Genomic DNA, 115,343 nt, shown 5'->3' with positions numbered 1-115,343 from the left:
ATGAAAAACACCTCAAAAGTTAGATTTGAACTCTAACTTTTGAGGTGTTTTATTATTGCTAAATGCGCTATGGGTTTTATTTGTTATTTTGTTCGTAGAAAACTGGTGGTACAGATCCGAAGACTCTGCGGTGATACATCATAGGCTCTTTTTCTTTATCAATTTTCAGATCAATTACTTTCCCAATAATAATTGTGTGATCGCCTGCCTCAATCGTTTGGAATGTCTCACATTCGAATACACCGAATGCATCCTCGATAATTGGTAAACCGTTATTAGACATTTTCCATTCGCATGTTGCGAAGCGATCTTCTACGCGGCTCGCGAATGTACCGCATACTTCTTGCTGCTCTCCTGCAAGTACGTGTACAGCGAATTTACCGCCTCCTGTAAATTCTTTTATAGAAGATACTTTATGATCAATTGACCATAGAAGAAGCTGTGGATGCAATGACACAGAAGCAAACGAGTTCACTGTAAGGCCTACTGGCGTACCATCTTCTGTTGTTGCAGAAACGATTGTTACACCTGTTGGATAATTCCCCATGATGTCTCTAAATAGCTTTTCTTTTTCAACTTCATTCATTGCAATATCTCCTTAAGGAATATTATGGTTGATGCAACCATTAATTTTATATTGGAAAGCATTATCAAAGTAAAATCCTCTTACTCGACAATGCCTATTTCTCATACCATACTTATAGCGCTACAGTATCTTTCATCATTTCCAATGAATCTTTCAAAGCTTTGTCTACCATTTCATACGATGGGTTATTACGCTTATGCGTATTGTAGAACATTCCCAATTTACGAACTGGATCACCGGAATAGTATCGCTCGTATTGTACAAGACGCTGACCGAATGCTTCTCCGCATAGATCCCAAGCTAGCTTGAATAGACGTACGCGATGCTCAGCTGTTACGCCTGAACGCCCACCATAGTGTTTTTCCATATCTTCTGCAGTTTCAGGGTTTGCGAAGTCTGCCCCTGTTGGAGACATGAGCAACCCACCTGCTCCGATCGTTTGTAAAATCTCCATTGCACGTGGATAGAGTGTCGGTAAGATTCCACGTATCGTCTCTAAAGGAACAATAGCCGGAATTGCTTCACCGTGTGGAGTTAAGGTAAACTCATGCTCCGCTACACGTACCAATGCACGAATTGTTTCAACTCCTTGGATCAGCTCAGATAATTGGTTTTGCACGTTTAAGAATCCATCAACTCCTACTGCATCCGCAATTGCACAAGTAACTTCTGACGCAAATGAAATCTTCGTCAATCCACGAACTGCTGACTGATGTGATGGTTGTAAGTTGATACCTGTTTTAGGATATAATAAGTTTCCAGCTTCTACATTTTGATTGATAAACACACGATCCCAAGGTACAAGTACATCATGGAACACAAGCACTGCATCCATCTCTTCAAAACGGCTAGCTAGTGGATGATCCCAAGTAGAACGTTGACCATTTTGGGTTTCTTCACGGCAATACATACGAAGTCCAGGAGTGTCGATCGGAACAGCAAATGAAATTGCATATTTTTCATCGCCAGGTTTGAAACTAGGGTATGAATAAATAATGACTTCGTCTGTTACAGGTGCAAGGGTAGCTAACATCTTGGATCCACGAACAATCAAACCTTCTTCTGTTTCACGTACAACCCCTAGATGTGTAAATTCATCTTCTTGTTCATTAGAAGCTTTACTACGATCATTCTGTGGATTAATAATTGCATGCGTCAGGAATAAATCATTATCTCGAATATAATTATAGTAATTTACAATATTATCGCCCCAACGTTCTCCGTACTGTCTAAAGAACCAATCATTGGATGCCATCGCTGTAACTACAGTCGCTAAGAAATCTGGTGTTCGTCCCATTAAACCAAAAGTTGCCTCCGCCCAAACTTCGAATACACGTCTACGAGCTTGTAGATCCTCTCCGTTACGTGGAATCAGAAATGCATTATTTACTCTTTCGCCGGTTTCTTCACATACATGGGTAATTTCCTCTTGGTATTTTGGATCATGTTGCATATCATAAAGCTTTGCCATTTCTTTTATGGGTTGTTTGAAGATTGGTTCGTCAGCTAAATTGGAGATACGACGCCCCCCTAAATATACTTCTGGTTGACGTGACCTAACCGCTTCGATATAATCTGCACCTGTTCTAATTCCCATTGTGTATTCCTCCTATATTTTAGTAGTATTCTAATATTTTCACATTGTTAAATAAAAGCTGTAAGAGTAATATTTGTAAGCCCTTTCATTTGGTTTTTTAATAATCTTCCTACCATTGAAAGACGACTTTTCTTCTCTTTATGCCTTCACCACAATTAACTTACTTGTAATATACCTATTCCGTTGAATTGACACAATATTCATATTTCATACTGTGAAACATAAATATTATTTTGTACTTATTTTAAATTCATTCGTCATCAATTCTATCAAAAAAAGCTGTAGATAAACTCCACTAATCCTGGAGTTTATCTACAGCTTTTAATTCATCAATCCTTATACAAACTAGGAATCCATAATGCTGCATCTTCCCAGTACGTTAGGATGAGCAATACAACGATCGCCATAGCCAAGAATGGCATAATGGCTTTAATAAGATCTTCAAACTTCACTTTAGCGATAGACGATACAATGAATAGTCCCGTACCTACTGGCGGTGTAAGGAGACCAATAGTTAAGTTAATACATACAATAACTCCAAAATGTACAGGGTCAATCTGATATGTAGCAAGCAATGGGAGCATAACAGGAATTAGAATAATCAATGCCGCTATCCCATCCAACACAGTTCCAATCAATAGTAAGAAGATGTTAACTAATAGTAAGAACATCAATGGATTATCGGATAGTGAAAGCATGGAGTCGGCTACCAATTGAGGTATTTGCTCGTATGCAATAATAAAACCAAATAAATTTGCCATAACAATCAAGAATGAAATAGTTGCCGTATTTACAACCGTATTCACTAGGATTTCGGGCATATCTCTCAGTTTCAACTCCCGATACGCCAGGCCAATTACAAATGCAATCACACATGCAATTGCTGCAGATTCAGTAGGTGTAAATACTCCTCCGAGTATACCAAAGATGATAGTAAATGGTATCAACATCGCAGGCAAGACACGTGAGAATGATTTCACGATCATCTGGAAGGTTGCTTTTTCACTCTTAGGAAACTGTTGTTTTTGGTTCATGATTCCAATAACTATAATAAATCCAATTCCCAACATGATACCTGGAATTACCCCAGCCATAAATAGATCAGCAATCGATGCGCCTGTTAATGTTCCGTATATGATGAATAACATACTAGGTGGAATGACAGGTGCTACAATAGAAGAAGCTAATGTAATAGCTGCAGAGAAGTCACGTTGGTAGCCTTCCTTTTCCATTTCGGGAACCATGACTTTACTCATCATTGCAGCCTGCGCGTTTGCAGAACCTAGTATTGAAGCCAAAAACATGTTTGCGATAACAGTCACATACGCTAATCCGCCACGATAATGACCGATTAATACTCTGGCAAACGATACTAGTCGAGTCGTAATCCCCCCACCGTTCATTAACTCTCCCGCCAACATAAACAACGGAATAGCCAAGAGTCCAAAATTATCAATCCCAGAAAACATTTTCTGAGGTGCCGAACTCAATAATGTCGTTAAGTCACCAAGGAGCAAATAGCAAATGGATGTAATGGCCAGTACCAAAGAAATTGGAATACCAATTGCTAAGAATAACAAAAATAATCCTATGACAATGAAAATCATAGCGTTTGTCCCCCTTGCTCTTTTGTCTTAAGTAAGTTTACAAGATGGGTTAGTAAATGAATGAATGCAAAACTTAAACCTACAGGGACAGATGCATATGGTATCCACATTGGAAGCCGCATAGTAGACGAGGTTAAATTGATAACAGATAAAAGCCACGGATAACTCAAGTATAGTAATATTCCAATAAACATTAAAATTATTATATGGGAAACTATCTCAAAATACCTTTTCCCCTTCACTGAAAAGCGATCCACTAAAAATGTAACAGAAGCTTGGGACTTATACTTAAGCCCCAAACTTCCACCGAGAAATGTAATCCATGCCATTATGAAAATACTCGCTTCACTCGCCCAAAATATCGGTGCGTCCAAGAAATATCGGAACACTACAGCGACTGCGATAATAATTGTCATTGTGGCAATCAAAATCATCGCTATAAACTTTTCTAGAGTTTCTATCCAGCTGCTAAGCTTATTCATATTGCATATTCCCCCTATTTACGGAACGTTTCAATGAACTCTTTAATCAATGGATCTTTCGCTTTGTATTGCTCATCATATTTTTCTTTGTACGGCTCAAACAAAGACTCGTCCATTTCATATAACTCCATCCCTCTGTCCTTCAACGTATTCATATACTCTTCTTCTAGAGATGCACGTTTCATTGTTCCATATTCAGAAGCCGCAGCCATTGCTTCCTCTACAATCTTTTGATCTTCTTCTGGCATTGCATCAAACTTTTTACCGCTAGCAATCATAACTGAAGGCCATACCATATGATTCGTCAATGCCGCGAAACCTGTTACTTCATTAAAATTAGATGTTACCGCAGCATCCAAATCCATTTCCATTCCATCAATGACACCAGTTTGTGCTGCTTGATAAACATCTGGTAGGGAAATCGATTCAGGATTAGCACCTAGTAAACGATACCAATCTTGTAATGCGGGACTTGGCGTAACACGTAAAGTCAATCCTTTAATGTCTGTTGGAGTTTCAACTTTTTCCCTGAACATCATCGTACGATTTCCAGAGAAGAAATAGTTCTTCGCACGTAATCCTTGATCATCTAATGTAGCCAAAACTTTCTTCGCAACATCTGAATCTTTTGCTTCGAATGCAGCTTCATATGAATCAAATAGATACGGTGCAAACCACGAGCTGAACGCATCTGATCTTGAAGTTAGAAATGCAGTTGTAATAAATCCAAAATCCAATGACCCTGTCTCAAGCTGTTGAACCATATCCGGTTCTCCACCAAGCTGTCCGCCCGGATATAACTGCATTTTCATTCGACCATCTGAACGTTCTTCAAGTTCTTCAGCAAACTTCTTTGCCGTTTCGTTCCAAATATGATCAGGTGGTGCTATATGAGCTAGTTTGAAGTTATATGTTTGTCCTGCGTCTCCAGAACTCCCTGCTTTGCCAAGATCTTCAGCTTTCACATCATCGCCGTCTTCCCCACATGCACTCAGGAGTAATGCAGCTAAAATTGTCATAATGAAAAAATATAATCCTCGTTTTTTTGTCATGTATTGACTCCCCTTTTCTCTCTCTTAAATAGGTATTCAGAGTATTTCGTAAACTCTCCATAAAACTTTACTGTTACTCTATGGTAGATAGCAATACAGTACAATTTGTTACCATCCCCCCTTTAAAAGTATATATTATATGTCATACTTCAATGTATCCAAGTTCTTTTGATATGGAATCAGCAGCTTTAATTACACTTTGAATAATCATTTTCTGATTATTTCCTTGCATATAAGAGGCCGGCCCTACCAAATTCACTGCAGCAATAGTCTTACCTGAATACGATAAAATTGGCGCAGCAATTGCGTAAGTACTCGTAGAGTTTTCATTATTACTAATGGAATACCCGATGTCACGTACTCTCTTTAAGTCTTCTTTTAACTTATCAATATCTGTAATAGTATTGGATGCTTGTGTTGAAAGCCCTCGTTCTATTGTTTCTTTAAGATAGATATTGTTATAAGCTAACAATACTTTTCCTGTACTCGTAGCATAAGCAGGTTTTCGTGATCCGATGTGTGTGTGAATAGGAGATGCTTGTTGAGAGGATACTTTCAGAACAAAGACCACTTCCCCTTTGTCAAACATTGCAATATGGGCTGTCCCTGTAAATCTACTAATCAAGTCTTTTACAAGTGGTATGGCTCTGTCATAAATATCTTGCTGAAACATGACATTATTATTCCATTCGAGTAATTTCCAGCCTAAACGATAACGCCTGTTTGAATCTCTCATTAACACACCTTCATTACACAGTGTACTAATCAGATGATGCGTTGTACTTGGACTCATCCCAAGCTTATTGGCAATTTCCGCATTTCCTAAAACTGGTTCCTCATTGGAAAAACAATTGATGATATAACATGCTTTTTTAACAGATTCTATCACTTGGTTTTCTCCCCTCTAGCTGGATATAAGTACGTTTAATTAACCATACTTGTAAACGCTTTCAGTTGAATACAAAAAAAACATTTTTTGGATTCTTTCAACAGAATATTTACTGCACTATTAAATTTTAACGGTGTAGATCTGCCTTAAGATGACTCCTAACTCGCTGAGTAATGATTTAAATTATACGAATGCTACAATAAGAAAACAAGCTTTAAATTTCACATTGTGAAACCCAATTTGACAATTCAATAAACTTTCAGTTTTCCACTAAATCTATTAGATAGTCATTGAAATACTACTTGCATAATCTAATTCCATAAAAATATAACTCGATATAAAGAAGAATCGGGTTATAACATTAGTAGTGGGTATTCGTTTATTCTACATTTTCATCATACTCCGACTGATTGATCATTCGCTTACCTATTGTACGTTTCCATATAAAATAACAAATCGTGATGAATAATAACCAAGGGAATCCTAAAACAAGTGTGGCTTTAAAATCTGGAGAGAACCACGTTGACAATACGACACTTGCTAGTAATAATGCTCCAAATATAGTGAGGTATGGATAACCAATCATTCGAACAGGCAACTTCCAGCCATTCATTTCATTCCATTTCTTCCTGAAAAATAAATGGGTAATGAATATCATAAACCACGCAAACATCGCGCCAAAGCTTGATAAGGAAATCATCAACGTGAATGCAGTATCAGGTTTTATAATTGTAAAGACTGTTGCAAATACAATTCCAATAACAGATACAAGTAATGCGTTAGAAGGTACAGATCTTTTATTTAGTTTACCTAAAGTTTTAGGAGCAAATCCACCTCTTGATAATGAAAACATCATTCTTGTAGAAATATATAATTGACTATTCATAGCTGATAGTGCAGCAATCAATACGACAAAGTTCATAATTGCAGCTGCTCCTGGTATGTCGACAATCTGCATCACTTTAACAAATGGGCTTATATCAGCGCCTGCCATAGTCCAAGGAACAATCATCAACATCAAAGATAATGTTATCAAGTAAAATAAGATTAAACGAACAACTGCAGAGCGCAATGCGATAGGAACAGCTTTCTCTGGATCTTTCGCTTCCCCTGCACTGACTGCAATCATTTCAATACTTAAGTAACTGAATAATGATATAAAAACGGCAATCCACATTCCATAAAAGCCATTTGGGAAAAATCCTCCATTACCTGTATAATTTTGGATTCCAATAGAAGATGTAGCGTCAGCCCCCACAATGACATATGTTGCAAGTATAATAAATCCAGTAATTGCTACTACTTTTATTAGGGAGAACCAATATTCTACCACTCCAAACACCTTAACAGTCGTCAAGTTTACATACATTAAGATTGCCGCAAATAATATGATCCAAACGATAGCAGGTACTGTTGGAAACCAATACTTCATATAGATTGCTACGGCTGTGACTTCCGTTCCAATCGCACAAACTAGGCTGAACCAATATGAATAACGTACAGAAAAGCCAGCCCATGGATTAATATACTTTTCAGCATAAGCCCCGAATGAACCAGTCACGGGATGAGCCACCGTCATTTCTGAAAGACATCCCATCAGCAGTAATGCTATCAAAGCTCCAATCGCATAGCTTACGATTACACTTGGCCCCGCAAGACCGATTGCCAAGCCACTCCCAAGAAATAATCCTGTTCCAATTGCTCCTCCAATCGCGATCATCGTAAGTTGTCCTGTCGTCAGACTTCGGCTTAACCCTTTCTCTCTTTCAATTATGTCTTGAAAACCCATTTCTTTCTTCCCCATCACTCCACCCCCTCATTTTTCATGACACCACATTGCGTTCTTTCCCATACTGCTCATAGTGCTTTTCAAGAACAATACGTTTTAAAATTTGCACTGTATTGAAGACTTCTTCATATGATGTGTAAAAAGCAATCGGTGCCAGTCGTATAATATTTGGCGGACGATTATCTGGGATTACTTTTTCTGCAACCAATGCCTTGCATATTCGGATGGCTTCATCATGCTCTAGACAAATGTGGCCGCCACGGCGTTCATCCTCCATTGGATTGCCAATCGAATAACCTAATCCATCTAACTCTTGTTCGATCAACTGAAGCATAAAGCGAGTGATATGAAGGGATTTCCGACGTACCTTTTCAATGTCTGCTTCAACAAATAGCTCCAATGAAGCAATAATAGGCGCCAAGCTCAGTACATGAGACGTTCCAACTTGGAAAGCCCCTGCTGACCCTTCAACATCCAATGTGTGACTCATATCAAACTGCTTATTCTTTTTAGAACTATACCAGCCTGCAAGACCTGGTGTAATTCCGAAATGCTTCTTATTAACATAAAGTCCTGCAACAGACCCGGGTCCACCATTCAAATACTTATAATTGCACCAAACAGCAAAATCCACTTCCCATTCACTAAATTGATGAGGCACTGCACCAATAGAATGACATGCGTCAAAACCAATATGAATATCACGTTTATGAGCTTCTTTCGTCAATCGCTCAATATCCAATAGTTGTCCGCTGCGATATAATACCGTAGGCAAGAAGATTAAAGCTATTTCATCGGTCATTGCAGCAATAATATCATCCTCTTCAATCATTCTTCCGTCACGACTCTTCACTTGAATCAACTGGTCATCAGGATCGTATCCATGTAGTTTAATCTGGCTTTGAAGTGCATAAATATCTGAAGGGAATGTTAGTTCATCAGCTAATATTTTTGTCTTTTTTCCTCTTGGTTTATAAAAAGTGGATACTACTTGGTGGATATTACTCGTTGTTGATCCGCAAATTGATACTTCTTCGCTTTCCGCTCCAATAAGCGGTGCACACATAGCGCTTAATTTCTCTGGCAAGTAGAACCACGGATGTTTTCCGTTTGTCCAACCTTGAATCGCCAACTGCTTCCAAGAATCCATAAGTTCATCGACTTTGACTTCAGCCCGCCTCGACATAAGTCCTAGTGAATTACCATCCATATAAATTTGACCTGATTGAAGGAAAAACTCATCACGGTATTGCCGAAACTCATCTTGCGCATCGTATTCTCTAGCTTCTTCAACTGTAATCATTTTTTTTATATACATAGTGTAAATGCCTCCAATAATCTGAATTTACTTAATACTATTAGTTAATTGACACAGTGTCAATATCTTTCTGTGCAAGTTTCAGAGAGTTAAATATCAAATACTTCATTGTATGAATAAAATATGTGCGCTACAATAGGTACAATTCAATTAGAAAGGAGGCAGTCCGATGAATAGAAAAGAGATTACGGACGGAAGAAGTTTGAGATCTATTGCTACAAAGAAGCGTTTGCTTGAGGCATCTAAAGAGCTGTTCTATGAGAATGGTTTTGAAAAAACCACCATTACACAAATTATTAAGAAAGCGAAGACGGGTTATGGTACAGCATATGTCTACTTCAAAGGGAAAGATGATATATTAATCATGCTCATCGAGGATGTGATGCAAGAGTTTTTGGATATGGCGAATACTCCATTTGCACCCTCTTCAAAGCAAGAGGCAGAAGCCTTGATTCATAAGCAAGTGATGCTATTTTTGAATATGGCAAAAAAAAACCATCAAATCATGAAGGTATTCTCTGAAGCCATCGGTCTGTCTTTAGCAGTGAACATGAAATGGAATGAAATACGCGAATCATATATTTATTATATTACGAATGATATTACATACTCACAGTCTTGTGGGCTAGCTCGCTCTGATCTGCAAGCCAACCTCGTTGCACGTTTTTGGTTCTTCGCAAATGAAGGCTTTCAGTGGGAAGTAGTTCATAAAACCAATACAGCTTCGATTGAAGAAATTGCAAATACGTTAACAGCTATGTATGTGGACGGTTTATATAACACGTAAAAAGCAAACTCCCATCTGGGTAAGTTCGCTTTTTATCGAATTTGTACAATCTATTATTTATGATTGATGTTTTTGCTTAATTTCTTTCATTGTCAAACCGCCTACTCCCCAATTTGCATCCTGTATTTCTGTCACAATAACTCGTACTTGTTCAGGACGAACCTCCAGATTCTTGACCGTTGCTTCCGTGATGTCTTTGATTAACCCCTTAATCTGTTCTTTGTTTCTTCCTTCTAGCACTTGAACTTGAATGATTGGCATATTACACCTCTGTTTTATAGTTTTGTATTTCATGCTATATCACTACTACATCTATTACAACGCTCTTTAACTAATTCACTTCCATTGATAGTAGTACCTTCAATAAGCTTTATATACTTGATGGACATTCATCTGGTGTTTGATTATATTGTTAAGTTGAATTCAACAACACATCAATAAGGTCATATTATTCCTATACTAATGGGACGCAGAGCACGAAAAAGCCTCTCTATAATATGTAGGAGAGTTCATTCATTCCAGACAATAAAATCAGATTCACAGTGGAATACTGCGAAGCCGGATTTTTATCGTACAGTAGATGCGGCAATTCCTAATCGTTCACGTTCAATCCCACTAAGCTTATGCATATATTAACGGAAACAAAACATGACAAATGCATGCATTTGGGCTTGGGTTATGTAATAAACAAACCATGGAATGGAAGGTAATTAGTCATGAATCGCAATAATTACTTCATTCAATCCCAAAATCTTTCGAAACACCATTCTGCCACGTTCATTGGAATACGGATCCACTAATAGACTACCTGTAAGCTACTTCAGTAGTCTCCTCCATCATTGACTTATATGTCATGTCCTCAGGGCCACTTATATCGATAGATTGTAGCGCCGGTTCATAGTCCAGTATTAATGAACTTAATGATTTCATCACATTATCCAATGCTGTAGGTTGTGTATTAGAGCATGTCCATTTAGGTAAAATCATTACGGGGAGACGTCTAACTAGCTTCGATAAAATTGGAAAGAAGAACCTTTTGGACCGACTATCACCCCTGCACGTAATATGGCAACAGCTACAACCAATTTCTTTTCTGCCATACAGCCACACACTCTCCTGTACGCATACAATAAAATCATTCTATTTAAGATTCTTATAAGCCTATTTATTTAAATAACACTATTTAAAGCAATAGGCTTTGCTTTTTATATAAAAAGTATTTATACTAGTAGAAGAACGATGAAAACTATATGTGTTTTTTTAGTTTTCATTCTGTATACAGGGATAGGAGTACGATAAATGAAAGCACGTATTATGAAGGCTTTCCTTGAAGAAGTTCATGAGAAAAGTATGAAGTTCACAATGGATGATTTAGCCAAAAGACTGGGTATTAGCAAACGGACTTTGTATGAACACTTTTCTTCCAAAACAGAAATTTTAGATGCGATTATAGACTCAACATTACAGGAGTTCGACGAAAAAACCGATAGGATTATGAACGACCAAGAACTACCTCTTGTAGATAAGATTAAGAAAGTCATTACAGTCATTCCGAAATACAATGATTTTTATAACTGGCAAATTCTTGATCAGATGAAAAAAACGCATCCCGAACAATGGGAACGCGTCCACGCAGCACTTAATGAATGGGATGAACTCCGCGAATTGATTGAACAAGGAATTTATGAAGGAATCATTGCAGATCAAAACGTAGAGTTACTGATGAAGTTGATCATAGATGCAACGAACTCCACGCTTGATCGAAAGTTTTTCTATGAAAATCGTATGACTGTAACCGAAGCACTGGATTCCATAGTGGATATTCTGTTGTTTGGGTTTATTATAAAGCGATGAATAAATAAACTGATAAAACAAAAATAGTTTTACCGTTTTACACAAAATTGAAAGCGAGATGGAATTATGAGCCTCCACGCGAGTGAGGTAACGAATGAAAATTGGCAAGATGTCGCCTATTTATCCGTACACGAAAACCAAAAGAACTTTATTGAAAGCAATTCATTTTCACTAGCACAATCACAATTCGAACCAGAATGGAAGTCCATTGGATTATATGATGGAGAAGATTTAGTCGGTTATGCAATGCATGGACGTGAGGCAGATACAGGCAATGTATGGCTTGATCGCTTTATGATCGATCAGCATCACCAAGGAAAAGGCTATGCCAGCAGATTCCTAACACTTCTACTTACCAGAATGGAAGAAAAATATCAATGTGACAAGATTTATTTAAGTATTTATCCAGATAATAAAGCAGCGAAACACTTATATGAAAAGTTCGGATTTAAGTTAAATGGACAAATTGATGATTTGGGTGAATTCCCTTGTCTTATCATGGAACTTGACCTTCAAAGGAGTCCTTTGCAATGAGCTTTTCACCCAAGTTAAATCAATTGGATACGGAGCCAGTAGGACGTATCTTTTTGCGTTACTTAATACCGTCAACTATCGGTATGTTGTTGATGGCAATCAATATTGTAGCGGACGGCATCATGGTCGGTAATCGATTAGGTGCAGAAGCATTAGCGGGAGTCGGAATTTCGGCTCCCGTTTATACGATTTTTTTTGCTATTTCCCTATGGATTGGTATAGGTGCCGCCACGAAATACTCGATGGCAATGGGCTCCAAAGATGTGCTGAAAGCTCGTTCGATTTTCACACATGCTATTTTTTCCATTTTCTTATCCACCATTATAGTAGGTTTAACTGCTTTTATTTTTAGGGATCCGTTAGCTTACGCACTGGGAGCCAATACGACTACTTTCCCTTATGTTTCACAATATTTATTTGTCATTCTACTGTTTGGCTTTATCTTTACTGTAGAAAACACGTTTAGCATTTTCGTACGCAACGATGGAGCACCGAATCTGTCAATGACTGGGCTAATTGTGACATCTGTCGTCAACATCGTCCTGAATTATGTATTCTTATTTATTTTTGATTACGGTGTTGCCGGTGCTGCTTCCGCCACCATTATTGCATCATTCATAGGTATGCTAGTACTCGCAACCCACTTCTTAAAAAAGAACAATAACTTGAAACTGATTCGCTTGAAGTTTAATAAAAAGCTGTTTCTAGCCATTCTATTTGTTGGATTTCCAAGCTTCCTTTCCGAGCTAGGGATCTCTTTCTTTACCATTACACATAATATCGCGTTCGAACGGATGGCCGGCACGGAAGGTGTTGCGGCCTTCTCTATTTTGAACTATGTACACAGTGTCATGCTCATGCTGTTCCTTGGAATGGGTGGTGCGATTCAGCCACTTATCAGTTATTATCAAGGCTCCGGCAACCAGGCAAGGATGAGGGAAACTATAAAAAAGGCCACTCTCACCGTTGTCATTGCAGGTGCTGTGTTCTTCCTTGTCGGTCAATTCGCGGCAGGCCCTATCGTATCGATCTTCGGGGACTTCCCACAAGCCGTAAGAGATTTGGCTACTACAGGAATTAATCTATTTTTCTTCGCTTATTTATTCACAGGTACGAACTTTGTGATGATGACATATTATCAGTCTATCGGCAATGTACGGATGGCAATTTGGATCACTGCTTCTCGCGAAATTATCATTATGTTGATTTTCTTGATGATTTTACCCCACTTCTTTGGATTGAACGGTATTTGGTTGTCCATTCCAGCCTCTGAGTTTGTCGTATTTGTTGGTGTCTACTTATATCAAAGAAAAGCTCCTCGACATTCGTTAATTGGCTAGATTTTAAACCATAGAACGAGACGGAAACATAAATCGTTGTTCCAAGTAGCGTGTTCCTTAGGATTAGGGTCTGTTCGTGATGTAGTAGAGGATGCTGTCCTATTTTTGTTCCTTTCATAAATAAGAGTGATATACTAAAAGGGCAACTGAATATCGTGTTAGAGATAGGTGCGTTTATTTTTCTTAAACGCTTAAAAGGGAAATCGGTGAAAAACCGATGCTGTCCCGCAACTGTGAGTTGGAATATAATTCGTTACCACTGTTTCGCTGCAAGGGAAATGGGAAGGTGAATTATATGTCGAAGACGAGCCAGGAGACCTGCCTAGATCAGTACACACCAATACCCTACGCGGATAGGAGGTGTCAAGTGCGGCTTATGAAAAATCATACACAAGCCGACGTACGAAAAAACGGAATCAGGACATTCTTTAGGTGGCTTCGATATAGTTTCTGTCGATCCAACATAAATGTATTTCCTGCCGAACCGTTTAATTCGTCATGGCTTCCCACTTAACATCCTTCCTGGTATATACGGGACGGATGTTTTTTTATGTCAACGAACAATTACACACACGATGAGGAGAATGAATCATGCACAATCAAACAATCGAGGACTTTACAAACTTATTGAAGGACTCACTAATGTCAGGCCGTGTGGGTACTCACTCTACCCCCCTTCCCATATTGGTGAAAGATGTAAAGAAACAAATTTCCGAGGATAGCAGAAATAACTCAACAGAAAAAGTTAAACAATTGGTCAATTTAGATAAAGCATATCAAATCGTAGTAGCCGAATTAGTAGGCAGTAATTAATTCATAATAAAATACCCCTGACCTTGCCGTCAGGGGTATTAATCTGTTATAAACAATCTTTAATCACACGCTTATAATTCAACACGGAAAGCAAACCAAATATAGAATATAGTGCTGTGTAGATTAACATTACGATAATCGTTGGTGTCAGCATTTCAGTACCGAATAAAAACCAGCCGGATTTTACAGCAAAATAGCTGTGTAAGAGACCGACGACTAACGGAATACCAAAGTTAAATAACTGCTTTCGTTGAATCCCTTTTAGTAAATCCGTTTGTGTATAGCCTAATTTACGAAGAATAGTATAGTTCGACTTTTCATCTTCACTTTCGTCCATCTGCTTAAAGTATAGGATACAGCCTGACGTAACAAGGAACGCGAGGCCAAGGAATCCCACGATGAACATGATCATGCCAGCACTTTGCATCTGTTTCGTTCTTTCCTCAAGCTTTGATTCATGTCCTGCCCATTCGTTTATTCCCAACACATTAAATAGTTCATTCGCTTTTTCGAGATCATTTTCATTCTCGATATCCACGCCATGATACTCAGTAAATTCGGGTGTAATGGAAGGATCTTTATCTACATTCATTTTCCGGAATACTTGATCATCCACTACCGCAACAACAAAACCATAAGTTACACGTGTTGGAAGAACTGCTACTCTTTCCGTCCCTTTCAGTGTCAGATTATATACATGCTCTTTGCCTTGGAATACTACTTGCTGATTCCTTTGAAACTTTAAGAATTTTTCCGTCAGACTATCGGAGTTGACGAAGAGCACTCCCTTTTCTGCTACGTCTATCTCCGACAATACTGCATCACTAATGACAATCATCTGTGTATCGGTATAACTCATATCTTGACTTTCTTCACCTGTAAAAGACATAACTCTCGACAAATCAACAGGTATAGTCAATAGATCAATAGCTGACTCTGAAAAGGCTATGTCTTCACTGTCAAGTGTCTGCGTAAATTCCATTGCACGCGTAGTATCAGGAATGGTAAAGTCGGCAGGAATAGTTCGCTGCACTGACTTCTCTACTGAGTAATACGATATATAACTTAATGAAAGTAATGCTATGGATAGTGCAGATAAAGATGTAATAATCATTAATAAAAGAGAATTGGATCTCATCCGAAACATAATCGAAGAGAGTGATAGCACGTCGTTAACGTTCAGATATCCCCCTTTGCGTTTACGAATCAAGTTAAAGATAAAGCTGACAGATCCTTTATAAAATAAATAGGTGCCTACGATCACAGAAGCTAATATGACGATCATCACTAGAAATAGCTGATTTCCAAGAAATACACTACTAAATAATCGGGATGATAAATAATAGCCGGATACAATGAGGAGAATACCGAACACACCGATGATCGCCTGGAATACTGTCATCTTTTTCACCCGCTGTTGTGTCACGGTAGTCACACGGAACAACGACAATATACTTTGACGTTTAATGAATAGTGCATTCATGATCAAAATCAATACAAAGATTGCTGCAAATACGATCAGCGTCTGAAGTAATGCCTCCGAAGAGAAACGCAAAGTCGCAACATCCGTTACACCAGTGACCTTAAATAGAATCAGCATGAGTAATCGTGACATCGAAAACCCTAAGAATATCCCTACAATGAGAGAACCGACGTATAAAACGAAATTCTCCACACTTAAAATACGGAAAACAGTTCCTTTCGTCATCCCAATCAATTGGAATAATCCAATCTCCTTACTGCGTCGTTTAATGAATAGATTGTTAGCATATAGCAAGAATACAGACACAATAACAATCAGAAAAACTGAACCTGATTTAATGGCTGCAGCACCTTTTCTTCCTTCTGTTGCATCGTCCAATGCTGGATCGAATTGCAAAGTCACGAATGAAAAGTACAAGCCTATACTAAAAATCAGCGCAAAGATATACACATAATAATGCTTGAGGTTTTTCTTGATATTACGGAAGATTAGTTGATTAAGCGTCATGTTGCACACCACCCAGCACACCTTGCGTTTTGATTATGTCATTAAAAAATTCATTACGCGTTTGGTCTCCTTTATTCAGTTGCGTATAAATTTGTCCGTCTTTGATGAACACGACACGCTCACTAAAACTTGCGGCGAGAGGATCATGGGTGACCATGACGATAGAGGCATTTCGTTTCGTATTGAGATCACTTAGTTTATTCAATAAATCGGATGCCGCCTTTGAGTCAAGAGCGCCTGTCGGTTCATCCGCAAAAATGATGCTCGGATCATGGATGAATGCTCGTGCGGCAGATGTCCTTTGCTTTTGCCCCCCTGATATTTCATTTGGATATTTAGTAGCGATTTCCGAAATACCCAATTCCTCCGCCACTGCATGAAACTTTTCATTGGCTAATTTTCTAGACACTTTTTGCACGGATAGTGGAAGTAGTATGTTTTCTTTTACTGTTAACGTATCGAGTAGGTTATAGTCCTGAAAGATGAAGCCCAGATGACGTTTTCGAAATTCCGCCATTTGCTTTTCTTTCATGTCGTTGAGATTCTGCCCTTCTATACTGATCGTTCCCTGGCTAACACGATCAATAGATGAAAGCACGTTCAATAGAGTCGTTTTCCCCGAGCCTGATGCCCCCATGATGCTGACGAATTCACCTTTTTGTACTTTGAGGTCCAGCGCACTCAATACTTCTTGTTTATTGAATTTATTGCCGTATGTTTTATAGATTTTTGTTGCTTGTAAAATCACCATGTCTATCACTCCTTGTTCATTCTATCTTAATCAATGTATAGATTTTTCTCCTGCCTTTAATATGACAATTAGAAAAAGCATGTGACGATTATGTCACATGCCTCTACATACGCGCTATACGGATCAATTCATTTTCTTTCGCAAAGATCAAAGAGAACCGCGTACCTTCTCCTACTGTTGAATCTACTTTAAATGTAATCAAAAGGGATTCTGCTACTTGTTTTACTAAGTACAGCCCCATTCCTGTGGCAGCATGATGTTGATGGTTTGCTGTTCCAGTAAAACCTTTATCGAATATGCGAGACAAGTCCCTTGGAGCAATTCCCTGCCCAACATCTTCGATCGATAGCGTGATGATTCCATCCTTACTAGTACTCCGGATACTTATGTCCGAATCCTCGCTGTATTTCACCGCATTCGTCAGCAATTGCCTGATAATGAAGCCGAGCCATTTTGCATCAGTCAAAACTTCTTCAGTTTCCAATGATATATCAAAACCAATGCGCTTTTGCATACACCATTGTCTTAACAATTTTATCTCTTGAAATAGCAATTTCTGCACGTCTGTCTTTTCGATATATAAATCATTCCGAATGAAGGGGATGCGCTTTTGATGTAGTTGTTGATCAAGTAATAGATGAATCCGAAGCCACTCGTACATCAACTGTGATCGGAGCGCTAGATCTTCCGTTCGTTCAATCATTAATTGCAACGTTGTCAGAGGTGTTTTTACTTCATGTATCCAATTCAACATGTCATCTTTCTCAAGTTCCAAACTAATTTGCAATCCATTCAACTGGTGTTTAAACACTTGAATTTGTTCGGACATCCTTTCAGAAGTAATGGCTTCGAAAGGACTGTTAGCTTCAGGTATTGCAGTTAGATCGAGTGACGATTCCAACGCATGTAAGTGTTTAAAGAACCTTGTTTCTCTTTCATAACGTATGGTCATAAATATAACGAAAGATAAACAGGAAATGAATGTTATATAGACAGTAGACAAAAATGGAATGCTCGTGTCCAAATAGCCCATTGCCATAACGAGCAGTTGAGAGAAGATGAAGAACAGTATCCAACTAGCACGTTCTTTAAGAAATATTTGGATCATAATTGTTCTTCCTTCGCCATATACCCTTGCCCCACTTTTGTTTCGATCATATCTACTAAGCCGATTTCCGCGATCCGTTTACGCAAACGGTTAACGTTGACTGTCAGCGTATTATCGCTAACAAATCGTTCATCATCCCAAAGGCTCGTAATGATTTCCTCCCTTGATACAATTTCATTCTTTCTTTCTATTAATATTTTCAAGATGTATATTTCATTTTTCGTCAACTCAATAGTTCCTTTTTCATTGGTGAGCGTACCTTTCACAAAATCCACAGCGGCATCACACCACGTTTTCACTTCCAATGTCTGATCGGCACTATAGCTATACACACGGCGTAGGATTGCTTGGATTTTTGCAATCAATACATCAAAATGAAATGGTTTTTGAACGAAATCGTCGGCCCCGAGTTGCATCGACATCACCATATCAGTTGGATGATCCCGTGAAGACAAGAAAATAATTGGGACATTCGAATGCGTTCGGATCATCCGACACCAATGAAATCCATCGAACTTTGGTAATTGGATATCGATGATGACAAGGTCCGGTTTGATTTCTGTGAATTCTTGCAGTACATTTCCAAAATCCTCGATTCCCGCCACAGAGTAAGACCACTGCGTTAAACGTTCTTTTATTTCCTCAAATAATGTCTGATCATCTTCTATTAGCATAATTGTAAACAATGAACTCACCACACTTTTATTTGAAAGAATAAGTTGAAAAAAGCAAAAAAAAGCACTACCTATGTTATAATAGACATGCGAATTTTTTTTAATTTGGGAGAAAGTCCTTTGATTGTTGCCGCAATCCTAGGGCTTTTTCTTTGTTGTAATGCACTCGTTCCGATAATACTTTATAAATAACCCTCAATAATTTATAACCGCAGGCGACCACGGCTTTCATCTTCGATCCCCGAGCGGAAATACGATAATAGAGTGAACTAAAGGCTGGATCCTTCGATCGACCGGCCATCCCACCACTTGCATACAGTGCTGTTTTCAAATATTTATTCCCTTGGGTGGTGCGTGAACTTTTTTTCTTCCCTGCGCTTTCATTAGACCCTGGAGAAACCCCTGCCCAAGAAGCTAAATGTCCAACTGTTGGAAAGGCCTCTACATTTGGGTCAATTTCTCCTAAAATAACAGCGGCACTCTGTTGTTTCACACCAGGGATTTCCATCAGCAGCGCGTACTCTTCCGGAAAGTACTCCAAAATATAGCGTTCAATGTCTTCCTCTATCTGCTTGATCTTTCGTGAATAAAAATGATATTCCTCGAAAGAATCTTCCAATAATCGACGATTGATCCTACTTAGTTTCCCATCCATCGCGGTCAATAAATAGTCGGAGTAAGGCTTGTCCTGTCTTTGAAAAAATATCCGACAAGTAGCCAGTGAGTTTAATATTGGATCGTTGAAGCACATTGTGTAGTTCGTTTTTGGCCTGCGTTCGTTTTTGCATGTAGGACTGTCTGCGCCTCGTCAGTAATCGCAATTCCATCACTTCGAAGTCGGGAATATACGAAGCCTGAATAAGACCATAACGACCCAACTGGGCAATCCATTCAGCGTTTTTCATATCTGTTTTTCGTCCAGGAACATTCTTAAGATGTTGAGGATTGGCAAGTGTAATATGAAACGGAGCTATAGAAATTTTATTTCCACGTTCTCAGACATAATCGGCTGATCGCTCGTGGTAAGAAGCTCATCCAGTTTTTATACAGGTTCGGCAAAACCCATTAAACGTACGAAGTTGTATTACCTATCTTCATTATACTGGACGTGCTACCTTTCCGTCATGGCAGAGATTGCGAAGCAGTCATATAGTTTCTTATGCGCTATTAGTTTATCTTATATTCACACATAATGAAAATAACCCAGTTGAACAGATACTACATCTGTTCAACTGGGCTACTAGTAAACTCTGATTAATTCTTTTCAACGACATCAAGTTCCGTCCAATCAAATTCACCGTTTCGAATCTTTTGACGACGTTCCTTTGTAATATAATCACGCTCGGGATCTTTATGGTAATCTCCAACCTTTTTAGGATCACCTTCGGGGCGATCATGTGATAACACAAACGCAGCTAAATCGGCAGCCTCTTGATCAGTCAGCGTACCTGCCTGACCTTTAGGCATATTGTTTTGAATGTAACCTGTTGCTTTATTGATACGGTTAATACCTGCTGCTTCATTAAATGAACCATCACCCCAAAGTGCCGGACCTGTATGGTCACTTGTACCTGAACCATCTCCTGCATGACAAGAAATACAGTTTTTAGCTGTAAACAGTTGCTGACCGTTTTCGACATCTGGTTCAGGAATTGAATCTTTATTGTTATTCATTCTCCATGTAATATCCTCATCCGTCTTTACATCTTTTGAGATGAACGTCAAATATTCAACCATCGCCTTCATTTCCTCACTGCCTTGCTCAAGTTCCGCTCCATTCATACTGCGGATAAAACACCCATTGACACGATCTTCAATCGTCGTCCATTTTCCATGATGCTCTTGCGGATATTTCAAAGTCACTCCGACCATCGGTGAATTTGCTGACAGTCCGCCATCTCCATGACAGCTGATACAAGACAGACTATTACCCACGTTTTCAGGAAGTAAAGCATTCGTATTATCAAAAAGTTCTTTCCCTCGTTCGATTTTTGTAGTTTTTGGATCATCAGGGTCTAGGTTTTGTAAGTTTTCGCGGATATCTGCTTCGCTATATCCTTTGTCTTGGCCACATGCACTTAAGATTATCAGTAACAATAATAGCATTGTGCCGACTGATTTGCGTATATACACCAATATATCCCCCCTTACATTACATGCTCTAGTAATCACGTACCCGTTTCTACATTTGATATAACAACTTTATTCAAAAAATAAATATTTTTCTTTAGTTATGTATCACTAAGCCTTCTATTAAGCCTTATTTTCCATGAAATATCCTTCTCTCTTTATAAATTTAGTAATTCTATGTTTTATTCCAAGTAGACAGGGAAGGGCATTTAAGTAAATAGTATTACATATAGGAAGGAAGTTATGTGAGTGAAAAAAATCCGTTTATTGTTTCCGCTTCTACTACTTTCCGGCTGTTCAAATATCACTGTACTAAATCCTAAAAGTACTACAGGTAAAGATCAGGCTTTTCTAATTTGGCTCGGTTTCGGTATTATGTTTCTAGTGCTTGCAGTTGTGTTTTTTTTACTCGTCAAGATCATCATTACATATCGTTATAAGAAAGAACGGGAACATGATCCCACTAACTATTTGAATGATAAGCAAAAAAGACATCTTCAACTAGCTTGGACAATCATTCCCATTATACTACTCGTCATATTATCTATTCCTGCTCTCTGGATTTCATATCATCAATCCCCAGTGGCTGAAGCTGAATCCCGCCATGAAGGTGTACATATTCATGTTTCCGCCAAACAATTTCAATGGACATTCACTTATGATACGGATAAAACAGAAGAAAACTTACTCATATTACCTGAAGGTGAATCAATCATTCTCCATCTGTCCACAGAAGATGTGATTCACTCATTCTGGGTACCGGAACTTGCGGGAAAAGTTGATTTAATCCCTAACAAGCCTATTGTCAATGAGATTAAAGAGCCTGAAATAGGTGTCTACAAAGGTAAATGCGCCGAGTATTGTGGTATTCAGCACACAAATATGACATTTACTGTTAAGGTTGTTTCCAAAGAAGAATATGAAAACTATATTAATAATTAAGTAAATGGTAGCATCCCGATGTTGCCATTTACGCATACTGTTAGGAGTGAAAACTATTATGCACATCCCACTTTTCGGAAAAACGATCTTTCTGACGATCGATCTGGTCATCGCTTGGAGTCTGCTCATTATCTTGCTTTCTACTGCTATCATTTATGTAGTCAGAAAACATAAGTATCCCGTCATTTGGGAGTACATACGAACAACCAATCATCGGAAAATCGGTACATTGTATATGATATTCGGTTTTCTATTTTTCCTGAGGGCAGGTCTTGACGCCTTACTCATCAGAATGCAACTAGCCTTACCGAATAATAACTTTATGGTCTATCAGTTAGAGAAATATAATGAAACCTTCACGTCACACGGTACTATGATGATCTTTTTCGCAGCAATGCCTTTATTGCTCGGATTAATGAACATAGCCGTACCATTACAAATCGGGGCACGTGATCTAGCATTTCCATTCTTGAATGCATTGTCCCTATGGCTGTTTGTCGCAGGTGGCGTTATGTTCGGTTCAGCCTTTTTCCTCGACAGCTCACCTGCTGTTGGCTGGACAGGCTATGCACCTTATTCAACAGTTCAGTATACACCAGGAGCCGCCACCAACTTCTATGTTTTTGGTATCCAGATTGCAGGCTTCGGTACTTTATTAACCGCGCTGAATATGATTGTCACTATCATCAGGAACCGTGCGCCCGGCATGAAATTAATGCGCATGCCTTTATTTCCTTGGGCTGCTTTAATCACTTCTTTCTTGATCTTGATCGCATTTACAGTACTTGCAATTGCACTGTATTTACTAATGTTCGACCGACTCTTCGGGACGACATTCTTCTCAGGCGAAGATGGTGATCCTGTCTACTGGCAACATTTATTCTGGTTTTTCGGACACCCCGAAGTTTATATTCTGGCATTGCCGGCATTCGGACTGTTCTCGGATATTATCTCGACCTTCTCAAGAAAGAAAGTATTTGGTTATCCAGCAATGGTTGTCTCTTTACTGATGATTGGTGTGTTAGGATTCATGGTCTGGGTACACCATATGTTTACTGTCGGTCTCGGGCCAATCATCAATACGTTTTTCGCTGTGACTACAATGGCCATTGCGATTCCTACAGGTCTGAAAGTATTCAACTGGCTATTTACTATGCGTGGTGGAAAAATTGTGTTTACTGTTCCCATGCTATTTGCCATTGGTTTTATTCCATCGTTCGTTATGGGTGGGGTGACAGGCGTAATGCTCTCACTGACCGCAGCGGATTTTCAATTCCATGACACGCATTTCGTTGTAGCACATTTTCATTACGTCATTTTGGCTTCTACAATCTTAGGGATTTTTGCAGGACTATATTATTGGTATCCCAAAATCACCGGCTTCAAGCTGAACGAAACATTAGGGAAATGGCATTTTTGGTTATTCCTCGCAGGTTATCACATGACATTCTTGCCAATGCACATCACGGGTTTACAAGGAATGCCTCGTCGGGTCTACACGTATGGTTCAGATGAAGGTATCACCGCTTTAAACTTTACAAGTACGATTGGTGCATTCCTGATGGGGATCAGCATCATCGTTTTCATAATCAATATCGTAAGAACCACTCGCCACGCCCAGCCGGCAGGAAACGATCCATGGAATGGTAGGACCCTAGAGTGGAGTGTCGCCTCTCCATCGCCTGAAGACTCCTTCACACCTATGCCGTTGGTTGAAAGAACAGATGCTTATTGGTATGCAAAGAAACATAACGAAAACATGAAAGTAGCAGAAAATCCTCGTTACGCTCCGATTGCGAAAGATACGGTATTACCATTCCTTATGGCTTTGGCGATATTCGTAACAGGATTCGGTTTGATCTATCAATCTTATTGGATTTCCGCCATTAGTGGCGCTACCATATTCGTTCTATTCATCGTCCGCTCATTCAATGATGAACGGGAATCGGTTTACGGAAGGGGGGATGTAAAATGAATAATGCAGAGACAGCTTTATTTAAAGATAAACAGTTAGGCTTCCTTATCTATCTAGGAGTGGAAGCAATCATGTTCACGGTATTGTTTATCACCTATTTCATTTATACCCCTGCTTCAAGTGGCCCACAACCTTTCGATATTTTCAATTGGAAAACTGTTGTATTGGCTTCAGTCTTCTTACTTTCGAGTAGTGGAACGATTTTCATGGCGGATCGTTATTTAAAGAAGGACAATGGGAAAGCTACAATCATTTGGTTGCTCATCACACTTTTGTTAGGCCTCGCTTTCCTTGGGGTTGAAATCAATGAGTTTGCGTCTTATATTCAGGCAGGCTATACCACAAGAACTAATGTTTTTATGGGTGCTTTTTATGTATTAGTTGGTCTCCACGCAGCCCATGTGGCATTCGGTTGCGGTTGGCTCACGATCATACTTATTCATTTCAAAAGAAAGATTCCATATACCTTGTTTTTAGAGAAGCAAAAGATTTTCTCTTACTACTGGCACTTTGTGGATCTTGTTTGGATCGTGATTTTGGTGATTGTTTACATCCCTTATTTATGAATAAACAGAATAACGCGCTGTTGAAAGTTATTTACACTTTCAACAGCGCATTTTTTATTTCAAATAAAATAACCCACCATTCACCACATCCACCGTAATGCGCGGTTTAAAACGCTCTTCCATCGCTTGCTTCTCCATCTCATAGCACTCAGGTTTCGGTTCCTGTCCCTCATAGAAATAATCTAATACTGCTTGGTCTTTCCTCCATCTCTTTTCCGCTTCCTCCACCCACGTTAGATCTTGACCTTCAATTACTTGAGTGATCACAGTATCCAATCGATCAAGTGCGCGAATAGGCGTGATGATATAAGGTAAGTGAAATACTTGTTCAGACGATTGCTCGGACAAATCCCGCATACCAATAGTCTCTTGAAACTCTTTTACGACAGTACCCGTCATCAAATTGATGCCTAGTGAATACAATATTTCCTTCGTTTGATGGCTGGTGAATGACACTTTATAATTTACACCCACCCACGGAGTTAAAATCCGCTGTTCGTTAGTGTCTACTATGCGCTCGTACATTTTCACATACTGCCCCATCTCTTTGGTCAATCGAAATAATTGATGTAGCCGCGGAGATCCTAGATGAATTACTTCTCCTTTCATCCCGTTTTGCAACTGCTGCATATTTGTAATTAGCGTGAGCTGTGCCGGATTCGGTATTTCATTGACGCTTTCAATATATCTCCAATAAAAAGGGCGGTTCATAATTCGTTTATCCATATCGATGGTTAGTTGCACAGTTAGATAATGTTCATTTCCATGAAGTATTTCACAGTTATTTTCCGTGAAGAATCTGTGAAGATACGTATGGATTTCTGTCGAATGCATACATTCTCCTCCTTCACACAGACTGTTCTTTCATTTCCAAAATATCATCTAGTTCGCCTACAACTTGTTCGAACGTCTCAATCTTTCCTTGTAGCACTTTCACCACATGGTCATCAATCGTTTCTTTTACAGCCAAATTATAAATCTGTACATCGTGTTCTTGTCCTAGTCGATGTACCCGACCAATCCGCTGTTCCAATTTCATTGGATTCCAAGGAAGATCATAATTGATGACGTGATGGCAAAATTGCAGGTTAATCCCCTCTGCTCCAGACTCTGTCGCGATTAATACTTGCGCTTGCTGCTTAAATAAATGCTTAATCCACTCCCGGCTGCTTTTGCTTAACTTACCGTTGAAAATAACATTCGAAATCCCATTCGCATACAGATAGTCACTCAAATATAATTGCGTCATACGATATTCAGTGAAAATAATCACTTTTTCGTTCGCTTGTGCAATCAATTCGGCCGCCTTTTTAGCTTTAGAATGAATCGGCAATTTTTCCAATTGATTGATGACATCTTCCACATAGGAGATTTCTTCCACCTGCTTACATTCCTGCAGTTTCTTCTTCAATGTAACCATTGTGGCGTCGGGGCTACTACACATTTCCCTTTGTAAAGTCATCGTGGAAAATGCATCGGAAAACAGCGGAGATATTTGTTTCAGATTGGATATAGCAGTGTAGGCCTGTCTTTCATTGTCCGTGAATGTGATAGGAACTGTATGAATCTTTCGTGTGGACCATTCCACACCCGTATCCTGCCGCCTATTACGTACCATGACTTGGCTGACTAGCTCTTTTAAATAACTATCTCGCTCTTCATCACGATTTTTAGCAGAAAACACTGAGGAAAACTCCTCATAGTTTCCTAAATGGCCTTGTTTAAGTAACGTCACTAGATAAAACAATTCAAACGTATCATTTTGGATCGGTGTTGCTGTAAGCAATAAACAAAATTTCTTCTTCAAACTTTGTACAAATTCATAACTGATCGTCTGATGATTTTTTAATTTATGCGCTTCATCTACAATAATCAAATCATAATCTTGCGCAAAAATTTTCTCCTTATGCGGACTGCGTTTGGCTGTGTCCATACTCATGACGACTACATCTACATAATCGAGCTCATAATTCTTTTTGTACAACAGCGCAGGGATGTGGAATTTCGTATATAGCTCTTCCACCCATTGATTAACTAGAGAAGCTGGTACTAATATCAGCACTTTTTTCACGAGACCTCGCAGCAAATATTCCTTGATAATCAGACCTGCTTCAATGGTTTTACCAAGCCCGACTTCATCCGCCAAAATCGCTTTACCGTTCATCTGTTCAATCACTCGTTCAGCCGCTTTTATTTGATGAGGTAACGGTTTTACATTTGGTAAGTAAGCAAGTGACTGCAATCCAGTAAAATCAGTAATTAAGTTGTTTTTCGTGATCTCATAGCTCATGTTATACAGCAACGCATTATTCCATGGTTCATGGTTTTCAAGTCGTTGAATAAATCCTTCTTTCCAAGAAGACGATCTTTCAATTAGCATTCCAATCACCTCAACTAGCTTGTATGTTTTGATTAGAATACCCCAAAAATTTAATATTATGATAAACAAAAAAGACCCTTCGCGTACTGAGAGTTTTGGGATTTACATCAATTAAATTTCAAAAGCAATAAAGCTTCCTTCGTCATCAAAATCGGTGATATGAAAGACACGGTCTGAGAATGATTCTGCGACGGCTGTATCTTTCCCTATCGCTAATGTAAGTACTTTGAACTCCTTTTGTTTTTTCTTATCATTGAATTCCGTTAGAAAACATTCGCTAATCTCGTCTTCTCCATCGCTAACAAAAATGACATCTGCATGTTTAAATGTACTGTCATCTATTACTTCAAGGACACCTTGCAGTGACAGTGTAAAGTCTGTTCCGCCACCTAAAAATGTTCTAGCAAGTCGTGCAAATTCATTTGACGTAATCTTACCTTTAGTAAATACTTCTTTTTGAATGGTTGTAGAAAATAATAGAACGCATAAATCCCGGCGTTGTTTCTTGGCGATGGATAGAAGTGCCAAGATGAACCCTTTTGACTGAGTATCAAACAACTTCATACTTCCCGATTGGTCAAGACAAAAAACAATTGGACCTTTGCCAAGATTTTCTCGCTTCTTCTGTTCAAACTGCATGGTGTTTCCTTCCGCAAAGCGCCGCAGAAAATCTTTTTTCGTCGAGTCATTTGAATATAGTCCTAATTCCATCGGGTGGAGACGTTCTATTTCATTTCCAATAGTTACGCCACGTCTCTCTATCGCCTCCACATAGTTCGTCTTCTGCTTTTTCCGCGCCACTTCTTGAAAACGACCAGCCCACTCTGCAATTTCCTGCATTTTTGGATCCATCGCTAGTTGATCTGCTACTGCCAGTTGTTCACGCAATGGTACTTTTTTTAACTCTGCGTCCCCTTTACCGACACTACTCCCGCCCATCAAAGAAATCAGGCTATCTTTTACTTTGATCGATTCTTCAACCGCTTCATCGATCGCTTGCATAAATCGTTCGCCATTCGTTTCAAGTGTTAATTCAAGCTGATCGTTTAACTTATCAGTAGCATCGGCCAGTTCTTGGATAGGTCCATCTTCTATCTCGTCCTGTTGTCGATCCAAATGTACAATCGGCACGTCATTTTGTAGCGCTTTTACAGTTTCCAATTTCTTTAGTAAGTCTTCATCCATAGCCAGTGCTTCCGCTAGCCATTGATTAATTTTCTCAACCAACTTTACGGTACAAACAGTTGCAGCGAGATCATCCAGTCGAGTAAAATTTCTATATCCCTCAAACTTTTCATCTTTCATTAGCTTTTCTATAATGGTTTTATTCGTTTTCAGTGCTGGATCCATTTGCTCAGGTAAAATTCGTGGTTTCATTTTATATAACGATGCCCAAACATCGCCAAGCAACGCTTCTGTAGTAGGTAATTGTCCTTCTTCCCTGACCTTTTGCAAACCGTCTGACATCCCGAACAGTTCTTTAAAGCGTCTTTTATCAAATGCGTCTGTATTCAGTACGGAGCGATGATCTCTAATTATTTTACTTCTTTTCATAGAATATCACTCCTTTTACTTTCTGAAGAAGACACCACGCCGCTCACCATTTACAACTTTCCTTTCGTTCATTTCACCGTAGTAAGCAGTATCCATTCGGCTGCTTTCTACTTCATTTTTCAAGATAGTAATTTGTTTTTGTAAATGATCCACTTCAGTAATACGGCTTCCATATTGCTCTTTTAAATTATTTAATTCGGTTGATAAAGCAGAAATCTTCTGGACCGCTTCCATACCTGCTTCTGTTGACTGGTCACGTACCGCGCAATCATAGATCTCATTCGCTTCATTTTCAATTGCTAAAAGTCTTTGTGCTAAACTGTCCTGTGAATGTCTACGGACAATATGGCAAACCGTCTCTTTTTGATCCAAAGTCTCCCAGAGTGCATTTTGAAGAATCACCATATCATCCGCCTGTACGGATTCTCTTTGATTGATCAAAGCTCTCGCTTGCAAGATACTTAAAGATTGTTTGAATCGACGATCCGACGGCTGTATTCCTTCGTCCTGGAGTTCTCTTCGAATTGTAGACAATGTATCAAATACTTCATCTGAAATATGCACTTTATTGGTCATACTTTGAAGTTGCACTAACTCATCTAAATGCATAGTCGGAATTTCGACATGTTCGCCTTCATCTTTCATCATGGATACAAAGTTCGATTCATCTGCAATGAAATTAATTTCAAATCGTAATAGGAAGCGGTCAAATAAAGCTTCTAGACCTTCGCCTTCCTCGGGATATTCGTTGGAAGCGCCAATGATTGACATTAAGGGTGCTTTAATAGGTTGTCCGTCATTATAAAATAGTCTTTCGTTGATTAAGGTCAATAAACTGTTTAATATAGCAGAGTTTGCTTTAAAGATTTCATCTAAAAATACCAAATGTGCTTCTGGCATTTTTGTTGCCGTATTGCGCTTATATACGCCTTCTTCTAAATCTTTTAACGACAGCGGTCCAAATACTTCCTCCGGGGTACTGAATCTTGTCAGTAACCATTGAAAATAGGAGGTGCCGTTCACGATTTTTGCTAGTTCTACTGATAGTGCAGATTTTGCTGTACCAGCTGGCCCAATCATTAACATATGTTGTTTGGATAGGAGAGCTATTAAGATTCCTTCTACCTCGTTTTCACGTTCAAAGAACTTTGCATTCAATGCCTTTTTTATTTCATGTAACTTCTTTATAGTAGTATCCATATAGACATCCCCTCAATTCATAATAACCAGTCATTGTTTTCTTTATGTAACAGTGTGACTGTAATAGGAGGATTTTAACCGCTCAATCCATAATTCCTTAATGGATTATTACTGATGGCAAGCTTATTCTTTAGGAGCGATAAACACAGCAAACATCTAAAATCATAACAACGCTCCACACGCTGTATAAAAAACACCCCTTAAGCTAGACTCTTTGTAAAAGTCTAGCTTAAGGGGTGTTAATTTTTAGTAAGATTTATCACATTGAATTCTTTGATAAAATGCTTCAAAGCCTTCTTTAGATTGATGTACAGCAAAGGCATTGTGGAAAATATGTCCTCTTCCGTCGACAACTCATTAGTTACAGATGCTCTAAGCGATCCATGACTAATATGTTTTCAATGACCTAACCAAGTTTCTCATTCCATTTAGGGTTCATAGATAGAGTCCTCCTGCTTGATGCTGGATCATCTATCCAACCAAGTATAATTTATAAGAAAATACAGTATTATTCTTTAAATGATAAACCCTCTTCTTCTAAAAAATTTCTCATAATTGGTAAGGAAGCGGGTCCAATGCCATGGATTTTCAGAATTTCTTTTTCGGTGTATTTTGATAGTTTTTGTAAAGTATCAATACCATTATGAACTAAGACGTTTCTGGCAGGTGAGCTTAATTTCGATAGGAATCCACTTTTTGGTTTATTCTCTTTATCACAAGTAGGGCAACTTGTGCAGTCACTACTTTTGTAATAAGTATGCCCTTTTTCACAAACCCTTAAATTCATTTTTGCTTTCAATAGTAACACTCCCACTAATTTCCAAATCCAATATAACATACTTCCAACAACTGCCTTTTACATTTTCGATATGACAATACAAACCAAAATAAAGATTGCTATCAAAATAAAGAATGCTTTCAAAACGTAGTAGGGACTATTTGTTAAGGTAGCAGCAAGTAGCTCTCCTATTATAGTTCCATCCCCTGAACTAGATTTTCCACAATTCTTTTCATAGGATTCCTTTGAGTAAAGAATTCCAAATATTAAAATAGATATTGCTATTGATCCTGCAAGAAATTCTCCCCATCCCCACATCAAAACGTTTTCCTTCTTTCTTAATTTTAATTATCCTTATTCAACTAAACTGCCACTTTAATTGAACAAAAAAGGCCGTCTAAATAGCTCAATGATCTTCAAATAAAGCACTCGTTAGTTCAAAAAAATAGAGATAATTATTAAACAATCGCGCCTGAATGCGGAAGAAAGTGAACCAATATCATACTGAAAAACTCTTCCAGTTTTCATCTCGTATACCTATTCTACTTCCTTATTTCGATTACCTAAAACATATTCTACTAAGCGACAGGATGTCATCTATTAATTTTACATAGAGTTCCTTCTCTTTGTCTCCATACTTATGAAATATCTTCACTTTAATCAGCTTCCTATAGTAATCGCATTTCCTCTATTTTGTAAAGTAGATACTATACTTAACGCTGCAAGATAGCTTGTTTTAGGGTTGTTTGGCATTGGCTCATTTTCGATTAGTAAATTCATTTTGCCGAAATCACCTTTCGCTTCAATAAGATGTGTATTCCGTTGAATATTCGGATCTGCTATGACGCGTACTGCCGTTTTATCCGCACCGAGTCCTGCAATGGATAATAGTAATGCAACATTGACGTTTTTAGGGAATTTTCCAATTGCTTCTAAAGCTACACCATCAAAAATGCATTCTTCCACAGACTTCACATCTAGTCCTAGTGATGGGTAGGACTTTCTAGTCGTAATGCGTACTTCCTTTAATCCACCTAGTGAATTTGCTGATTGTAGAAGATCCAGTCCACCAATCGCTCCTGAAGGTAGATAAATATGTTGCTGATTCTTCCGCGCCACTTCTTTCATTTCATTCAAATACGCAACATTTTTAAATGCCCCGATACTACTCAGTATCATGTCTTTCTTATTTTCCAGCACTTCTTCCATATGCTTCATCGCTACTTCAATCGTTGCAGCTTCCACGACTACGTCCATAGGAGATTGAATAAACTCCTGAAAGTCCGTATAGAACGTTGCACTGTACTGTGTTTCTAATCTCGGTCCCACCTCTTGGTTTCGACCGAATATAGAAATAATTTCACCGTCCACTTTGCTGTTCCCATTAATACTTTCTAAAAGATACTGCGCAATATTGCCAGTCCCGATTATGCCGATTTTCATTTTACAACACCTCTTCCTTCAGTATATACATTTCTTCCAGAAATAGATGACTTTCAATCTCAATACCCTATCTATACATAAACAACACAAGGTACGAATAGGATGGTATGGATAACAGATAGATAAATTAGGGGGTATGTATGAGTGACTGGTTATACAGATAATTATGAACGGGATACGTACGGTATTATCGACTTTTGGGTGCGCAATAATTTTGAACACGGTGAGTTTTTCGATCGAGAAATCAGTCACCATGAGTTAGAGTTAGCACGTGCCAATCAGCAAATGATCGATCGCATGGGGAAAATTTTTAAAAAGACTGAATCTAAAACCGGTGATATCGGATTAATTATCGACGAGGCAAAGAGTTCTACAAAAGAGTTCGCTGATTTACTCCTGCATACGATGGATCGTGCGTTACATTGCGATGTAATTATTTCTACCCCTACTTCCCTTCTTGATCACATGATTCGGGAAGCTGAGGAAGCAGAGCGTGTGTTCAAATTAATTGAAACGAATTCTTACATCACACCAGCGGATGCAACATTACATGAGAGCAACTTCTGGCTTCGTCAAATGCTTGACCACTTACTATTCATCAGCCATTACGTGGATGCTTCCAACTATGAATTACACGATCAAGTGCGCGCGATGACTAGGAAGTTTGAAAACCTTCTACTACAAGCGCAAGCTTTGAAGACCATCATCCGTAGACCACGCAATGAAGTATCACCCGTGTTGAATACATTCAATCAAATGGTGATAAAAGAAGCAAAAGCTCTTGAAGCTTTTAAGCTGGAATTAAGTGAACTGATCAAAGCCTGTGCTGCGGTCACGACCGCTCCGCCTGATTTGCTAGAACATATTGCGAGAGAAGCCCACCATCTGTGGAAAAATCTTGAAGATCAGGTTGTAAACTAATTTTCATTAAAACATGACGGGAATTTCCTTGTCATGTTTTTTTATTTATTATGTAAAACTTCAGCAGATTAAAACTATTTCTATTTGTGCTTCGTTATAGTAGTAGAGGGGCGGTGGTGGAAATGAATTCGGTGGAACTGGAGCACATAGTGGATAAGTATGGAGAACATTTATTGAAGATGGCATACTTTTATTTACGTGACCCTGAAACGGCGAAGGATATCGCACAGGAAGTTTTTATCACTTTTATGAGAAGTCGAACTATCAAGAACAAGGAAAATTACGTGCTTATTTAACCAAACTTACAGTCAACCGCTGTAAAGATTATTTGCGAAGCTGGTCTTTCCGACATTTGAAATTCAATAAAGAGTGGGTAGAAACCATACATACTGAACACATCGATTGATTTTACAGGAAGAAAAGTCTGCGATTGCTGCTGCTATATTGGTATTACCTATAAAACATCGAGAAATTACACTCTTTTATTATTACGAGGAACTAAATATGAGAGAGATTGCTGCGTTTCTTGATCTGTCGGAAAATACCGTAAAAACCAGAATGACCAAGGCACGTACTTTGTTAAAAGACAATCTGTCAGCTGATTATTGGGAGGTGCTTTCCATTGAATAAAGTAAAAGGGAGTTTAGATGCTACTGCGGGTGACGTTTTCAATGATAAAGAAGAACTAAAACAACGGGTTCTTTACGGTGAACGCAAACCGAAACGGAGAAATCCATTTCCACTAATGGCTTCAGCTATTGTTTTAGCTGCTATTATATTCATCACGTTCAATGTCTTACAAAATAGTTCGACCAGCACTAATGATCAGAGTTATAAAGTAAACGAGACATTATATGATCTCATGCTTCAAAGCGAGCGGCTTGATCAAGGTGGCTCTGATGAATTACGGTACAGAGTCTTTCAAAGTATTCTAGAGATTGATTCCGTTATGGATTACGCCGCTTCCCAAGGCTACAAAGAAGATTTAGAGGAAATCAATACTGTAGTTCATGAGCAGCAGCAAACATTTTTTGACGACTTTACAGAAGAACAAGCAAAAAGCATTGAAGAAACTCAAATAGAAAAGTTCGGTTACAACTATGACCAATATTTCAAGATCATTTTGACTTATACCCAGCGACATACAAATGCAACGAACTGGCTACAGCGAAATAAACCAGAAGACGAAACAACGCAACGACAAGTCCTAGATATATTTAAAGAGAAAAACTGGAAGACCGTCAAAAAATTCATGGAAAATAAAACTATTCCCGACCTATCTGAAAAACTCCAATTTCAAGAGTGTGATGGCGTTGTGACATTCAAAGACAACGAGAAAGTATTGGTTGTACAAGGACTTGAACCACACGACTATGAAGGCATGACACCAGAAGAAATAGAGACCGCCGCTTTTGATTATGTTTGGTTTCATTTCGATAGACCCATTGACGTTATCAAGCCTCATTCGCAAATTATAGTCACCTTTGATCCTCTGTCCTATCCTGTTGTTCAAAAAGAAGGTAGAAAAACAATTCACGACGTCATTAAGTGGATAGACAGTCAAGAATAAGATGTTCAATTTTTGTAGAACAATAATTAAAAGCCACTGATGAGTTGCACACTGCTGAATGCGGCTTGTCAATGGCTTACATCGTACTTATAGATACAAATATTTATTGAGTATTTAGTAAAAATTGCTTGATTTTCTGCATTAAGTTATTAGCATTTTCATAATTCTTCAGATTCGACATCATGCCGATAATGACAGGCTTTCTGCAATCTTCCGATGTTAATTCTTGCTTTATGACATCTAAACTGATTATCGCATCCTCATTAGTAATTTGAGACTCCAACAGTTCAATTTCTTCAATTAGCATGTTCTTCGTTATGGATGTTCCACATACTTCAAGTTCAAATCCTACCAACTGTTCCTTTCTTAAAAAAGGCACTGTTAATCCATTTACTAACGAATCAGTCCGATCAACTATGAAGCTGGCTAGATCATTATAATTCAAAGCATCTTTATTGAAGATAATAATTTCAATATACCCCTTTACAAATCCGCTTAATAATACGAACAGATCAGTGATGTATTCTTTTATCTCGTCACCGTATACATCTAATAAAATTTTCTCCTGTAATTCGTATGTTTTTTGCCGCATATCATTTACCATACTTACCATTTCATCATTAATGGGATTCGTCTGTTCCCTCATATGCATGAGAATGAAGTCTGAGTACTTTGCGATCTCCTCAAACTGGATACTAAAAAAAAGCTCTAGCCTTTTTCTTGGTGTAATCTCAGAATCATTCAAGCCGCTCATACGATCCATTAACTTATCCCTGAAGTATTCAAAAATTGAAATCAGTAAACTATCCTTAGATTTAAACGAAAGATAAAAAGATCCTTTCGATATTCCACACGCATCTGTAATGTCTTGAATAGAAGTAGCATTGAAGCCTTTAATAGCAAAGAGTTCTGATGCTTTTTCGATAATTAGTATTTTTCTTTCCGACAAAACCAGCACCCCCTATGTACTATTACTTCTATAATCATGGTAACTTGGACGACTACTATTATGACTAGCTTGCTAATCATTTTAAATTACTTTGAACAACTAATCAAAGGTCGAATACATATCGCTACATGATAGCTCCCATTCATTCACTACTAATATAGTTTTATTTATTACTATTATTAATTGACTTATGACTGACTGGTCAGTTATTATTAAAAAGAATTATATATCCAAAAATAAATAGTGAAAGGAACGCTTTGGTATCATACATTCTCGACAGTAACTATTGATTTAGAACGTCCTTTTACAATTTACAAAAATAGTGAATTGTAAAATGCGAATAAAATGACCGACTGGTTAGTTTTGATTATACGCTATGAAAACCAATCGGTCAAAAATACTTGGAGGTATTTATGAATTCAATTGTAAATTTCGTAATGAAGAATAAGCTGGCTGTTTGGCTATTTACATTTATTCTGACTGCTGCTGGACTCTACTCTTCTACACAAATGAAACTAGAAACTATACCGGATATTTCAATTCCCATTGTCAGCGTAACGACTGTCTATCCAGGTGCGACTCCCACTCAGGTCGCAAATGAAATATCTGAGCCGCTTGAAAAAGCAGTCACCAGTTTAAATGGTGTACTGACCGTAAGTTCGACATCGTTCCAAAATGCATCTTCACTTCAAATTGAATTTGAATACGGAACAGATATGAACAAAGCGCAAGATGAGGTAGAAGAAGCAATTACTAATCTCGCGCTTCCCGAAAACGCGATGACGCCAGATGTAGGTACCATTAATATTAATGCCTTTCCGATTTTGGCAATTAGCGTTTCTGATACTGAAGGAAATCTCGCTGATTTAACTGAGAAAGTACAAAACTCTCTAGTACCGGGTCTTACATCTATTAAAGGTGTGTCGAGCGCAGAAATTTCAGGTCAACAAATTCAAGAGGTCAGCTTAACTTTTGATAAAGAAAAAATGGATACCCTTCATCTCGACGATAACACTGTTAAGTCCATTGTAAAAGCCTCCGATCTTTCAATGCCATTAGGATTGATTGAGTTCGGAGATGAAGAACAATCGGTAGTTATTAATGGAAATATCACAACTTTAGAAGATTTAAAGAAATTGCAAATTCCGATGATGCCAACACAAGATCCGAGCCAAATGGCTGGAATTATGCCAGAAGCAACTACCACTACTCAAACAATAGAAACTCCCACAATTACTTTGGGTGATATCGCATCTATTGAACTTGTAGAAAAGGCAGAATCCATCTCAAGAACGAATGGAAAAGAAGCGATTGCCGTACAAGTAGTAAAAACACAGCAAGCCAATACTGTCGATGTAGCAAATGATGTAAAGGACCATATGAAGCAGTTTGAAAAAGAGAATACGGGCATATCTATTAGTACTACGCTTGACCAAGGTGAGCCAATCGAAGAATCTGTCAACACGATGTTAAATAAAGCACTTTTCGGCGCACTTTTTGCCGTCTTGATCATCATGTTGTTCTTGCGTAACTTTAAATCGACGATTATTGCCATCGTTTCCATTCCTATGTCATTATTGATCGCAATAATCATTTTAAATCTCATGGATATCACACTTAATATGATGACACTTGGTGCGATGACCGTTGCGATAGGTCGGGTAATTGACGACTCCATTGTGGTCGTAGAAAATATCTTCCGAAGAATGAATTTAGAAGACGAGAAACTAAAAGGTAAAGACCTCGTCCGGGAAGCAACATTACAAATGTTTAAGCCGATTACATCATCCACTCTCGTCACAGTTGCAGTATTTCTTCCTATTGGATTAGTGGGCGGAATGGTTGGAGAGCTATTTATGCCATTCGCATTAACGATTAGCTTCGCACTTCTCGCCTCACTACTCGTAGCTGTAACTATCGTGCCGATGCTCGCACATACTTTATTCAAGAAAGAGCTATACGGTAAAAGTGTTAATAAAAAAGAAGAAAACGGAAAGATTACTGTTGCCTATGAAAGAATATTAAACTGGACATTGAATCACAAGCTCATCACTACGGGTATCGCTATCGTAATACTTGTCGGTAGCTTATTTTTAATCCCAGTTGTAGGTGTCAGCTTCCTTCCAGAAGAAGAACAAAAAACCATGTATATCACATATACTCCAGAGCCTGGCGAAACGCTTGATACCGTGAATGAAAACATTGAAAAAGCGGAAAGTTATTTAATAGATCAGAAGGATATTGAAACGGTCCAACTATCCATTGGCGGTAGTAATCCATTATCACCTGGTTCCTCCAACGGTGCTCTAATGTTCGTTACATTCGATTCTGATACAAAAAATTTCGATGATGTAAAAGAAAAAACAATAAAGAAACTCCAAGATTCTTCTTCCCAAGGTGAATGGATCTCTCAAGACTTCGGCAGCATGGGCGGAGCAAGCAACGGAATAAGCTATGACATCTACGGTAATGACTTAAATGATATCGAACCAGTCATCAGTGACATCGAAGCGATATTGCAAGACCATAGCGAATTGAAGGATGTAAAAACAAGTCTTGCAAAAACATATAAAGAATATACATTAGTTGCAGATCAAGAACGACTTAATCACTTCGGCTTAACAACTGCCCAAGTTGGAATGGAAATTAATCCAATGAAGCAGCGTGAAGTATTAACCAAAATCACAAAAGATGACAATACTATGGATGTATACATCGATGAGAATGAGGATGAATATAGCACTATCGATGATTTACTGAAGAAAACTGTTACTTCTGCATTAGGTATAGAGATTCCGATTTCTGCAGTAGTAAGAGTTGACGAAGGTACAACCTCTGATACAGTATCTCGTAAAGATGGAAAAATATTCTCAAGTGTTTCTGCAACTATCACGGAGAAGAATGTTGCAAAAGTGACGGCGGATGTACAATCAGAAATTGACAAACTGTCTATTCCTTCCACTGTAGAAGTGAAAACATCCGGTGTAACAGAAGATATTACGGAAGCATTTACTCAGCTTGGCCTAGCGATGGCTGCAGCGATTGCGATTATCTATCTTATCTTAGTTATCACATTCGGTGGTGCACTGGCCCCATTTGCTGTATTGTTCTCCTTGCCATTTACAGTAATTGGTGCTTTACTCGGTTTATTGATTGCCGGCGAAACCATCAGCGTATCTTCCATGATTGGTTTATTAATGTTAATCGGTATTGTCGTGACGAACGCAATTGTCTTGATTGATAGGGTTATCAACAAAGAAAAAGAAGGATTCACTACAAGAGAAGCTTTACTGGAAGCAGGTACAACAAGACTGCGGCCCATTCTAATGACTGCGCTAGCTACAATTGGTGCATTGATCCCCCTTGCAATTGGAGCAGAAGGCAGCGGACTCATTTCTAAAGGTCTTGGTGTAACGGTTATTGGAGGTTTGACGAGTTCCACGCTCCTCACTTTAATCTTCGTACCACTCGTGTATGAATCCATGAAAAAATTCAGTAAAAAGAAGAAGACTGCTTAAATAGTAAAACCGCCTTCCTTTGAATTAATTCATCGGAAGACGGTTTTTTATTTATTAAGTAACGTATATCTTTATTTCACAACGGTCACAGGACACGCAACATGCTTCATGACCTTATGGCTAACACTACCTAAAACCATTTCTTGAAATGAATTTAACCCACGGCTGCCAATGACTAGATTATCAATGTTCTTTTCGTTTACATAGTTGATGATTTCTTCGCTAGGATTCCCTCTAAGTATAATCACTTTCGCATCCACTGCCGCTTCCTTCGCCATAGCTAAAATCGGATGCATTTTTTGTTCGCGTTTCAGTGCGAGGCTTTCAGGGCTTTGTTCTAACAGTCTTTCATCCTTCGCTTTGCTAAGATCCTGCACATAGATAATCTCTAACGTAACTTTAGGTAAATATTCCGCTAGCATAATCGCATGTTTTGCGGCACGCATCGCATTTTCAGACCCATCAATCGCGACAGCAATTTTCATATCGTTCACTCCCTCACAATAATTTTTCATATAATTGTTCACTTGAAGAATTTAGTCCACGAATCGTAACCGTCGCCCCTTTACTTTCAAGCTTTGTTACCACTTTTAAAATGGCACCCACTGCAGATTCATCCCACAGCTGACTATTTTCAAAATCAATAACAATTTGTTTTTCATTTACATTATCAAATGCTTGGATAAACTTCGTCGTAGAAGCAAAAAATAATGGACCATGTATTTTATAGATACCCGCTTTATTCGTTACCGAGACACGCGATATCTTCGCAACAAAGAATAATGCACTTAGAACAACTCCGATCACTACACCAATTGCCAAGTTATGCGTGTATAAAATAATCACCACCGTTATCAGCATAACAATAGATTCTGATCGTGGTGCAGTTCGAAGAAATTTAAACGATCCCCAGTTGAAAGTCGTAGCCGCCACCATAACCATGACTCCTGCAAGAACAGGCATCGGAATTTTGACGACCAAATCCCCTAATACCATAATCAAAAACAGTAAAAATGCTCCAGCAGTCAATGTAGATAATCGACCTCTACCACCCGATTTGACGTTTATGACGGATTGCCCTATCAACGCGCAGCCTGCCATTCCACCAAAGAATCCAGTAATGAAGTTGGCAATACCCTGTCCGCGTGCTTCACGGTTTTTATTGCTCGGTGTATCTGTCATGTCATCAAGAACCTGCGAAGTCAGTAACGACTCTAGTAACCCGACAATCGACAGTGCCAATGAATACGGTAAAATAATTTTCAGGGTCTCAAAGTTCAATGGAATATTAGGGAAAAAGAATGTTGGCAATGAACTCGGCATCGCCCCCAAATCTCCGATCGATTGTAATCTAACTCCACTGAACAGCGCAATGGCTGTCATCACCACAATCGCAATCAGCGGAGCCGGTATCAATGTAAAGAAACGCGGCACTGCATATACTAAAATCAATGTAGCGATCGCAAATACATACGTCATCATACCCGAACCAATCAAATATGGTAGCTGTGTAATAAAAATCATAATTCCTAGCGCATTTACAAATCCTAACATCACGGAGTTCGGTATGAAGCGCATTAAATTCGCGACGCCTAGTGAGCCTAAAATCAATTGAATAATACCCGTTAAAATAGTGGCTGCCAGTACGTATTCGAGACCATGATCGGCCATTAAACTGACAAGTACTAATGCCATGGCACCCGTAGCAGCCGATATCAATCCAGGTCTGCCTCCGACAAACGCAGTAATAATGGCAATAGTAAATGATGCATATAGCGCGACACGCGGATCAACCCCGACGATAAACGCAAAAGCCAATGCTTCCGGAATGAGCGCTAGTCCTACGACTATACCTGCCAATATATCGGCGCGCACATTACCAAACCATTGCTGTTGGAAAGTTTGCATATTGTTCCCCTCTCGTCATAAAAAAGTTCATACTATCTTAAAAGACAAACAGCATATCATTTCTAGTCCCATAATAGAATCATTTTAGCAAACAATCAGGAAACATAGGATATGGATATATTCGTCCGATTGTGGGTGAACGGCCAACCAATTGAACAGCACACCTCTTAACACTATATACGATACCAAAGAAGAAACTGGTATCAGTAAGTCAACATTTTATCACTATTTAGATAATCGATCCTCATCAACCTCAAATAGTGACTAACTATTTACATCTGACTATTTTTGTCTATCGCAATGGATCCAAAATAGCCATCCTTATCTATTCCAACAAATTATAGACCGTGTTATTAGAATAATTTAATGCTCATTTCATCTAATGTACCGCCTTCTACGTTAAAGATGAATAATTGATTTTAACCTCTCGATATTATAAGAGACTAGACCTATATGTAATTTAGTGTAAGTAATAGACTTTTAACCTATTTTCATAGATTTAAACTTCACCAGGATGTATAATGAAATAAAAACAGACAGGAGTTAGGATTTCTGATGATTAGATTCAATAGTATTAAGTCAAAACTACTAACAGGCTTCTCTATTGTGCTTTTATTAATAGTTTTACTAGGTATGTTTATATTCTCTACCCTTCAAGCAAATAATGAAGCAACGAAAAACATTTTAGAAAAAGAGTTGCCTCTATTAATTGCAGACGAGCAGTTGGCACTTGGAATGGCAAATCGGATCGCCGCCTCCAGGGGATATATTATGACAGGAGAAACAAGCTACAAAGATATATTTGATACATATACAGAAGATAGTGTAAAGCATCAAGCAACTATTAGTGAGTTAGAAAATTCGAAGGAAATACAAGATTTAATTCAAAGAACCGTCGAATGGCGGGAGCACATCACAGAAAATGTATTCGCAGAATTTGAACGTGGTAACAAAGAGTTGGCTGAACGTAATTTGTTGGCCTCGAATGATGATGCACGCAGCTTAATGCACTCATACGAAAAAACAGCTGAGAATCGTGAAGTCATCATTATTGATATTGAAAAGAATTTGCTTGCAAGTGGCAAAAATACATTGATTTTGGTTACAAGTATAATAACCTTAGTTATTCTTTTGAGCATGGTAGTTGCTGTCATTACCGCCAATTCTATTTCCAAGCCTCTTCACGTGGTAATGGAACGAATGAAACGTATCGCTACCGGGAATTTAAGCAGTCCGCCTTTAGAAACAAATTTGCGAGATGAAATTGGACAACTGTTCGCATCTACGAATGAGATGAGTAATAATACGCACAAACTATTGGATGAGATACATACTGTGGCTCAAACGGTTTCATCACAAAGTGAAGAACTGACTCAATCTGCTGGAGAAATAAAAATAGGTACTGCTCAGATCGCTACTACAATGGAAGATTTGGCTTACGGCACTGAATCCCAAGCCACTAACGCAAGTAGTTTGTCAACTTCAATGGAAGTCTTCGTCTCTAAAGTAATGGATGCCAATGAAAACGGAGTCCATATTCAGCAGTCATCAAATGAAGTGCTGAACTTGACAAGTACTGGGAGCAAAGTGATGCATTCTTCATTGGAACAGATGCAGATTATCGATCAAATTGTTCATAATGCAGTGACAAACGTAGAAGGATTGGACAAGCATACACAACAAATTTCCCAACTTGTTTTGGTTATACAAGGAATTGCAGCACAAACTAATTTATTAGCGTTAAATGCAGCGATTGAAGCAGCTCGGGCTGGCGAACATGGTAAAGGATTTGCTGTGGTGGCCGATGAAGTACGGACCCTGGCAGAACAATCTTCCGCGTCCGTTACCAATATCACTGAAATCGTCAATCGGATTCAAACTGAGTCCACTATGGTTACCAATTCGTTACAAGAAGGATATAAGCAAGTGGAGGAAGGTACAAATCAAATTAAACGTACTAATGAAACATTTGATAATATAAGTAACGCCGTAACGGATATGGTCAATCGGATCCAAAGTATTTCGAAAGACCTGCAAGATATTTCGGAAAGCAGTCAGGAAATGAGTGGGTCAATCGAAGAGATTGCGGCAATTACTGAGGAGTCTGCTGCAGGTGTGGAGCAAACTTCAGCATCTTCACAACAAGCAAGTAGCGCAATAGAAGAAATAGCAAGTAACTCCGACGATTTAGCCCGATTGGCTGAAGAACTCAATGCGCTTGTACGAAAATTTACTTTATAATTGAAAAAAGCGTCTGCTACTATGCAGACGCTTTTACGTGATTCGTTTTATTTTGTAAAGGGTGACAAATAAATATCCCTTCCGCAACCCCTAGCGACAATTTCAATTCACACTCTCTATACAGAGAGCGACTCAGGTAGTCTAGATAAATTCTCATCTTTTGCTCATTTCAATCCACACTCTCTAGATAGAGAGTGACCGCAATATAAACAAAAAGCTAAATCCAAATCTATATATCGTCTACTTCATTATAACTTATTACTCTAAAAAGCTAAACCATATTTAATTCAGCACCTTTTCATAAATTCAATGCGCGAACATATATGGACTTTTTATGTTCTCTTAATAGAAGAATAAACATCAAGATCACTGCGTTATTGAAGGACTAATAATAATACTTCCACACGCGGGATTAGTCTCCAAGATACTTTTCCCTTTAAAACAGATGAGTGAGTGATTGTTTGTTATTTTCTTTTTGCGGAGTTGTAATATTCTAATCCCTACACTCTTTTATCAAAGCTAGACTTGCTTACTATACAATTATATTCTGCAGACAAATATATTTTCAATTACATCCACTTAACGTAGTTGGCTCCCGCCAAAATTCCCCCGCTTAATTTCTGCAACTTCATATACCGCCACAAATGCATTTTTGTCTACGTCACGAATGATTTCTTTCATCTTACTATCTTCCAAATGATAAATATTACAAGTGATTTCTATGAATTCCTCTTTTGTAAAACTCTCCTGCACTACTTGATATGTTGCTCTCCGACCTAAACGTCCGTGAATCTCTTCAATCATCAATTCAGGTTGATCCGTTACAATCTTATATGTTTTGGAACCACTAAATCCAATTTCCATGATAGATATGACTTTCGATGCGATGAAATAAGCAATTGCTGACATAATCGCACCAGTCAGCCCAAAGACAGTTGAAACGACAATAAAGACAAAAACATTTAGGAATAAGATTAGATCACTTGTACCAAATGGGAGTTTTCTTGAAAGCAATACTGCGAGCATATCAATACCGTCGAGTGCTCCACCATTACGCAAAGCTATTCCGATTCCGACTCCAATAATGATCCCGCCAACGACAGTTATCAATAATGTATCATCTTGAACAATGATGGGAATATGATGCATTAAACTTGTACTGGCGCTTAAGGATACGATGCCCACGACAGAAAGTGCTGCAAAGCGCGTACCTACCTGTTTGTAACCAAGGAAGATAAACGGGATATTTAAAATCGCAATCAAAACGCCTAACGGAAGTCCAAAAACTTTAGAACCTACAATACTTAGGCCTGTAACCCCACCATCCGATACATTGTTTGGAATAAGGACGGACTCAAGTCCATAAGCTGTGATCACTGCACCCATCATGACGAAAAAGGCTTGAAATAGAAGACGTAACTTCTTATGTGACTTCTTTGTAATTACTTTCATCTTCTCATTCCTTTCAGTTATTCAGTAAGTCACATACTTCTATTTACCATACCCTTTTATCTATATAAACTATTCCATGGACAGTAGATTTTTGTAGTTTTTTGTATAAGTGGCATGACGCGCAACTAAATATAGTTGTAGCATAGAAACCACATGGCCGCAGTAACCCAAGAGTCGTATCGAAAAGGAAAAGACCAGTCATCCCATGATGACTGGTCTTTCTAGTAGTTAAAATCTTGATTTTGCTGGTTTCTTCATTGGGGCTTTATTCATCAAATACGAGATGAATGTATCATCCGCCAAGTTGGGATTGGATGAGTTCAGCAACACAGCTAGATTCTTCGCATCATCGAGCGCTCTATGGGCGTTATGCACTTGAATTCGGTGCGCTCTCAGCAATTGTTGTAGTTTGCCGTTTTCAAATCCATAATTTTTCCATTTGATTTGTCTAACGGAGCAATACCAGTCCATGTCGAGCGTTTCAGGTAATAGTCGACTAACGAAGCCCCTATCAAATGATGCGTTATGTGCTACTATACCGTCTGCTTGATCTAGTATTTTTAGTATTCTATCCATATCAAGCGACTTCCCTCTAACCATCTGATCGGTAATGCCAGTGAGCTGGGTAATTATCGGGGAGATAGAATAGAACGGTTCTTGAAACTCGCAATACTCATCTGCCACTCGAACAATACGATTATCTTCATACTCTCCAAGCATAACCCCTAACTCGATTACTTCACTCGTCTCGGCACGCATGCCTGTTGTCTCCACGTCAATAAAAGCTATATGTTTTGTCATGTAAAAACTCCTTTTACACTCTATTTGCATGATATCGAGAATATAATTATGAACAGTTTGATCCTTTTAGTATATCAGGATTTCAATACAATATGTTCCATTTGAACTGTCAGCATTTAATTGAACGTCTAGTAATTTCATAAGTTGCCACACAATTCAACGTGCTGTATACTAGGATTGCTTACATGATTGTCCGTCCGGGTGCTTGAGTGAATCAGGCTGAGATAGCAGATGAATCCTCTGCTGACCGTTAATCTGATCTGGGTAATGCCAGCGTAGAGAGCGTGATCGATGGAATTATACAGGAATCTCTTTCCTTCCTCGGCCGTCTGCTCTTCAGACGGCTTTTTTGTATAAAAAATAACGAGGAGTGGAAGAGTTTGAAAAAGTTAAAGTTTACCGATTTATTGATCACCATCATGATCGGCGTTGTATTTGGCGTGCTCATGAAGTTTTGGGATGATTTATACACTGTCGTCAAACCGATCATGCCTGTTGCACGTCAACTGCTTTACGGTATGTGGTTCATGGTGGGGCCGTTTGCCTTCCTATTATTACGAAAGCCCGGTACTGCATTCATCGCAAGTATTGCGGGGGCTTCCTTGTCTGCATTTGCCGGCCATGGTATTGAAGTATTGATGTATGGATTTGTACAAGGACTTGCTGCTGAATTATTGTTCGCTGCATTCCGTTATCGACGCTATTCTATTTTAATTGCAGGGTTAGCAGGAGTCGCGTCATGTCTTGCAAGTTTCGGACTTGATTTGATTTATGGTTACGCAGCACTCGAAACATGGGCACTCATTGTGAAATACGGATTACGTGCAATCAGCGCATTCATCTTCACAGGTATTTTCGCTGTGTTTATTGTAAAAGCGCTAGAAGCAACAGGTGTGACATCGCTAATTCGCCCCGTCGATAATAAAGAATATACGATGCTTGATCAGTAAAAGCGGAGGTATGATCCAACTATGAATAACATCAGCGTTACCGAGTTACGACTGAAGTTTCCTGGAGAAGATGCTTTGGTCTTTAAGGACCTCTCCTTCTCTGTTCAGCCCGGTGAAAAAGTTCTCATGCTCGGTCCTAGCGGTTGTGGGAAATCCACTTTACTTCAAGTACTGAGTGGCATTATCCCGAACTCTATCGAACTGCCAATGAAAGCAACAAGCATTCAGTTACCTGACTCGTGGGGGTTCGTTTTCCAAGACCCAGATACACAGTTCTGTATGACCTACGTCGATGAAGAACTCGCATTCGTTTTGGAGAATCTTCAAGTGCCGCGTGAAGAAATGGCACCTCTTATTGAGGAGGTGTTGAAGCGTGTAGACTTGCACTTGATAGATGCCCACACGCCCATCAATGAAATGTCTCAAGGTATGAAACAACGGTTGGCATTGGCTTCTGTTTTATTATTGGAACCGGACGTGCTATTTCTGGACGAACCTTCCGCATTACTGGATCCGGAAGGCACGCAACAGATATGGACTTCTATTAAAGAAGCAACCGCTGATAAAACTGTGATCATCGTGGAGCATAAAATCGATTTGATTGCTGACTGGGTAGATCGTGTTGTGTTGTTTAATGATCATGGTGTCATACTAGCAGACGGTTCACCTGCAGATATTTTTGCAAACTTTCAGGAAGAACTGAAACGTTATGGCATTTGGTATCCAGGGGTATGGGAAGAATATAAAACATCTGATGCATTTCAATTAATGATGCTAAATCGTCAAGCCGTTTCATCGCAAAAGAAAATTCAGATCCAAGACTTTCACGGTTATCGTGGTCCAGTGGAGAAGATTTCCGCCAAACATGCGACTGTACAGGCCGGTGACTGGATTACGATTGTTGGGGAAAATGGTTCTGGTAAAAGTACATTGCTTTTATCTCTTATGCAATTGCTTCGGACTAACGGCGTCTATGAAGTGAACGGCGTAGCCATTGTGTGGAAAAAGAAGAAACGGCAACTCCCGAAAGGTCTATCGCTCGTCTTTCAAAATCCCGAACTACAATTTGTAACGAACTCGATTACGGAAGAATTAACAGTATCTTTGCACGGTATGCCAAAAGCCGATGCAGACATGTATGCAAAGGAATTGATGCGCTTATTTAACCTGCCCGATTCCGTTTCACGCCATCCTTATCAACTATCTACGGGCCAAAAGCGTCGCTTGAGTGTAGCAACTGCCCTTACTCCTAGTACGGATATCCTGTTACTCGATGAACCTACTTTTGGACAGGATGCACGAAACACAATCGCTATTCTTGAGAAATTGGAGCAGTTGCGCACGAAAGGCATGACAATTTTGATGGTTACGCATGATACGGAAATAGTAGAGAACTTCGCTACTGCTGTTTGGACTGTAGTTGACGGCGTTGTGCATACGGCTAATGGAGTTGGTGGTGCAAAGAGTGTTTAATTGGTTCACACCTAAACGCGAAACCTGGCTATTCCGAGTCAATCCCGCGCTAAAATTCATCGTATTTTTTGCGTTCTTGATCATTACGCTTGTGAATCAAAGTTTACCTTTTGCTATCTCACAGGCTATTCTATATGGAATATTATTTTATGTATTCAGTGGCTATTCACTGAAGAAACTTTTATTGCTTTCCATTCCGTTAGTCATTTCATTCCTGTCCACTGGATTGACGATGTTATTATTCGGTAAGGGTGAAACGGTGTTGTGGCAATGGGGACTACTCAAGATCTCCGAGGAGAGTATTCAACACGCGCTGTTGCTCGGGAGTAAATCACTTTCATTTGGCTTCGTCGGTTTTACGTTTATCTTAACAATCCAACCCGTACTATTCTTTTATGCTATGATGCAGCAGTTTCGTCTGCCGTCTAAATATGCCTATAGCTTTATTGCAGCGTTTCGTTTAATTCCTGCTGTCACTGAAGAGCTGCAAATTCGCAGGAACGCGTTGAAAGTACGGAATCTACAGTTTTCCAAAGGGATTAAAGGTGTGTATGAGCGATTGCAATCCTATACCGTTCCTCTCTTTGCCCAAAGTATACGTCGTGCGCAACGCATTGCCGTTGCGATGGAAGCGAAACAGTATCAGATGGGCGCTGCAAGGACGTATTATTATCCTACACGGTATAATGGAATAGACGTGGTTTTTGTACTTATCATGATATGTAGTTTATCTCTAGCCTTTTTACTATCTGTTTATCAATAGTTACTCGATAACGAACACATATACTGTATAAGCAAATTAACAGAGAACACAGATCTAGTTCAGATTCTGTGCTCTCTTTTTTCATTACACACGCTGATGATCTGCTCTCCATGATTTTATGGATTTCTTAATTTCATCAGGTGACAGATCTTCCACTGCTGCTCGATTCGCAAGCTCCACGTACTCTTCATCTGAAGCAAATCGTAATGCAATCCATTGTGATTTCGTCAATTGTGCAGCTAAACGGTTACCCGTCAACATAAAGTAACGAAGCTGTTCTTCCGTGACGATTAATCGATCTTGCAAAGACAACGCATAAATCCGTGCAAGCATCCCTGGAATAATAGCAAGAACGATGACAGCGAATAATAACAAAATCTGCATTGAAAAACCATGCTTTACAAATTGATAAATTCCATAGACCGCTGTTATCAAAATCAATAGAACGCTTAATGGTAACCAAATATAGTGTTGCAAAGGTGTTACCCGTGTATGATTTTCATACGATTGTTCTTTCATCTCGTCCCTCCTTACATACCTACAGGGGTATCTTACATGATTTAATATTAGTTGTATACATAATTGCCCTTTCTTAAGGTAGTGGTTTCAATTCATCGTGAAACCATTCGATCTTATTGAACAAGACTCAATAAACTTGGCGACTTGTATACACTCTTTCAGTAGTTAGAATTATTAGTATTGACAAAACATATATATTTCATTATATTAAACCTACTATATCAATAAGGATTTAAGGAGTTGTTTTCTATGAAACTTTCAACAAAAATCACAGTCGGTCTTGTGTCGGGTATAATTTTCGGCATTATCGTAAATATCTTTCTCCCGCAAGCAGTACCGCAATTGAATGAATACGTACTTTCTCCAATCGGTAAAATTTTCTTGAGCTTAATCCAGTTCGTAGTAGTACCCATTGTGTTTACATCTTTGATTGTAGGTTTCTCTAGTATAGATCACTCTGAAAAAGTTGGACGGTTGACAGGGAAGTTATTATTCCTTTACATAAGCACAAGCATACTCGCGCTTGTCATTGGCTACATTACCGCTTCAGTTTTGAAACCAGGGAATATGGTAGATGGCTTAGGGGAATTGGCAGCCGGCGAGGCAAAGGAAGGACAAGGTATACTTGAATGGTTAATTTCAATAGTTCCTACCAATCCATTCGAAGCATTTGCAACAGGGAATTTGTTGCAGATTATCTTCACGGCAATTATTGTTGTCATTGGAATTCGTATGGCTGGCAGTCATGCAAAACCATTTCTTTCATTCGTAGAAAGCGTACATGCTATCGTAGAAAAGATTACAATGCTTGTTTTAAGATTATCTCCAATAGGTGTTTTCGCCTTAATCAGTTCCGTAATTGCCACCCAAGGTCTTGATATTGTGCAGAAGTTATTTGTTTATATCTTAGGATTAATCTTAGCTTTGACACTGATGGCTATCGCGTACTTTGTTATTCTAAGCTTCTTACATGTGTCTCCAAAGCACTTCTGGAAAAGCTTCCAGCCGACATTCGGTATCGCATTCGGTACGGCTAGCTCTAATGCAGCATTGCCGGTCGCTATTGAAAATAGCAAAAAAGAATTTAAAATGAAAGAAGAGATTGCAGGTTTTGCGATACCTTTAGGAACTGCCTTGAAACGGGACGGTGCTTGCATTTTGCAGACATTCAATGCTTTATTCGTTGCTCAGCTATTTGATATCCAGCTGAGTGGCGCACAAATCTTAGCAATCATTGTCAGTGCACTTGTCGTGTCATTTAGTACAGCTGGTGTGCCAGGTGCAGGTATCATTATGATGTCCACTGTACTTGCCGCAGCCAATTTACCTCTTGCGGGTATTGCGCTTGTCGCTGGAGTGGATCGTTTGACTGATGGCTTCCGTACATTGTTGAACGTATTTGGCAATACAGCCAATGCCGTGATACTAGATAAGTGGGAAGATAATTCTTCAATCACCGATATGAAAACGCAAAGTCCAGAACCAGCATACGCCGACAGTAAAAGACTCTAAAAAAACTGCCGTAACATATCTGTAGGATACGCTACGGCAGTTCTGCTTTATATTGTTTATTTAATTATCGTGACAGAGCTATTCACATGTTTAATTACTTTTTGACTGACACTACCCATAACTAACTTTTTAAGTAATTTTAAACCGCGACTGCTTAGGATGAGATGATCAATTTCATTCGTGTTTACATGTTTAATGATTTGCTGATGCGGATTTCCCCGGAGCATTGTAACTTCTGCGACTATTCCACTATCATTGACTAACTTCAATGCAGATTGCATCTTCTTCTTCTGGTACATAGCAAGACTGTTAGGACTTTGTTTTAACAATCGCTCATCTTCTTTATTAAAGTCGATCACATGGATCAATTCCAGTTTCGCTCCAGAAAATTGTTGCATTAACATGATCGCATAATCTGTTGCCCGTAATGCATTATCTGAGCCATCTACCGCCACAGCAATCTTCATGATAAAACCTCCCAAAACTACTTTCTACGCTTTTTCAATTGAGATCTTCTCTCAGCTTCCGTCACCGACATAACATTCCACTCTCATATTCCATACCCTCTTCACGGATCACATAGTCCAGCAGTAAGTCCCTGTTCTATCAATTCAAAATCATTCTACCAATTATTTAACAAAAATCCAACAATCAGCTTCCCAGAAAACCATAATTCTAATATAAATTTCCAGTGAACAAGACCATATGACCACTTCATTTACTTAACAATTGTTACTGGACAATTTGCTTGCTCCATTACACTGCGACTTACACTGCCAAGCACCACTTCTTGCATTATGTTCATTCCACGACTCCCCAGTACCAATTGCTCAACATTTGCTGTCTGCAGATGTTTAATGATTTCATGGTCTGGATTTCCTCGTAACAGCGTGACACTCGTTTTAACTCCGATTTTTTCCGCCAATTCCACTACTGGCCTCACAATTCGATCTTGATACAAGGATAAACTTTTAAGATTTTGCAACAGGAGTTGTTCATCTTCCACTTTGTTATAATCGGTTACGGAAATCACTTCAAGCTCTGCGTCTTGTGCATCTTTTAAAAGTGTCAACGCATATTTCGCTGCACGAAAAGCATGTTCAGAACCATCTATAGCTACAGCAATTTTCATACTAACAGCCCCCATTATTTCGAATACTCGCTATTGTTAGTATATACCAGAAGACGATAATATTCAGTAATCCAACTGCTTTCCTAATCCACTCAATGTGAAATACCAATGGACTAACACATCTAAAAAAACGTTAACTCATATAATATGAATTAACGTTTTTTATACTGTGAGATTAAATTAAGCGAGCAATAATCGATTAGCGAGCAATCTTCCGCGAACCGTAATACCCGCCCACGCTGCAAGAAATGCTTTGATGAAACCACCGATTAAAAATGGAACAAAGCCTGCCATGACAGCGGCTGTCCAAGAAAGTTCCGCAATAAACTTTAGCCATACTGTACCAAACGCTAAGGCGACGAACATTCCAATGATATTTGCAATAATTGCATTCGGTAATTTGAAACTTGTACGCTCCATATAATAACCCGTGATGAATGCAGTTGGGATAAAGCCAATTAGAAATCCGCCGGTAGGTCCAAAAATTACACCTAACCCTGAAGACATGCCTGAAAATACAGGCATCCCTACCGCTCCCATCGCTAAATATACTAGTACAGAGATCGTTCCATAACATGAACCTAAAATAGTCGCTGCTAGACCGACTGCCAGTGTTTGTCCTGTAATCGGAACTAATGGCAGTGGTATCGTTAGCTGTGCCATAATACCGATAATGGCCGCGAATAATGCGGTTACAATCATCATTTTCAATTTATTTCGTGAGTCTATCATTTCTCTAATCCCCTTTGAGTAAACCATTCCATAAGTAGCGTTGACATACATTTTATAGTATATAAATATATGTGTCAATCGTTTTTAGTAGTTTGTTTACTCAAGGTATTGTAGATAGATTACACTTATTCAGATTTTTTTAATTCCATCATACTTTCAGCCACGGAAGGCAATAAACCACCTTGCAAATACGCTTCTTTTTCCATGACGTTATCAATTCTAAGCAATACGGAAAATTGAATGATTTTACCGTTCGGTCTCACTGCCGTCATACCACAGCGCTGGCCAGGAACGAATGCATGATCTTCCATATCGAGCGTATAGGTTTCCGTTCCATCCAAGTGGAGCACGGATACCGATTCACCTTCTTCAAATTGAAGAGGCAGCACGCCCATGCCTGACAGATTACTACGGTGAATGCGCTCAAAGCTTTCAGCAAGTACCACTTTTACACCGAGCAGCGATGTACCTTTTGCTGCCCAATCCCGCGAACTTCCCGTTCCGTACTCTTTCCCTGCCAGTATAATTAAATTACGCTGTTCTTTTTCATATCGCTGTGCTGCTTCAAATACCGTAACTTGTTCTCCTGTCCCCCTGTGTATCGTATAGCCACCTTCTACGCCAGGTATAAGTTGATTGCGAAGGCGTATATTCGCAAACGTACCGCGCATCATCACATGATGATTTCCCCTGCGCGCACCATAGTTATTGTAAGAACGCGGACTGATTCCCTGTTCTGATAAATATCTGCCCGCCTCACTATTCAATGGTATATGTCCTGCCGGTGATATGTGATCCGTTGTAATAGAATCTCCCAACATCAATAGTGGAATCATCTTCTCAGTGCTTTTTTTGATTGACATATTATGAACCTTGTCAAAATAAGGTGCACGCTGAATATACGTGGAGTTTTGATCCCAGTCATAGAGCATACCTTCTCTCGCTGGTATCGAATCCCAAGTTTCATTTGAATAAATTCCTGCGTATTCTTCACGGAAAAGTGATGCATCAACATTTTTCGCAATCATTTGTTGCACTATTTTCGTAGAAGGCCATAAGTCCGCTAAATAAATAGGTTGTCCTTCTGTTCCTATGCCTATTGGTTCGCTATCAAAGTCTATATCGATACGCCCTGCAAGTGCATAGGCAACAACTAATGGAGGTGAAGCTAAATAATTTGCACGGATCAGTGGATGTACACGCCCCTCAAAATTCCGGTTCCCACTTAAAATAGACGCTACGACCAAATCATTTTCTGCTATCGCTTCTTCTGCTTCGGGCATCAGTGAGCCGCTATTGCCACAGCATGTAGCACAGCCATATCCATCTACGAAAAACCCAAGTTGCTCAAGCGATGTTAGTAGATCCGCCTTTTCCAAATAACGTGTGACGACACGAGAGCCCGGTGTTAAAGTCGTTTTGACATACGAAGGTACGTGTAAGCCCTTTTCCACTGCACCTGCAGCTAGTAAACCTGCAGCCACCATGACAGATGGATTGGACGTATTAGTGCAACTCGTAATAGAAGCCAATACAATAGACCCGTCCTGTATACCCTTCGCATATTTCACATGTTGCTTTCCATACCCACCGTCAGCAACTGATTTCGACAATACATTATTAAACGATTGTTTCATGTCAACCAGTGCTATTGTATCTTGGGGTCTTTTCGGACCACTTACAGTCGGTATGATGGTAGCCAAATCCAACTCTACAGTTTCTGAAAACCGTGGAGTTATAGATGCTTCATCCATAAATAAGCCTTGAGCACGTAGATATCCTTCCACTAATGGAACGGCATTCTCACGTCCTGTTTGACGAAAATATTCCAATGTTCGCTCATCGGTCGGAAAAAAACTCATTGTAGCACCATATTCAGGTGCCATATTAGCTATCGTTGCACGATCTGTTACAGGAATATACCGTAGGCCTTCACCGTAAAACTCCACAAACTTTCCAACGACCCCTTTTTTTCGTAAGTTATGTGTAACTGTCAACGCAAGGTCGGTTGCTGTAACACCTTCAGCTAATGAACCCGTCAGCTCCACTCCTACTACATCTGGTAGCGTAAAGTATAATGGTTGGCCTAGCATGGCAGACTCCGCTTCGATTCCACCTACACCCCAACCTACTATTCCAATTCCATTAATCATCGGTGTATGCGAATCCGTGCCAACTAAAGAATCCGGGTACAGCCATCTTTTATCATCGTATGTTTCTGTTCTAACACCTGTAGCTAAGTACTCCAAATTCACTTGATGAACAATACCGTTTGCCGGCGGTACGACATGGAAGTTTTCAAAACTTTTCTGTGCCCAACGCACAAACGAATAGCGTTCTGCATTTCGTTCATATTCAATGGACAGATTTTGTTCAAATGCCGCCTGATCACCTGACTGTTCGATAATAACTGAATGGTCGATTACTAAATCAACAGGAATTTGCGGATTGACTGATAAAGGATTACCACCACGTGCGGCTACCGCATCCCGCATAGAAGCTAGATCCACAATAGCCGGAATCCCTGTGAAATCCTGAAAAACAATACGTGCTGGTTTATAAGGTACTTCTTGGCCCTCAGTCCCACCTGACCAATTTGCCAGTGCAGCGATATGTTCATCTGTTATGTATAGTCCGTCAGCATGACGAACTGCAGATTCAAGTAGCAATCGGATTGTAAAAGGCAAGCTATTTATTCTATCAAAGCCCAGCCCCTCCAACTTCTTCAATGAAACATAGCTGTATTGCTTACCTTCAATCGTTAATTCTTCGCGCATTGTATCGCGATGCCATTCGCAGTACTGTTTCAAACCGAACTCCCCCCTCGTCACCTATTATGAGCCAGTCGAAATCACCGCCAACCTGGAACATAACATTGTCCTTTTAGTATTCTTCTCGCTGTCCGATCCAAGCCAACTGCAGCGACATCTCCTCTGTCGCTCGTTAATTCAACTGTCACCTCCGCTATACCATCAGGGTGACCTATTCTTACGTTTTGAAGTTGTTTCAGCTCGCTTATTGTGTAGCAATCATTCGGTATCGTGCCATTGATTAGTAATGTAGAGGCTAAATTGTATAGACCACTCCCGGCAAACGTGCGATGGAATTTCCCCATTGAAACCATTCTTGCTATGATGTCTATTTCCTCTGCTTTGACCTCAATACCTGACGTAGTAACATAATCGCATGGCGATGCAATAAGAGCAATCTTCGGTATCGACGGTACTTCCTTTGCCGCATCTGTGGTTTCAGACATTCCCGCAACAACAGCACCTTGGACACGTAATGCTTCAAGCTTCGTGAGCAAGCCCTGATTTTCACTGAGTATATTATTCGACTCTGAACCATCCAATCCAAAATCTTGTGCGTTTACAAAAATGAACGGATTGACGATATCACTGATGGTCACCGAAACTTTTTGTTCATTCATCACCAAATCTGTACGCGTGTCAGCAGGAAATGTAGTTCCCGTTTTACCACCGCCCGGTGACAGAATCGAGACGCTAATCTTTGCACCTGTATGCGCAATCCCTGCCATTAAATAGTCTCCGTCCACTTGGGCTACTCCGTCTACTACCGGAACTTCAAGCCGCACCAAACGGTTAATATTTTCATTCAGTACTATTACTTCACAAATCCCGTCAGTTAAAGGGCTTTTCGCCAATCCCTCGTCTATCGCATAAGCTCCAACTGCCGCCATTAAGTTTCCACACGTTCCTGCTGAATCTACGATAGCCTCTCCAATTCCTACTTGGTAGAATGTATACGCAAGACACGCTTGTTTGCTGTCAGTTTCACGAATGACAATCACTTTGCTCGTATGAGAGGTACCGCTCCCAAGACCGTTTACTTGGGAGGGATTATACGCATCAATTGCAGACATAAATATTTGTTCTTGCGCACTCTTCGATTTCGGTAGGTCACTTTCCTTAAAGAACACACCTCTACTCGTACCGCCGCGATAGACTGTACAAGGCACAGCTTTTTGTTTCATGGCTAGTTCCTCCTTCACTCTGGAATGATTGTTTTGGCGATTTTCCCATCTAGTGACTCGTATTTTTCCAACTCTATTGTTTCGTATAATTCACGACGTGTCTGCATTTGATCAAGAACATCCACTTGCGTCCCTTTATCAAAGATTTCCTGAAATACTGTTTCAAATGCTTTTGCAGCTGCGCGTAAAGAAGTAACAGGATAAATAATCATTGAAAAGCCGAAATCTTGAAATTCTTCCGCTGTATAGTATTCCGTCCGTCCAAACTCTGTCATATTAGCCAGCAGCGGCACATCAAATGCAGCCCCCACTTTCTCGAATTCTTCTTTTGTTGTCAACGCTTCCGGGAATAACGCATCTGCTCCTGCTTCAACATATAATTTCATCCGTTCAATAGCTGCATCGAGTCCTTCAACAGACAGTGCATCAGTTCTTGCCACCACCACTAATGAAGGAGCTACTTCTTTAATTGCACGAATCTTCGCTGCCATCTCATCGGCAGGAATTAACTTCTTGCCATTTAAATGCCCGCACTTTTTCGGCAAATCTTGGTCTTCAATTTGTACGGCCGCTACATTTGCTTCGACCATTTCTTTAGCTGTTCGCGCAACATTCAGCACACCGCCGAACCCAGTATCGATATCTACTAAAATAGGTAAATTCGTTGCACGCACTAATTCTCTCGCACGCTCCGCCACTTCCTGCGAATGTAAAATCCCAAGATCGGGTAGACCACGGCTGGCAGTAAATGCCGCTCCGGATAAATACAATGCCTCAAAACCCACTTTTTTTGCAGTCAAGGCAGCCATCCCATCATGCGCACCCATGATTTTCAAAATTTCTGTATGACGAATAGCAGTTGAAAACTCCCCTGCCAGTTCCTTCTGTGTTTTCTGTTCTTGAACTAACCAAGTCATCATAAATTCCCCTTTTCTTTTAAGAATAAAATATCATCCAATATCCATAAATTGAAGCGAGTACGACGAGCAGCCAAATGACAAATGCACCTGATCCCAGTCGCAGTAAATCACGCTTCGTGAAATAACCATATTCATAACTGATTAAATGTATTGGTGATTGAGTTATTAAAACAAATCCTGGGATCCCCATTAAAAATACACCCATTGATAAATACAGTGGGTCATATGCAGGGAATGCTTTGCCTATCGCTAACGTTACAGGTAGCATAATGGTCAAAAAACCCAGAACATTGACGAAAAACAGTCTTAGTAAAGCTGTAACTAGCAAGAGTGACAATACCACCAGGAAGTACGAATCCATTGATAGCATACTGATCAGCTGTGAGGCGAACCATTTGACTGTACCTGTCTTAATCAACATACTCGACAACATCAAAGTCGCTGCAAAAAACAGTAATAAATCCCAGCCAATCTTTTTCTTTGCCGTCTCCCATTGCCAGATCCCCGTAACCGGAAGTACTGTCAATATCGCACCAAACAGTGCAACTAGAGAAACAGAAAACCCGTGCAGACTTCCTGTCATCCACAATATAACCGTTAATCCAAGAATCGCAAGAACTTTCCATTCATTGCGTGACATATGTCCAAGCGCAAATATTTTTTGAGCAATTACACTTTCAAGTTCTGCACCATCGATTTGTTCGGGTGGGAACACCAAAAGAAAGAGTAGGAACAATAACAGCAAAAACACGACAATAGGAGGTCCCATATATAAAATCCAACGCACGTAATCGAGCCCTTCTGTCATATCGCCTAGCAACCCATAAGCATATAGCGTCGAGCTAGCTCCCGTTGCCACTACCGCCCCAGATATCGGTACAATGAGCGTTAAACCGACGAATAAGGATTTTGCTAACCTTTCCACGGTACCCATCGTCTTTAAATGCTTGACGATGCTATCTAGTACGGATGATACCAGACTCGCCTTTCCTACATTAGACGGAATAAAGAGCGACAAGGTAAACATCAGGACGAATGAGAAAAAAACTAGCAACCGGCTCGAGCCTTTCGATAAGGAAAGTAGTTTCAATGACAAGCGGCTGGCAAGTCCTGATTCAATGAATGCACCTGCTAAAATGAACGTTGAAAATAGCAACCAGACAATCTCAGAGGCAAAATAGCTCAATGTTTCTTCATACGTAAAGAAGTGCACCGAGAGCAATAACATTAGCAGTAAAGAACTGAATGCTAAAGGAAAGACCCCACCAATCCAAAGAACTTGGATAATGATGAGGCTTGCGACGGCACGAATTACTTCTGTTGTCACCACCAAAGGAGACAAAGTCATGATATATAGCAACACACTAAAAGAGAATAATAGTTTTTTCTTTTTTGTCATAGCCGCCATATAATCAATTACATTGCTTCGCTATTGTTTTTTCCCGCTTTACGCTTCATTAACCAAGAAGACAAGAACGGGAAGCCTAGCGAAACAACTGTCATGATAACAAGTGCGATAGTAATTGGCGAAGCCGTAAGAATACCAATAGCGTTTGGATATGAGATCAAACTCATTCGGAAGTTCTGTTCCATGTCGGACCCGACAATAACCGCCAGAATTAGTGGAGCTACTGGGAAGTTCAGCATCTTCATGAACAAACCAACGAAACCGAATATAATCAAAATTAAAAAGTCTACAGTGCTGTAACCAAGTGTATAGGTACCGATAAACGCCAGCATCATAATAACAGGATATAATACGCGCGGCGGTGTATCTAGAATCTTCACGAGGATTCCGACAAGTGCAATGTTCAGTATAACTAGGAATAAGTTACCGATAAACATACTATTGATGAATGTCCACACCATATCGGGGTTATTTTCGAATAATAGTGGGCCGGGCTTTAAACCGAGCATGACAATCGCACCAAGGATAACAGCAGTTGTTCCTGATCCCGGTATACCCATAGCAAGCATAGGGATAAATGCCCCAACTGCAGCAGCGTTGTTAGAAGACTCTGGTGCAGCCAACCCTTCAATAGCACCTTCCCCGAATTCTTCCGGGTGTTTCGATATTTGTTTCTCTAGTGAGTAACTCAACATCGATGCAATCGCACCGCCTGCCCCAGGAAGTACACCGATTAGGAAACCGACTGGACCATTACGGAGAATTGGCCATTTTGATCGTTTCCATTGTTCTTTTGTAATCCATATCTTGCCGACGGACTTTTTCTCTCCCACAGGTTTATTGATTGACAAGAAGTTGTATAATACTTCACCAACTGCATAAATACCGATGATCACGACAAGAAAATCAATACCTTCGCTCAAGTGAACATTACCCATCGTGAAACGGTAGACTCCTGTCTGCAAATCAATTCCTACTGTACTGATCATCAATCCTATACACATCGAAATGAAACCTTTGACCATCTGTCCTTTTGCCAATGCCACAATTGCGGATAATGTGAATACCATTAATACAAAATACTCGGCCGGACCGAATCGTAATGCAAAACTGGCGAGTGGCTTTGCCAACACTATAAAACCGACAACTGCGATTAGTCCACCGATTAACGAAGCAATAGCAGATATCGCAAGTGCTTGTCCGGCCTGACCTTTCTGTGCCATGGGATAGCCGTCAAATGTAGCGGCAATTGCTGATCCGTCGCCTGGTGTATTTAGCAAGATTGAACTTCTCGAACCGCCATACATAGCACCGTAATAAATAGCAGCCATTAAAATTAATGCACTTGTCGGCTCCATTCCGAATGTGATCGGAATTAGCAAGGCAATTGCGGTTGCTGGCCCAAGACCAGGCAGCATTCCAACGACTGTCCCGAGGAACCCACCGAGTGCGATCCAAAATAAGTTCATTGGTTGAATTGTAGTTAGAAATCCATCTAAGATAGCTTGTACATCTATTCCCATATCGGTTCCTCCTTTAAGGTAAACTAACCTGCAACAGCGTTCCAAATGCATACCATGTTACGAACGAAAATGCGACCGCAATAATAATATTAGACATCCATTTCTTGCGTCCATTCAATAAGAACAATAATCCAGCAAGGAAAAGGATAGTCGAATACAAGAAACCAATCCGGTCAAACAATACTGTATAAATTAGCATCAAAATGAGCGATACAAGCAAATATAATGGTGACTTGCCGATTCGCAAGGCACGGAAATCAGCGAAGTCATTACCTCGCGCTTTGAATTCCTGAAAGAAATAGACAATCCCTGAAATAATTAAAATAATAGCGATTAAAAGCGGGAAATACATCGGACCGTTCGGGTTTCCGAGATTTGATTTAGGCAAGTTGATTGCATTGATTAGCATAATGACACCAACTACAGTTGCCAGGATTGGGGTTATGTAACGAACCATACAGTGTTCCTCCTTCTAGTTGAATAATTTAAAAAGCGAGCCCGCTTGAGCGGGACTCAACCTTTTTATGAGTACTTATTTCTGTAAACCAGACTCGTCAATCAGTTCTGTATACATTTCTTTTTGCTCTTTCAAGAACTCAGTTGTTTCAGCACTGTCTTGATAGAAATCTTCCCAACCATTGTTCTCTAGCAATTGTTTCCAAGAGTCCCTCTCAACCATTTCACTGAACGCTTCGTTCCAATATGTGATCTCATCTTCTGTCATATCCGGTGGTCCGAGAATACCGCGCCAGTGAGGAAACACCATATCTACGCCTTCTTCTGTCCATGTCGGTACGTCAGGCAATTCTTCCAGACGTTCGTCAGCTGAAATTGCTACAATCTTGAATTTCCCTGCAAGATGTTGTTCTGCCGATTCAGACACTGCCATGGTCGCTGCATCCACGTGACCGCCAAGCAAGCTTGTCATTACATCACCGCCGCTTTCATATACGAGGAAGTTTAATTTTGTAATATCCACGCCAAATGTTTTAGCTGCTTTTACGAAAGACAAGTGATCATTATTTCCAAGACCAGGCGCAATGCCGATCTTCACGGACGCAGGATCTTTTTTGAGCTGTTCCATTAAATCTGTTGCAGTTTCATAGGGAGAACCGTTTTTAACTGCTACCGAAATCCACTCTGTTGTTAATGTAGCAAGCGGCGTGAACTCCTCATATGTAAGATCACTTTGACCAAGCAAATTATTTGTAATTAGTAAACTGGAGTCAATTGCCAATGTATGTGCGTCTTTCTTGGATAGATACTGCCAACCTACTTCACCGTTACCACCTGGTTTGTTGATGACTGTCATACTCTGATCTACAATATCTTCCTCTTTCAAAATCTTTTGTATTGCACGGGCTGTAGCATCCCAGCCGCCTCCTGGTGTTGCTGGTGCAATGAACTCAAGATTCTTCTTTGGGTAATCTGAATCGTCTTTTTCACCTGCATTACCTGATGAACAAGCCCCTAGAATAAGTGCAAATGATAGTGCTGCTACGCCTACTATTTTTTTCATACTGTTCTCCTCTTTTCTTTCTGATTTATCATCTATAAATAGTGTACTTCACCAATTAAAAATTGTAACCGTTTACAATTTTAACAATTCAAAAGACTTTAACGACATTTTATTCATTATGTTCACACGAAAAAGCATCCCGCGAAAGGATGCTAATGAGTGTCTATAAAATAGTTATCGCCATCATTGAATGAATGAGTTGAATTGAAATATATCCTAACAAGACAATACTTTTAATTGATCAACTGATTTATGACATATATCAATATGAATTTATAATCCGAAGTATTTTCGTTCCGGCCTTCCAATAATTCCGTATTCGAGTTCAGCCCTCATCTTTCCTTCTGCGATTAAATATTCTAAATATCTTCGAGCTGTCGTACGCGAAGCGCCTAGTTTTTCGCCTACTTCTTCTGCTGTCGTCCCTTCTGTTAAAGGATTGACGATATCTAGTACTTTTTGCAACGTTAAAGGATGAATGCCTTTAGGAAGATTTGTTCCATTTTCTTTTGTTGCTACAGCATGAACGAAAAGTTTATCAATCTCTTCTTGATCTACATGTGGGCTTTCCTTAAGAAATAGACACCGCTGTTGATAGCGCTCAATAACTTCTCGCAACTTGGTTAATTCAACAGGTTTCACTAAGTAATGGAAAGCACCTGCCGCTAAACTTTGCGCTACCAATTCACGGTCTGTAGCTGCAGTAATGATGATGAAGTCCAATGACGGATAGTGAACTTTCAGCTCACGTACCAAGTCAATACCTGATTGGTCTGGCATGTAAACATCCACCAGCAGTAAATCCGCTGGCTGTTTTTTTAGCATCCCCCACGTATCTTTCGCACGTAACGCTTGCCAGACTACTTCCACCCCATCTACACTTTCTAAAAACTGCTGATGTATAGAAGCAATACGAAAATCATCTTCAACAATTCCCACATGAATCATTTTACTTCACGCCCCTTATTTTCTGCATGTTTTGGAATATAGACAGAAAAGATTGTGCCTTCTTTTGTACTGGACACTTGAATTGTTCCACCAAGCGAACTAACAGCCTGCTGAACATTTGCCAAGCCAAAACCTCTTCCCGTCGTAGATTTTGTTGAATAACCTTTTTGGTAAAGCGTATCCATTTGATTTATCTGAATACCATGTCCGTTATCTGATACTTCAAATATAATATCTTCTCCAAAATCCAGAGTGAAAAATGAAACTTGTCCTCCTGAATTCTTCGCTGTTTCTTCCAGTGCATTATCGATTAGATTTCCCAGAATCACAGTCAGTGCACCTGTCCCGAACCATTTCGGTAACGATTCCAAACTGCTATTGTCATCGATTTCGAATCCTACTTTCATTTCAGATGCCTTACCTATTTTTCCGAATAGAATAGCCTGTACATGGGGGTCCTTAATATTTTCGAGAATGAACTGATTCGTGTTATCACTAATATTGATTTCCGTTTGTATTGTACAAACCGCTTCCTCATACTTACCGAGTTGTAATAAACCTGAAATTAAATAGAGTTTATTTGTAAATTCATGCGTCTGTGCTCTCAAGTCATCCGAATACTTCCTAACTTCATAGAGCGTATTCACAACTTCAGCCATTTCTGTTGTATCACGAAAAGTAATCAAAGCACCTTTTAGTACACCCTCAAGTCGCAATGGCATCGCACTGACAACCAGTCTTTTCGCAGAATAGACGATTTCAAAAGATTGAATTACAGATTCATTTAATTCCGCTACAGTAGGCAAGTTAGGAAAGATAGTGTCAAGGTCATTTCCAATACGACTCCTTTTTATATCAAGAATGGAACGAGCGGCAGTATTAATTAGTGTAATCTTACCTGATTGGCTAACAGCAATAATGCCTTCATCGATTGATGACAGTATCGCTTTTCTTTCCATATAAAATTTTGCAATTTGTTCTGGATCTAACCCAAACGTATCTTTCCGGATCGATTTCGCCAGACGGAAACTGATGTAAATTCCAAGGGCAAGAATAAGCAATGATATATAAATCAGTTTTTCTACGCGGTTATATACAATCTCCCGCAAATCTGAGATGAGGTATCCTACTGTTACAACTCCAATAATTTGATTTTCTTCTTCATTATAAATTGGCGCTTTACTGCTAACAGAAGGACCGATTATTTCGTTTGACAGCATAGAATAATTTGCTCCAAACACAATAGCTTTGTAACCATCTTTATATGGAATAACTTTGCCTATTTGATTACTATCCGGTGAAGCAAGTACATGTCCTGTTTTGTCTTGAATCACAATAAAAGTGGCATCTACTTGATTGGAATAATGCTCAATAACCGCTTCCAAATCACCGATTTTTTCCACATCTGTTTTTTCTTCAAGTCCTACCTTAACTGTATCCATATACGAAAGCATCTTTGCAGTTTGTAAACCGACTGTATGGCTACGATCAAATAAATTCAGATAATCTGTGATGACAAAGACGATAAGCATAAGTGACATTAAAAATAAAACAAGTGAAGTGACCATTAACAGTATTTTATTTTGTAGTTTTGATTTCAGCATTACTCGTCACTTCCAACTAAACATTTTTTATACGTCATTTGAACTTCTACTATATCAAACATCAGTATGTGTAATATTAAAGCATTGCTCGATTGAATCTAAATAAGTAATACGACATCAGAGCGGGTGGTCGTCAAGCGATTCTTCGTCGCCTCGTCTGATATGATTCTTTTTATATTTATCCATAGATTATACTCTACACAACTGGAGTCCGGTCTCTAGTTTGCCTAACAACATATTTTGATACGTTTTCAGAAGTAAAAAGCATAAACTCTATATTTGAGCTTATGCTTTTGTATTCAATTCTTATTTTTTCAACCCTTGTAAAAATAAGAGTGTAATCTCTTCAGCCAGTTCTTCTGGTGTATGTGTGCCCGTCCAAAGTTTGGTGATCGCGAGATATTCAATAGCTCCAACCATTGCTGCAGCGACAACGCCAAAGTTTATATTGGTATGAAAATATCCAAGCTCTGCTTCTTCTTTAAGATTACGTTCTAATTGTGCGGTCATTTGTTCTTTAATGTTAGCGGCTTCTTCTGAAACAACAAAACCAATCCGTGCAACTTCTTCATTCTGCTGGAATAGTTCAAAAACAGCACATAAACCATAAGCAATTCGCTCCATTAGCCCTTCTTCTGCTATATCTGCGGGAAGTTTGCTTTGTGCTACTTGATGATATAATTTTTCTCTGAATATATCGACTAATTCCTGAAATACAGCTTCTTTACTTTTAAAATATAAGTAGAACGTTGGCTGTGTGACATTTGCTTCCTTCACGATTTCACTAATCTTCGTTTTATAAAAACCATGAATAGCGAATTGTGTGGCGGAAATTTCCAAAAGTGTTTTACGACTTTTTTCGCCATCTGCCCCTACTCGTCGGCCTCTTTTTTTCAGTTAACCCACTTCCCATCTTCATATAAAAATTATTCATATATATATGATATTGTACAGCGATATGCGAATAAAACCAAACAATATATTGAATGTTAAAAGATATCAATCTACTCGTTCTGATTAAATTATTCTTACTATATATTAACATCAACTATCACACTTTTATAATGCGTTATACCTAAGACTTACGCTAGATATAATGTAATAGTATGTATACTATGGATTGAATGTTTTCTGGCGAATGATTACTTCAGAAATTCCACGTACGCAAAGTTTATTTCTTTTGCGAATTGTCCGTTTAGGAATAACTACCACACTAGCTATACACGCTTTCATCGTTTCTCCTTAACTATTTACTAATCTTGTTAAGTATATAGTATATAAAGTTGACATTCTGCAAAATATATCGAATAATATTGAGTAAGCGCTTACATTTTCAACTTACTAATTGAATAGATTATGTTAAGGAGGGATATGTATGAAGTTGGCCAGAAATATTATTATTGCCCTAATAGCAGGGGTCGTCGTCGGTTTACTATTGAATATCTTCACACCTAGTCTTTTTACAAAAGCTGACGCATTTCTTTTTAAACCACTTGGTATAATCTTCTTGAATCTGATGAAGATGCTAGTCGTGCCCGTGGTGTTCATTTCTATCGTCCTTGGAACGGTTGGAATTGGTGATCCGAAGAAATTAGGTAGAATTGGTGGGAAGACCATCGGCTATTTCTTGATAACTACAGCCATCGCCCTAGTCATTGCAATTTCACTCGGTCTATTACTAAAGCCTGGTGAAGGAGGTAATTTCGAAACAGCCAATGCCACTTACGAAGCACAAGAAGCTCCACCAGTAGCAGAAACCCTATTAGGAATTATTCCTACAAATCCGGTTAGTGCTATGGCAGAAGGTAATATGCTTCAGATTATCTTCTTTGCAGCATTGGTTGGCTTTGGAATGGCCATGATGGGTAGTAAAGTTGAAAGAGTAAAAGAGTTTTTCGAGCAAGCAAATGAACTCATTATGTATCTGATTACATTTGTCATGAAGTTCGCGCCATACGGTGCATTCGGTTTGATTGCATCAGCTGTTGGAAGCCAGGGTATAGATGCACTGAAGGTAATGGGTATGTATATGGGAGTCGTTCTTGGAGCCCTCGTAATCCATACCATTTTCGTCTATGGCGGATCAATCGCATTGATCGGTAAGCGTAGCCCAATTTGGTTCTTTAAAAACTTCTTTCCAGCACAAGTTGTTGCATTCAGTACAGCAAGTTCTGCTGCAACACTACCGATTTCAATGAAAACAGCGCAGGAAAAGTTAAAAGTACCCGAGTCTATTAGTTCGTTCACGCAATCCCTTGGGGCCACTATTAATATGGACGGTACCGCAATTATGCAAGGGGCAGCTGTAATCTTCATCGCACAGGCTTATGGCGTTGAATTAACTATGGGACAGTTACTCACTGTTGTTTTAACAGCGGTACTGGCTAGTATTGGAACCGCTGCTGTTCCAGGTGCGGGCCTCATCATGCTAGCAATGGTTCTGACATCAGTCGGACTTCCGGTTGAAGGAATTGCGCTCGTTCTTGGAGTAGATCGCTTACTTGACATGGTGCGTACAGCTGTCAACATTACCGGTGACGCCGCATGTGCTGTTATCGTTGCGCAAACAGAAGGTGTGTTAGGTGAGCCAGATGTTGAAAAGGCGCCAATAAATACGGAAATTGCATAGTTTCACTAATTCCTGTACGGGAAACTCTCATGTGCACAAAACATGACAGCTTTCCGTGCAGTTTTTGTCATGTTGGAAACTTATGCGGGCTTCTAAAATTTCATCTTCAGAGATAGTAATGAACGTACCTCCAGTCTCCCTAATAGCTTCCACTATTTGTTTGGACCAGGCTGGTGACTCAATGGCAAAACCTTCCGCAAAAGTTACTTCATTCACGACCGACTTCACCGTATGCCCTTGAAATTGTTCATAGACTTCATAAGCATACGTTTTCGTACCTTCATAAAAGTATGGCTCAAGATCATATTCATTATCTCCGTTATGTCGATATCATTTACTTATTAATAGGTTTTTATATGTCTTTATCGGATAAACTGAATATATGGGAGGGATCACGTTGAATGTATTAATTGAATGGCACTATAAATCAAAAAAAGGAACACCAACCGTTTTCAAGTCCGGAGAATTACCTGCAGACCAAGCCCTGCTAATTGCCGAGGACTTAGAGAAAACAGGTCGCACAAAGCAAATCATGTTTACAGATCAATTTGATAGTTCCTGGACTATTAAGGAATTAAAAAGCTATTTGAAGGGCATCGAAACAGAGCCACATAATATTGCTGTATACTTCGATGGTGGTTTCGATTGGGAGACAAAGTTGGCCGGTCTTGGTTGCGTCCTCTATTATAACCAAAATGGTAAATCTTATAGACTACGAAAAAACACCATTGCTACACACTTATCTTCAAACAATGAAGCAGAATATGCAGCACTTCATCTGTGCTTGCAAGAACTTGAAACGCTTGGAGCGCACCATTTACCCATTGAGATTATGGGTGACTCACGGGTCGTAATTAATCATTTAAGCGAAGAATGGCCTGTAATTGAAGAAGAACTGTACAGTTGGGCGAATAAAATTGAAGAAAAGATGGAATCTTTAGGATTCCAACCACGGTATGAACTAATTTCACGCAAGAAGAACAGCGAAGCAGACCGCCTAGCCACACAGGCTTTGACGGGTGTGGAAATTACAGCGACCATTGAGAGAACGTGAGAAGTTTAGGCATAACTACTAGCTATCCTGTATATCCGAGTCGCATCATTCGTTAAACTCTTACCGAAGTGCATAGTACATTTAATACATCACCAACATTTTTTCATATCAAAAATCCTAGTTCAGTCTGTTATGCAGACTGAACTAGGATTAGAAACTAATTATGCTTTTTTCATTTCATACATAGATGTATCTGCTTTCTGAATCAATGCCTCAAAAGTCTCTCCATTATCCGGATAAACTGCGATTCCCATTGAAGCGCTAACAACGTTGACCGATTCTATATCTAAATTGGATAATTTACTTCTTAAACACCGAACATAGTCTGAAAGAGTATCCTCTTTTAGATCGAGAATTACATGCACAAACTCGTCGCCACCCCATCGCACGACATAATCTTCTTTTTTCGCATTACTCATAATTAGTTCGGCAACTTGACGTAATAATTCATCACCTGTTTGATGACCGAATGTATCATTTATATTCTTAAAATCATCAAGATCAATCAATACTACGCCAATTTTCTTCCTTTGATTACTATATTGGGAAATCTGTTTCCTAAATACTTTATCTATTGTCCGCCGATTGTATGCATTGGTTAGCGGATCTTTCTCCGCGTAAAACTTGGCTATGTCGTATTGTCTACCACCTATCCAGGCCACCAGCAAAAAAATCCCTGTTAAAATAAAGAAACTTTTTTCAAACTGATAACCTAAATAGACATTGTAATAGCCATAACGTAAGATATTGAACAATATAACAATACACACTGCCACTACTCTACCTCTATACCCCATACTATATCCCCATATCAAACTACTCTTTTCTTTATCTTACCACAGATGAAATACACTAGAAAAGAGAATGGTTAATCGAAATTGCACAGACTATAGTACTTTCTAGTTCACAGTCTGAGTGAGCCTCGGAATCCTCTTGCAGCATAATACGACTCTGCTCCATTGTGATACAAAAATACTTGATCATATCGACGATCACAAAAAAGAGCTCCACCACGTTTCCTGATTTCTTCTGGTGTCTGCACCCAGCTCGATGTTTTTCTATCAAACTCCCCAAACTGTTGGAGCCACCGGTATTGTTCCTCTGTCAATAATTCAATTCCCATTTCATTCGCCAGATCCATCGCATTGTTCTCCGGCTTGTTCTTCTTTCTAGATTCTAAAGCTTCTCGATCATAGCAAACACTTCGGCGACCGACAGGACTCTCTGCTGAACAATCAAAAAAGATATATTGGTCCGTGATTTCATCATAATCCACCACGTCTGGTTCCCCTCCTGTAACTTCCATTTCATTGAGGGACCATAGCTTTTCCCCGTTTTCTAAAAGCTTGGTATGTAATGAAGACCAATCCATATCTGCATGGCGAAACATATTATTCACGAAACGTAATTGAAGTGTTTCGAGGATTTTTTCCTGTTGTTCTGTTGATAACCTGTTATTTACATTTGTCATCTTCTCTTCCTCCTTATTCACTCTAACGCACTGGTTACTAGGTGTAGTATGTTCATTTTAATTTTTTATACAAGTAGTTGAGCCATTTTTTCAAACTATCATACGGAAATTAATTGTCATACTGTGCCCGGTGACTAGAAAACGTAATGGTACTACCTCACAGATCTCTCGGATTTTTCTATGGATTAACAGATTTTACTTATAAACATGGTATAATAATAAGCAGATTATTACCATACTATCGTTATTACATCGGACTAATGAAAGATGACCCTGATTTTCGGGAGGAGATTTTAAGATGAATGGATATATGAATATTCTAGTCGCGGTAGATGGTTCAAGTGAGGCAAAACGGGCTTTTTATAAATCGATAGAAGTTGTAAAGCTAGAAGAAAATGCGAGATTGCACATCGTCAGCGTCATTGATATCTTTTCGATTGACGAAGATGACACTTCCTATCTAGAACGGGAAGAGCAACGCATAGGGGGTTTGCTGAATAGCTATAAAACCCTTGCTAAAGATAAAGGTATTGACGATGTGGAAACATACATCAAACATGGTGATCCGAAAGTAAGTATTTCCAAAGAACTTGCTCAAGTAATAGAAGCTGACTTAATCGTCTGCGGTGCTCAAGGTGTGAAGAACGCAGAGCATTTTTTTCTAGGCTCTGTCTCTGAGGCAATTGTTTTGACTGCATCCTGTGACGTATTGGTCGTCCGAGGTAGTGTAAAATAATACATGAATGCCTGTATAACAGTAGACTAAAAAATCCGCTGTTACACAGGTATTCGTTTATTTTTTATAAACAATTTCCATTCCCTTTTGATCCAATAAGTATCGAAGACCTTCACGGAAATTCGTAAACGCACGAATTTGATTAAATTTCGATACATTGGATAGAATTAAATTTTGAGCAAACTCCGGTGAAAAACCTACAAAAATGGTTTCTGTGCCCATTAATTGCAACACACTGACCAATTCATTAATTTTTTCACTCAATAACTCATACCCCATATTTTCTTCTACTGCCAATGTGCTGATATCGGTAAAATCAATGACTACTGTAAGTATATTGTTAGCAGATATTCTTTGCACAATCTTTTCTTGGATATGCATAAAGCGTCCTACTGAAAGAACTCCGGTTAGCGGAACTAAAATGGTTTCTGGTACGATAGAAGGAATTATGGGCGCTGATAAATCCTCTATAATTTTCTCATACTTTATCATTTGTTTTCTAAGTTCTGTAATTTCTTGTGTTGAATTTGTTTCTCCATTCATGTAAGAATCCCCCACCTAGCAAGTAATATTGTATATTCACATACTTATATTTTCATGGATTAATCATACCATAAGATGATCGTGTTGGACTTATCCAGTTCGTTGCAAATCATTGAAACTTTACGTCTAACACTATAGACTAACTTAGTAATCCCCCAATCATAGGGATTCAATTATATGACCTATCAACCGGATACAAAGGTGCCTTCAGAACTCATTCAACAACTCGGATCTTCAAAGTTAGTAAACATATACACAAGATACTGGGCATTAGGTGCTCCCGCATCTATTCGATTGATTGACATTTCACGTAAAGTAACAAATAATAAAAGGTAAGCGCTTTCAAAATAGAGTATCTTATATCAAATACAACGAGAATGGTTCTTGAATCTTTCTATCCGAACGGTTCTCTTTAAGGAGCAAACACATATGGCATTCACGAGCTTAAACCAACTGATCGAGCATGCGGAACAGAGTCAAAAACCAATATACGAGTTAATGATTCAATCCGAAATTAAGCAAAAAAGCATGCAGAGGGAAACTATCATCAAGAAAATGTCAGAACAGTTTACGGTGATGGAAGAAGCTGTTCGTAAAGGGACAACTACATCCGTGATGTCACGCACAGGACTAACTGGCGGTGATGGACAGCGCTTATATGAATATGCCGAAAAGGGGAATTCTTTCGTTCATCCTTCTACCCTACACACCGCTGCAAATGCACTAGCTGTCTCAGAAGTAAACGCGAATATGGGACGTATCGTCGCAACCCCCACTGCGGGATCAGCAGGAATCTTGCCTGCCGTTCTCGTACATGCGCTCGATAGTGGCAAGTACACACGCGAACAAATTGTCTTATCCATGTTCACGGCTTCCGCGCTAGGCTTAGTCATCGCCAATCGCGCTTCCATTTCTGGAGCTGCAGGAGGATGCCAAGCAGAAGTCGGCTCCGCTACTGCAATGGCGGCAGGAACATTAGTGGAACTTGCCGGTGGCACACCTGACCAAGTCGGTCATGCAATAGGTATTGCGCTGAAAAACTCATTGGGACTTGTTTGTGATCCTGTGGCGGGTCTTGTAGAAATCCCTTGTATCATTCGAAATGGACTACATGCCATCACAGCTGAAGCGGCTGCAGATATGGCGATGGCAGGAGTGGTGAGTATCATCCCTCCAGACGAAGTGATCCATGTCATGCATGAAGTCGGACAGAATATGCCAGAGTCACTGCGCGAAACTGGTATAGGTGGCCTAGCTGGTACACCCACAGGGCAAAAACTGAAAAACCGAGTATTCGGGAAAGAAAAAGAGTCAAAAGAAAAAAGCAGTGGTGCGCCTGCTAAATACCAAAGTGCCTATGAAATCATCGGTCCTGTCATGATTGGGCCATCAAGCTCCCACACTGCTGGAGCCGTACGAATTGGAAACGTTGCACATCAGCTATTGAACGAGCAACCCATTCATGCAAAGTTTTCACTAATGGGTTCTTTCGCAACGACTTATCAAGGACATGGTACCGACTTGGCACTTGTTGCTGGTGTCATGGGGTACAATACGACAGATGATAGAATTCCGCATGCGAAAGAACTTGCGATTGAGATAGGATTAGAATATGAATTTACGAAACGTGTGCTTGGGAGCTATCATCCAAATACCGTGCTCGTCGAGTTAACAGGACCGACCAACAAAATAAAAGTCCTCGCCAGTTCACTTGGCGGAGGCAAAATCGAAGTCCAGGAACTTGATGATTATCCATTAAAATTCTCAGGCGAACGTCCAGCACTATTGATTCGCCACACTGATCAAAAAGGCGTTATTGCAGATCTTTTAGGTATTCTCTCGCGAAAAGGAATTAATATTGCCCGTATGGCGAATGAACGATTTGCAATTGACGGTCCCGCTATTACGATTTGTGAAATCGATAGCTCTGTAGATGAAAAAATGCTTACGGAGTTAAAACGCGACGTGCCTATTATTGATGATATTGTATTAGTAGAGACAGAATAAACACGCAGTAAAATACCAGACTTGAAGACACTTTCTATTGTCTTCAAGTCTGGTATATTTTTTATCGTATTCCTTTACATCCAACTATTATTTTTCCATCCAAGCTGGTTTACCGAAACCTTTAAATTCGGATTCAATCACTTCTAAAAACTGCTCAGATTCTACTACTTCAATAATGTCTTTCGCAAATTGCTTATCTATGTTTTCTGTTTTTACGGCTACAACATTACGGAACTGATCGGGCATATCTTCTAAAGCTAATGCGTCTAACAAATCCATATTTGCTGCAATTGCAAAGTTACCAGGGACTGCAGCTAAGTCAGCCCCCTCTACCGAACGAGGCAATTGCCCTGCTTCAACCGGCTGAATCACTAAGTTTTTTGGGTTCTCCGTGATATCTTTTTCAGATGCCGTTAATTGGTCAATGCCTTCATCCATTTTCACTAACCCTACATCTTCCAATACGTATAACGTTCTCGCAGCATTCACTGGATCATTTGGAATAGTAATAGTTGATCCCTCTTCAATTTCATCAAGAGATTTATATTTGTTTGAATAAATACCTAATGGCGCGGTCGGTACGATAATCAATTCAGAGAGTTCCATTTTATTTTCTTTCTCGAAGTTTTCCAAGTACGCGATATTTTGGAACAGGTTCGCATCTATATCTCCGCTATCCAACGAAATATTGGGTTGTATATAATCACTAAATTCCGTGATTTCAACGGTATATCCTTTTTCCTCAAGTCCAGGTTGTATTGCTTTTTTTAGCATGTCACTATAAGGACCTGCAGTTGCACCAAAGTGAATATTTTTATCGTCATCCGATTTTTCAGTAGACTTTTCTTCTCCACAAGCCGCTAATGCCGCAACTAACGCAGTTAGAATGAATGCAAGTACCAGTTTCTTCATAATCCATCTCTCCCCTATTATCTTTTATCTATCATTTTTGAAAAACGATCCCCACCAAATTGAATCAACTGCACCAGTACAATTAGAATGGCGACGGTGACAAGCATAATACTGTCATCATATCGGTAATAGCCAAAACGTATTGCGAGGTCCCCAATTCCACCTCCGCCAACAAATCCAGCCATTGCTGAATAGGCAACTAAGTTGATTAACGTCAGTGTAAGTCCTTGGATAATACTCGACTTTGATTCAGGCAATAACACATTCCAAATAATCATCCAGGGCGAAGCACCCGTTGAAATTGCTGCTTCTATAACCCCTTTATCAATTTCACGCATGGATGTTTCAACAATCCTTGCAAAGAAAGGAATGGCTGCAACGGAAAGCGATACACTGGCAGCTGCTGGTCCAATCGTACTTCCGACAATCAGTTTCGTCAAAGGTATTAGAGCCACAAGTAGTATAATAAATGGGATAGAGCGAATGATGTTGACGAGAAACCCAACCACCGAATTAATTGCACGATTCTCTAAAAATAATCCTCTATCTGTTGTAAATAACAGAACGCCAAGCGGCAATCCAATAATCAGCGCAATCGTAAGTGAGATGCCGATCATGTACAATGTTTCACCAAATGCTTTTGTAATATCCGGCATGAGGTCCATGATGTGAGATAGATCAAACATGTTGTCGGATCACCTCCACTTGTGCGTTTTGTTCAAGTATGTATGCAATCGCTTGCTCCACTTCTTCACGCTCACCTTGTAACTCCATCAAGAAAATCCCAAGTGCTCGTTCTTGAATATATTCAATCGAACCATGCAGGAAGTTTCCTTTGACCTTATATTTCTGCATCGTATCGGAAATTACACCCTCCATCGCTACTTCACCTTTAAATGTGATTTTTATCAATGTACCGACCAAATTGGACATGACGGCTTCAGGAATATCGTAAGACACCACACTGCTGATAAACTCCTTCGTTAATGGTTGAACTGGATGAGAAAAGATGTCATATACTTGCCCTTCTTCTATCACTTTTCCGTCTTGCATAATCGCCATGCGATCACAAATCTCTTTTACCACATTCATCTCGTGCGTAATTAAAACAATGGTGATATTCATTTCTCGATTGATCTTTTTTAACAATCGTAAAATGGACATGGTCGTGTTAGGGTCCAGTGCGGATGTCGCTTCATCACAAAGCAAAACGGATGGATTATTGGCTAGTGCTCTCGCAATACCAACGCGTTGTTTCTGTCCCCCGCTTAGCTGGGCAGGATATACATTGCGTTTGTCAGACAGCCCCACCATTTCGAGAAGTTCCATTACACGGCTCTCTATTTTATCTGAAGGCATTTTTGCTGCTTGTAAAGCGAATGCGATATTTTCGAAAATGGTCTTTTGACTAATTAAATAAAAGTGTTGAAAAATCATTCCGATCTTCAAGCGTGCCCGCCGAAGCTTGATTCCTGAAAGTTTCGTTAAGTTTACACCATCTATTAAAATAGTGCCGCTCGTTGGCCTTTCCAACAAATTCAAACAACGTATAAGAGAACTTTTTCCGGCCCCTGAATAACCGACAATGCCAAATATTTCTCCAGTCTCGATGTCTAGTGATACGTCATCTACACCTTTTATCACTTTTTCTTTTGTCTGATATTCCTTAGACAAATGTTGAAATTGGATCATGTTCTCACTTCTTTCTACATTCAAGTAAATACTAATCATCAACAGTTGGTTATAGTTTATTTCTAAATAAAAAAATCTTTCATTTTTCTAAATGAAAGAGGGACTGAAATATTCTCAGCTTATCTCTCAGATGGAAAACCATACTGTAGGATTTGGCACCTTCCTTGTATTATGCAAGGGGTTGCTGGACATCATCGGGCCATTTCCCTCCGTCGCTCTTGATAAGAGATTGCTATTAAATTATATGCATAAAACATATACTAATCTGAATTAATAAAACTGTCAAGGTGAATAACGCCAATTCATCAGAATATCCGACTTATTCTATCAGTTTTAAATTCCATTAACTAGTTTTGGCAATTCTCTAGAATCGAATAACCATCCTTCTATTGAAAAGTCTAGTATGATCTATGTATACTTAACGCACATACCCTATCAAAGAAAGAAGGAATAGACTATGGCATTATCCAACCGATTACAACAACTCCCTCCGCATTTCTTTACATTATTATTAAATAAAATAGAAAAGGCTATGGATGAAGGCAGAGATGTGATTAACCTAGGACGTGGAAATCCTGATCAGCCAACACCTCCTCATATTATTAAAGCATTACAAGAAGCAGTTGAAGATCCAGCTACACACGGTTATTCTCCATTTCGGGGGACACTTGCTTTAAAACAAGCAGTCGCTGAATATTATCAGCGTGAATACAATGTCACGATTGATCCCGAAACAGAAGTTGCGGTACTTGGCGGTACAAAAATAGGTGTCGTAGAACTACCTCTTGCTATTATGAATGAAGGTGAATTATTATTGCTGCCAGACCCGGGTTATCCTGATTACTTATCCGGCGTCAGCTTAGCAGGTATTCGATATGATACGATGCCGCTACGTAAGGAGAATGGATTTCTCCCTGATTACGATAAATTAACGGATGATCAGAAAAAAGATGCCAAGCTCATGTACTTAAACTATCCAAGTAATCCAACGGGTGTTACAGCCACACCCGAGTTTTATGAAAAAACGGTGGCATTTGCCAAAGAACATCAGATTGCGGTCTTACAAGATTTTGCGTATGGTGGCATTGGTTTTGAAGGTAAGAAACCGATTAGTTTTTTACAAACTGAAGGAGCAAAGGAAGTCGGCATTGAAATGCTATCTCTTTCCAAAATATATAATATGGCTGGCTGGCGAGTCGGTTTTGCAGTCGGCAACTCTGAAATAATAGAAGCATTAAATGTATTGCAAGACCATTTATTCACTGGCATCTTCCCAGCAATTCAACGTGCAGCTATTGAAGCATTGACGGGTCCCCAACAATGCGTTGAAGAGCTAGTGGCGCTCTATGAAGGGCGTCTGACGGTATTGCTAACGGAATGTGAACGCATTGGTTGGGATGTTACAGCTCCTACAGGCTCATTTTTTGCTTGGCTTCCTGTCCCGGAAGGCTTTACAAGTGAAACCTTCGCTGACTTATTACTGGATAAAGCAGACGTCGCGGTATCGCCAGGGAACGGATTTGGTGTATACGGAGAAGGATATATTCGTGTCGGGTTGTTGGAAAGTGAAGACCGGTTGCAAGAAGCAGTTCGCCGCATTGAAAAGCTCGGTTTATTTAAGTAACAAGATATAATTCCGCTATCACTTCATTATATAAAAAGCCTCCTTACTCATACCAGTATTTCTGGAATGGCAAGGAGGCTTTCACATGTATAAATAAATCATTTAAGCTATAGATTTTCTGAAATACATTAATCAAGTTCTACGTTATCCAGTAATGCACGCACTTCATCTGTCGTATTTGTATTCATTAATTCATTTCTAAGTTCAGCTGCCCCACGGAATCCTTTAACATAAATCTTAAAGAATCGACGTAATGGTTTAAACAATCGTGGTTCAAGTTCTGTCGAGTATTTATCAAAAAGATCTAAATGAAGGCGCAAAAGATCCAGCAATTCTTTATGATCATGCTCTCTCTTCACTTTTTCAAATGCAAATGGATTATTAAAAATTCCACGTCCAATCATAACCCCATCGACGCCGTACTTTTTCACAAGCTCCATACCCATTTGACGATCGAGAATATCTCCATTGATCGTCAGCAACGTGTCGGGCGCTATTTCATCACGAAGTTTCTTAATCTCCGGAATCAATTCCCAATGCGCGCTCCCATTACTCATTTCTTTGCGAGTACGAAGATGAATCGACAAGTTCGCAATATCTTGCTCCAGTACATGTCTAAGCCATGTGTGCCATTCCTCAATGTCTGTATAGCCAAGACGAGTCTTTACACTAACAGGTAATCCGCCAGCTTTTGCTGCTTGAATAATTGCCGCAGCTGTTTCAGGATGGTTGATTAGACCACTACCCTTACCTTTTGTTGCTACATTTGGCACAGGGCATCCCATATTAATATCCAATCCCTTAAAACCAAGTTCCGCCATCCCAATACTCATGTCGCGGAAATGTTCAGGCTTGTCCCCCCAAATGTGTGCAACGATTGGCTGTTCGTCTTCTGTAAATGCCAAACGTCCGCGCACGCTGAAAATTCCTTCTGGATGACAAAAACTTTCCGTATTTGTAAATTCCGTAAAGAATACATCCGGACGTGCGGCTTCGCTAACTACGTGACGAAAAACCACATCCGTCACATCCTCCATCGGTGCTAGTATGAAAAATGGTCGTGGTAGATCACGCCAAAAATTAGTACTCATTGTTACATTCAAATCCTCTCTTCATAACTTTCACCTGCGTGTACAGAAATGGGTTTGTTATATATACATATCCCCTACAGATGCCAGTCTTACCATTATACAAAAAATGCATCGATGAATTCCACTTCTTTGAGCTACCACCAAAAATTATTAGTAAACTACTCCTATTTGTCATGGCCACGTCAGCTGTAGTCACTAACCACTATACAATTATCGATTATTCCACTGATCTGTAAAAATTAAATCATCTAGCCTTCGTCGTTTTTCCCAATTAGCTGTTTCTAATATAGGCGCAGTAGGATAATGCTCCGTATAACCAATAGATAGAAGAGCAATCGGTTCAATATGAGGAGGGATGCTCAAAATATCGCGTACATCATTCTTTTTATAAAAACTCACCCAACCCATTGCCAGTCCTTCTGCACATGCTGCTAGCCACATATTCTGTATGGCGCAAGCAGTCGATAACATGTCTGTTTCAGGCATGGAATTACGTCCTAAGACATGTGAACCACCACGCGTCGGATCACATGTTACGCAAATAGTGATGGGTGCTTCTTTCAATCCTTGTATTTTTAAGCCAAGGAACTTTGTCTCTTTTTCTGCCTCGTCTTCATAATGAATCGCTAGCGCGCGTCTTTCTTTATCAGCTGCCCAGGCCAACTTTTCTTTTGTCTCATCAGATGAAACGATGACAAAATTCCATGGTTGCATGAAGCCGACTGAAGGTGCTTGGTGAGCGGCTTTTAATATGTTATGTATCGCCTCTTCCGGAATAAGAGTCGGTAAAAAACTTCGCACATCTCTTCTATTATAAATCACCTTGTAAATTGCATCTTTTTCTTCTTTCGAAAACATGTGATATCTCTCCTCTAGTCGTTTACGTAATATAGTGTACTGTATGTTATCGGTCAACAAGAGTTTATTATAGTGAAGTAGTTAGTCCATTTCAAAGATAATAAAAGTGGCTTCAACCGTTTTAAAAATCATCGGTTGAAGCCACTTTACGATATACCATTCGAAATAAATAGGCTCAGGTCTCGTCCGTTTTCGTAATCGCTACTCCACGTTCAGCAAATACTGTTTGAGCGACAGATAGAGCATTCAGCACGCTCGGGAATCCTGTGTACGGTATTAGGTGCATAATACAACCGATAATCTCGTCCGGCGTCAAGCCTACATCAAGACCTGTTTTGATATGCATCTGAATTTGCGGCTTGCCTTGTGCCACAAGAGCCGTAATCGTCGTCAGGACCTTCTGTTTATTATCCAATCCAGGTCGCGAATAAATATCTCCAAACGCAAATTCTACAACATATTTAGTTAAATCCGGTGCTACATCTTTGAAGCTCTCTCCAATTTCCATCTCACCTGCTGGGTTATCTTCACCCGATAACGTAAGTTCCATTAACTTTTCCAAACCACGCTGATAGCGATCTTCCGCCATTTCAAAAACCTCCTCGATTATAGTATCCGCTATTTCATCAAAACTGTATGTACGCGTTCTGTCGTATCATTGACTAGCGGTGATACTACTAGTGTAGCAAACTTTGTAAGAATACAAAATCATTCGTCTGCCTTTACAATGGTAACTACTACGTGCAACACAAAATAAATAACTTGCATACTAGCTTGCTAAACTAGCAAGTGAAATAGTATGATTTGATAGTATGGTCCTATTACGATTTATTCGTAATCATGCATACAAGTAACTATAAATAAGGAGTGACTTACATGAAAAAATTGATATTCGCATTTATGTTAGCAGTACTCAGCTTTTCCATCGCTCTTCCCACTGGGACAAATGCAGCAGCGAAAACGACTACTATGTATGTGCATGCAAAGAATGACATCGTACTACGCACAAAGCCATCCCAAAATGCAGAAAGAATGGGTACTATCAAAAACCATTCCAAGTTAACGGTCTTTTCTTCATCCAATGGATGGTCACATGTACAAGCAGGCAAGGATAAGGGATTCGTGTATACGTCCGCATTGTCTAAAAAGAATCCTAACGCCGCACCCACTACTGTAAACGGTGGTTTGTCGCCAGCGGGTGGTCTGACCCTCACTTACGAGCCTTCATTTATGGTTAATACTAAAGAAACTTTTATTACTAGAAGAGATGGAGAAACTACTTACTTATTCAATAAGAATAAAAAATCGCCTTTCTCTTATGCAGAATTTGTATATCATGAAGACAAAAATAGACTTTTAATGGGAGTGGCAGAATCTGACTTTATTTTTGTTGATGCCGTACTTCCTTTAAGACAAGGTACAAGCTTTACCGAATACCACTTTGAACAAAACTATAAAGTATTAGTGGAAAGCACGACAAAGACGATCAAAGTTAAAGCCGGTTCTTTCCGCAATGTCGTCATACTTCGTTACCCGAACGGTTCCAGGGAATATCTTGCAAAAGGGATTGGAATTATCAAAAGCACGGATACAAATGGGAAAGTTTATACGGAGTTAACTGCTGTGAAGCAAAAGAAATAATATTGATAAATAAAAAACGCTGCCAGAATAGAGCAGCGTTTTTCTATCCCAATCAATATCAACCACATTTACTACTAGATAGTCTCCCTATCGTTTATACTTAAAACAACCAAACAATTAGGGAGGTCTGCACTATGGAGTTTAAAAGTATCGAGGAACAAGTCATTCAAAAATATAAAGACGACGAAAACTTGATGATCCGCTTGTTTGTCCAGTGGTGCGCGAATCATAAACTGGACCCGCAAGCACTTTATCAGAGAGCATATCCAGAACAACAAGCAAATCCTGCGCTAAAGGAAGTCGTGGAAAGCAATGATGAATTCGACGAGCTACATATAGATAATGAAACGATGCTGGATGTGCTGCAACTATTCGGGAATGATGATTTGGCATTTGTGATTGCAGATGAAATAGGTAAATTCAAATCATAAAACGCACTTGTGAGAGAAAAATTTTCCGTTTGCTTATGCCATCAAACGTGGTTAGTTTCTCTTACAGGTTTTACCATTTTTCACTTTCCTACCTACTATTAGGATGGCTGAATATAACACAAGTGCGATGCCGACTAACTGTAACGGAAGCAATTGATCACCGAGAAACAATACGCCAACTACAACTGCAACAATGGGTTCAATCGTCGCAAGAATCGATGCCTTCCCTGCTTCCAAATATTTCAAACCAGATGTATACAACACATACGCTGCCACAGTGGATACTAGCGCTAGTAGTAAAGCAGCTATCCACACATCAACATGCTGAAATGTATCGACTTTGCGCCAGACATCACTTGTCATCGACATGAACAAGGCCATATAAAAGAATGTATACGTAGTAATCGTCAATGCCGAATATCTTTTCGTTATCGGCTTGGTGAAAACACTATACAATGCATAGCAAAACCCCGAAAGAATCCCCATGAACAGTGTCTTACTAGGAATACTTTCCGATCCGAGCGGCAATAGTCTAACCACTAATGCACAACCTACAATGGCTGATGCTAATGCTAAAACTTTGCGTGTGGTCAGCGGTTCCTTAAAGAAGATCCGCGATAAAACCATCACGAATATCGGTCCCGTATACAATAACGTCACGGCAAGAGACAAGCTGGATCGTGAAAACACTTCGAAGTAAAAGTAGTTAAATAGCGCAAGACTGAAAATACCTGCACTCGCAAAAATTAAATGATCTTTTATTCGTGTCCGTAACTGATCACGAAAAAATAGCATCATAATGGCAAATAAAAATACAAAACTGAGGATTCCTCGAATCGCTACTACATCCCAAGCTGTGAATCCTCGTGCATACAGTGGCGCTATGAATAAACCGATCAATCCCCAACAGACGGCTCCTGCAATTGTGAGTACATATGGCTTCGCGCCAGGCTGCGTTTCCACCTTGATCCCCTCCAGTCCAATACATGCGTTGATAGCCTCAAATAATACATGTAGTTATGTACTGAATTATAATGCATACTTGTAGACGAGACCATTCCGGTAGTTACATCGCGTATCTTATTCTTTAGACAAAAAATGCGTGGTAGCCTTGTATTCCATCATGACATTGCCCTCACGCATTTTTGTTACCTTATACGATCTTTATAGAACAATCCTTCATTAGTTATATCACGTAATGTCTGCGATCAGGTTTAGCGTGGTGTGTCTGCAGATATCTTTATGCATATCTACTTCGATTGTGTATCATCTCAGAATTCAGCTTCATTTTCAGTGAGCAACTGTAAATTTCCCGCTACTCCATAAGTAAAAAATCTACACTCCCTACACCAACATTAACTTTCAAATGAATGGTAGTATCCGAATGATCGTATGCTTCATTTACATAGATGTCTTTGCCCTTAGATAGTAAGCCCTTCGTTCCCACGCTACCAATACCCTTTGAAACGGATATTTTAACTCCAGTCCCTTTAGGTAAATAAATTTTTGCATCGCCCACTCCTAAGTTGATATCCGCGTCAAAACCATCCTTCCATTCGCCATCTAAATTGATTAGGGTATCACCAACGCCAGCGTCAATTGCTAAATGATTAAGGGGAATTCCTGCCAATCTCAATTCTGAATCGGATACACCCATTTCAACGTCAAGATTCACAGGTATTTCATTTGTCAGTTGAAGATTCCAATCATTTCGTTGCTTCCGCAAAGCTGAAAAACCTTTCATTTTTTGCTGAATCTCCACATATCCTACATCTCTTTTATTCATATACGTAACGGACGGGTACCATTTTTTCACACTCGTATCAATGTCCCCATCCACCCATCCCGTGGCTCCGCCCTCAATTAGAAGTTTACCCGCACCAAAACGTATCGCTACATCCAGTGACTTCGCATGGTCCTTTTCAATGGATAAAGCACCAGAAACCCTGTCTGTTTTCAACCAGTCATATACCCAAAAGCTAACTATGCCTAACAGCACTGCTCCTGCTAATACTATCAGTGTTTTCCGCATATTCACACCCCTTTACTCTATCATAAGCGAAACTTGATAAAATTGAGTCCATCAGATGACTGAACTGTACATCAGTCTAAGGTCTGAGCGGTACAGTATATGGAGTTCTATTGATGATTATTTCGTTTAATAAAAAAGTTCGCTACTATTTAAAAGTAGCAACTAAACGTCCATTCGAAATACAGTTGCAGTAGTAATTCACTGCCATCTAGTTTGGATAGTTCCGCCAGCGTTTCATTAAATCACTTTTATATTAATGTATTAACAAGCTTATATTCACAATAAAACTAATTATCTTTAATCAAAAAAGCGTCAACCCAGAAACTTTAGGTTAACGCTCTAAATCCAAGATGTACCTATGAAGGAGTTTTTATCGCAGTTTAAAGATCCACATTTTTTTCACACAGGTACTATCATAAAATCAAAAAATTCTATCTAACAAAAAATTTGCTATTTAGAAATTTACTCATCCAACAAACACATTAGCAATCAAAATACACACTAATGACACTGCCCATGCAATCGTTGTTGGAACTGACCAAACCATGACTTGCTCCTTTACTTCCTTCACTCCAAGCATACGGTTGACAACCCAAAACAAACTATCATTAAAGTATGAGAAAATCATTGCACCTAATGCAGCAGCTTGCGCTGCAAGAGCCATATTAACATCCAAATTTACAACAATCGGTGCAGAAATTGATGCTGCTGTAATCATAGCAACTGTTCCGCTTCCTTGAATTAAACGAACAAGTGTAGCGATGAAGAATGGTACAAGTACTGCCGGCATAGGAAGTAATGCTACTTGCTGTGCTATATAGTCCCCTGCCCCACTGTCACGAAGTACTTGTCCAAGCGCACCACCAGCTCCAGTTACAAGTAGGATAATACCTGCTGTAACCATTCCTTCCTCCATACGATCAAGTGCTTCTTCTTTCTTTAAGTGGCCTGCCAATAAATATATTGCTGAAACTAAAGATAAACCTACCGCAATAATTGGCTGACCTAAGAATAATAGATAATCGATCCATCCACCTGTCAAATCTATGGCAACCAATGTTGTATTTAAAAATATAAGAATAATCGGTAATAAAATCGGTATTATCGAGCGGAACAAAGAAGGTAGTTCCTTATTTCGTTCATCAGTCAACCTCACAAGCTCCTGATAGGCCATAGGCTCATCAGGCCTTTCGAAATCGAGACCGTCTTCTGTCGGGATCTGATAAATTCGTTTACCGACCCATTTCGCGTATAACACACCGGAAATGATAATTGGAATCGAGAACAACAATCCCCACGCTATCATTAGGCCGATATCAACACCAAATATACCTGCAACGCCAAGTGGTCCTGGTGTTGGCGGTACCGCATGATGCGTTGCGACTAAGCCAATAGCAAGTGCAACACCGAGGGTGATGACAGATTTCCCTGTCTTTCTTGATAGCGCTTTCACTAAAGGATTCAATATGACAAACGCCGAGTCCACGAATATAGGGATTGAGACAATATATCCTGCTATCGCCATCGCCCATTCTTCTTTGCGTTTGCCAACAAAACGTATAAGACTATAAGCCAGACGTTCTGCTGCTCCCGACACTTCTAGAATTCTACCGATCATTACCCCAAATCCAACAACAATACCGATAGAGCCAAGCGTGTTCCCGAAACCTTTAGATATAGTAGTAGAAACCTCAATCGGATTCATCCCGCCGATTAAACCCGTTAATGAAGCCGCAATGATCAAAGCTAAAAATGCGTGGATCTTCGTTTTTAAAACGAGTAAAATTAGTGCAGTCACACCTATTACGAGTCCTACAATCATTTGCATTTCTGGTGTCATCTGTATCCCCCCTAATTTCTGATTAAATTAAGTCGTTGAAAGAGGGTCCCCCTCTTTCAACGGATTATATTAAAGAGATTCTCTTGTAAACTTTGGCGCATATTCAGCCGCCAGCTTAATACATTCTTCCATGCTCACACTTGCCGCAATGTTCTTCCAGGCAATATCGAATGCTGTACCGTGGTCAACCGAGGTACGTAAGAACGGAAGTCCATTCGTGATAGAAATCGTGCGGTGAAAATCTGTCATTTTTGCGGCAATATGCCCTTGGTCATGATAAAGGGAAAGAACCGCATCATATTTGCCATTTAACGCCTGGAAGAATACAGAATCTGCAGGGACGGGACCATATGCATCAATGCCATCCGCTTTAGCTGCTTCAATACCCGGTCCGATTTCATTTACTTCTTCCATACCGAACAGACCGCCTTCCCCACTATGCGGATTTAACCCGGCGACTGCCAACTTACGCTCTTCCACACCTAGACGCTGCAATGCTTTGTCACAACGGCTCAAGTAATCACGAACACGTTCTTTCGTCATTTGAGAAATTGCTTCTTTTAAAGAAACGTGACGCGTCAAGAAGAAGATTCTCATTCCGTTTACTTGGAACATTGTTAAGGGATCAGGTGCTCCGCCTAAATCTTCAAGCATTTCAGTATGACCAATATACGGAACATTTGCAGCTTTTAATGATTCTTTATTGATAGGTGTTGTAGCGATTGCCGCTACTTCATCTGTCATAGCGAGCTCCACTGATTTCTTGATGAATTCAAAAGCAGCTTGTCCACATTGCGCCTGGACTTTTCCAGGTTGCAATGAATTAATGTCAATATTGTTCATATCTAACACGTCCACTGTCCCAAATTCATACTTCCCATCCTTTGGATCAGAAATAATGTTCACGTGTAAACCGGTCTCTGTTACACCGATCGCTTTTTTTATAACGTTTGCATCACCAACAACGAGTGGATTACACATTTCATAAATCTCTTGCTTTGCTAATGACTTCACGGTAATTTCCGGTCCGATTCCTGCTGCGTCACCCATTGGAATTGCTATAATTTTACGTTCGTTTGTCATATTAAACACGTCCTTCATCATTTTTTGTTTGTAGATAAATAAGGCATTTGTAGATCGACTGCTTTTCACCGACCATGCCACCTTTTGTCACAACCGGGATGCCATCAAACGTACCTCCGATGAATTTACCATAAGCAGCGAGCGGTATTACTTCTTCATCAAGTTGAATTGCTTCAGCCCCACTAATCGTAAATAACGCTGCCGTAACATCGCCGCCACTGGAAAATGTACCGTCGACTTTCATATCACTATTTTGTATGATTGAATGCGTTACTTTTGCAAGGCCCGTAGTAATCCGCTTCGCGAGCAATTCTTCAGTGGTATTTTCTGCTTTTGCAATCTCTCCTAGCGACAGGATTTTTGAAGTCGGAGATAGTGTCGTTACGATTAAAACTTCCTCCTCTTTCAACTTCTTCATTCCTTCGTCTGTCGCACGCTTCACTTCAACATCCCATTTACCTGTTGTCGTCGCCAATTTCGAAGCATCCACATAGACGGGTGAAGAATTTGTTTTATCCATTAAATAGCGCAATTGTCGGCCGGTAAGACTGGTAACACTCCCTACTGTGACAATATATCTGTTCTTGTACAGACTTCGTCTAGTCAATACCCGCGCATAAGCCGCGGAAAGCGGACCTGGATCCACCGGAAATAACGTACGTTCTTCCACCAGTGCCATTGATTCGGCGATATTGCTAATCTCCTCATTTGTAACAGCATCAATTACAATGATTTTCTTACCAGCATTGATTTGTGCCAACAAAGAGGACGTGATTTTAGCTTTTCCTTGTAAGACATCCCCTAATCCAATATGTCCGATTTCATGTTGGCTCTGCTCCGCAATAACTGCCGGCACAAATGACTTGGTGATTGGGTTCATCGGGTCTTTTGCTACATCTGTTTCTTGTACTGGCACGCCTTCCACTAGAAGATAGCCGCCTGATGTAACACGTCCTGAGTCAGGGTAAGATGCGACGACAATTGCGACGCTTTCTCCCCCTGTACTGGTAAGCAATGCATCAATCTCAGAACCAATATTGCCCCGAATCGTACTGTCAATCCGCTTGGCGATTACATCAGCGCCCCATAGTTGAAGTTGCTTGAACGTATTCTGAACACGCTCTTTCGCAACAGCAGAATCTACATACCTACTGTCCGTATCTACACAGATTGAAGTGAACTTATTCGATTTCGGGATATCTGCACCCAAAATAATCGTGGCGCTCTTAAATCCCACTTTTGCAAGACGGACTCCTGTAGCGTTCGCCCCTGTTAAATCATCTGCAATTATTCCAATCTTCATATACTCACCTACCCTGCAATAATGATTTCTACTAATTCGTTATATTTCCCCATTAATTCTTCCGATAATTGTCCATCTGTAATAATCGTGGACACGTCCTCCAGATCACAGACTTTAGAGAATGCTTTCTGATTAAACTTTGTTGAATCTGCTACAAGTATCGTTTCCGTGGCTGTCCTAATCATTGTCCTTTTCAAGGATGACTTATCGATTGTGGGTGTCGTAATACCAAATGAACTATGGATAGCATTCGCACCCAAAAAGAACAAATCTACATGGATTGATTTCAAGATATTTTCTGTTAATGAACCATACAGCGTTCCCGTATCTGTCTGTAACCGCCCACCAAGAATGATTACTTCCAATTTGCTACCCATAAGTTCAGCTGCTATTTTTATATCATTCGTAATGACTGTGAGCTGTTCATATGTTTTCAATAATCGTGCGATTTCCAGCGTCGTAGTCCCTGAATCGATGAGAACTGTCATTCCGTCCGTCACATTAGAGACTGCGCGTTTTGCAATCACCTTCTTTTCCTGGACAGAAATATTTGACTTTAATTCAAAAGTCTTTTCATGAATTAGTGCTTGTGACGAAACAGCCCCGCCATGTGTGCGAATCAGCTTGTTCTGCTTCTCCAGTATATCGAAATCTCTTCGTATGGTCATAGGCGTTACATTCAATACTTCCGAGAGTTGAATGATATCCACTCGTCCTTCAGTTACAAGCGATTCCATTATTTTTGATCTTCGTTCTTTCGGGGACACTCCAATGACCTCCTCCCTACAATGTTCATCGTAATCAATAAATTGTTATATATAAACATCATTATGTTACTTTCAAACAAATAAGTCAATCATTTATTGACATTTTCTAAATAATTACGGTATTCACATTAAATTAGAAAATATGATGTGACAATGGAATTGAATTAGTTAATATTTCGTTTCGTATGAACTGAAAGTTTCCGAACAGTATAAAGAAGCAGTATGAAAACTGGTATTCATGTCAAAGGCTTACCTTTCACCTTCTTCAGTGGTTGAACGTCTGATCATATTGCATCACGAACGGATATATAAATCCGTGTCTTGACACCGGTCATGATACACATGATAATTTAAATGAATAGATAATTCATATATAACACTTCACATGACTAGGGGGAGGACGATGCATGTGAGGAAGAAGTTAAAAATAGGAACGATGATCCACGGTGTCGGCGAGAAAATTTCGGACTGGCGGCACCCTACTATGCCATCAGATGCAAGTGTAAGCTTCGAATTTTATAAACAACAAGCCCTAACGTCAGAACGCGGGAAATTTGATTTTGTTTTCATCGCAGATGCTTTATACATTAATGAAAAATCGAATCCACATTACCTGAATCGATTCGAACCACTCACGATACTTTCTGCATTGGCAGCGGTGACGTCGAATATCGGATTAGTCGGCACATTATCGACTACCTATTGCGAGCCTTTTTCTGCAGCGCGACAATTTGCTTCACTAGATATGTTGAGCGGTGGACGAGCAGGATGGAATGCGGTGACGTCCGGATTGGAAAAGACAGCATTAAATTTTGCTAAAGAAATGAAAGATCATCCAAATCATGCCACACGTTACCGGATGGCTGCCGAGTTCGTGAACGTCATGAAAGGCTTGTGGAATTCTTGGGAAGAAGATGCCTTTATACGCAATAAACAGACCGGACAATTTTTCGATCCAAATAAATTACATACATTGAATCATGAAGGTGATTTCTTTTCTGTACAAGGACCTCTAAATATCGGCCGATCACCGCAGGGACAACCAGTAGTATTTCAGGCTGGTTCATCAAAATCGGGTATTGCATTTTCCGCACAACAAGCAGATGTAGCTTTCGCCATTATGCCTACTTTAGAAGAAGCGCAGCGCTATTACATAGATGTAAAGGAGCAAACAGAAGCTCTTGGACGTAAACCCGATGACTTGTTGGTTCTACAAGGCATCAGTCCGATTATTGGAGATACGATAGAGGAAGCGGAGCGAAAATTCGAAGAACTTGCCGATTTGGTAACGATTGAACAAGCGCTTGCTTTTTTAGGTCGTCTTTTTGAACATCATGATTTTTCACAATATCCATTGGATGAGCCTTTTTCCGAGATAGGATGCATTGGCAAAAATAGTTTTAGAAGCGATACCGATCGCCTTAAGTCTGAAGCACGTAAGCAAAACTTAACTTTGCGTCAAGTAGCTTTACGAGAAGCCACACCGCGCACGCCTTTTCTGGGTACACCGGAGCAAGTCGCTAATCTTATCGAAGCCTGGTACGAACAGAATGGAGCGGATGGTTTTATGCTCATTGCAAATTTGCCAAGCGAATTAGAAGCGTTTGTTGATAAAGTTGTCCCTATCCTTCAAAAGCGCGGGATTTTCAGAACAGATTATGAAGGGACTACTTTACGCAAAAACATGGAGTTGCCTTATGCGGAAAACCATTATTCACTTTAATAAATAAAGTCTATAAGTAGATCCTTTTCAAACAATTTAGTACTATGCATATTTCTTTGTTGTATAATTATCTAATAATTATCCAGAGGTTCTACAATGAGGAGGCATCACATGAATATGGACCCGCTAACGTATTCCTATGAAGTTCAGAATATAGTGAAAAGTTCGCATCAATTAGATACATGTATTTCGAAAACAGAATTAATTGATTATATCAGCAAGTTAGCCAAGATTGATGTAATGGATATGTATATTGATCAATATAAAGATAATGTAACTAGTCTAGTCATTTACGAAGCAATTGCACAAGCTTTCAAGTTCCACTTAGAACGAGTTCCTGTGTTGACCACAGAGAAAATCGGTGCTTTTGAGATTCCTCCATTAACGGACTTGGAAACTTGCAACAGTCTCCCTTCACAAGTCATTTTGGATTTATATTTGGCTCATCACAATCATCACGTGACAGGTGACGAAGTCCGCACTATGATTAACCACTATTTCGGTATGAATTTAGTTGGAATTGACGGGTTGGGGAAAACTAGAATTTCTTTGTATTCAAAAGGACAGTGGCTCGTGAAAGATGATCAAGATTTATTTGTTATTCATACCGGAACAAAGGATGTAGACGTGAAAATCTACTGCACAGACTACTTTACGGCCCGTACTGGATCGAAAAATATACCGACTGAATTACAACAATCTTTAGCTGGTTTGGGATATAGTTATAACGCGCAAGTAAATGCGTATTATTATTCAAATCCTTCAGGTCTTACAGTTTCTAATGCATTTAAAGGAAAAACAATAGATGCGATTATAGAACTTACACATGTATTATACAAATCTATCTGATGAATACAAAAAGCCCGAGAAGAGACTGAAACAGCCACTTCGTCGGGTTATTTACTTTCCAAAGGAAGATAGAAACTTCACGCGATCCCCCATTGGCGGTATTGTATTATCAATCAAGTAAATTTCGAGAATGGATGGCCCGTTCACGTTCATCAGCTCATCTATTACTTCTTGGGTTAGATCCTCCATCGTTTCAATTCGTTTACTCGGTATGTTCATAGCCGAAGCCATAGCTGCAATATTCACCGGTTCTTGTTCAAACGATGGATGGGAACGCTTATATTGCAACGAATGTCCATGATAGACCATTCCTAAGCGTGCATTATTCATCACAACAAATAAAATAGGCAACCTATGTTCTTTTGCGGTGAGGATCTCCATACCATGCATGAAGAAACAACCGTCACCCGTAACGCAAACTACTGGACGTTCAGGCTCAGCAAGCTTCGAACCAATTGCAGAACCTATACCGCTCCCCATCGCCCCAAAATGTACATTAATATCAAATGTATCGGACTCCACCACATTCATATCATGAATGATATACGCCATGAACTCACCTATATCGACGGTATATCTAGTACTGCGGGGAGTGTATTTTTGCAGGTGCCTCAATACATTTTTCGTATTGTACCCTTCACTATCCGCTCTCCCTATTTCTTGCTTCGTAAATGCTTGATCTTTTGTCGGCAAGTTCAAAGTTTTTAATTTATCTAGTAACGCGGTCAAGCTTAAATCTATGTCTCCCAAAACAGCAACATCCACTTCATATTTACGATTAAAAACGGATGAATCGTAATCCAGTTGAATAGTGTACCGATCTTGAGTGAGATTGATGTTCCAATTATTCGTAGCCGTCTCGCCTAAACTGGAGCCTACGACCAGTAAAGCTTCACCATCACTCCCATTGATCAATGAAGAAGCCGTGTCATGACCGGCAAAGCCGAAGACGCCAGCGTGAAGTGGATTGTCATCTGCAATATAGCCTTTTGCCTGTGGTGTTGTAATAATTGGCCACCCGAGCATCTCTGCTAACTTAAGTAACGGATCGACTGAGTTTCTGATACCTTGTCCTACAAAAATATATCCATCCTGTTTACTGGCAAGCTCCGTTGCAACAGACTGTATGATGTTTTGATCTGGAACAATCGGCGTTCTTTTTGGTGGTGCCGGTATTTCGGGAGACTCAATTGGATTGATCTGAATATCTATCGGCATGGCGATATGGACCGGCCCCGGTACACCGGAAATTGCTATTTCACAGGCCTTTGCCACTTCGCCAAGTAAATCATTAGAATCCGTTACAGTTACACTATATTTCGTCACTGATTTAAAGAGTGGTTCAGCATCCAGTTCTTGAGAGGCATTTAAACCGACAGTATCGACAGGCACTGCGCCCGTCAAAAATAATACAGGAACATGTTCTCGCATGGCGTTTGCGGCACCTGTTAGTAGATTGGTACCGCCAGGCCCGCTACATCCAATACACACACTCATAGTAGCCGTGTATTTAGCATAAGCAACTGCCATATAGGAAGCCGCGCCTTCATGTTTTGTCACAATCGGTGTCAGTTCAGGTATTTCATACAACTCATCAAAAAATGCATTGACCGAACCTGCCGGGATGCCAAAAACGTGTTTTACCCCACTAGCTCTTAAATAATCCAATACTGCTCGAACAGCTTTCATAAAAACTCTCCTTTAATAGCCAGATATGTGCTTTCGAATTCATTAACCTTCTGCGGCACATTAAAGTAATAACCTTGCATAATGTAACATTCTTTCGAAGCTAAAAATTCGGCTTGTTCCAGCGTTTCGACACCTTCAGCAACTACATCCAGGCCCAGGTTTTTTGCCAATGTAATAATTGTATTCGCGATGGCTGAATTGTCGTCATTACTTTTCAATTCTTGAATAAAGGATTTATCTATTTTCAATGCATTGATTGGCAAGTTTTTTAAATAACCTAAAGAAGAATAGCCTGTACCAAAGTCGTCAATGGACATTTTGATGCCGATTGCCTGTAATTCTTTCATTGTCTGGATAGTCAGTTCTGTATTCTTAATGATTTGGTTCTCCGTAATTTCAAGACATAAAAGTTCCGGTGATACCCCTACTTCATCTAATATACCTTTAACTGTTTGGAATAAATTATTTTGTTCAAACTGACGGGCCGATAAATTTACGGATACTACAATCGGTGGATATCCTTTTTCTTGCCACTTCTTGATTTGTTTACACGCACTTCTGATCACCCACTCTCCGATAGGAACGATTAGTCCCGTCTCCTCCGCCAGCGCAATAAACCTATCCGGCGAGATCAATCCTTCTGTTGAATGATTCCATCTCAATAACGCCTCTGTTCCAATGATAGTACGTGTACTATAATCAATTTGAGGTTGAAAATAAAGTTCCAACTCACCATGATCAAGCGCTTTATATAAGGCATTTTCAAACTTTACATTTTCAAACGTCCTGATATCCATCGCCAAATGATAAAATTGATAACTGCTGCCAGATACAGTTTTAGACTGATACATCGCGATATCGGCATTTTTTATTAATAATTCCGCCGTCTGCCCATCTTGCGGATATAAACTGATCCCTATACTGCTATGGATATGCATTTCATGTCCTTTTAGATTGAAAGGCTTGTTAAATTGATCAACAATCTTTTCCGCCACCTCTATCACTTCTGCTTCGGAGTCAATACAAGGCAAGTAAATAATAAATTCGTCCCCGCCTTGACGAGAAGCTGTAGCGCCTTTGGGAAGGCATGCACATATACGTCTTGCTACATGTGTCAATAAAATATCACCATAGCTATGCCCTAATAAATCATTGACTGATTTGAAACGATCCAAGTCCATGAACAGTACAGCTGCTTTTTCTTTAAGAGTATGAGCAAAACTCAACCCCTGTTCCATGCGATCTTTTAAAAGCACCCGGTTGGGTAAATTGGTCAAGCTATCATAATACGCATGGTATCTGATTTCTTTCTCCATCTTCTTTCTTTCAGAGATATCTTTAAATGTAACGACATCCCCAACGATCCTATTTCCTTCTTTGATGGATGATCTAACATATTCTACAGGGAAGCTAGATTGATCTTGCCTAAAAAATATAACTTCATCTTTGTTCGTATTGTTTTCATTGTAAATAATACTGACAGGTTTACCTATTAGCTCGTTCTTAATCTTATACCCTAGCATCATGGCTGCGGCTGGATTACAAAAAGTAATGACGCCATGTAAATCCAGCCCGAATATCCCTTCACCTGCCGAATGGAGAATCAGTTCTTTCTCTCGGCTAATCCGCTTTAATTCTTTCATCGCCGTTTCAAGTTCGTTATTCTTCTCCGTTATCTCTGCGGTCCGCTGTTCTATGATCAACTCTTGCTTTTCCATATTCAATAAGTTCAATAAAGTGGAAGCCGTTGTATCGATAATAGATTGCGTCAGTTGCTGACTGGCCTTGGCGTAATTCGGACTTTTTTGTTGAAGGTCTGCAATGACTATTAAACCTAATACCTTCCCCATGGAAACGATAGGAAGAATAAACATCGATTGAATACCAAAGTATCGACATACTTTATGGTTCACTCGATCGTCTGCAAAGACATCGGGAATAAGTTCTGCTTTTCTAGATGCAATGACTTCTCGGAACACCTTATCATTTTCATCGTCAAACTTTATCTCGACATGAGATTTCACCCACGCTTCTGCAGACCAATCACTATTACGATTAATGGTTGCAGGCTTAATCTTCATTTGCACCGATGGATCGATTAAATGTACACCTATATTATTGTTTCCAAGCACTCTTTCTATATATAGAAAACATATATCCAGTGCTTCCTGCATCGTAGAACACAGTGATAAATCACGAGTTATATCTAACAATAATTGCTTTTCCTGAATAAGTTCTTCTTTATTCGTTAGCAGTTTGGCATTTTGAATAGCAACAGCAGCCATATTGACATAGGACTGAACTGTTTGAATCTCGATTTCCGTCAAGTTCATCGGTATTCCATAGTCGAACAAGAAAACTAGTCCAAATAACTCCATTTCGCCGGTAATGGGCAAAACCAATAGAGATTTTATCTTAAATCCTTCGACTGCCCTTGGATCAGGTCGATGGTCTTTAGATGTATCCGGTATATATATCGTTCTTTGTGTTTCAATTACTTCTTTCGCCAGTAAATCGAAGTCAGTATCAATTATATGCATATCGAGCGTCATGCCATTGATCACTTCGGGTTTTCCTACGAACCCCCTGAATGATCCGTCTTGTTGTGGCAAATAAATTCCGACCGAGTCACATTGAACAATCTCTTCTGATATAGCAGTAACGACGTGATTCAGTACTTCTCTTAACTCTAGCTTTGTATTTATTAGCTTTGTTATATTCGCTAGACGAAGATATCTTGTTTGATCTTTCACTATTCAAACCTCCTATTCTACCAAAGTTAATTACCCATTTATAGTGTAGTAGACACTCTCATCTATATCGAGAAATAACATCATATTATGCTATTTAACAAATAATTTAATATAGCCTTTCACGAAATATTACAGCTATATTAAATATACAATGAACAGGAGAATTTTATATACGCAAATAGTAGTATTCAGGAGGAGAATGACAAAATGCCCCCCAGCAGAAGAATAGCTGCTGAGGAGTTTACTTGTATATATTTAGTTTCTAAGCAAGAATATTACTCCACCTACACCAAGATCAATTTCGGAGTTGAAACTTTCCGGCCAATCATTATTCAAGTTAATAGTCATATCGCCCACTCCCTTATCAACCGATAAGTGGCTCAGACGGACTTATGCAAAATCCATAAACCTTTTCTTTTTTGTTGAATCTTCACATAACAGATGGATACCATTTTCCACGTTCGTATCGATTGGAGTTCTATTGATGATTATTTCATTTTACGACAAAAAAATGCTTACACTGATACACCACAATTCAGCATAAGCAATTTCCATATTAATTATATTTAAACTTTTGGGATAATTTTATTATCAATCAATTCATCAAAAAGTCTTCTCTTTTACTCCAAAGTGATTCAGTTAACTTACGTTGGTGATACATTTGAATTGTAAAAACCACTAAAGCACGTTTAATAATTATTTGTTCTCTTTGATTTAATTTTTGTTTTCCAAATACCATTAGATTACCGAGCAGCACCTTATTGCCTTTAATTAAAAATGATTCGTAAAATAAACCATTTTGCTGATTTGTAATGACACCGCTTGCCTTCAATTTCTTATACGCCACTCGTTCTTCTTCACATTCGAAATATGACGAATATACTTCATTGTAATGATCAATAACGATGCTACGACCAAGAGTAGTACCGAGCGTATGGATTATATCATTAATATCTTTATCCTCCAAGAATAGTTCGGTTAACTGATTTTGAATCTTCTCTGATTCGATGATATTTTCATTTAGCCGTTCGATTTCAGCATACATATCGTCTAATACGGACTGCATTGACTCGCTTTGATAGTAACGTAAGTCCAATAAATGCGCTTCATCACAATGTGCTACAGTTTCAGCGACAAAGTAGCACTCGGCATCTCCCTTACCACGGCATGTTTTCTCGTACACGATTACTTCCTTACCAAAGGCACTTGTTAAGTAACCGCTTGCATAACCGATTAACGTCCAACAAATAGGCTCATTTCCAAATTCATTTTCAGATAAATGATTCTCAGATTCAAAAGAGTTTTTCCAATAACCCGTAAGATATAAATGATCATCATTAATTTCCAATATGTCGGGATCCACAGTTACAATGCCTTCTAATGTATGCATGACCGTTCCTGAGATTATTAGTTCCTCCAGGGACTCCCAGTCATATCTCATTTTTATGGATTCAGCAGCCCGCTTGCCACAAGCCCAGCCATATCGCATTAAAAATCCTTTGGTACGTTCTTTGCCAAGCGTATTAATTAAATCATTACGTAAAATACTAAGTGCTTCTACCGAAATTAATCCCATTCTTTTATCATGAAGTTTAATGATCCCCGTACGAGGATTGATATCAATCAAATTCTGTAATATCAAGTGATTAGCTTTCATCAAATTATCTCCCTTCACCTTCTTAACAGCCCATGCGCCAAAAAACTTGTTTTGCAATCCACTTTCTATAGTGATTTAAGTGACAGCCGCAATGCTTGATACATCAATATTCTCAGAATTATTACATTCCATTTATAAGGAAATATAAACAAATAACCCTGACATATCCCGTACAAATACTATACCCGTAATCAATAAACCATACAAAAATAGCCAGCATGAGTCCAATTAAATATAGACTTCACACCGGCTAGATCGATTATTTTATCAACGCCAAATAATCGGCATTATCAAATTTATTTATTAGTCTCGCTCAACTAAGGTAGAGATACCCTGTCCCACGCCAATACACATCGTTGCTAAACCTAATTTACTATTTCGACGTTTCATTTCATGTATGAGTGTTGCCAATATTCGGGTACCGCTCGCACCTAAAGGATGGCCCAACGCTATAGCACCACCGTTAACATTAACCTTTTCAATAGGTAGATGCAGATTATCAATACAAGCCAAAGATTGAGAGGCAAAAGCTTCGTTTAGCTCAATTAAATCCAAATCTTTCACATCTATATTTGCCTTCTTCAATAACTTCTTCGTTGAAGCAATAGGGCCAATCCCCATAACTCTTGGTTCCACTCCGGCTGTAGCAGACATTTTATAATAACCCAATATATCCAAACCCAGTTCTTTTGCTTTATCTTCTCTCATTAATAACACTGCCGCCGCGCCGTCGTTAACGCCTGAAGCATTCCCAGCAGTTATCGTTCCATTAGAGAATAGTGGTCGAAGTTTTTCTAACGCATTCATCGTAGAATCGGCACGCGGATGTTCATCTGTATCAACCGTGATTTCCTCACCTTTGCGCGTTTTAAAAGTTACAGGGATGATCTCGTCTTTGAAAACACCCTTCTCTTGCGCTACTTTCGTTTTCATCTGAGATTGAAAAGCAAACTCGTCTTGTCTATCTCTTGAGATATTATAATCACTCGCAACATTTTCCGCAGTTTGCGGCATAGTGTCCACTCCATAAAGCTCTTCCATTTTCGAATTTACAAAGCGCCATCCAATCGTTGTGTCCTGAAGTTTCATATCTCCCCTTGGAAATGCACGCTCCGGTTTTGCCATTACATAAGGTGCTCGTGACATACTCTCTGTCCCACCAGCAATAATTACATCTTGTTCACCCGCAAGAATTGCACGTGCTCCAAAGTTTACCGCATCAAGTCCCGATCCGCATAGACGATTCAATGTTGTCCCACTGACCTCAATTGGTAAACCAGCTAAAAGTGCTGACATTCTTGCTACATTTCGATTCTCTTCACCTGCACCGTTTGCATTCCCGAAAATAACATCATCAATTTTCTTAGGATCAACAGCTGGATTACGTTTCAGTAAGGCTTTGATAACCATCGCACCTAAATCGTCCGCACGAACTGTACTGAGTGCTCCTGCATATCTACCGATTGGTGTTCGAACTGCATCAATAATCGCTACTCTGCTCATTGCGCACTTTCCTTTACTAGTTGATCTGACACCATATAGTGTAGTGCTGTAGACTCTTTAATGTCTTCTAATGTAAAGCCATCAGTCACCTCTATCAGTTCATATCTACTCTTTGACCACTTGAACGTAGCCCGTTCGGTAATAATTACATCCGCTGTTCGTTCTGAGGTGATAGGAAAACTACACTCATCCAATAGCTTTTTGTCGCCATCTTTTGATGTATGGAGCATTGTAACAATAATAGTTTTTGCACCTTCAAGTAAATCCATTGCTCCTCCAACACCAACAATATCTTTACCAGGAATAGCCCAATTCGCAATTCTTCCTTTGGAGTCAACTTGCAATGCTCCCAAGATAGCTATATCGATGTGGCCGCCACGAATCATAGCAAATGAATCGGCACTATGGAAATATGAAGCACCAATTGCTTCACCTACCGGTAGCTTTCCTGCGTTTACAAGTTGCGGATCCAGATGCCCTTCTTTCAATTCGGAAACTCCCAGCATACCATTTTCCGTATGGAAATAACATTCGCTATCTCCTAGATAATCAGGTACTAATGTTGGAATTCCGATTCCTAAATTAATAATGGAGTACTGTGGTATGTGGGAAGCTACTTTTTGAGCGATAATTTGCTTATAATTCATACTCTACTCTTCTCCCTTCAAGCAAAGTAGCTTTACTCTGCACAATGTAGTCTATAAATAAATGTGGTGTAATAACAGCTTCAGGATCAAGACTTCCAGCAGGCACGATTTCATCAACTTCTACAATTACTGTATTAGCAGCAGTTGCCATTAAAGGGTTAAAGTTTCGGGCAGTCTTATAATATGTCAGATTCCCCATTTCATCTGCTTTATGCGCTTTAATGATAGCTATATCTGCTTTTAGAGACTTCTGAAGAACATACGTCTTACCATCAAATACTTTTTTCTCTTTGCCTTCAGCTAGTTTAGTGCCTGCGCTTGTACTTGTATAAAAAGCGGGAATGCCAGCTCCGCCTGCTCGAATGGCTTCTGACAATGTACCTTGTGGAAGAAGTTGAAGCCGTAATTTGTTCTCATTATACATTCGGACTGCTTCTCTATTACTCGTAAAGTAAGAGCCGATTGCTGTACCTATTTTACCTTGTTGTAAAATAATGCCCAAGCCAACGCCCTCTTCTCCTACATTGTTACTGATGACAGTTAAATCTGCCACTTCTTTTTCTTCTAGTGCTTTTAGAACCGTTAATGGACTTCCGATTAATCCAAACCCTCCGACCATCACAGTCATTCCACTTGAGAATTTGTCCGCTGCTTCTTTTGCTGTAATTACTTTATCTCTCATTGGAAAACTCTCCCTTTAAAAATTTATTGATATTGCATAATAATTCTGATTGTAAATTAAAAGCTAGCTCATAATGATTTTTGTTTGTTTGTATCACTTGTATATTGGTCTCTTTCAATAAAGTTGTATAATTTGATCTGGTAAACAGTGGACGGTCAGACAGATTACCTTCTCCTGTAATGAGCAACGTCGGCCTTTCATTTTTTTCCGCTACCTTCTCCACGTCGTACAAATAGAAACTATCGAAGTCTTGTTTAATCAGCTCCGAGTTCGACAGATTCCCGTACCCATCCTCTTTCTGTTTGCACTCGTATTCGATTGCCTGAATAACTAACGAATCTACTATTACTTTCAAGTTTTTATAAACATTTGCCGTTGCCTCAATATAATGCTCACAGCTTGGAAAGACATTTTCCATTCGTCCTAACGAAGGATAAACCATCTTCTTCCCCTCTACGTCTACATGGCCACCACCATCTAATAAAATCACACGCTGGACAGATGAATGTTCTCCCGCTACTCTTTGTGAAATATATGCTCCCATGGAATAGCCGAACAAACTGACTTGCTTCAGCTGCAATGAATCGATCATCTCGATAATATCCTTCGCATGCGTTTCTATAGAGGAGTCAGCTAACTGGACGGAACTATCTCCGCGGCCCCTTAGATCCACAGCTATGATTTGATAATCGTTTTTGTACTCATTTATATACTTTGTTAATTGAAATTTATTTCCAGTCAATCCGTGTATGAAAATAATCGTTCCCTTGTCGCTGTTTTCTTCGGAATACAGGTTATAACTCAGACTTCCCCCATCCTTTAGACCAATCAACTGATCCATGTCTATCCCTCCATTTTCATTTCACTGTAAATATTGAGTATTGAACACCACTTGGTAAACGTTCACCCGTAGCGACGAATATATGTTTATTCATCCAGTCATACTTTGGAGAATCCGTCTCGAAAATTGGAGCATGTCTGAAGTAATACTGATCAGCGGGCACCTTTTCACCTCTGTTCAATTTTTCAAGAATCTCCTTAGGACCCGTACGGATTCCACGATAAATCATTAAAATCGTTTCGTGATCATCTGTTTCAAGGACGATCTTCACATCTTGAATAATTGTTCCGTCTTCCCTGACAGTTATCCAGTCCGAACCTCCTGGCAATACTTTCGCTTCGAATTTTGGTCCCGTTAGCTTACCGCCGGTTACTCCAATAATTCGTCTTCCTGAACCATTATAGGTTTTCTTTAAAACAGGAAAATCAACTTCAACGTCCAATGTCATATTACATAAGAACTCCAAATTAGGCGCATTATAAAATTGCATAGTAAATTCCACACTTTCTTTTATAATTTATATTTAATAAAATAAAAAACGACATCAACCAGAAGGCAAAATTTTGCCTTTTGGTTAATGCCGTTATTAACTGAGGTATAAAGGTATTGGGTACCTTCTGTCAGTGAACAGGCAGACTATTTTTCAATCTCATCACAATAACGTTGATGAGCATTTTTTAAAGCTACAATAACTGATTGTTGCGATGGTGCAATAAAGTTCTTTTTAATTCTCTCAATTATCTCATCTAACTCATCGTGGAAATTAGAACCAACCAATAGTTTAGAGAAATAACTTGATGCCAAGCTAGTTATAAAAGTAAACTCTACATCCACAATTCTATGGGTCTCTTTGTCGATCTCCATGACTAATCCTGCATGCTTAAACCGTTCATACATCGCTGAACCTTGTGGAGCCTTTGAATACGCAGTCACTAATATAGTATCCAACAGAAAAGACACCTCATCAATAGGTATTTTAAATTGTACATTAATCTTATCAGTATGTATTTTTGTTGTCAACATTCAAATAACTCTGTAAAGTGCAATTCACATTTACCATATTCTTACTTTTAAGTATACAAAAATTCGTTACGCCATTTAACACATGAAGAATTAAATTCATAATGGAGCTTGACATGCAAAATTTCATTTGTTATTATTACTCTATATTTCTGATAATTTTTAAAACTAACATATGCATAGATTTTATTTGCTCCCTCTTTATCTTTCCCTCTTTAAGAGTCGGTAAAGAAATGCAAACTTGCCTTTATCTAGTTGGAGATACTCCTATCTTCATCTACTAGATTATGACGGCATTAATCTGGAGATTTACTCTCAGCAGATTAATGCCGTTTTTTGTTTTCCTAGAAATATGTTAGCATCAGCTTTCATTTCCATGAGGTCCTACAATACAGATACTAAATTGCCGTTCTCATTCATTACCCCTATCGCTATGAGAGGTGGGAACCTATGTAGAATTTGGGAAAGTTATGAAAAAATGTATAACTCACTGTATTAACCCTTATTTTAATTATTCTATTCGTCTATTTCTTATTCTCGCTTTTGTTTCAATAACTACTACTGAAAGGAAGTCATATTATGAACGTACATTCCATTTATATCCACATTGTAGAATTACCGACTATTAGGCCACATAAACTATCCATGCATACTATAACAAAACAAACTATTGTCGTCGCTCAAATCAACGATACGGAAGGTCTTACAGGTTGGTCGGAAGTTGCAACAATAGGAGGTGCTTCTTATGGTGAAGCAACTCCTGAGGCTATCAAAGTAAATTGTGAAACGTATATAACGCCACATCTAATCGGGAAAAATCCACAACAATTTAATTTGCTTATGTACGAAATCTCGAAAACTGTTTCAGGGAACTACTTTGCCCGCGCCTTAATCGAAGGAGCACTAATCGACTTAGCAGCAAAGCAGAGAAACATTCCCGCTTATGATCTTTTGGGAGGAAAAATACATGACTCACTTCCAGTGGCATGGACTTTGGCAAGTGGAGATACGGGTAAGGATATCGAAGAAGCAAAGGAACTACTTCAACAAAAGAAACATCGTATTTTCAAGTTGAAGATTGGTGTTGGAGACGCTATGGAGAATGTGGAACACGTGCTGAAGATTAAGAAAGAAGTAGGTGACGTTGCTAGATTAACTGTAGACGTTAATCAAGCTTGGGATGAAACAACTGCTAACTATGCGATTGCCCGTCTCCAAGATGGTGGTGTTTCAATGATCGAACAACCACTGCCGAAATGGAACTTTGAAGGCATGAGTCGTTTGACTGAACGTTTCTCTGTACCAATTATGGCAGATGAAGGTGCGAATTCGATTCATGAAATATTCCAGATAGCTAAACACCGGTCAGGAAACAGTATTGCTCTTAAAATATGTAAAGCTGGCGGACTACAAGCAACAAAGACTGTAGCTGGCATTGCAGAAGCAGCAGGACTAGGGTTGTATGGGGGGACAATGATTGAATCTTCATTAGGAACAGCTATAGGACTTCATGTATATTCAACTATCCCTCATATGGAATTCGGCACAGAACTCTTCGGTCCTTTGTTGTTCAAAGATACAATTACAGCAAATAATATCGAATACAATAACTTTGACGTTGTTATTCCAGGTGGCCCCGGCTTTGGAATGATCATTGATGAAGAAAAATTAAATCATTACAAACGATTCTAAATTTTAATCAGTACTGTATTTAAAAGCCAAGTACATGCACATTAATGCGTGGGTACTTGGCACTTTTTATGAAGTTTTCAACATAAAAAAACTATCGTTGAATGTATTCTAACAACATTCAGCGATAGCCTTGATTAATAAGTTTGTCACCAGTTTTTTGGAGATTCCAATTTAGCATATGTAGTGACAAATAATATGTGTAGTGATAAAAAGGCAACGGTAAAACACATTTATACTTACCTAAATATAAGATTCTTTCTTTTGGGCCCAATAATAAACCAGCAGTCCTGCAACAATATAAATTGAATAAAATATGTACAATGAACTAAAACTAATAACGCTTACTAACACACCTGCTAACAGCGCCCCTCCACTAATACCTATATCAAAAATCGATAGGAAAGTAGCCAATGCCACAGGACGACGCTTAGGTTCCGAATTTTGCAGGACGACTGTTTGAAAACTTGGGAAAAGCGTACCCCATCCTCCCCCCATAAATACAGCAGCAATGAAAAAAAGTAATGCGTTAGTTGTCATACCTAGAAGGAACATCCCTATGGCAAATGAAACTATCGCAGGAAAAATAATTGTATTGGCTCCATACTGATCATACCATTTACTGGTTAGCGGGCGTGTCAATAGAAGTATAATTACATACACTATAAAAAAGTAACTAGATTCCGCTCCCAGCCCCTTTTCAACAGCAAAAACCGCCATGAAAGACAAAACAGACGCATACGCAGTACCAAAAAATGCTCCTGTAAACGAAATACGTAAAGCAGACTTTTCAAATAAAGGTGCTCTTTTTTCACCAGGAGAACGTTTCACAAGATTTTCTTCTGGCAGATGAGCCATTAAACCAAACAAAAAAGAAATTAGAGAAAAAAAAGCACACGCCCAAAACAAGATGTATAAACCAAATCCATCCAAGATAGTAAGTCCAATAAATGGACCAATCACCATTCCCAGATTTGTTGATAAAATAAAGTAACCCATTCCTTCACCTTTTCGAGATTCAGGTACAATTTCAGCTATGATCACTACTGTAATAGTAGTAGCCATACCAAATCCAAAACCATGAATGAAACGTATGAGAAGTAGCAAGACAATAGAATCAAAAAAGCTATAAAGAAATGAAGCAGTTGTAAAAAGAACGAGCGATACAATCAACATAAATCGTTTGCCAAATGACTCAATCCACGGCCCCATAAAAGGTCTAATAATAATCGCAGCGCCGATATAAACGGTTGTAAACAAGCCTGCTACGGCACTTGTTGAGCCAAAATGCGTGATTGCGACAGTTGGTAAGGTAACAAGCAAAGCAAAGTACGTCACAATAAAAAAGAAGTTTACTGCAGATATAAATATAAAATTTTTCGTCCATAAAGTGTTTTTGCTCATTAAAAATCCACCTCGCAAACAAATGTGAAACGTTAAAAATGTATCTTTTACCATTAATTAATTCTACCCAATCAAGTTTTTATTGATTGGGTAGAATTAATTATCGCGCTTATACAATTCGCTCAAGCCTTTATACTCTTTCACGTAACTAATTAAGAACTTATTTCTCTTTCATTGTTAGTGCTCTTAGTTCTTCTACTAACTCAGGTACTTCCTTTTCCAAGTACTCCCACTCAGTATCATAGGCTAAATTCAAAAACTTTTCTTCCTCAGCTTTAGGCAATTTGAAAAGTTCAACACCGATCTTTTCTAATTCTACAATTTCTTCTTTATCAAGTTCTGTATAGTAGTCGACCATTTCTTTCTCATAGTCAGCTGTTGCCGCAATAATTGCATCGCGATCTTCGGTTGAAATTTCATTCCATCTATCATTATTCATGAGTATCGTACAGTTTTGCGTCCAAAAAGGATGGTCCAAAATATATTTAGATGAATCAGTCCAACCATCCTTTCTAGGCCCATTAAACCCACCATATACAAACCCCTTAACAACACCTGTTTGTAAGGAAGTATAAACTTCTGAAGGATCAATCATTGCAGAAGCAATTCCTAATTTTTCAAAGAAACGTGTATAGTTTGGTGCTGATCGGATAGGCAGTTTTTTTAAATCATCTACGCTATCAATTGGCTCATTTAACCATAGTCTTGGCGAACCTGTTAACCATCGACCTAAGTACATAACGTTCATTTTTTCATGTTGATCTACCATTAAATCGTAAAATCCATTTTCTCTTTCTTCCGATGGTGTTAGTTGCGATAAAGCTATGCTCAGCGTTTCCGGTGCAAGTGATTGGTATTGTCCAATATACGTAAAGTTAATATCCATAACACCAGAATTCATTGCTTCAAATTGCTCGCCAATAGGTATTACATCGGCGCCACCACGCCAATTTACCTTCACTCTGCCATCCGTTGCATCTTCTACCGAGTAAATCCAATCATAAAGTGTTGCAGTTAAAGGATGATCTTTTGGTAAAAAACTAACAGCATTTAATGTAACACTCTTTGAATCACTACCTTCCTTTTCTCCATTGCCACTTGAACAAGCCGTTAAAAGGCTGACTAGAAGAACAAGTATGATCGTCTGATATATTTTTAGATTTTTTATCATGGTCTTCCTCCTAAATTATAATTTCTCTAAATTATTACTTAACAAAGCTTGGTAACCATAAAGTTAATGATGGGAATATAATCATTAGCGCCATTATTGCTAAATTCAACAAAATAAAAGGAACGACTGCGCTATAAATCTCTTTCATCGATATAGAGTCTTTTGGAATCACTGCTTTCATTGCAAAGAGATCCATACCAAAAGGTGGTGTAATTGTTGCGACTTGCATATTAAGAAGCATAATTGCCCCAAACCACAAAGGATCGAACCCCATTGTTCCTGCAATCGGCATAAGTATCGGAAGTGTCATCATCATTATTGATAAAGGTTCCATAAAACACCCGAGGATCAGTAGAACGATCTGAATTATTACCAAAACAATAAGTGGTGGAAATTCCAAGTTTCCAACGAGCTGTACCAGACCTTGCGTTACACCTGTGTAACTTAAAATTTGACCAAATGTAGTGGATCCTATAATAATCATAAAAATCATAACACTGGATCTTAAAGTACCGGTAAGGGAGTCCCAGAACTTCGCCCAGGTCAGACCACCATAAAAATAAGACAGGACAATGGTTCCTAACGCCCCTAAAACCGCACTTTGTGTAGGTGTTGCAATTCCAAGTATAATAACACCCAATAAAAGGAACACAATAAATCCAAGTGGCAAAATATATTTAACCGTTCCAATTAGCTTTTCAGATAAAGGCACCTTCTCTACATCATAGGCAGGAGCTAGCTCTGGCTGAAAATAACATCTAATAATAATATATAGGACAAATATTACTGCCAATAATAAACCCGGTACGACAATTGCAAATAGGAAATGTCCGACAGGTATCGATGCAAGCGAAGCAAGCAATATACCTAACGCGGTAGGTGGAATCATAGTAGCAAGGCCGGCACTACCAAGTATTGGTCCAACAGTCATTGCAGGACTATAACCCTTTTTCTGCATATCCGGAACTAATAATGATCCTAATAATGCAGTACTTGCTACACTCGAACCACTTAGAACTGAAAATAAAGTTCCACTTCCAACAGCAACAATACTTAGCCGACCTGGTAAATTCCCAAACCATTTTCCAACTGCATCAAAAACTTTAAAACCTAAGCCCGTTCGAAACATAATCTCACCCATTAAGATAAACATTGGGATAGGTAATAATGAAAACTTTGATACAGAGGAAAATATATTTAAGATGAGTTGGTTAAGTCCCGCTTCTCCGTTCCATAAAACGATGACACCTACAATATTTATTGTTAAAAATGAGAATGCAATTGGTAATCCTATCATAAATAAAATAAACATACTTCCAAATACTAGTGCTAAAACGCCCCACCATTCCATCAAATTACCTCCTAGCTTTTCTTGCTACTTAATTTAAGTTTATTGATCGCAGATAGGATGTTTCGGATGAATTGTACGAAAACAAATAAAAAGCTAACTGGTATGATGACTATTAGCATAGAACGTGGGATTTCTAAGATAGTCTCTGTTTTTATATCCCTCATATATAAGTTCCATGTTGCCAAAAATCCATATACGGTAATAATCAAAGAGATGATGGCACCTATGCACGAATTCACTATCTCCATACGCGTTCTATTTTTTTCACTTAGTCTATTTAATAATAAATCTAGCTTAATATGCCCATCTTCTCTCAATAACCAAGCAACCCCTAGAAAAGTTAAAAATACTAGAAGGTATTCTGAAACCTCTAAAATCCATGAAAATTGATTGCTAAAAAATTTTAATGAAACAATATCAACGATGATCAATAAACTAATAATGATGATTACGACCCTACCTAGAATAGCCATACAGTTTATGATAGAATCGAAAAGCTTATTTATTCTTAACAGCACAAGCATCTTCCCCCTTTTTTCTATCGATTCTATCAGTATAAATATGCTACATTTATCTAGATCTTTTCTCTTAATAATTGATTACTAATCAGATGAAATTACCTCTGCTCTGAAATAAAAAATAGCCTCCTAAATATATATGATATTTAGGAGACTGCAGTATAATCGATAATTCCACATGTAGGAATTTCCATTTATAAGGTACTCCGCTTTTCATTTTAACTGCTGGAAATTTACTGTAAGGTGTAAAAAATGCATTTGAAAACATAATTGGGCTACCATTATTCAATTCCTTCCCATAAGCATCTCAGGTAGCTAGCACGAGGATCAAAAACGATTTCATCTTTATAATATTCATAATCTCCCCCCTTTTTCCCTAACTTTTACTTACCATCATGTAGTTCCTATTCAGTTTCAATGCTTGAAACCACTGCTGTGATTGTTCGTAGCAGTCACCAATCTCAAGTATCTTTTTATCGGAAAATGGTCTTCCAATTATCTGAAGCCCTACTGGAAGCTTCGTCTTCGTGAATCCACATGCAACAGAAAGTGCTGGAAACCCGAGGATATTTGCGAGTGGAGTTTTACCAAGTGTAAACATATTGCTTATTGCTTGTTCAGGAACCATTGTACCGATCTCAAATGGTGGTTGGACGTTTGTCGGTCCAATTAGTGCATCAATACCGCTCATCTGTCTCATTGTATTCTGTACGAATTGTCTTCGAGTACGTTGAGCATTTATATAATCCGTCGCTGAAATGTCCCGGCCGAATTGGAATCGGAATTTCAAATCATCTCCGTATAAATCACCGTGTTTTTTTAACAAAGGATCATGGAAAGATACTACTTCAGATTGAGCAATCGTTTTCAAACCATCAAGTGCCTCATTAATTCCAGGTAAATCAATTGGAACGATTTCAGCTCCAAGAAACTTTAATTGATCGAATGCTTGTTCAATTACACGCTTCACGTCTGTATCAATACCGGAATACATATAGGGTTCATAGAAACCTAATGTAATCCCCTTTAAACTCTGTAATGATTCGTTGAAATAAATTGCATGATTCTTCTTAACTGAAGAATCATCTTTTGGATCATAGCCCTTCATGGCTTCTACCATAATGGCAGCATCCTTTACCGTCCTCGTCATCGGTCCAACATGGTCAAGTGACCAACTAAACGGAAAGCCTCCATGTCTGCTTACCAGCCCATACGTAGGTTTAAATCCGACGGTTCCACACATTGCTGCAGGTAACCGGACGGAACCTGCGGTATCTGTCCCAATAGAACCAAAAGCCATTCCCGTAGCCGTTGCGACAGCAGAACCGCCACTTGAACCACCAGGTATTTTTGTTATGTCCCACGGATTTTTCGCACTTCCATAGTGGGGGTTTTCGGTTGTTGCCCCCATAGCAAATTCATGAAGGTTTGCTTTCCCTATAATAATAGCCCCTGCTTCCTTCATCCTCTGAACGGCAGTAGCATCTTCATCGGGTATCCAATTTTGAAAGATTTTTGATCCACCTGTCGTCCGGGCTCCTGCTGTTTGCAATATATCCTTTACCGCAATAGGTATACCATGCAACGGTCCACGGATTTTACCATTTTGCAGCTCTGATTCGAGTACTTTTGCTTGATTAATCGCTTCATCTTCCATAACTGTTATGAAAGCTTTCAATGTAGGATCATACTTCTTGATACGGGCAAGCGATAGTTTAGTTAATTCTACTGGAGAGATTTTTTTCTTTTGAATTAACGAACCTACTGAATCAATAGTTTCGAATAGAATTTCACTCATCATTATCCTCCCCAACATTTTCTAGCGAAAAGATAAATGCAGGTTCACCCGATAAAATCTCTGATTTTTCTATCCCAATTATAGTAATTAAGTAATCGGTTAGATTCACTTGAAAATCCTCCTTTCAACTAATTAGCGAGTAGTTTGACAAGCTAACTTAAAAGATTTCGTTTCATGCATGTTTACTAAATCAACTCACGGAACACTTGAACGAGTCTAGGTTTATAAAAGTGCCCTACTATATTAAGATTAATATAATTTGTGGGAACGTAATTAGTAATGCTATAAATGCGACATACGCAACTAGGAAGTACGATGCCCCCCTAAATACAGTTGTGATTGGAGTATCCTTAGTCAAGCCCTGTACAACAAAGACATTTACACCCACTGGTGGTGTAATGGCTCCCATACTTGTCACGACACAAAGAAGAACTGCAAACCAGATAGGATCATAACCAAGAGCTATTACGGTTGGGTAAAAGATTGGGATGGAGATAATTAAAAATCCTAGAGCATCCATTATGGAGCCGCCAATGACATAAACAATCAAAATAGCAATAAGCACAAAGACTGGTGCAACTGGAAGATTAGTCACCCATTCAGCTACCGCATATGGGAGTCTTGTAACTGTTAAAAATCGTCCGAACACCATCGCTCCCACCACAAGCATTAATACCATTGCAGATGAACGGAGAGTACCAGCCATCGCTTCTAGAAAGTTTCCTTTTGTCATCTTTCCCATAACTAAGGAAATAACAATTGCACCAAAGGCACCAAAGGCACCGGATTCAGTCGGTGTGAAAAAACCGAAAAACAAACCACCGATAACGAAGACAAATAGCACCGCAACAGGAATAACACCTACCAAAGATAAAAGTCTTTCCTTCATGCTAGATTTTTCACCTGCTGGTCCAAGTGTTGGCGATTTTACACATAAGTAGACAACTGTTGCAACCAAGAGCGCAGTTAAAAAAATACCAGGAATTATACTCGCTACAAATAGATCTTTAACTGATACCTCCATTTGCAAGGCAAGAACGATTAGTACTGTACTTGGAGGGATAATAATACCAAGTGTTCCGCCTGTTGCAATACTTCCCGTACTAAGAGCCTTATCATATTTATATTTATCAAGTTCCGGGAGGGCCATCGTTCCCATTGTTGCGGCAGTTGCTGAATTAGATCCGCAGATAGAAGCGAACCCCGCACTGGCTAAAATAGTTGTACTTGCCATACCACCTCGAAAATGTCCAACCCATTTATACGCTGACTCAAACATTTTCTCTGTAATCCCTGTTCTAAAAACAATTTCCCCCATTAAAATATAAAGTGGAATAACACTTAGTGAGTAGCTAGAAAATTGATTCCATAAATCAGCGCTCAAAACATTAAAGGCTGCTTTAGGTGAAACAGCGACTATTAAACCCATAAAACCGACAATAAACATTGTAAAACTAATTGGCATCCGTAAAAACATGAATAAGAACAATGTTAGGATTCCAAATACTGCTAATAGATTCATATCCATTTTAGGATGCCACCTTCCATATCAAGATTGTTTCTTTCACAATAGCCAAAACTAGCCCTATAAATCCAATCGAACTTAAGATAACAATTGGATAAAATGAAAATTGTATTGTTTGCGATACAACACCATTGCTTCCCAGATTTAAACCGAACAGTAGAAGTTGCCAAGCTGCTACTAGGAAAAAAGAAGCGCTCAAAACATTCACAACCGTATGAATTATTCTTTGTAGCATAGAGGGAAACTTATCCACTAGCATATCAATATAGACATGTCCTTTATTTAATTGTGTATAACCTAAAGCAAAAATTCCTGTAATTGCTCCAAGCCAACTTACTATCTCCACTGTTCCTGCAATTGGATCAGAGTACATACGCTTGATAGAATTAAATACAATCAATAACATCATCAACATTAGAGCCACGCCAGCAATCACAGCTAGAAATCGGTTTAAATAGTCAGTAGTCTTAAAAAATAGATTTGATGTAGATACTACTTTTTCTTCATGTTTGTCTTCTATAAATGAAGCGCTTTCAATATCGAAATCTACTATTTGCTCGTTTCTCATTCGTGAACCTCCGTATCTAAAGAAATAATTCAATCAGCGTTATTATATTTCTCGATTAACTCTTCCATCTCGCTCAAGTATTCCTCTGCTGGAAGACCCCCATTTTGTACTTCTTTAACAACTTCTTTTTGCATATCGCCAAGCTTTTTATCCCACTTCTTCATTTCTCCTTCTGGTAATTCAACAACTTCAAGTCCTTCAGAATCTATACTCCATTCCACGGATTCTTTAACGTGACTATCCAAGTAGTGACCAGTAAATTCAGTCATCTCTTTATTCAATTCTTCAATTACTGCTTGAACGTCCTCGGGAAGCGAATCCCATTTATCTTTATTCATGACAGCGATAAATGTATTTAATGCCAATGGATAATCTGTAACATATCCAACTATCTCCGCCAGCTTGGAATCTTTAAGTACCTCCCTGGAAGATACGTAGCCTTCAACAATTCCTGTTTGCAAAGCCTCAGGCACTTCCGCCTGCGACATTCCAACAGGAGCAGCCCCAAGTTCCGACATAATTGGTGCAAGAGCACCAGCTATACGTAACTGCTTTCCTTTTAAATCACTTAAAGACTTTATAGGCTTTTTACTTTGTATATATGCGGGTTCAGTAGCAAATGTAGTGATGATCTTAAAGTTATCAAGTGCCTCTGGTGGATAATTATTTACTAAATCGGCAGTGACTTTACTTGCAACCGTTGCGTTTTTATAACCTGATGGCATATCTGATATTGACAAAAGTGGAAATCTACCAGGTTCATATGATGTAGAAGTTAAACCTATATCTGCAGTGCCATTCTCTACTCCGTCATACATATTATTGGCTTCTAGTAAGGTTCCACCGGTAAATAAATCGACTTGTACTTTCCCATCTGTTCTTTCCTCAAGACGTTTTTTCCACTCTTCCATTTGAATAGCAGGGAATGTATTAGGCGGTGCAAAAAAAGCATAACTAAGCTTAATAACATCATTATTTTTTCCCGCGCTTGCTTTTCCTTCATTTTCGCCACATGCTGACATGATCATGACCAATAAAACTAACGACATTGAAATAAGCAACCTTCTCATTCTTCCACTCCCCTTTTAAAAATATTAGAAACTTTAATTCACTTTCCAACACTTATTAATTTAGACTTATTAATTTTCTACCAAGAAAAATGGTCTTCCAATTGAAGCCTCTAGTCGGAAGTATCGATCTATCCCTGCGTCACGGAATGAATGCGTCATATTTGTTACCGTTTGCAAGTCGGGTATATTATATAGGAAACATGCATGCCAATTAGTTGGACCTGCATGTCCCGCCGTTAAAATATCGCGATCGAACGTTCCCAATAGTTCTGATCCATTACTTTCCCATTCTTTTATAATAGATTTCAACTTAGGCAATAATTCATTCTCTTTTTGCTCTTGTGTAGTATCAAACCATCCTGTCGATTCAAAAGTAATAAAGACTCTTAATGGATTCGGTATTTGTGGTGCACCATGTACAATTTTCTTCAATTTTTCCAGCTCCTCTTAGTGTATAAGTATTTATCTCATGTATAATCCGCCGTTAATATCGAACGTGGAACCTGTAATATAACCAGCGGCATCTGAAGCAAGATATGAAACCATACTGGCAACTTCCTCTGCTTCACCAAATCTTTGTACCGGTATACTTTCTTTCATGTTCTTCAATTTACCTGGCTCAATAGTATCCATTTCCGGTGTCTGAATAGCTGCCGGTGCAACTGCATTAACCGTAATTCCTAGACCAGCCAGTGATCTGGCAAAGGACTTTGTAAGCACAATTTGACCTGCTTTTGAAGCGCAATAATGTGCTCCTGATGAAAGCGGTCCCGCTTGTCCCCCAAAAGATGAAATGTTAATTATACGTCCACTCTTTTGTCGTTTCATCGTATCTAGTACTGCCTGAGAGTAGAAAAACGTTCCTCCAAGATTAACGGATAAAATTAAATTCCATTCTTCTTCCGTAATATCTTCAACAGACGTCTCTTTTCGAACACCAGCGTTATTTACCAAGATATCAATTCTTCCCCAATGCTCCACTATGGTCTTCACACTCTCTTTAATCGCATTCACATTCGATACGTCCATAGCTATAAACATTGTTTTGGAAAAGTCATATTGACTTACTAGCTCTGAAGTCTTCACTTCGTTTAACAACTGTTCATTTACATCTACAAAAACAACACGTTTCCCTTCCAAGAGAAATTTCTCAGCAATAGCGAGACCTAATCCCTGACCGGCCCCTGTTATAATGGCTACTTGGCTTACCGTATTTTTTTGCACAGTTATACTAACTCCTATCTTCATTACATTCAATATACCTTTATATACTGGTAATTAACTTTTGAATTGTACTTATGTTGGATCAAGCCAGAATGTTCTTCATAACCGCCATTGCATTCAGACCAGAAACTTTAACAATATCTTCAATTGAATAATTCTTTTTTATCATCCAACCTATCATATTCTTCATTGCTTCCGATGGATTTTCCAATCCTTCAACATACGAGGATTCTTTAAATTCCTCCCCGCTATGTGAAGCTGAAATGCCCAACATATCATCAAACGCATGCTGCAAGGCTACATGATCTCCAAAAAATGTATCTGGACCGAAACCGACATGATCAATTCCGACTAAATCTACAAGATACTCAAAATGCTGCATCACTGAGTGTATAGAGTGTTTGAGGGAACTCTTCGTTAAAGTCGTATTGGGTGCAGCACAGACTCCAATGATCCCACCTTTTTCTGCGCAAGCTTTCAACACATGATTTGGTTTCATCCTAGGTGTATTCCATAAAGCACGTGCCCCTGCATGTGTCATAAGAACAGGATCACGACTTTCCTCAATAACATCTAAACTTGTTTGATCTCCGCAATGAGAAATATCGATTATCATACCTAATGTATTCATTCTTTCAACAACACGACGCCCAAAATTAGTTAAACCACCATCTCGACGCTCGATTAGCCCCGAACCAAGAGTGTTTGCTTCGTTATACGTGATGCCCATACATCGAATACCAAAGCCGTAAAGAATATCTACACGATCCAGCTCGTTTTCCAAGATGCTTGCTGTCTCTAAAGATGGTAGAAGTGCAGTTTGTTTCAATTGCTTAGCTTTCGTTAAATCGTCGTAGGATCGTGCAATGGTGACTGTATTTTGACGTTGAATGTCTGCATATCTCATACCTAGTAGATAAATAACATCGTCCCACTTCAAACCATTCTTCGATGTAATAGTTGAAATTCCATCCATAAAGTTTTCAAAAATGATATCGATTCCCGATTTAGCAATTCCCTCATAATGAAAGAATGTATGTAATTCTCCGCAATAAGGCAAAATATCTTCTCGTTTTTCAGGAACAATAAATCCGTGATCCCTAAGCGATACAATGAAATTCTCCGTTAAAACTTCATTTAACTTATTCTCTTCATCTGCTGTGAGATGAAGAGAATAAGCGGGAACACGATTTAGATCTGTTGCCAGCTCATAATGTTTATAGTCTTTGTTTGCTTTTAGATAGTTAAACGATGTGTATCCTTCGTATCGTTTCTTATTCATTGATTTTCTACTGCCTGTTTCTTTTCAAATTGTTCTTTTAGTGGAAATGCTTCCTGCCACTTTTTCTCTTTGTCATCATAAAGCCCTTCACTATACAGTGTTTTTAATGATTGATTTTCCAATACTAACGGCTCTTGCCCCTCTTGGAACGCTTTCGCTTGTTGTAGCA

Annotated in this window: 105 protein-coding genes, 1 pseudogene and 3 riboswitches; of the genes and pseudogenes, 28 read left to right on the top strand and 78 right to left on the bottom strand. The window is 39.2% G+C overall.

Annotation, left to right across the window (positions count from 1 at the left end; all coding sequences use genetic code 11):
• Nucleotides 1-76: 76 nt before the first annotated feature.
• The 8 genes from CSV77_RS09450 to kynU form a co-directional block, all read right to left on the bottom strand.
• Entirely contained in the window at nt 77-586 is a 510-nt protein-coding gene (locus CSV77_RS09450; protein ID WP_099673216.1) for a flavin reductase family protein, read from the bottom strand.
• Nucleotides 587-698: 112 nt separating this feature from the next.
• Nucleotides 699-2,183: a 4-hydroxyphenylacetate 3-hydroxylase family protein gene (locus CSV77_RS09445; protein ID WP_099673215.1), complete on the bottom strand. Its 1,485-nt coding sequence runs from the start codon at nt 2,181-2,183 to the stop codon at nt 699-701.
• Nucleotides 2,184-2,512: 329 nt separating this feature from the next.
• Entirely contained in the window at nt 2,513-3,790 is a 1,278-nt protein-coding gene (locus tag CSV77_RS09440; RefSeq protein WP_099673214.1) for a TRAP transporter large permease, read from the bottom strand.
• Complete coding sequence (locus CSV77_RS09435) at nt 3,787-4,272, bottom strand: TRAP transporter small permease (protein ID WP_099673213.1); 486 nt, start codon at nt 4,270-4,272, stop codon at nt 3,787-3,789. Before CSV77_RS09435 ends, CSV77_RS09440 begins: the two co-directional genes overlap by 4 nt.
• A 14-nt stretch (nt 4,273-4,286) precedes the next feature.
• Complete coding sequence (locus tag CSV77_RS09430) at nt 4,287-5,324, bottom strand: TRAP transporter substrate-binding protein (protein WP_099673212.1); 1,038 nt, start codon at nt 5,322-5,324, stop codon at nt 4,287-4,289.
• A gap of 142 nt (nt 5,325-5,466) precedes the next feature.
• Complete coding sequence (locus CSV77_RS09425; RefSeq protein ID WP_099673211.1) at nt 5,467-6,213, bottom strand: IclR family transcriptional regulator; 747 nt, start codon at nt 6,211-6,213, stop codon at nt 5,467-5,469.
• A gap of 379 nt (nt 6,214-6,592) precedes the next feature.
• The gene (locus CSV77_RS09420; RefSeq protein WP_099673210.1) at nt 6,593-8,017 is read right to left on the bottom strand and encodes an amino acid permease; all 1,425 of its coding nucleotides are present in this window, start codon (nt 8,015-8,017) and stop codon (nt 6,593-6,595) included.
• 19 nt (nt 8,018-8,036) lie between these two features.
• The gene (gene kynU / locus CSV77_RS09415) at nt 8,037-9,320 is read right to left on the bottom strand and encodes a kynureninase (protein WP_099673209.1); all 1,284 of its coding nucleotides are present in this window, start codon (nt 9,318-9,320) and stop codon (nt 8,037-8,039) included.
• Between the two features lie 169 nt (nt 9,321-9,489).
• Here kynU and CSV77_RS09410 point away from each other — a divergent pair, with 169 nt between their 5' ends.
• Entirely contained in the window at nt 9,490-10,107 is a 618-nt protein-coding gene (locus CSV77_RS09410) for a TetR/AcrR family transcriptional regulator (RefSeq protein ID WP_099673208.1), read from the top strand.
• A gap of 57 nt (nt 10,108-10,164) precedes the next feature.
• Here CSV77_RS09410 and CSV77_RS09405 read toward each other — a convergent pair whose 3' ends face one another.
• The gene (locus CSV77_RS09405; RefSeq protein ID WP_099673207.1) at nt 10,165-10,401 is read right to left on the bottom strand and encodes a 4-oxalocrotonate tautomerase; all 237 of its coding nucleotides are present in this window, start codon (nt 10,399-10,401) and stop codon (nt 10,165-10,167) included.
• Nucleotides 10,402-11,406: 1,005 nt separating this feature from the next.
• Between CSV77_RS09405 and CSV77_RS09400 the strand changes: the two genes are divergently transcribed.
• From CSV77_RS09400 to CSV77_RS09385, 4 genes are all read left to right on the top strand, one after another.
• Nucleotides 11,407-11,961, top strand: a complete 555-nt coding sequence (locus CSV77_RS09400) for a TetR/AcrR family transcriptional regulator (protein WP_099673206.1) — start codon at nt 11,407-11,409, stop codon at nt 11,959-11,961.
• A 66-nt stretch (nt 11,962-12,027) separates the two neighbouring features.
• Entirely contained in the window at nt 12,028-12,495 is a 468-nt protein-coding gene (locus CSV77_RS09395) for a GNAT family N-acetyltransferase (protein WP_099673205.1), read from the top strand.
• Entirely contained in the window at nt 12,492-13,835 is a 1,344-nt protein-coding gene (locus CSV77_RS09390) for an MATE family efflux transporter (RefSeq protein WP_099673204.1), read from the top strand. The genes CSV77_RS09395 and CSV77_RS09390 overlap by 4 nt, the downstream gene beginning before the upstream one ends.
• 149 nt (nt 13,836-13,984) lie before the next feature.
• A riboswitch (cobalamin riboswitch) is annotated at nt 13,985-14,175 on the top strand.
• A 251-nt stretch (nt 14,176-14,426) separates the two neighbouring features.
• A complete protein-coding gene (locus tag CSV77_RS09385; protein WP_099673203.1) occupies nt 14,427-14,648 on the top strand; it encodes a hypothetical protein in 222 nt (73 codons plus the stop codon).
• Between the two features lie 46 nt (nt 14,649-14,694).
• Here the strand turns inward: CSV77_RS09385 and CSV77_RS09380 are convergent, their stop codons facing one another.
• The 7 genes from CSV77_RS09380 to CSV77_RS09350 form a co-directional block, all read right to left on the bottom strand.
• Nucleotides 14,695-16,638 carry an ABC transporter permease gene (locus CSV77_RS09380; RefSeq protein WP_099673202.1) on the bottom strand — a complete coding sequence of 648 codons (1,944 nt, stop codon included), beginning with the start codon at nt 16,636-16,638 and terminating at the stop codon, nt 14,695-14,697.
• Nucleotides 16,628-17,389 (bottom strand): ABC transporter ATP-binding protein, encoded by a 762-nt coding sequence (locus tag CSV77_RS09375; protein ID WP_099631870.1) that lies wholly within the window; start codon nt 17,387-17,389, stop codon nt 16,628-16,630. The genes CSV77_RS09380 and CSV77_RS09375 overlap by 11 nt, the downstream gene beginning before the upstream one ends.
• Before the next feature lie 103 nt (nt 17,390-17,492).
• Nucleotides 17,493-18,497, bottom strand: coding sequence for a sensor histidine kinase (locus CSV77_RS09370; protein ID WP_099673201.1), 1,005 nt, complete (start codon nt 18,495-18,497; stop codon nt 17,493-17,495).
• Nucleotides 18,494-19,183 (bottom strand): response regulator transcription factor, encoded by a 690-nt coding sequence (locus CSV77_RS09365; protein WP_099631868.1) that lies wholly within the window; start codon nt 19,181-19,183, stop codon nt 18,494-18,496. The genes CSV77_RS09370 and CSV77_RS09365 overlap by 4 nt, the downstream gene beginning before the upstream one ends.
• 88 nt (nt 19,184-19,271) lie before the next feature.
• The gene (locus tag CSV77_RS09360) at nt 19,272-19,790 is read right to left on the bottom strand and encodes a transposase (protein WP_158232055.1); all 519 of its coding nucleotides are present in this window, start codon (nt 19,788-19,790) and stop codon (nt 19,272-19,274) included.
• 16 nt (nt 19,791-19,806) lie between these two features.
• Nucleotides 19,807-20,130, bottom strand: coding sequence for an IS110 family transposase (locus tag CSV77_RS09355; protein WP_255407096.1), 324 nt, complete (start codon nt 20,128-20,130; stop codon nt 19,807-19,809).
• 295 nt (nt 20,131-20,425) lie between these two features.
• Nucleotides 20,426-21,304, bottom strand: coding sequence for a c-type cytochrome (locus CSV77_RS09350; RefSeq protein WP_233192608.1), 879 nt, complete (start codon nt 21,302-21,304; stop codon nt 20,426-20,428).
• A gap of 246 nt (nt 21,305-21,550) precedes the next feature.
• Here CSV77_RS09350 and coxB point away from each other — a divergent pair, with 246 nt between their 5' ends.
• The 3 genes from coxB to CSV77_RS09335 are packed head-to-tail and all read left to right on the top strand — an operon-like array spanning nt 21,551 to nt 24,784.
• The gene (coxB, locus tag CSV77_RS09345; RefSeq protein WP_099673199.1) at nt 21,551-22,243 is read left to right on the top strand and encodes a cytochrome c oxidase subunit II; all 693 of its coding nucleotides are present in this window, start codon (nt 21,551-21,553) and stop codon (nt 22,241-22,243) included.
• Between the two features lie 58 nt (nt 22,244-22,301).
• Entirely contained in the window at nt 22,302-24,218 is a 1,917-nt protein-coding gene (locus CSV77_RS09340; protein WP_099673198.1) for a cytochrome c oxidase subunit I, read from the top strand.
• The gene (locus tag CSV77_RS09335; protein ID WP_099673197.1) at nt 24,215-24,784 is read left to right on the top strand and encodes a cytochrome c oxidase subunit 3; all 570 of its coding nucleotides are present in this window, start codon (nt 24,215-24,217) and stop codon (nt 24,782-24,784) included. The genes CSV77_RS09340 and CSV77_RS09335 overlap by 4 nt, the downstream gene beginning before the upstream one ends.
• A 54-nt stretch (nt 24,785-24,838) precedes the next feature.
• Here the strand turns inward: CSV77_RS09335 and CSV77_RS09330 are convergent, their stop codons facing one another.
• The 7 genes from CSV77_RS09330 to nadX form a co-directional block, all read right to left on the bottom strand.
• A complete protein-coding gene (locus tag CSV77_RS09330; RefSeq protein ID WP_099673196.1) occupies nt 24,839-25,618 on the bottom strand; it encodes a YqhG family protein in 780 nt (259 codons plus the stop codon).
• Between the two features lie 13 nt (nt 25,619-25,631).
• Nucleotides 25,632-27,164, bottom strand: coding sequence for a DEAD/DEAH box helicase (locus tag CSV77_RS09325; RefSeq protein WP_099673195.1), 1,533 nt, complete (start codon nt 27,162-27,164; stop codon nt 25,632-25,634).
• A gap of 111 nt (nt 27,165-27,275) precedes the next feature.
• A complete protein-coding gene (locus CSV77_RS09320; RefSeq protein WP_099673194.1) occupies nt 27,276-28,718 on the bottom strand; it encodes a VWA domain-containing protein in 1,443 nt (480 codons plus the stop codon).
• A gap of 15 nt (nt 28,719-28,733) precedes the next feature.
• Nucleotides 28,734-29,918, bottom strand: coding sequence for an AAA family ATPase (locus tag CSV77_RS09315; RefSeq protein WP_099673193.1), 1,185 nt, complete (start codon nt 29,916-29,918; stop codon nt 28,734-28,736).
• A 508-nt stretch (nt 29,919-30,426) separates the two neighbouring features.
• Nucleotides 30,427-30,705 (bottom strand): RNA polymerase alpha subunit C-terminal domain-containing protein, encoded by a 279-nt coding sequence (locus CSV77_RS09310; RefSeq protein ID WP_199203731.1) that lies wholly within the window; start codon nt 30,703-30,705, stop codon nt 30,427-30,429.
• Between the two features lie 69 nt (nt 30,706-30,774).
• On the bottom strand, nt 30,775-31,014 hold the full coding sequence (locus tag CSV77_RS09305) for a hypothetical protein (protein ID WP_099673191.1): 240 nt from the start codon (nt 31,012-31,014) through the stop codon (nt 30,775-30,777).
• A gap of 342 nt (nt 31,015-31,356) precedes the next feature.
• Nucleotides 31,357-32,139, bottom strand: a complete 783-nt coding sequence (nadX, locus tag CSV77_RS09300) for an aspartate dehydrogenase (RefSeq protein WP_099673190.1) — start codon at nt 32,137-32,139, stop codon at nt 31,357-31,359.
• A gap of 144 nt (nt 32,140-32,283) precedes the next feature.
• Between nadX and CSV77_RS09295 the strand changes: the two genes are divergently transcribed.
• The 4 genes from CSV77_RS09295 to CSV77_RS09280 all read left to right on the top strand — a co-directional run bounded on the left by CSV77_RS09295 (nt 32,284) and on the right by CSV77_RS09280 (nt 34,630).
• A complete protein-coding gene (locus CSV77_RS09295) occupies nt 32,284-33,060 on the top strand; it encodes a DUF2935 domain-containing protein (protein WP_099673189.1) in 777 nt (258 codons plus the stop codon).
• Between the two features lie 122 nt (nt 33,061-33,182).
• Nucleotides 33,183-33,356 carry an RNA polymerase sigma factor gene (locus tag CSV77_RS09290; protein WP_144034670.1) on the top strand — a complete coding sequence of 58 codons (174 nt, stop codon included), beginning with the start codon at nt 33,183-33,185 and terminating at the stop codon, nt 33,354-33,356.
• 106 nt (nt 33,357-33,462) lie between these two features.
• On the top strand, nt 33,463-33,690 hold the full coding sequence (locus CSV77_RS09285; protein ID WP_099673187.1) for a sigma factor-like helix-turn-helix DNA-binding protein: 228 nt from the start codon (nt 33,463-33,465) through the stop codon (nt 33,688-33,690).
• Entirely contained in the window at nt 33,683-34,630 is a 948-nt protein-coding gene (locus CSV77_RS09280; RefSeq protein WP_099673186.1) for a hypothetical protein, read from the top strand. The genes CSV77_RS09285 and CSV77_RS09280 overlap by 8 nt, the downstream gene beginning before the upstream one ends.
• Before the next feature lie 103 nt (nt 34,631-34,733).
• Here the strand turns inward: CSV77_RS09280 and CSV77_RS09275 are convergent, their stop codons facing one another.
• The gene (locus CSV77_RS09275) at nt 34,734-35,579 is read right to left on the bottom strand and encodes a TetR/AcrR family transcriptional regulator (protein ID WP_158232054.1); all 846 of its coding nucleotides are present in this window, start codon (nt 35,577-35,579) and stop codon (nt 34,734-34,736) included.
• Between the two features lie 413 nt (nt 35,580-35,992).
• On the opposite strand from CSV77_RS09275, the gene CSV77_RS09270 reads away from it, so the two are divergent.
• Complete coding sequence (locus CSV77_RS09270) at nt 35,993-39,097, top strand: efflux RND transporter permease subunit (RefSeq protein ID WP_099673184.1); 3,105 nt, start codon at nt 35,993-35,995, stop codon at nt 39,095-39,097.
• Nucleotides 39,098-39,168: 71 nt separating this feature from the next.
• On the opposite strand, the gene CSV77_RS09265 is transcribed toward CSV77_RS09270, so the two are convergent.
• Both CSV77_RS09265 and CSV77_RS09260 read right to left on the bottom strand, forming a co-directional pair.
• Nucleotides 39,169-39,582 (bottom strand): universal stress protein, encoded by a 414-nt coding sequence (locus tag CSV77_RS09265; protein ID WP_099673280.1) that lies wholly within the window; start codon nt 39,580-39,582, stop codon nt 39,169-39,171.
• A gap of 13 nt (nt 39,583-39,595) precedes the next feature.
• Nucleotides 39,596-41,005 (bottom strand): SulP family inorganic anion transporter, encoded by a 1,410-nt coding sequence (locus tag CSV77_RS09260; RefSeq protein ID WP_099673183.1) that lies wholly within the window; start codon nt 41,003-41,005, stop codon nt 39,596-39,598.
• A 555-nt stretch (nt 41,006-41,560) separates the two neighbouring features.
• On the opposite strand from CSV77_RS09260, the gene CSV77_RS09255 reads away from it, so the two are divergent.
• Nucleotides 41,561-43,246, top strand: a complete 1,686-nt coding sequence (locus CSV77_RS09255) for a methyl-accepting chemotaxis protein (RefSeq protein ID WP_099673182.1) — start codon at nt 41,561-41,563, stop codon at nt 43,244-43,246.
• Nucleotides 43,247-43,825: 579 nt separating this feature from the next.
• Here the strand turns inward: CSV77_RS09255 and CSV77_RS09250 are convergent.
• Nucleotides 43,826-44,698 (bottom strand): YitT family protein, encoded by an 873-nt coding sequence (locus tag CSV77_RS09250; RefSeq protein ID WP_099673181.1) that lies wholly within the window; start codon nt 44,696-44,698, stop codon nt 43,826-43,828.
• Nucleotides 44,699-44,926: 228 nt separating this feature from the next.
• Entirely contained in the window at nt 44,927-45,499 is a 573-nt protein-coding gene (locus CSV77_RS09245) for an exonuclease domain-containing protein (RefSeq protein ID WP_158232053.1), read from the bottom strand.
• A gap of 187 nt (nt 45,500-45,686) precedes the next feature.
• Nucleotides 45,687-45,798: riboswitch (TPP riboswitch) on the top strand.
• Nucleotides 45,799-45,879: 81 nt separating this feature from the next.
• Between CSV77_RS09245 and CSV77_RS09240 the strand changes: the two genes are divergently transcribed.
• The 3 genes from CSV77_RS09240 to CSV77_RS09230 are packed head-to-tail and all read left to right on the top strand — an operon-like array spanning nt 45,880 to nt 48,685.
• On the top strand, nt 45,880-46,449 hold the full coding sequence (locus CSV77_RS09240; RefSeq protein WP_255407088.1) for an ECF transporter S component: 570 nt from the start codon (nt 45,880-45,882) through the stop codon (nt 46,447-46,449).
• A 21-nt stretch (nt 46,450-46,470) separates the two neighbouring features.
• Nucleotides 46,471-47,922 (top strand): ABC transporter ATP-binding protein, encoded by a 1,452-nt coding sequence (locus tag CSV77_RS09235; RefSeq protein ID WP_099673179.1) that lies wholly within the window; start codon nt 46,471-46,473, stop codon nt 47,920-47,922.
• Nucleotides 47,915-48,685, top strand: coding sequence for an energy-coupling factor transporter transmembrane component T family protein (locus CSV77_RS09230; protein WP_099673178.1), 771 nt, complete (start codon nt 47,915-47,917; stop codon nt 48,683-48,685). The genes CSV77_RS09235 and CSV77_RS09230 overlap by 8 nt, the downstream gene beginning before the upstream one ends.
• 84 nt (nt 48,686-48,769) lie before the next feature.
• Here the strand turns inward: CSV77_RS09230 and CSV77_RS09225 are convergent, their stop codons facing one another.
• Nucleotides 48,770-49,204, bottom strand: a complete 435-nt coding sequence (locus tag CSV77_RS09225; protein ID WP_099673177.1) for a DUF6526 family protein — start codon at nt 49,202-49,204, stop codon at nt 48,770-48,772.
• Between the two features lie 249 nt (nt 49,205-49,453).
• On the opposite strand from CSV77_RS09225, the gene CSV77_RS09220 reads away from it, so the two are divergent.
• Entirely contained in the window at nt 49,454-50,716 is a 1,263-nt protein-coding gene (locus tag CSV77_RS09220) for a dicarboxylate/amino acid:cation symporter (protein WP_099673176.1), read from the top strand.
• A gap of 56 nt (nt 50,717-50,772) precedes the next feature.
• Here the strand turns inward: CSV77_RS09220 and CSV77_RS09215 are convergent, their stop codons facing one another.
• The 13 genes from CSV77_RS09215 to CSV77_RS09155 all read right to left on the bottom strand — a co-directional run bounded on the left by CSV77_RS09215 (nt 50,773) and on the right by CSV77_RS09155 (nt 65,336).
• Nucleotides 50,773-51,183 (bottom strand): universal stress protein, encoded by a 411-nt coding sequence (locus CSV77_RS09215; RefSeq protein ID WP_099631848.1) that lies wholly within the window; start codon nt 51,181-51,183, stop codon nt 50,773-50,775.
• A 251-nt stretch (nt 51,184-51,434) separates the two neighbouring features.
• The gene (locus CSV77_RS09210; protein ID WP_099673175.1) at nt 51,435-51,848 is read right to left on the bottom strand and encodes a universal stress protein; all 414 of its coding nucleotides are present in this window, start codon (nt 51,846-51,848) and stop codon (nt 51,435-51,437) included.
• A gap of 180 nt (nt 51,849-52,028) precedes the next feature.
• Nucleotides 52,029-52,580, bottom strand: coding sequence for a biotin transporter BioY (locus CSV77_RS09205; protein WP_099673174.1), 552 nt, complete (start codon nt 52,578-52,580; stop codon nt 52,029-52,031).
• 125 nt (nt 52,581-52,705) lie between these two features.
• A complete protein-coding gene (gene acnA, locus CSV77_RS09200) occupies nt 52,706-55,390 on the bottom strand; it encodes an aconitate hydratase AcnA (protein ID WP_369802751.1) in 2,685 nt (894 codons plus the stop codon).
• Between the two features lie 41 nt (nt 55,391-55,431).
• On the bottom strand, nt 55,432-56,574 hold the full coding sequence (locus CSV77_RS09195) for a PrpF domain-containing protein (protein WP_099673173.1): 1,143 nt from the start codon (nt 56,572-56,574) through the stop codon (nt 55,432-55,434).
• 14 nt (nt 56,575-56,588) lie between these two features.
• Entirely contained in the window at nt 56,589-57,491 is a 903-nt protein-coding gene (gene prpB / locus CSV77_RS09190) for a methylisocitrate lyase (RefSeq protein WP_099673172.1), read from the bottom strand.
• 19 nt (nt 57,492-57,510) lie between these two features.
• A complete protein-coding gene (locus tag CSV77_RS09185; RefSeq protein ID WP_099673277.1) occupies nt 57,511-58,893 on the bottom strand; it encodes an SLC13 family permease in 1,383 nt (460 codons plus the stop codon).
• 17 nt (nt 58,894-58,910) lie between these two features.
• Nucleotides 58,911-60,425, bottom strand: a complete 1,515-nt coding sequence (locus tag CSV77_RS09180) for a tripartite tricarboxylate transporter permease (RefSeq protein WP_099673171.1) — start codon at nt 60,423-60,425, stop codon at nt 58,911-58,913.
• Nucleotides 60,426-60,438: 13 nt separating this feature from the next.
• The gene (locus tag CSV77_RS09175) at nt 60,439-60,882 is read right to left on the bottom strand and encodes a tripartite tricarboxylate transporter TctB family protein (RefSeq protein WP_099673170.1); all 444 of its coding nucleotides are present in this window, start codon (nt 60,880-60,882) and stop codon (nt 60,439-60,441) included.
• Between the two features lie 75 nt (nt 60,883-60,957).
• Nucleotides 60,958-61,944, bottom strand: a complete 987-nt coding sequence (locus tag CSV77_RS09170) for a tripartite tricarboxylate transporter substrate binding protein (protein ID WP_099673169.1) — start codon at nt 61,942-61,944, stop codon at nt 60,958-60,960.
• A 273-nt stretch (nt 61,945-62,217) separates the two neighbouring features.
• A complete protein-coding gene (locus CSV77_RS09165; RefSeq protein WP_099673168.1) occupies nt 62,218-62,892 on the bottom strand; it encodes a response regulator in 675 nt (224 codons plus the stop codon).
• On the bottom strand, nt 62,889-64,496 hold the full coding sequence (locus CSV77_RS09160; protein WP_099673167.1) for an ATP-binding protein: 1,608 nt from the start codon (nt 64,494-64,496) through the stop codon (nt 62,889-62,891). The genes CSV77_RS09165 and CSV77_RS09160 overlap by 4 nt, the downstream gene beginning before the upstream one ends.
• Nucleotides 64,497-64,802: 306 nt before the next feature.
• Nucleotides 64,803-65,336, bottom strand: a complete 534-nt coding sequence (locus tag CSV77_RS09155) for a TetR/AcrR family transcriptional regulator (RefSeq protein ID WP_158232052.1) — start codon at nt 65,334-65,336, stop codon at nt 64,803-64,805.
• 535 nt (nt 65,337-65,871) lie between these two features.
• On the opposite strand from CSV77_RS09155, the gene CSV77_RS09150 reads away from it, so the two are divergent.
• On the top strand, nt 65,872-67,125 hold the full coding sequence (locus CSV77_RS09150; protein WP_099673165.1) for a dicarboxylate/amino acid:cation symporter: 1,254 nt from the start codon (nt 65,872-65,874) through the stop codon (nt 67,123-67,125).
• Nucleotides 67,126-67,209: 84 nt separating this feature from the next.
• Here CSV77_RS09150 and CSV77_RS17360 read toward each other — a convergent pair.
• Nucleotides 67,210-67,419, bottom strand: a pseudogene (locus tag CSV77_RS17360) (hypothetical protein); the annotation flags it as partial.
• Between the two features lie 103 nt (nt 67,420-67,522).
• Between CSV77_RS17360 and CSV77_RS09145 the strand changes: the two are divergent.
• Nucleotides 67,523-68,179: a reverse transcriptase-like protein gene (locus CSV77_RS09145; protein WP_099673164.1), complete on the top strand. Its 657-nt coding sequence runs from the start codon at nt 67,523-67,525 to the stop codon at nt 68,177-68,179.
• A 161-nt stretch (nt 68,180-68,340) separates the two neighbouring features.
• Here CSV77_RS09145 and CSV77_RS09140 read toward each other — a convergent pair whose 3' ends face one another.
• Nucleotides 68,341-68,955 carry a GGDEF domain-containing protein gene (locus tag CSV77_RS09140; protein WP_158232051.1) on the bottom strand — a complete coding sequence of 205 codons (615 nt, stop codon included), beginning with the start codon at nt 68,953-68,955 and terminating at the stop codon, nt 68,341-68,343.
• A gap of 128 nt (nt 68,956-69,083) precedes the next feature.
• Nucleotides 69,084-69,650: a DUF4256 domain-containing protein gene (locus CSV77_RS09135; RefSeq protein ID WP_099673162.1), complete on the bottom strand. Its 567-nt coding sequence runs from the start codon at nt 69,648-69,650 to the stop codon at nt 69,084-69,086.
• A 298-nt stretch (nt 69,651-69,948) separates the two neighbouring features.
• Here CSV77_RS09135 and CSV77_RS09130 point away from each other — a divergent pair, with 298 nt between their 5' ends.
• Complete coding sequence (locus CSV77_RS09130; protein ID WP_099673161.1) at nt 69,949-70,386, top strand: universal stress protein; 438 nt, start codon at nt 69,949-69,951, stop codon at nt 70,384-70,386.
• Nucleotides 70,387-70,443: 57 nt separating this feature from the next.
• On the opposite strand, the gene CSV77_RS09125 is transcribed toward CSV77_RS09130, so the two are convergent.
• Nucleotides 70,444-70,929 carry an STAS domain-containing protein gene (locus CSV77_RS09125; protein ID WP_099673160.1) on the bottom strand — a complete coding sequence of 162 codons (486 nt, stop codon included), beginning with the start codon at nt 70,927-70,929 and terminating at the stop codon, nt 70,444-70,446.
• A 429-nt stretch (nt 70,930-71,358) separates the two neighbouring features.
• Between CSV77_RS09125 and sdaAA the strand changes: the two genes are divergently transcribed.
• Entirely contained in the window at nt 71,359-72,936 is a 1,578-nt protein-coding gene (gene sdaAA, locus CSV77_RS09120) for an L-serine ammonia-lyase, iron-sulfur-dependent, subunit alpha (RefSeq protein ID WP_099673159.1), read from the top strand.
• Between the two features lie 87 nt (nt 72,937-73,023).
• Here the strand turns inward: sdaAA and CSV77_RS09115 are convergent, their stop codons facing one another.
• From CSV77_RS09115 to CSV77_RS09105, 3 genes are read right to left on the bottom strand one after another with little or no spacing between them, the layout of a single operon-like run.
• Nucleotides 73,024-73,848 (bottom strand): MetQ/NlpA family ABC transporter substrate-binding protein, encoded by an 825-nt coding sequence (locus CSV77_RS09115; protein WP_099673158.1) that lies wholly within the window; start codon nt 73,846-73,848, stop codon nt 73,024-73,026.
• A 17-nt stretch (nt 73,849-73,865) separates the two neighbouring features.
• Nucleotides 73,866-74,534, bottom strand: coding sequence for a methionine ABC transporter permease (locus tag CSV77_RS09110; protein ID WP_099673157.1), 669 nt, complete (start codon nt 74,532-74,534; stop codon nt 73,866-73,868).
• The gene (locus CSV77_RS09105; protein WP_099673156.1) at nt 74,527-75,540 is read right to left on the bottom strand and encodes a methionine ABC transporter ATP-binding protein; all 1,014 of its coding nucleotides are present in this window, start codon (nt 75,538-75,540) and stop codon (nt 74,527-74,529) included. The genes CSV77_RS09110 and CSV77_RS09105 overlap by 8 nt, the downstream gene beginning before the upstream one ends.
• Nucleotides 75,541-75,656: 116 nt before the next feature.
• Nucleotides 75,657-75,768, bottom strand: a riboswitch (SAM riboswitch).
• Between the two features lie 229 nt (nt 75,769-75,997).
• Here CSV77_RS09105 and CSV77_RS09100 point away from each other — a divergent pair.
• Nucleotides 75,998-77,164 carry a pyridoxal phosphate-dependent aminotransferase gene (locus CSV77_RS09100; RefSeq protein WP_099673155.1) on the top strand — a complete coding sequence of 389 codons (1,167 nt, stop codon included), beginning with the start codon at nt 75,998-76,000 and terminating at the stop codon, nt 77,162-77,164.
• A gap of 128 nt (nt 77,165-77,292) precedes the next feature.
• Here CSV77_RS09100 and CSV77_RS09095 read toward each other — a convergent pair whose 3' ends face one another.
• The 3 genes from CSV77_RS09095 to CSV77_RS09085 all read right to left on the bottom strand — a co-directional run bounded on the left by CSV77_RS09095 (nt 77,293) and on the right by CSV77_RS09085 (nt 79,702).
• Complete coding sequence (locus tag CSV77_RS09095) at nt 77,293-78,255, bottom strand: tRNA dihydrouridine synthase (RefSeq protein ID WP_099673154.1); 963 nt, start codon at nt 78,253-78,255, stop codon at nt 77,293-77,295.
• Nucleotides 78,256-78,465: 210 nt separating this feature from the next.
• Nucleotides 78,466-79,113 (bottom strand): 5,6-dimethylbenzimidazole synthase, encoded by a 648-nt coding sequence (gene bluB / locus CSV77_RS09090; protein ID WP_099673153.1) that lies wholly within the window; start codon nt 79,111-79,113, stop codon nt 78,466-78,468.
• A gap of 175 nt (nt 79,114-79,288) precedes the next feature.
• The gene (locus CSV77_RS09085; RefSeq protein ID WP_099673152.1) at nt 79,289-79,702 is read right to left on the bottom strand and encodes a carboxymuconolactone decarboxylase family protein; all 414 of its coding nucleotides are present in this window, start codon (nt 79,700-79,702) and stop codon (nt 79,289-79,291) included.
• Between the two features lie 287 nt (nt 79,703-79,989).
• Here CSV77_RS09085 and CSV77_RS09080 point away from each other — a divergent pair, with 287 nt between their 5' ends.
• Entirely contained in the window at nt 79,990-80,754 is a 765-nt protein-coding gene (locus CSV77_RS09080; RefSeq protein WP_099673151.1) for an SH3 domain-containing protein, read from the top strand.
• 134 nt (nt 80,755-80,888) lie between these two features.
• Nucleotides 80,889-81,185, top strand: coding sequence for a hypothetical protein (locus CSV77_RS09075; protein WP_099631829.1), 297 nt, complete (start codon nt 80,889-80,891; stop codon nt 81,183-81,185).
• Between the two features lie 51 nt (nt 81,186-81,236).
• Here the strand turns inward: CSV77_RS09075 and CSV77_RS09070 are convergent, their stop codons facing one another.
• The 6 genes from CSV77_RS09070 to CSV77_RS09045 all read right to left on the bottom strand — a co-directional run bounded on the left by CSV77_RS09070 (nt 81,237) and on the right by CSV77_RS09045 (nt 88,210).
• Nucleotides 81,237-82,148, bottom strand: a complete 912-nt coding sequence (locus CSV77_RS09070) for a DMT family transporter (RefSeq protein WP_099673150.1) — start codon at nt 82,146-82,148, stop codon at nt 81,237-81,239.
• Nucleotides 82,149-82,500: 352 nt separating this feature from the next.
• Nucleotides 82,501-83,217: a toast rack family protein gene (locus tag CSV77_RS09065; RefSeq protein WP_099673149.1), complete on the bottom strand. Its 717-nt coding sequence runs from the start codon at nt 83,215-83,217 to the stop codon at nt 82,501-82,503.
• Nucleotides 83,218-83,683: 466 nt separating this feature from the next.
• Nucleotides 83,684-85,057 carry a GntP family permease gene (locus tag CSV77_RS09060; protein ID WP_099673148.1) on the bottom strand — a complete coding sequence of 458 codons (1,374 nt, stop codon included), beginning with the start codon at nt 85,055-85,057 and terminating at the stop codon, nt 83,684-83,686.
• Between the two features lie 69 nt (nt 85,058-85,126).
• Complete coding sequence (pdxA, locus tag CSV77_RS09055; protein ID WP_099673147.1) at nt 85,127-86,140, bottom strand: 4-hydroxythreonine-4-phosphate dehydrogenase PdxA; 1,014 nt, start codon at nt 86,138-86,140, stop codon at nt 85,127-85,129.
• 1 nt (nt 86,141) lies between these two features.
• The gene (locus CSV77_RS09050; RefSeq protein WP_099673146.1) at nt 86,142-87,443 is read right to left on the bottom strand and encodes a four-carbon acid sugar kinase family protein; all 1,302 of its coding nucleotides are present in this window, start codon (nt 87,441-87,443) and stop codon (nt 86,142-86,144) included.
• A gap of 8 nt (nt 87,444-87,451) precedes the next feature.
• Entirely contained in the window at nt 87,452-88,210 is a 759-nt protein-coding gene (locus CSV77_RS09045) for a DeoR/GlpR family DNA-binding transcription regulator (RefSeq protein WP_099673145.1), read from the bottom strand.
• 403 nt (nt 88,211-88,613) lie between these two features.
• On the opposite strand from CSV77_RS09045, the gene CSV77_RS09040 reads away from it, so the two are divergent.
• Both CSV77_RS09040 and CSV77_RS09035 read left to right on the top strand, forming a co-directional pair.
• Nucleotides 88,614-89,933: an LLM class flavin-dependent oxidoreductase gene (locus CSV77_RS09040; RefSeq protein WP_199203729.1), complete on the top strand. Its 1,320-nt coding sequence runs from the start codon at nt 88,614-88,616 to the stop codon at nt 89,931-89,933.
• A 111-nt stretch (nt 89,934-90,044) separates the two neighbouring features.
• Entirely contained in the window at nt 90,045-90,782 is a 738-nt protein-coding gene (locus CSV77_RS09035; RefSeq protein WP_099673144.1) for a hypothetical protein, read from the top strand.
• Nucleotides 90,783-90,833: 51 nt separating this feature from the next.
• On the opposite strand, the gene CSV77_RS09030 is transcribed toward CSV77_RS09035, so the two are convergent.
• From CSV77_RS09030 to CSV77_RS08990, 9 genes are all read right to left on the bottom strand, one after another.
• Nucleotides 90,834-92,471 (bottom strand): thiamine pyrophosphate-binding protein, encoded by a 1,638-nt coding sequence (locus CSV77_RS09030; protein ID WP_099673143.1) that lies wholly within the window; start codon nt 92,469-92,471, stop codon nt 90,834-90,836.
• Complete coding sequence (locus CSV77_RS09025) at nt 92,468-95,227, bottom strand: EAL domain-containing protein (RefSeq protein WP_099673142.1); 2,760 nt, start codon at nt 95,225-95,227, stop codon at nt 92,468-92,470. The genes CSV77_RS09030 and CSV77_RS09025 overlap by 4 nt, the downstream gene beginning before the upstream one ends.
• A 592-nt stretch (nt 95,228-95,819) precedes the next feature.
• Nucleotides 95,820-96,881: a XylR N-terminal domain-containing protein gene (locus CSV77_RS09020; RefSeq protein WP_099673141.1), complete on the bottom strand. Its 1,062-nt coding sequence runs from the start codon at nt 96,879-96,881 to the stop codon at nt 95,820-95,822.
• A gap of 303 nt (nt 96,882-97,184) precedes the next feature.
• Nucleotides 97,185-98,384 carry an acetyl-CoA C-acyltransferase gene (locus CSV77_RS09015; protein ID WP_099673140.1) on the bottom strand — a complete coding sequence of 400 codons (1,200 nt, stop codon included), beginning with the start codon at nt 98,382-98,384 and terminating at the stop codon, nt 97,185-97,187.
• Nucleotides 98,381-99,031, bottom strand: coding sequence for a 3-oxoacid CoA-transferase subunit B (locus CSV77_RS09010; RefSeq protein WP_099673139.1), 651 nt, complete (start codon nt 99,029-99,031; stop codon nt 98,381-98,383). The genes CSV77_RS09015 and CSV77_RS09010 overlap by 4 nt, the downstream gene beginning before the upstream one ends.
• On the bottom strand, nt 99,021-99,713 hold the full coding sequence (locus CSV77_RS09005) for a CoA transferase subunit A (protein WP_099631819.1): 693 nt from the start codon (nt 99,711-99,713) through the stop codon (nt 99,021-99,023). Before CSV77_RS09005 ends, CSV77_RS09010 begins: the two co-directional genes overlap by 11 nt.
• Nucleotides 99,703-100,554, bottom strand: coding sequence for an alpha/beta fold hydrolase (locus CSV77_RS09000; RefSeq protein WP_099673138.1), 852 nt, complete (start codon nt 100,552-100,554; stop codon nt 99,703-99,705). Before CSV77_RS09000 ends, CSV77_RS09005 begins: the two co-directional genes overlap by 11 nt.
• 16 nt (nt 100,555-100,570) lie before the next feature.
• Nucleotides 100,571-101,044, bottom strand: coding sequence for a DUF3237 domain-containing protein (locus tag CSV77_RS08995; protein WP_099673137.1), 474 nt, complete (start codon nt 101,042-101,044; stop codon nt 100,571-100,573).
• Nucleotides 101,045-101,190: 146 nt separating this feature from the next.
• Nucleotides 101,191-101,577 carry a DUF3870 domain-containing protein gene (locus CSV77_RS08990; protein WP_099673136.1) on the bottom strand — a complete coding sequence of 129 codons (387 nt, stop codon included), beginning with the start codon at nt 101,575-101,577 and terminating at the stop codon, nt 101,191-101,193.
• Between the two features lie 576 nt (nt 101,578-102,153).
• Here CSV77_RS08990 and CSV77_RS08985 point away from each other — a divergent pair.
• Nucleotides 102,154-103,266: a muconate cycloisomerase family protein gene (locus tag CSV77_RS08985; RefSeq protein ID WP_099673135.1), complete on the top strand. Its 1,113-nt coding sequence runs from the start codon at nt 102,154-102,156 to the stop codon at nt 103,264-103,266.
• Between the two features lie 240 nt (nt 103,267-103,506).
• Here the strand turns inward: CSV77_RS08985 and CSV77_RS08980 are convergent, their stop codons facing one another.
• The 11 genes from CSV77_RS08980 to CSV77_RS08930 all read right to left on the bottom strand — a co-directional run bounded on the left by CSV77_RS08980 (nt 103,507) and on the right by CSV77_RS08930 (nt 115,174).
• The gene (locus CSV77_RS08980) at nt 103,507-104,667 is read right to left on the bottom strand and encodes an MFS transporter (protein ID WP_158232050.1); all 1,161 of its coding nucleotides are present in this window, start codon (nt 104,665-104,667) and stop codon (nt 103,507-103,509) included.
• 160 nt (nt 104,668-104,827) lie between these two features.
• Nucleotides 104,828-105,838, bottom strand: a complete 1,011-nt coding sequence (gene dctP / locus CSV77_RS08975) for a TRAP transporter substrate-binding protein DctP (protein WP_099673133.1) — start codon at nt 105,836-105,838, stop codon at nt 104,828-104,830.
• Between the two features lie 34 nt (nt 105,839-105,872).
• Complete coding sequence (locus tag CSV77_RS08970; RefSeq protein WP_099631811.1) at nt 105,873-107,189, bottom strand: TRAP transporter large permease; 1,317 nt, start codon at nt 107,187-107,189, stop codon at nt 105,873-105,875.
• An 11-nt stretch (nt 107,190-107,200) separates the two neighbouring features.
• The gene (locus CSV77_RS08965; RefSeq protein ID WP_158232049.1) at nt 107,201-107,707 is read right to left on the bottom strand and encodes a TRAP transporter small permease; all 507 of its coding nucleotides are present in this window, start codon (nt 107,705-107,707) and stop codon (nt 107,201-107,203) included.
• 376 nt (nt 107,708-108,083) lie between these two features.
• Entirely contained in the window at nt 108,084-109,505 is a 1,422-nt protein-coding gene (locus tag CSV77_RS08960) for an amidase (protein WP_099673131.1), read from the bottom strand.
• Nucleotides 109,506-109,743: 238 nt separating this feature from the next.
• Complete coding sequence (locus tag CSV77_RS08955; protein WP_099673130.1) at nt 109,744-111,033, bottom strand: TRAP transporter large permease; 1,290 nt, start codon at nt 111,031-111,033, stop codon at nt 109,744-109,746.
• 1 nt (nt 111,034) lies between these two features.
• The gene (locus CSV77_RS08950; RefSeq protein ID WP_099673129.1) at nt 111,035-111,598 is read right to left on the bottom strand and encodes a TRAP transporter small permease; all 564 of its coding nucleotides are present in this window, start codon (nt 111,596-111,598) and stop codon (nt 111,035-111,037) included.
• 29 nt (nt 111,599-111,627) lie between these two features.
• Nucleotides 111,628-112,647: a TRAP transporter substrate-binding protein gene (locus tag CSV77_RS08945; protein WP_233212209.1), complete on the bottom strand. Its 1,020-nt coding sequence runs from the start codon at nt 112,645-112,647 to the stop codon at nt 111,628-111,630.
• A gap of 90 nt (nt 112,648-112,737) precedes the next feature.
• The gene (locus CSV77_RS08940) at nt 112,738-113,100 is read right to left on the bottom strand and encodes a hypothetical protein (protein ID WP_029055222.1); all 363 of its coding nucleotides are present in this window, start codon (nt 113,098-113,100) and stop codon (nt 112,738-112,740) included.
• A 30-nt stretch (nt 113,101-113,130) separates the two neighbouring features.
• The gene (locus CSV77_RS08935) at nt 113,131-113,892 is read right to left on the bottom strand and encodes an SDR family NAD(P)-dependent oxidoreductase (protein WP_233212208.1); all 762 of its coding nucleotides are present in this window, start codon (nt 113,890-113,892) and stop codon (nt 113,131-113,133) included.
• A gap of 82 nt (nt 113,893-113,974) precedes the next feature.
• Entirely contained in the window at nt 113,975-115,174 is a 1,200-nt protein-coding gene (locus tag CSV77_RS08930; RefSeq protein WP_099673126.1) for a dipeptidase, read from the bottom strand.
• Nucleotides 115,175-115,343: the final 169 nt, after the last annotated feature.

The sequence above is a fragment of the Sporosarcina sp. P16b genome (assembly GCF_002743065.1).
In the GTDB taxonomy this organism is placed as follows: Bacteria; Bacillota; Bacilli; order Bacillales_A; family Planococcaceae; genus Sporosarcina.
This window is presented reverse-complemented; position numbering and strand designations above follow the sequence as displayed.

Coding starts and splice junctions, on each gene's coding strand:
- kynU (WP_099673209.1), bottom strand. CDS start 9,320: ATGTATATAAAAAAAATGATTACAGTTGAAGAAGCTAGAGAATACGAT.
- CSV77_RS09030 (WP_099673143.1), bottom strand. CDS start 92,471: ATGAAAGCTGTTCGAGCAGTATTGGATTATTTAAGAGCTAGTGGGGTA.
- CSV77_RS09435 (WP_099673213.1), bottom strand. CDS start 4,272: ATGAATAAGCTTAGCAGCTGGATAGAAACTCTAGAAAAGTTTATAGCG.
- CSV77_RS09325 (WP_099673195.1), bottom strand. CDS start 27,164: ATGCTAATTGAAAGATCGTCTTCTTGGAAAGAAGGATTTATTCAACGA.
- CSV77_RS09010 (WP_099673139.1), bottom strand. CDS start 99,031: ATGAATTATAAGCAAATTATCGCTCAAAAAGTAGCTTCCCACATACCA.
- CSV77_RS09290 (WP_144034670.1), top strand. CDS start 33,183: ATGAATTCGGTGGAACTGGAGCACATAGTGGATAAGTATGGAGAACAT.
- CSV77_RS09085 (WP_099673152.1), bottom strand. CDS start 79,702: ATGGCGGAAGATCGCTATCAGCGTGGTTTGGAAAAGTTAATGGAACTT.
- CSV77_RS09260 (WP_099673183.1), bottom strand. CDS start 41,005: ATGCAAACTTTCCAACAGCAATGGTTTGGTAATGTGCGCGCCGATATA.
- CSV77_RS09080 (WP_099673151.1), top strand. CDS start 79,990: ATGAAAAAATTGATATTCGCATTTATGTTAGCAGTACTCAGCTTTTCC.
- CSV77_RS09095 (WP_099673154.1), bottom strand. CDS start 78,255: ATGAGTACTAATTTTTGGCGTGATCTACCACGACCATTTTTCATACTA.
- pdxA (WP_099673147.1), bottom strand. CDS start 86,140: ATGACAAACGAACGTAAAATTATAGCAATTCCAATGGGTGACGCAGCA.
- CSV77_RS09135 (WP_099673162.1), bottom strand. CDS start 69,650: ATGACAAATGTAAATAACAGGTTATCAACAGAACAACAGGAAAAAATC.
- CSV77_RS09330 (WP_099673196.1), bottom strand. CDS start 25,618: ATGCATTCGACAGAAATCCATACGTATCTTCACAGATTCTTCACGGAA.
- CSV77_RS09440 (WP_099673214.1), bottom strand. CDS start 3,790: ATGATTTTCATTGTCATAGGATTATTTTTGTTATTCTTAGCAATTGGT.
- CSV77_RS09180 (WP_099673171.1), bottom strand. CDS start 60,425: ATGGGAATAGATGTACAAGCTATCTTAGATGGATTTCTAACTACAATT.
- CSV77_RS09150 (WP_099673165.1), top strand. CDS start 65,872: ATGAAGTTGGCCAGAAATATTATTATTGCCCTAATAGCAGGGGTCGTC.
- CSV77_RS09210 (WP_099673175.1), bottom strand. CDS start 51,848: ATGAAAATTGCTGTAGCTATAGATGGTTCTGAACATGCTTTTCGTGCA.
- CSV77_RS09160 (WP_099673167.1), bottom strand. CDS start 64,496: ATGCTGAAATCAAAACTACAAAATAAAATACTGTTAATGGTCACTTCA.
- CSV77_RS08950 (WP_099673129.1), bottom strand. CDS start 111,598: ATGAGAAACGAGCAAATAGTAGATTTCGATATTGAAAGCGCTTCATTT.
- CSV77_RS09105 (WP_099673156.1), bottom strand. CDS start 75,540: ATGATCCAATTTCAACATTTGTCTAAGGAATATCAGACAAAAGAAAAA.
- CSV77_RS09175 (WP_099673170.1), bottom strand. CDS start 60,882: ATGGTTCGTTACATAACCCCAATCCTGGCAACTGTAGTTGGTGTCATT.
- CSV77_RS09065 (WP_099673149.1), bottom strand. CDS start 83,217: ATGCGGAAAACACTGATAGTATTAGCAGGAGCAGTGCTGTTAGGCATA.
- CSV77_RS09265 (WP_099673280.1), bottom strand. CDS start 39,582: ATGAAAATTGCTGTCGCGATTGATGGGTCTGAAAATGCGATGCGTGCC.
- sdaAA (WP_099673159.1), top strand. CDS start 71,359: ATGGCATTCACGAGCTTAAACCAACTGATCGAGCATGCGGAACAGAGT.
- CSV77_RS09380 (WP_099673202.1), bottom strand. CDS start 16,638: ATGACGCTTAATCAACTAATCTTCCGTAATATCAAGAAAAACCTCAAG.
- CSV77_RS09385 (WP_099673203.1), top strand. CDS start 14,427: ATGCACAATCAAACAATCGAGGACTTTACAAACTTATTGAAGGACTCA.
- CSV77_RS09110 (WP_099673157.1), bottom strand. CDS start 74,534: ATGTTTGATCTATCTCACATCATGGACCTCATGCCGGATATTACAAAA.
- CSV77_RS08990 (WP_099673136.1), bottom strand. CDS start 101,577: ATGTTGACAACAAAAATACATACTGATAAGATTAATGTACAATTTAAA.
- CSV77_RS09130 (WP_099673161.1), top strand. CDS start 69,949: ATGAATGGATATATGAATATTCTAGTCGCGGTAGATGGTTCAAGTGAG.
- CSV77_RS09430 (WP_099673212.1), bottom strand. CDS start 5,324: ATGACAAAAAAACGAGGATTATATTTTTTCATTATGACAATTTTAGCT.
- CSV77_RS09420 (WP_099673210.1), bottom strand. CDS start 8,017: ATGGGGAAGAAAGAAATGGGTTTTCAAGACATAATTGAAAGAGAGAAA.
- CSV77_RS09220 (WP_099673176.1), top strand. CDS start 49,454: ATGAAACTTTCAACAAAAATCACAGTCGGTCTTGTGTCGGGTATAATT.
- CSV77_RS09050 (WP_099673146.1), bottom strand. CDS start 87,443: ATGAAGATTGGAATAATTGCAGATGATTTAACAGGGGCGAACGCTACA.
- CSV77_RS09315 (WP_099673193.1), bottom strand. CDS start 29,918: ATGGATACTACTATAAAGAAGTTACATGAAATAAAAAAGGCATTGAAT.
- CSV77_RS08960 (WP_099673131.1), bottom strand. CDS start 109,505: ATGAGTGAAATTCTATTCGAAACTATTGATTCAGTAGGTTCGTTAATT.
- CSV77_RS09320 (WP_099673194.1), bottom strand. CDS start 28,718: ATGAAAAGAAGTAAAATAATTAGAGATCATCGCTCCGTACTGAATACA.
- CSV77_RS09450 (WP_099673216.1), bottom strand. CDS start 586: ATGAATGAAGTTGAAAAAGAAAAGCTATTTAGAGACATCATGGGGAAT.
- CSV77_RS09375 (WP_099631870.1), bottom strand. CDS start 17,389: ATGGTGATTTTACAAGCAACAAAAATCTATAAAACATACGGCAATAAA.
- CSV77_RS09305 (WP_099673191.1), bottom strand. CDS start 31,014: ATGTGGGGATGGGGAGAATTTCTTGCAGGATCAATAGCAATATCTATT.
- CSV77_RS09125 (WP_099673160.1), bottom strand. CDS start 70,929: ATGAATGGAGAAACAAATTCAACACAAGAAATTACAGAACTTAGAAAA.
- CSV77_RS09225 (WP_099673177.1), bottom strand. CDS start 49,204: ATGAAAGAACAATCGTATGAAAATCATACACGGGTAACACCTTTGCAA.
- CSV77_RS09310 (WP_199203731.1), bottom strand. CDS start 30,705: ATGAATTTAAGGGTTTGTGAAAAAGGGCATACTTATTACAAAAGTAGT.
- dctP (WP_099673133.1), bottom strand. CDS start 105,838: ATGATAAAAAATCTAAAAATATATCAGACGATCATACTTGTTCTTCTA.
- CSV77_RS09020 (WP_099673141.1), bottom strand. CDS start 96,881: ATGAAAGCTAATCACTTGATATTACAGAATTTGATTGATATCAATCCT.
- CSV77_RS09255 (WP_099673182.1), top strand. CDS start 41,561: ATGATTAGATTCAATAGTATTAAGTCAAAACTACTAACAGGCTTCTCT.
- CSV77_RS09115 (WP_099673158.1), bottom strand. CDS start 73,848: ATGAAGAAACTGGTACTTGCATTCATTCTAACTGCGTTAGTTGCGGCA.
- CSV77_RS09370 (WP_099673201.1), bottom strand. CDS start 18,497: ATGATCCAAATATTTCTTAAAGAACGTGCTAGTTGGATACTGTTCTTC.
- CSV77_RS08995 (WP_099673137.1), bottom strand. CDS start 101,044: ATGCAATTTTATAATGCGCCTAATTTGGAGTTCTTATGTAATATGACA.
- CSV77_RS08930 (WP_099673126.1), bottom strand. CDS start 115,174: ATGAATAAGAAACGATACGAAGGATACACATCGTTTAACTATCTAAAA.
- CSV77_RS09075 (WP_099631829.1), top strand. CDS start 80,889: ATGGAGTTTAAAAGTATCGAGGAACAAGTCATTCAAAAATATAAAGAC.
- CSV77_RS09390 (WP_099673204.1), top strand. CDS start 12,492: ATGAGCTTTTCACCCAAGTTAAATCAATTGGATACGGAGCCAGTAGGA.
- CSV77_RS09410 (WP_099673208.1), top strand. CDS start 9,490: ATGAATAGAAAAGAGATTACGGACGGAAGAAGTTTGAGATCTATTGCT.
- CSV77_RS09445 (WP_099673215.1), bottom strand. CDS start 2,183: ATGGGAATTAGAACAGGTGCAGATTATATCGAAGCGGTTAGGTCACGT.
- CSV77_RS09100 (WP_099673155.1), top strand. CDS start 75,998: ATGGCATTATCCAACCGATTACAACAACTCCCTCCGCATTTCTTTACA.
- CSV77_RS09165 (WP_099673168.1), bottom strand. CDS start 62,892: ATGATTCATGTGGGAATTGTTGAAGATGATTTTCGTATTGCTTCTATA.
- CSV77_RS09270 (WP_099673184.1), top strand. CDS start 35,993: ATGAATTCAATTGTAAATTTCGTAATGAAGAATAAGCTGGCTGTTTGG.
- prpB (WP_099673172.1), bottom strand. CDS start 57,491: ATGACTTGGTTAGTTCAAGAACAGAAAACACAGAAGGAACTGGCAGGG.
- CSV77_RS09035 (WP_099673144.1), top strand. CDS start 90,045: ATGAATATGGACCCGCTAACGTATTCCTATGAAGTTCAGAATATAGTG.
- CSV77_RS09000 (WP_099673138.1), bottom strand. CDS start 100,554: ATGGATCAGTTGATTGGTCTAAAGGATGGGGGAAGTCTGAGTTATAAC.
- CSV77_RS09250 (WP_099673181.1), bottom strand. CDS start 44,698: ATGAAAGTAATTACAAAGAAGTCACATAAGAAGTTACGTCTTCTATTT.
- CSV77_RS09205 (WP_099673174.1), bottom strand. CDS start 52,580: ATGATAGACTCACGAAATAAATTGAAAATGATGATTGTAACCGCATTA.
- CSV77_RS09245 (WP_158232053.1), bottom strand. CDS start 45,499: ATGACAAAACATATAGCTTTTATTGACGTGGAGACAACAGGCATGCGT.
- CSV77_RS09005 (WP_099631819.1), bottom strand. CDS start 99,713: ATGAGAGATAAAGTAATTACAGCAAAAGAAGCAGCGGACAAATTCTCA.
- CSV77_RS09335 (WP_099673197.1), top strand. CDS start 24,215: ATGAATAATGCAGAGACAGCTTTATTTAAAGATAAACAGTTAGGCTTC.
- CSV77_RS09015 (WP_099673140.1), bottom strand. CDS start 98,384: ATGAGCAGAGTAGCGATTATTGATGCAGTTCGAACACCAATCGGTAGA.
- CSV77_RS09215 (WP_099631848.1), bottom strand. CDS start 51,183: ATGAAGATTGCTGTGGCGGTAGATGGCTCAGATAATGCATTACGGGCA.
- CSV77_RS09340 (WP_099673198.1), top strand. CDS start 22,302: ATGCACATCCCACTTTTCGGAAAAACGATCTTTCTGACGATCGATCTG.
- CSV77_RS08945 (WP_233212209.1), bottom strand. CDS start 112,647: ATGTCGTTAGTTTTATTGGTCATGATCATGTCAGCATGTGGCGAAAAT.
- CSV77_RS09235 (WP_099673179.1), top strand. CDS start 46,471: ATGAATAACATCAGCGTTACCGAGTTACGACTGAAGTTTCCTGGAGAA.
- CSV77_RS09185 (WP_099673277.1), bottom strand. CDS start 58,893: ATGACAAAAAAGAAAAAACTATTATTCTCTTTTAGTGTGTTGCTATAT.
- CSV77_RS08955 (WP_099673130.1), bottom strand. CDS start 111,033: ATGGATATGAATCTATTAGCAGTATTTGGAATCCTAACATTGTTCTTA.
- CSV77_RS09060 (WP_099673148.1), bottom strand. CDS start 85,057: ATGACACCAGAAATGCAAATGATTGTAGGACTCGTAATAGGTGTGACT.
- CSV77_RS09170 (WP_099673169.1), bottom strand. CDS start 61,944: ATGAAAAAAATAGTAGGCGTAGCAGCACTATCATTTGCACTTATTCTA.
- nadX (WP_099673190.1), bottom strand. CDS start 32,139: ATGAAAATCGGCATAATCGGGACTGGCAATATTGCGCAGTATCTTTTA.
- CSV77_RS09400 (WP_099673206.1), top strand. CDS start 11,407: ATGAAAGCACGTATTATGAAGGCTTTCCTTGAAGAAGTTCATGAGAAA.
- CSV77_RS08970 (WP_099631811.1), bottom strand. CDS start 107,189: ATGGAATGGTGGGGCGTTTTAGCACTAGTATTTGGAAGTATGTTTATT.
- CSV77_RS09195 (WP_099673173.1), bottom strand. CDS start 56,574: ATGAAACAAAAAGCTGTGCCTTGTACAGTCTATCGCGGCGGTACGAGT.
- CSV77_RS08985 (WP_099673135.1), top strand. CDS start 102,154: ATGAACGTACATTCCATTTATATCCACATTGTAGAATTACCGACTATT.
- CSV77_RS08980 (WP_158232050.1), bottom strand. CDS start 104,667: ATGAGCAAAAACACTTTATGGACGAAAAATTTTATATTTATATCTGCA.
- bluB (WP_099673153.1), bottom strand. CDS start 79,113: ATGTTTTCGAAAGAAGAAAAAGATGCAATTTACAAGGTGATTTATAAT.
- CSV77_RS09395 (WP_099673205.1), top strand. CDS start 12,028: ATGAGCCTCCACGCGAGTGAGGTAACGAATGAAAATTGGCAAGATGTC.
- CSV77_RS09405 (WP_099673207.1), bottom strand. CDS start 10,401: ATGAAATACAAAACTATAAAACAGAGGTGTAATATGCCAATCATTCAA.
- CSV77_RS09040 (WP_199203729.1), top strand. CDS start 88,614: ATGCATGTGAGGAAGAAGTTAAAAATAGGAACGATGATCCACGGTGTC.